Here is a 115343-nt window from a genome sequence, read left to right on the forward strand (position 1 = left end):
CCGCATCCCCAGGGTCCGTCGGGCGGTGTTCCCGGTGCCGACCCCGCAGCTGATCCGGCCGGGCGCGAGGGCGTTGAGGCTGGCGAGCGCGCTCGCGGCGGCCGGGGCCGAACGCAGTGCCGGTGAGGTCACCGCGATACCGAGCCTGATGCGACGGGTGCTCCTCGCGCAGAGGCTCAACGCGACGAAGGGGTCGCCGTGGACCATCGGGGTGTCGTAGACCCAGAAGCTGTGCAGGCCGAGCTCCTCTGCCCGCAGCGCGAGGTCCTCCACACCCGGGTGTGCGGTGACCACGACGCCGGCACGCATCCATACCCTCCACGGAGCGAGGACCGAATCGAACTCGCTCAGCATGACAGGTCCTGGCCCCGGACTGTCCGCGTTGCCCACTCCTACAGGTCGTGAGAACCAGACTCAACGACGCTCCGTGCCCCCGCCGCACGCATCATCCAGGTCAGTGTGCCGAGAGCCGCCGGGTCCTCCCACACCTCGACGTCGATCCAGAATCCGGACTCCCCGTCGGTTCCGCCGTTCCACCATCTCCATGGGCGCCGCAGGTCGGACGCGTGGTCGAACCATCCGATCCAGTTGGCGAACGTCCACGGCTGCTCCGCTTCATAGCGGAGCCGTCCCGCTTCGTCGAGCGCCCTCCAGGCCAGTAGTTCCTGCTCCGCCCGGGCCGCGGACATCTCCGGGGCGCACGCACGCACGAACCAGTCCGGCGTGCGGGCCTTCCAGGCCTCGACACTGACGGGCCGGTCCTCTCGCGGCGGAATCCAGTGGGTGACCGCGATCAGCAGCTCCTTGCAGCGATCGAGCGACGATTGCGAGTGACCATCGGTCATGCCGACGAAGCGTCGGAGCACGCCCTCCGGATTCCCCTCGGGACCTCGGAAGATGCGGGCTCCCTCCAGCGTGCGCGTCATGCGTGAAGTCTCTCAAGACGACGAGGCGGGACGAGCGGCACCCATCATGGCCCGTGGTGGCGCGCCCAGGACACCGTCGGAGGCGCCCGTTCCCGGTCTCGCCGGGTGAGCGGCGGGGCCGGGAACGGGCGTCGGCGGGTCGCGTCCGGGTCACACGTGCGCGGTACGTGCCCTGGGAGTGTCGCTGTCCTCGTGTTCCCGTTCGGTTCCGGGGATGAGGACGGTGGCGATCAGGCCGAGGAGGACGAAGCCCGCGGCGAGGTAGCCGCCCAGGGTGACGCCGTCGGTCATGGCGGTACGGCCGGCCGCGGCGATCTCCCGGGTCTCCGGCCGGGCGGCGAGTCCCTCGATGGCGGCGCCCGCGCTGTCGGTGATGGCGCGGCTGTACCGGTCGGCCTGTGCGGCCGTGACCTCGGTGTTCCGGAGCCCGTCGTGCACCTGCGAGCTGAGCGTGCTGAAGAACACCGTGGTCAGCACGGCGATACCCAGTGCCGAACCGAGCTGGCGGAACGCGCTCTGGATGCCGGAGGCCTGCCCGGCGCTGCTCTCGGGGATCCCGTCGAGGACCACGTTGGTGACCTGCGCGGTGGCGAACCCGACGCCCGCGCCGTACACGCACAGGATCAGCGCGATCGACCACCAGGAGCTGTCGGTCCCGGCGAACAGTGCGAGCGCCGCCAGGCCGACGACCTCCAGCGCGAGGCCGAGGCGGAGCATCGCCAGGGCCGAGACCCTGCCCGCCATGCCGAAGCTCGCACCGCTGGCGATGAAGCTGCCGATGGCGACGGGGAGGAGCGCCAGCCCGGACTGGAGTGCGCTGTAGCCGAGGGTGAACTGCAGCCACAGGGGCAGGACGGCCACGATCCCGAACTCGCCGAGCCCGATGATGAGGGTGGCGATGTTGCCGTTGCGGAACGACGCCCTCGAGAACAGGCCCAGGTCCATCAGTGCCTTGTCGGGGTCACCGCCGCGGCGCAGGGCCGCCTGGCGCCACACGAACGCGCCCAGGGCGGCGGCCGCGCCGACCAGCGCGAGCAGGACGGGCGAGGGGCCGCTGTCCCAGGTGAGTCCGCCGATCTCCAGTGGGTGGATGGTCTGGATCCAGCCGTAGGTGCGTCCTTCGACCAGCCCGAAGGCCAGTAGCCCGAGGCCGAGGACCGACAGGGCCGCGCCGGCGACGTCGACCCGTCCGCCGGTGCGCGGCGAGGGTGCGACCCAGGCCAGGACGCCGACGACGATGACGACCGCGAGCGGCACGTTGATGCCGAACGCCCACCGCCAGGAGGCGTGTTCGGCGAGCCAACCGCCCAGCAGCGGACCGAGCGCGGCGGCGGCGCCGATGGTCGAGCCCCAGACCGCGAAGGCCTGGCCGCGGGCCTTGCCGGTGAAGTTGGCGTTCAGCAGTGACAGCGACGTCGGCAGCAGCATCGCCGCGCCCGCGCCCTGCAGGAAGCGGGCCACGATGAGCAGCCCGCCGCCGGGGGCCAGCCCGGCCAGGACGCTGGTCGCGCCGAAGACCACGACGCCGGCGACGAACACCCGGCGGGCCCCGACGATGTCTGCCACCCGGCCGACGAGCAGCAGCAGCGCCGCGAACACGATGGCGTAGGACTCCTGGATCCACTGCGCCTGCGTGGAGCCCGCGTCCAGGTCCTCGATGATCGAGGGAATGATCACATTGACGATCGTGGTGTCCACCACGATCAACGCCACGCCCAGGGCGATGGCGATCAGGCCCAGCCAGCGGCGGACGTTCAACGTCTCGCCCATAAATACCTCCAGAGTGAAGTAACTTCATGGTGAAGGTAAATTGGTGGGCGGTAGGTTGTCAAACGACGACGATGGGACGGGGACCACATGAGCGAGCCGCTCCAGCCGCAGTACGAGCGGCTGCTGGAGAGCCTGCGGGGCTACGGCGCCAACTACCGGGAGTTCAGCCGCAGGTTCGCGACCTGGCTGGGCCTGCACTCCACCGACGCCGAGGCGCTCATCGAGATCCTCGGCGCCGAGGAGCGCGGCGTGCCGCTGTCCCCGGCCCGGCTCAGTGAACGCGTCGCCCTGTCCTCGGGCGCGACCACCGCGCTGCTGCACCGCCTGGAGCAGGCCGGGCACGTCGTCCGCACCCGGGAGCACACCGACCGCCGCATCGTCACACTGCGCAGCAGCGCGAGCGTCCAGCGCCTCGCCGACGAGTTCTTCGGGCCCCTCGCGGTCCGGGTCGACACGGTCATGTCCACCTACCCGCCCGGCCTGCTCGAACAGTTCGAGACGTTCCTGACCGACCTGCGCGGCGCCATGGACGCCCAACTCGCCGCCGATCCGCCCCGCCCGCCGGCGCAACGCTGACGCCCGCCCGCCCGGACGCGGGGCACGCCGTCCCGCGTGCCGGGTCAGCAGCCCAGCTGCATGCGGGCCTTCTCCCGTAGCGAACCGGCCGGCACCGACTCGCCGCACGTCACCGTGCCCGCCTCGATGTTGGCGAAGGTGGTGAAGGGCACCGGCCGCAGCGCGTTGACGTCGGGATTGCCTTCCGGGAACGTCACCGGCCACCACATGGGGCCCCGGGATCGCTCCGGCAACATGCACCACCACTGGTTGACGGTGCCGGACGCCGCCCGGGTGCCCTTGTAGAGCCCGTAGTAGCCGGGGTTGTTGAAGTTCCATCGCATCGTGTTGGTCTCGGTGGTGGTGCTCGACTTCTGCTGCTGCACGGTGAAGCCGACCTTCACCCCGACCTTCGGGAACAGCTTGCCGCCGACCTCGGTGGTGAACTCGGCGCTGGCGCCGATGGTCGTGGTCACGGAGTTCATCACGGCCAGGGTCTCGGTGCGCTCGCCGGTGGTACCCGGTGCGATGTTGATGCTCATGAACTGGGTCAGCACCGGGCCGACCTCGGCCGCGTTGATGGTGATCTCCTGCTGGCCCAGGTTCGCTCTGGTGCACGGGGTCGTCGGGGGGACGACCTGGTCGGCTCGGGCCGGTGAGGCCACGACGAGGGTGGCCGTGGCCGCGAGGCCGACGGTGAGAAGGACGAGACGTGTGTGCATGTGCACCTCCATATCGTTGGGGCGGCCGACATCGTCGAACGTCGGAGCCCGCGAACGCACTGATCCACACGAGACCGAACCGGCTCCCCGGGAAGGCGTGTCCGGGACTGAACTTGGCGGCGAAGCTACCGGGAGGCTGTATATCAAGTCAAGAAGAGTATCGATGTCTGGCGCGACGGCCGGCTGCCCCGCCGGTACCCGTCGGGTATTGATAGTCTTCTTGACTTCATATGCCGGGCGCCGGTAGCTTCGCGGCATGAGCATGCAGGAGCCCACCTTCTTCATCCTGACCGCCCTGACAGGACGACCACTCCACGGGTACGCGGTGATGCAGGCGGTCGGCGAGTTGTCCAGGGGGCGCGTCAGCCTGCGGGCCGGCACCCTGTACGCGGTCCTGGACCGGCTCGCCGAGACCGGGCTCGTCGTGGTCGACTCCGAGGAAGCGGTCCAGGGCCGCCTGCGCCGCTACTACCGGCTCACCGACGACGGGGCGGCCCGGCTCGCCGTCGAGGTGGACAAGCTGCGCGCCAACGCCGCCGTGGCCGCCGCCCGGCTCCGGCACCGCGGCCAGGCCGACCCGTCGCCGGCGGTCTGAGCCGTGGACACCTCGGAGCTGCTACGCCGCCGCTACCAGCGCCTGTTGCGGGCCTATCCGAACTGGTACCGGCAGGAACGGGGCCTGGAGATCCTCAGCACCCTGCTCGACGCCTCCGCACCCGACCAGCGCCAGCCGTCCGGCGCCGACACGCTGGACATCCTCGGCCGGGGGCTGCGCTGCCGGTTCCGGGTACCCCGGGGAACGCAGTACGCGTACATCACGGTGCTGGCGTTGGTGTTCTTCGCCTTCGCCGGCTCGGCGGCCGCCACCCTGACCTACGCGGCCGGGGTCCCGACACCCGGCGAGGCGGAGGTCGCGGCCGTCGCCCAGCTCGCCACCGGCCAGGCGGCGCGCAACCAGCCCGGCCCTGTCGTCGCGTGCGACCACTCCTGCCGGGAGTCCTGGCAGCCCGACGGCGACCAGATCGTCACGTTCGACGACCCGTTCGAGGAGAACAACGGCGTCGACCACGTGATGGTCGCCTACTGGACACCCGCCAGCCAGGTCCCGACGGCGGTCGACGACGCCCGGTCCCGACTGGAGGCCCACGGCTGGCAGGTCGGCGACCTCACCGTCGACGAGGACGGCACCCTGCACTTCGACGCCGCCAGGGACGGCCTGTCGCTGTGGCTGGCGGGCTCACCGGACGGCGACGGCCCCGCACTGCGGCTGCGGTTCGAACGGGAACTGCCCGCGCGGGCCCCGGCCACCGTCGCCGGGCTCGTCGCGGGCACCCTGATCGGTGGGCCGCTGACGGCGTGGACCCTGCAACGCCACCACCGACACCACGGCAGGACCCGGACCGCGACGACCCTGTGCGCCACGCCGACCCTGATCCTCATGGGGTTCGCGGACCTCGTGCACGTCCAGTTCGTCATAGCCGCCCTCCTCGACGGCGCGTCCTCCGACCCTCTCGCGATCCTGGCCGCCGTACCGCCGGTCGTCCTGTCGATCCTCCAGTCGTTCCCCGTCGTCCGGGCGGGCGCGGCGGTGAGCGGCGCGCTGGCCGTCGCCGCCCTGATCCTGACGTCGCTGCCCCTCCGGGCGCGCGGACGCGAGGGAACTCCCACCCCCGCGAACTGAGGAGCCCACGGGGACCAGAAAATACTTCGGCTGGGCTGTCACATCCGGGGCGCGCCGCGAGTCAACACGGTGTAGCACCCGCTGAGTCCATGACAGGAGCCGTTCTGATGTCCACCGCGCACACCATCGTCACCGTCCTCGCCGCCGCCTGGGTCGGCTTCTCCGCGTTCTCCCTGCTGCGCGGCGCCCAGTTCGTCGTCGACCCCCTCGTCGAGTACGGCGTCCCGCGTGCCTGGTGGACCTGGCTCGGCCTGGCCAAGGCGGCCGGGGCGGTGGGCCTGCTGGTGGGACTGGCGGTGCCGCTGATCGGAGTCCTCGCCGCGTGCGGCCTGATCGCCTACTTCACGGGCGCGGTGATCACCGTGCTCCGGGCCCGCTCGTACCGGACCGTCGCGTTCCCGCTGCTCTACCTCGCCCCGGTGGCCGCCGCCCTGGTCCTGGGGATCACCGCCTGAGCAGGTGCGGCCGAGGGACCTTCGGCGCCCGGCGCGGAAGTTTCCGAGAACTGACCCATCCTCCTTCCCACTGGTACCGAATGCCGCATGAAGGGTTGTTCGTCGGGATGAACTCTTTCATCCCGACATCGACCTGTTCGTCGGTCTACTGGGCCGGCGACAGCGCTCAGGCCCCGGCCGTCAGAGTGTTCCCACCTGGTGAAGGAGTTCCATCATGTTCCGCAGTCGTGCTGTCCGCCTCGCGGCGGTCGCGGTGGCCATGCCCCTCATGTTCTCTCTGGCGGCCTGTGGGGGTGACGACACGAAGGACGGCAACTCGATGGGTACGTTCGGCGCCGCCTGCGGTGCGGTGCCCAAGGACGGCGCCGGCAGTTTCGACGGCATGGCCAAGGACCCGGTCGCCACGGCGGCCAGCAACAACCCGGTGCTGTCCACGCTCGTCGCGGCGGTCAAGGCGGCCGGCCTGGTCGACACGTTGAACGCGGCGAAGGACATCACGGTGTTCGCGCCGACCAACGACGCGTTCGCGAAGATCCCGAAGGCCGACCTCGACGCGGTGCTCGCCGACAAGGAGCAGCTCTCCAAGATCCTGACCTACCACGTGGTCGGCCAGAAGATCGGCCCGGACAAGCTCGGCACGGCCGGCCCGTACAAGACGCTCGAGGGTGACGACCTCAAGGCCTCGGGCAGCGGCAGCGACTTCACGATCGGCGCCGGCTCGAAGGTCGTGTGCGGCAACGTGCAGACCGCCAACGCCACCGTCTACATCGTCGACACCGTGCTGATGCCCCCGGCGGCCACGAAGACGGCGACCCAGTTCGGCGCCGGTTGCAATGCCGTGCCGAAGGACGGCGCGGGCAGCTTCGCGGGCATGGCCAAGGACCCGGTCGCCACGGCGGCCAGCAACAACCCGGCCCTGTCCACCCTCGTCGCCGCGGTCAAGGCCGCCGGGCTCGTCGACACCCTCAACGGCGCCAAGGACGTGACCGTGTTCGCGCCGACCAACGACGCGTTCGCCAAGCTCCCCAAGGCCGACCTCGACGCGGTGCTGGCCAACAAGGAACTGCTCACCAAGATCCTGACCTACCACGTGGTCGGCCAGAAGATCACCCCGGACAAGCTCGGCACGGCCGGCCCGTACAAGACCCTGCAGGGCGGTGACCTGAAGGTCGCCGGCAGTGGCACCGACTTCACCGTCGGCACCGGCGCCAAGGTCGTCTGCGGCAATGTGCAGACCGCCAACGCCACCGTCTACATCATCGACACGGTCCTGATGCCGGCGTAGTCGCTGTCACGAGTACCGCGGGTGGCCAGGGTCGTACTCCCGTCCTGGCCACCCGCTTCCGTCCGTCCCGGCCCAAGGGCCGCGGTCGTCCACATCCCCGCGCCCGTCCCCGACGAGGGTGGTTGTCCAGCTTGCTAGGAAGCCGTGGCCGCTGTGACCCAGCCATGCCGCCGCGCGCATCGTGACCCTGACGAGCACCGGGTGGACACCGGATGACGACCAGGTCGGCCCGGCCTCGCGGGTATATTGGCCCGAACTCACGGACCGGGGGGCAAGAGTGGCCAGTAGACGCAGACGGTGGCTGATCGTGGTGACGGTGGTGGCCGTGCTGGTCATCGTGACCGGGGCGGTCGGCCTGTGGCCGATCTCGGCACCGGCGACCGCCGCGGCGGGCCGGGTCGTCGACCTCGCCGAGCAGGAGCTGGACAGCGGCGGCCGCGACCACGAGGTCGACGGCTGCAACTTCTACTCGGGCCAGGCCCGGGGCGGCGGGCCAGGATGTCGGGCCGGCTGGAACCGCGGCGCGTGGTGCGCGGACTTCGCCAGGTACCTGTGGACGAACGCCGGCGTGCCGGGCGCCAAGGAGCTCGACGAGTGGGCGCGTTCGGGCAGACAGTACGGGGAGCGCCACGGCACCTGGCACCCGGCCGACACCGGCTACACGCCGCGCCCCGGCGACCTCGTGGTCTACCGGGACGGGGCGTTCGAGGTCCCGGACGGGAACTCCGACCACATCGGCGTGGTGACGGCGGCACATGTCGGCTGGTTCAGCACGATCGAGGGCAACGTGACCGGCGGGGCCGCGGGCGGGGTCACGGCCCGACGGCACGTCCCGCGGGACTGGGGGACGATCGAGGGTTTCGCCTCACCGGCGGCTCAGCACTGACCCTCCACGAGCCTCCAAGGCATCCTCGCCAGGGCCAGGTACGGCGATGCGTCGGCGGACCTCGCCGGTTCCGCCATCCACAATGGGCACCTGGACCCACCCCGGAACAGACCTCTTTCCGGGTACCGGCCCCCGTGCGCCCCTGAGCCACCGTCGGTTGCCGACTACTCCTGCCGCCACCGCTCCAGCTCGAGTTCGGTCGCCCGGACCTGCGGATGGCCGGGGCCGAGCACCCTGATCTGGTCGGGCAGCAGCCGGGTCAACTCCTCGACCGCGCGATCGGCGGCACCGGACCGACCGAGCCAGACCGCGAGGTCCTGACGGGTGACCAGTGTGTGCGGGTGGTCCGCCCCGAGCACCCGTAGCCGCTCGACCAGCACCCGCCGCAGCCCACCGACCGCGTACGCCGCGTCGCCGGCCTCGCCCCGCCACCGCGCGAGCCCGCTCCAGGCCGACAGGGTGTCCGGGTGGTCCGGGCCGAGGATCCGGCGACGGTCGTCGAGCAGCGCGGCGAACGCGTCCGCCGCCCCGGACGCGTCTCCGGCGTGCCCCCGCCAGTTGGCGAGGTTGTTGCGGGTGGTCAACGTGTCCGGGTGCCGGGGGCCGAACACCCGGACGGCGACGTCGAGCAGTTCGGCGAAGACGCGCACGGCGCCGGCAGGGTCGCCGGAGCGGCCGAGCCAGCGGCCCAGGTTGTTGCGGGTGGTGAGCGTGTCGGGATGCTCCGGGCCCAGGACCCGGACGCGGTCCGCGAGGACGCTGGTGAGCGCCGCCGCTGCCGCCGCCGGTTCCCCGGCCTCCCCGCGCCAGTCCGCCAGGTTGTCGCGGGTGGTGAGCGTGTCGGGGTGCTCGGGGCCGAGGACCCGCGACCTCGCCGGCAGCAGTGCCGCGAAGTCGGCGACCGCTCCCGCCGTGTCGCCGGCGCAGCCCCGACAGTAGCCGAGCTGGTCACGGGTCTTGAGGGTGCGCGCGTCGTCGGGGCCGAGGACGTCGGACATGTCGGTGAGTACCTGTTCCAGCTCGGTCACCGCCCCCGCCGGGTCGCCGGCCTCGCCCCGCCAGTACGCCACCTCGCGCCGGGCCAGCAGCACGTCGGGGTGACGTGGCCCGAGCCGGTCCGCCGCGGCCTCGGAGAGTTCGGCGCAGAAGGCCGCCGCCGCTGTGAACTGCCCGCCCCGTCCGAGGCTCACCCCGGCCCGGGGCAGGACCGGGTGCAGGCCGGGGTCGAACAGCGCGGCCCCGGTCACCGCCCTGACCGCCGCGACGTTGTCCCGCAGCACCTGGGAGGCCTCCGGGTCCGGCTCCGGCGCCGGCCACGCCTCCAGCAGGGCGTCGGCGGCCGCGCGGGCGACCTCGGCGAGGCGCGCGGCGGGCAACGCGTCGCGGGTCACCCGCTGCACGAGCGCGTGCACCCGGATCAGTCCCGCGTCCGCGTCGTGGTCGAGGAGACTGAGCCGGTGCGCGTTGCGCAGCGCGTCCCGGACGGCGTCCGCGTCGCCGCCGACGTGCCGGAGCGCCGCCCGCTGTCCGAACACCGTCAACGGGATCCCGCCGGGATCGAGGACCGCCGCCAGCTCCAGGGCCCGCCGGGCCAGCCCCACGGGCCGCAGCGCGTCGGCCGCCGCCACCGACAGCGCCCAGGTACCCGCGACCGTCTCGGTGTACCCGTCGGGCAACGCTTCCGACTCCGGGACCACCTGGGCCACCCCGCCGCGGGCCAACCGGTCGCGGAACTCCGAGTACCCCAGGCCCCGGTCCGCCATGTACGCCGCCGCCTGCGCCAGCGCCAGCGGCAGATGCCCCACGTCCGCGGCGAGCGCCGCCGCCGATCCCTGCCGGGGGCCGAGGACGCCGGACAGGTAGGCGACGGCCTCGGCGGGGCTGAACACCCCGATCCCGAGCGGCCTGCGACCCGGGCCGGCCATCGCGGAGTCCCGGCGACGCGTCGTGACCACCGTCGTCGCCCCCGGCCCGTCCGGCGGCCACAGGCCGGCGAGGTCGCCCGGGGACCGCACGTCGTCGAGGACGACGAGCCACCGGCGCTCCGTCCCGGCCAGCCACGCCAGGAACCGCTCCGCGGCCTCCTCGACGTCCTCGCTGGCCCGGAGCACCACCCGGGCGGCCGTGGCGTAGGCGGAGAGCACCTGCGGGCGGCTCGCGGCGTTCACCCACAGCAGCAGGTCGACGTCGCGGTCGGCCCACCGACGGCGGGCGTACCCGACGGCCCACTGGGTCTTGCCGACCCCGCCGAGCCCGGAGAGCACCCAGGTCGTTCCCTCGGTGAGGACCTCGATCGCGCGGTCCTGGAAGCCGTTCGCCGCCGCCGGCACGACGCCCACCCGGACGGGCCAGCGGATCCCGGGCGTGCCGGCGTGCACCGTCACCGGACCGTGGAACACCCCGGACACCCCGGGTGGGGCCTGGCCCGGACCCACGCCGACGGCGGTCGGCCCTATCGCGCCGTCGGCCGGGAAGGGGGGTCGGGCGGCGGGTGGAACGTCACGGGCGCGTTGAACGTGCCGACAGCGCCGAGGTTGGTCCCCGTGACATGGATCGTGGTGTCGCCGACGACCGCGCCGGAACCGACGATGGTGTACTTCCCCTCGGCGGACCCCGCCGGATCGGCGGCCGCGAGGAGCCGTCGTGCGAGCTCGACCAGCTCGTCGTCGACCCCGCCACCGTCGCGCAGGACGTCGCGCAGCCGCACCTCCCAGCGGCCCGGCTCGCCCTCGTGCGCCGTCAGCACCTCGCGGTCGCGCCGGGTGAGGCGGTCGCGGACCCTGTCGCGGAGGGCCGTGTAGAGATCGGAGACCGCGGCCTCGACACCGTCCCTGGTGGCCGCGAGCGCCCCGGCGCCGAGCGCGGCGACGACGACGCTCACCGCGTCCGTGATCGACATCCTGTCACCTCCTCCCACCATCTTGGCATGATCCACTGAGGACGGTCAGGGCGTGCGGTCCCGGTGGTTCGGGTCGGCGGTGGGAAGGTGGCCCGGACGCTCCTGCGCCCGGGCCACCGCGAGGTCTAGCCGACCCGCACGTCGTCGATCGCCCAGTACTGGTCCTACTGGTGCAGTGCGCGGTGCACCTGACCCGTCTGCTGGACGCCGCCCCCACCCGCCCGTCCCCGGTGGTGGCCACCACGTAGACCACGGCCTTGTCGCGCCTGTCGGCCCGGACCAGGATCAACGCGGTCCGAGTCGACCGGCGCGAGTCAGCCGGAGCTTCCAGATCCCGCCCGGATACCTCGTGGGTGGTTAGTTCCGTACTTACTGTTCAGGGGGAAATACCCGTTGCACCGGTGCCGGGTTTGCCGCACTATGGGTGGCTGAAGATCAGGAACTACGGGGAGATGCGAGCATGGCAGTCGAGATCTACGGCACCTGGTGGGTACCCGGGCGGGAGCAGAACACGCGGACTGGGGTCCTGAAGGTCGACGACCGCGGCAAGGGCGACCTCGAGATCGACGGCCTCATCCCCCTGATCGCGCACTGGGTACACGGCGGAGCCCAGCCGAGGTCAACGCCGGCGACCGCTCCGGTGGTGTACGGACAAGGGTTCTCCGGACAGAAGGTGACACTGCTCGGTGCGCAGAGCTTCATCACCGCCGTGCACGCCACGGCGGTGGTGATCGGGGGGCACGTGCCGGGAACCGACGACACCGTCGCCGGTGACGTGCCGATGTTCGCAGGCATCGACGTCGAGGTGGAAGACCTTCACGTGTTTGCGGCCCGCTCGTCGATCTCCCGCGTGCTCCTCGGCCGAGGCCCCCACACCCGAACGCCCCTGGCGTACTACAGCACGGTGTCCGACGAGACGGCGACGCTGAACGACGGTACGGTCGTCACGCTCGAGCGGACGATGATCTCCGGCGAGGACGAGACCCGAGCCGGCCTTCAGATCCGGCTGTCCGAGCGCACGCACCTGAGGTTCACGTCCCCCTCCGGTACCTTGATGAGTATCAACGCGTTCCTGAAGAACGTCGTGACCGTGCAACACCTGATCGCCTTCGCCGCCGGGCGCGAGTGCGCGATCCTGTCGTTGAAGCTGCTGCTCCCCGAGGCCCAGGCCGGACGCCCGGCGCCCCGCGCGGACCTGCACATGTTCCTCGGGACCGCGCCTGACCCGGCGGCCAAGGCGCTCCGCGTGGAGGACATGCTCTTCACGCTCACCGACGTGAACTTCTCCGAGATCGTGCCCCTGTGGGAGAACCAGAAGAAGAAGTTCGAGGGCGTCATCGCCGGCCTGCGCGGTGCCAGGATTTCCGACTCCATGGTGGAGACCCGGATGGTCAACGCCGCCACCGCCGCCGAGACCCTGCACACCGTGCTGGTCCCGAAGGCACCCGGGATCCCCGAAGCCGACTTCAAGCTGATCAAGAAGCTCCTCGTGGACACACTCCAGGAGGAGTCCGAGCTGTCCGAGCACGTCGGGTGGCTCAGGCTGCTCTTGTTCAACAGGCCGACGATGGAGGACAGGCTCTCTTCCCTCATCGAAGGCCTGCCAGCCCAGACCGCCGAGCGACTGCTCACGCCGGCGGGGGAGGACCACCAGCGGCAGGTGGCGGCGTGGGCCTGGGCGACGAAGAAGGCGCGCAACGAGGTCGCGCACACTTCGTTGACCAAGAACAACGACACCTTCGGCACCTACGTGACGATGAAGGCGACGACAGCGGTCGTGGAGCTCGAGCTCCTGTCCATTCTCGGGTTCGACGACGGGCACCTCCATGACGTGACCACACGCCGGTGGGGCGCCATCGCCGTACAGCTCCGCGACAACGTACTACCGGTCTACCTGGCGAAGAACCCGCCCCCGGCCCCGCCGGAGGAGCCCGCCGCAGACGGACAACTCCAGGCCGAGCCCACCCCGGTCGAACCACAACCCGAAGGCGAACCTGAAAAGGAGCAGCCAGCAAGCCAGCCAGAGGCGTGATCAGTTCGGGGAGTAGTCCCGTACACCGGGGACCTCCCCCGACGACCAGCACGCCTTGAGCAGGGCGGTCGCGGCCCAGGACCGAGACGAACCTCGCCCTTCTGTCGACCTGCGCCTGCCACCGAGCCGCGAGGACTCGATGGCAGGCGCAGGACGCCCTACGACTTCGTGGGCGGCTGCCCACCACGGGGTCCGACGGCTCCCCGACCCGCGCCCACGGCTGCCGCACCCTTGCCTTTGGGTTTGACGGCCGGGTCGGAAGCCCGCTGCAGAACCTTGTCCAGCGCCTCACCCAGTTTCTCGGGTGAGTCGCGGTAATCGCCCTCGCGGATCCGGTCGGCCAGCGCCTCAGCGAGGATCCGCCGTATCTTCAGTTCGAGGATGTCCTTCAGGTGCGACAACGCGCGCACGCCCATGCCGGCGAGCGTGGTCACGATGGTGGTCATGATGATGCCTGTGGTCACTCGTCTGCTTCTCCGGGCTCGGGACGGCGCGGCGCGCCCCGAGCTAGAGCAGGGCGAGTCCGCAGGACGTGGAGGTCTCCTGCGGAGCGGGCGGTGCGTGGGGCGAGTGCGGGGAGCGGGCACAGACCTCCCGGGCGGGTCGCGGGACTCAAGGACCGGCAGTGGCTGGGTGAGTAACTTCGGGCTGTGCTCCACGACGAGCGCGAGCATCTCCCAGAGGTGCTCACGCGAGGTTGCCACCGCGCTGAGGAACGCGACCACTCCAGCGAGTGCGGAGCCAGCCCCGTAGACCATAGACACGGCCGAGGCGGGCTTCCGGCGCTCGTCACGGGGCTGCGGGAACGTGTCGTTGGCTACCGGTCGGACCGTGGGCAGGTCCGGCGTCGTGGCCCGTGCCGCTATGGTGATCTCGGCGAAGTCCTCGGGGTCAGAAGGGGCGGCAGTCGCATTGCCGTCAAGGCGTGTGGAGGTTTCGACCTTTCGGGCGAGACCGACATGCCGCTAGCCTTGGCGTATGGACTCCAGCCCCGGTCCCGAAGTTCCCGCGGTCGATACCGATGCCTCCGAGCCCGCGACGTCGTCGGGCGAGGACCTTGAGGCGCCAGCGCGAGAAGCAATGGCCCGAAGGGGTTACGGGGCAAGGCTACGCGCGACGATTTCAGAGGTCGTCGCCTCTCCGAGCGCGTCATTGCGCAGGGAGTCGGCCACCGTGCTTGTCGGTCTGCTGGCGGCAGGCGCGGCTACTCCGATCATCGCCGCAGCACTCGGCGCCGATCCTGGCTTGACCGCCGGAGTTGGAGTTGTCGGGAACGTTGGTGCGAACATTTTGACGACGGTTGTCTGCGACGCTATCGCGCGAATTCGCGCCGCCGGTGAACGCGCCGAGCCGACAGTGGAGGAAGTGCGGCAAGCGGTCGCGGATCGGGTCGCTGCCGCGTTCGCGTCTGTCGGACCCGTCGACCGGGATCTGCGTGGCGAGGTGGTGGACCTGTTCGGGGCGGTCGATGCCACGCGTGTCGCGTTGGAGGTGGCTGTCACCGATGCCGAACTCGACACGGCCATGTCGCTTGCCTTGGTCGAGTTGGTCGAGATGTTCGGGGAGTTCGCCTATGTGCTGACCACTACCAGGCTCGGTGTCGAGCAATTGGCCCAGCAACTCCGAATGGGGGAGGCTCGCAGGGAAGCGGATCGCCAGCACGAACGGAGAGCGCAGGCTGACATCGGTCGGATCCTCGACATTGTCAGCAGTCGACAGGTTAGTTCAGCGATGGCCGTTCCTGCTGGCGTCGAAGCGGCGCCTCGGCGGTGGGAAGGCTGTCCATATCTGGGTCTGCAGTCTTTCCAGGAGCATCACGCCGCCGTGTTCTACGGTCGCAGAGCCATGACGGGTCGGCTCCTTGCGCGCCTTCGGGAATGCCTGACCGATCCAGGCCTCCTACTGGTGCTGGGGCCCTCTGGCGCGGGCAAGTCGTCCCTCCTGCGCGCTGGACTGATGACCGCACTGGCCGAGGACTACTTTGTGGCAGGCAGTCGGCTATGGCCCCGACGTGTGATCACACCTACCGTGGACCCCTTGCTCGAACTGGCCACCCACCTGGCGGACATGGCAGGCATCGACGCCATGGCTGTCCACCGCAGCTTGGCTGAACACCCCGACCGAGCCAACCTGCTGGTACACCAGATCCTGACCCGACAGAAGAATCTGCCGGGGCACGGCGGTCTCGACGACGAGGAGCCACGGCTGGTACTGGTGGTCGACCAGCTGGAGGAGATGGTCGTTCTCCTGGAAGACCGCGCCCGGCAGGAGACGTTCCTCACCGCTGTGGCAGCCATCGCCGCCGCCACGATGTCCGACGGGCGCCCAGCGGCTCTCGTGGTGGCCGCCATGCGGGGCGATTTCCTGGGCCAGGCGGTCGGGTTCGCTCCGGTGCGGCAATCGGTGGAGAAGGGCATGTTCACCGTCACCCCTATGGGTGAGGCCGACCTTGCCGAGGCAATTTCAGGTCCCGCCTCCGAGGCTGGGCGGTCAGTCCCTGTTGACCTGGTCGCGACGATCATCGAGGATCTGCGTGATCGGCGGGTCCAGGTGGGATTCGACGCCGGCGCGCTCCCGTTGCTCTCGCAGGTCATGTTCGTTATGTGGCAAGCTGGCGGACCCGCTGGATTGACCACTGAGTGCTACCGCCGTGTCGGCGGGGTGGCCAACATCGTGCAGACCAGCGCCGAGCGGGCCTACGGTGGGCTGTCGACAGCATTTCGAGATATCGCCCGCCGCGTGTTCGTCCATCTCAGCGCCGACGTCGACGGGACGCTCATTCGTCGTCCCATGAAGCTCTCCGAGTTGCGGACCGTCGTAGGTTGTAGCCCCGCCGAGCTGGATGAGGTCCTCAAGGCGTTCACTAGTCAGCGACTCCTTACGCGCAGCGATCCCGACGAGGTGACGATCGCACATGAGGGGCTTCTTCGTTCGTGGGACAGACTGCATGGCTGGTGGCGTCCCGACCCCGCAGAACAGAAACTTCATCGCACCGTTGTGAACCACGTCCACACATGGCGGGAGCACAACCGCGACGGGTCGTATCTATATTCCGGACGACAGTTGCGGCAGGCAAGCAAAGCGGTCGCGCGTTGGGCCGATGATCTCACCGGTGTTCTAAGCGTCGACGGCACCGTCCACGAGTTCGTCGCTGCCGGAAAACGTCGCCAACGCCGTCGCAAAGGTGTCATTGTCGGAGCTGGCATCGCTGTGGCCGGAATCTTGCTCAGCTGGATGCACTTCGCCGGAATTGACTCCGACCTTCTTGATCAACAACACGCGGAAGCGCTGTCCCGGCAGTTGGCCGCGCATAGCCGAAACGTGAGTTCGACCGACTGGAGCAAAGCGCAACGGCTGGCCGCGGCCGCGCTCCACTTCGCGCCGACCCGCGAGGCATCCGAGGCGGCAAGCGTGCTCCTTGAGCGGTCGGCGAACATCATCGGCCAGGAGGGGGCAGTCGTGGCACTGGCCTTCAGCTCAGACGGCCGACGGCTGGCAACTGGCACGGTCGGTGAGGAAGACGACACTGGAACGGTGAGGATGTGGGATGCCACGTCAGGGCGCGCCATCCGCAGGTTGCCGCTCGATCACACTGGATTCGTAGAGGAGCTCCAGTTCAGCTCCGACGGGCGTTTTCTCGCCACCGCCAACGGGGACGGAACCGTTGGCATTTGGGATCCCAACAGCGGGACCCCTGTCAAGGCGGCTCTTCCGATTGACGGTGCGAGCCGAACCGTGGCGTTCAGCCCAGACGGCAAACTTCTCGCGGTCGGCAGCACGCTGAATCCCGCCACGCCGCCGCCGTTGCTTAAGAGCGTCGAGCCTGGTGCTTCATCCGTACCGGGATCCCGGAACGCTGTTACCATCTGGGATCCGACGACGACGCGGCAGATCCGTCCGACGATCGCGTTGGCGGCCACCGTGAACGTGGTCAGATTCAGCCCTGATGGAAAGCTCGTGGCCGCAGCGGGTGAAGGGTCACAGGTGACGCTGGCTAATCCGGAAACGGGCCAACTCATCCGCCTGCTGAAGATCACCGACCGCCGTGGCGAAGTCCGCAGAATCGACGATATCTCTTTCAGCCCCGACGGACGGCTGCTCGCCACCTTCAGCAGCAGTTCATCAGTGAGTCTGTGGGACACGGTCACCGGAGAATCCGTCGCCGGGGACCTGATGGATAGCATCTCGCCGGTTGCGGTGAAGTTCAGCCCGGTCGGGGGACTCTTGGCGGTTGGCACCAGCGATGGAATCGTCTCTTTGTGGAACCTGACCGCACGGAAGGTCGAACGATCGTGGCCCGCCCATGGTGCGGGAACGTTGGCCTTCTCGCCCGATGGCAGGCGCTTAGCCATCGGCGGTTCCGATAGAACGACCTTGTGGGACGTCGACCTGGGCGTTCCCTCCAATTCGGCACTCGACTCCTACGACTCCGGGCCGTCCGCCGCGTTCACCCCCGACGGACGCTCGGTGATCACGACAGGCGAACATACACCCGATCGGGTAACAACGCTCGCGTTACGGGACATCAATAGCCTCACCATCCGAGCAACGCAGCCGGTGCCTGCGGTGGCACGGCCTGGCCGCCTGATTGTCGCCTCGGACGGATCAGTTCTGATCGGTACTGAAGGTGGATCGGTGTATCGATGGAGTGAGGGCAGCAAGGGTTACTTGAACCTCGCACCGCTCGCTGGCCTTGAGCAACGCACGCTTCTTGCCGTCAGCCCCGACGGACGGATCGCAGTTACCGCCGCGTCCACCGGTGACCCCAAGTCTCCTTACGGAGTTCGGCTGTGGAGCCTTGCCGCACTGTCGAGGCAGCCAGCGGTCTCACCATCGGAAGCGGGCGCGGCCGAGTCGCTAGGACCAGCTCTGGCTGGTCATACTGGCGAAGTCATCCGCGCGACGTTCAGCGCGGATGGCAAGCACCTGGCGACGGCAAGCAAGGATGACGCGGTCCGGCTGTGGGACCCCTCCACAGGAAAGCCCACCGGCGTGACTATCAGGCATGTCCCTGCGGCCCAGGTTCTAGCACTGAGTCCTGATGGCCAATACCTCGCCAGCGTCGCCGAAGACGCGCAAGTGCGGGTGTGGAACACCACGAACGGTACGCTCATCGGCTCACCGGCAGCGCGAGCAGACCTCGTCACGGGCAGTATCGTCTTCAGCCCCGATGGTAAACTCCTGGCCACCGGCGGCGAGGACAACGCCGTGCGACTGTGGAATCCACTGTCAGGGGAACCTGTAGGCGCTCCGCTGCTCGGCCATTCGGGATCAATCGGCGACCTCGCCTTCAGCCATGACGGACGTCTCCTGGTTTCCACCGCCGCAGACGGCTCAGCGAGGCTGTGGAACATCGACGTCTACAAGGATCCCCGATGGGAACTGTGCGGCCAGGCAGGCGAACTCAGTGCCGCAGATTGGCGGGTTTATGCCGCCGGCGAACACCGCGTGCCAATCTGCCACTGAAGGTCAATCCCGCTTAGGGTGTCAGTCTTGGTCGCGGCTCCCGGCGTCGACTACGGGCTGCACCACACTGAGAGGGGAGCCTTGATGGTGGTGTTGAGGTACGCCTGGGTTGATGCGAGCAGATCAAGCTGCTGGGGCGACGCCGCAGCGGCCGACAGCCCGGGCTGCACGATGACCATCTCTATCCTAGGGCGCAGCGCAGCGCCCTCGAACGTTCATGCAGTTCGTACAGGGTTCTGGGGTCGCCGACCTCGAACGGGCTGACTCCGTCTCGCTGTTCCTTCTTGGCGGCTCGGTCGGCGAGAGTCTGGAAGAATGGCAGCAGGTTGTTGCACCGCCACCTGATTGATTTCTGGGCTTGCCCGCATACCTCGTAGAGGTCCTCAACGCGGCGTCCGGGCGCATCGCCATGCGCGTACTTGCAGTGGACCAGCCAGATGGGCAGTCCGTCAGGGGCGATGCGTAGCGCCACGATATCGGCGATCTCGGTGTGCGGTTCCACAATGGGGTCTCCGACAAGCGGAGATAAAGGTCATCTTTGAGATCAATGGCCGAAACGAGTTCAACATGCCGCGATGAGGTCTCCTCGATTGGGAGATAGCTGGTGTTGCGTGCCGAGGAGCCGGCCTGGCAGCTCCGGCGTGAGCCCCTGCAGACCGAAATCGACTTCGGCACGTCTCCGGATCTGGACCTCACCTTGGACATATCAGAGAGCCTCATAGGACTTCTCAAACATCCGGGTCAGCCTGCTAACGAGCAGTTCGATCACGAGTGATGCATCGACTTCGTGAATCTCTCCGAGGGCTGGGGTCACCTGCGTCCGGAGGAGCTCCCGCCCGTTGGCAGCATGCTTGATGCCATAGTCCTCGATTTCATGCCCTCGGGCGAGCTACGCCTTGCGGCAGCTGATCCGTCGACGAGCACTGCAGCTTGGCGCCCCATCCAAGACGACGAGACGAGCCGGCAGATTCGCCGCCTAGCGGCCCACCTCTAGGACGTCGATGGTGAAGAGGCACCCGCCGCGATTAGCTCATCTCGCAGGAGGCCACGACCCAGCCCGCGCAGTGTCGCGGCCCCCGCGCCGACGGACCACCGACACCCCGATGGCCACGCCGATCAACACGAGTGCCGCTGTCATCGCGCCGACGACCAGCACCACTGTGCCGGGAGACACCGCTTTGCCCTTTGCGGTACCCGCCGATGGGCCGGACGGAGGAGCGCTGGCGGTCGGCGGCGATGGGGCCGACGACGGCGCAGAGATCAGCGGGTTGGCGGTCACGGCGGGCACGTCGGCGGTAACCGCCTTGTGCGGGTTGACGACCCCGTAGCCGTACAGCGGGTCGCGGCCGGGTTCGCCCCGGTCGTCGGCGGTGGAGATCAGGCGTGCGATGACGTTGTTGGCGTCGAGTTGCGGGTACTTGGACCAGATGAGAGCGACAGTCGCGGACACGAGCGCGGTGGCGTCGGAGGTGCCGTTCTCGATGAAGTATCCGCCGCCGGTCTTGGCCGAGACGATGTCGACGGCGGGCGCGGTGATGACGGTTTCGCGACCGTGACTGGACAGGGCCCAGTGGCCGCCGTCGCGGTCCACCCCTCCAACCGCGACGACCCCGGGGTACTGCGCCGGGGCGCCGACGTCCTTCCCTGTGTTGCCGGTGCCCGCGACGATGATGGCGCCCTTGCCCAGCGCATAGGTGGTGGCGTCACGGAAGCTGCTCAGGTCGGGCCCGACGCTGGAGACGTTGAGGATCTTCGCGCCGTGGTCGACGGCCCACCGGATGCCTGCCCCGAGGTCACCGTCGGTGTTTCCTGTCGAGAACCGCACGGGAAGAATCTTGGCTTTCGGTGCCAGGCCCAGGGCTCCGGACATGTTACCCGGGCCGTGGCCGTGGGCGGCGATGTCCGATGCCATGGCTGTGCCATGACCGCTGGGGTCCACCCGCCCGTCCCCCCCGGAGGCGGTGAGGTCGACACCGGGCAATACGTTGCCCGTCAGATCGGGGTGGTTGGCGTCCACCCCTGTGTCGATGACCGCGACGGTCACACCGTCGCCCTGACTGGCGGTGTGCGTCTCGCTGACGCGCAGGGTGCTCAGGTGCCATTGTTTGTCGCGGACGCTGTCGGCCCAGGCCGGTGAGCTGGCAGCCACGACCAGTCCGACGGTCGCGGCGACGAGGAGGGCCGGCCAGTGGGTGGCGCGGCTAGTCACGGGCAGGTCCGGCGAGTCGCACGCCTGTCATTGTCGACCACGCCGCCAGTTCGTCGCCGGTGAGCCCGTCGCGCCAGTCGCGGTCCTGCTCATCGACGACCGCATCGTCGGCGTCGTCGATGTACTCAAGTTCGTCGCCGTACGGGTGCGGGCCGGCGGTGTGGCTGATGCCGAGGAAGTCGAATAATTCGGTGTCGGCGGGACCTGGCTCCACAGCTTGGTCCTCGTGCTGCCAGCGGAGGGCTTCGGGGTCGGTGTCGTCGCTGGCTTTGCGCCGGCCACCGAGCACGGCGGGGGCGGTGTGGTTGTCCACGGCCAACCAGTTCTCGGTCGCGAGACTGTCGCGTCGTCTGCTGGTGGAACCTTGCGGGCCGACACCTGAGCCGTGACCGCCCGGTAGACCGGGGCCCCCGAGACCGCCGGGACCTGGCCGTCCCGCGCCGGCAACGGGCGTACCGGGCTGTCCTGGCCCTCGGAATGCGCCACCCGGTCCCGCTGCCGGTTGCGTTGTGCCCGTCGCACCCGCACCCGCACTCGCGCCCACGGACGTGGACCCTTGGCTGAGCCCGCCGGTGCCGCCGCCCGGGCCGGAGGAGGTGAACGTCTGGGGCGATCCGAAGCCACCGTCGCCGCCTCCGGCGAGGCCGGTGTCGGAGTCCTGGTGGCGCGGCAGATCCGTCCCGCTGTCGACCGGGGGGAACGCGACAGGCCCATCGGCCTCTCGGTCGACAACCGGCGATGGTGGCGAAACCACGCCACCGGAGTCGGGGTCGGGAGCTGCCCCTGGGGTGTGACCGAGGCCCTGACCTGCCTCGGTGCTGACCCAGTCCGGCTGGGACTGGTCCGTGCCCAATTCCTGCCCGCCGCTCCCTACCTGGCCGCTGATCTTGGGGTCCTGGATGCGGGTGTGGCTGCTCTGGTAGTCCCCGTCCAAGGCGATGAGAAGCTTTTGGGCTTCGGCCGCTTTGGCCTCCACGGTGCTCGGATCGTGTTCGATCGCGCTGAGCTTGGTCTGGGCCTCGGCGAGCGCGGCGGCGGCGCTATGGACCTGGGCGTAGTTGTGCTGATAGGTGCCGGCTTCACGTTCCAACGCGCCGATGTGACTGCCGAGTGCGGTGGTGACGGCCGTGCCGGTGCTGTCCGGCCACAGGCGGGCCAGTTCTGCGGCATGGGCGCGCAGGTCTGCGGCACGGCTGTACAGGCCGCGTGCCAGGGTCAGCCAGGCGTCGGCGTTGTCGTGCAGTTGCTGGGGGTCATCGGCGCGGATCATCTTCGCCAGCTGGGCGAACAGCGCCCGCCCGTCGAGCTCCGGCTCTTCGTACTGGGCCATCAGGTCACCACGCCTGTCCGGTGCGGTCGACGATGTCGGCGGATGCCGTGTCAGCTCCACCCGCGGATCGCACGGTGGTGGTGGCCTTGGTGATCAGGTCCGCGAATTCGGTGTCCAGGGACCGCACGATGGTGTGGGCGTCTTTGATCCCGTTGCGGCAGCGGCGGGCCAGTTCCAACGCCGAGGCGAGGTTGGAGGCGCCGGCGAAATGCTTGGCGTCGGCATCGAAATCGTGCTGCTTCCTACCCGTGCGCTCGTCGACGACCCGGGTGTCACCCAGCACTGTGTTCAGGCCGCCGAGTGTGGCCAGCAGTGCGGTCACCGCCACCGGATCGACTTGTGTTCCTTGCGAGTTGCCCGCCATGATGCCCTCCCCGTGAGCTGACGCCACCTCTCATCGATGACAGTGGTGGCGGCAGCGACCACCCTATGGGGATGGCGCAACTCGGACAAGGCCCGTCAAAGATCCGACAGATCCTGAAAGCCGGACACTACGTGAGGGACACGCGAAACGACCGGGCCGACTAAGGTGGGCTCTCGGCGCGCCGCACCACGGCACGGCCCCTGCCGGCCATCGGTTCTCGGCGCCGAGAGAAGGGCACGACCAGCCCTGGCGACGTTCGGTCGCCGGCACGCCGCACTGGTAGTGGCCGCACGGAAGGCGACAGCAGTTTGCACAGCGACATGACGGACAATGCGAGCATCGGTTGGGGGGATCATGCGGCAACCGGCTGACAGCGGCGGTAGGACCATCGTCGACCCGGGCGCGCTTCGCGCGCTCGGGGGCGAGGTCTGCGGGATCGGGAGCACGGTGGGCAACGCTCACTCCAAGGGCAAGAACCAGTTGACCCCGACCAGTGGAGCCGGCTCGGCCGCTGTCGCGGCGACCAGGCTCGCCGCCGAGCGGTGGTACATGGCACTTGCCGCCACGGCGTCGCGGCTGGCCGCTGCGGGCACGAACTTGACCGCGGCGGCCAACGCCTACCGCGGCACCGACCGGCAGGCCGCCGACGCGCAACTGCACCTTCACCAGTGGGTCGATCCCGACACCGGCCGGCCGGTCAACGCCCGATGAGCACGCTCACGATCCCGCAGCTGCTGGCCATGGACCCGGATGCGCTGCACCGGGTGCCGGGCGGCTGGACCGCGGTGACCGGGGTGCTCACCGACACCACCCACGACGTCGACCGGGTCAACCGCAAGCTCCCCGAAGCCTGGACCGACGGTCCGGCTGCGGCGACCGCGAGTGGTGCGATGCACGCCCTCGCCGACGACGTCCGTGACGCCGAATCCGCGCTGCGCCAGATCGCGATCGCGCTGGACTCCTTCGCGCAAGGCATGACGGCGCTGCGCCGCCGCGCGACCCAGGTGATCGGGGACGCGGAGGACTGCGGTTTCAGTTTCGACCGGGCCACCGGCCAGCTCACCCCGCCCGAACGCGGCCCCGGCCAGATGGGTCGGCCGGTGATGTCCCTGCGCGCGGTCATGGAGGACCTGGTCGACATCGTCACCAAGGCCCGCGCCCTCGACGACGCGACGGCCGCCCGGATCACCGCCGCGACCCCCGCCCCCGACGGCAGGATCCCGCGCCGTGCCGGCGGGACCCTCCTGGACCGCTCCGCGGTACAGGCGCAGGTCGGCAAGGACCCGCGAGCCGTCGCCGAATGGTGGCGGGGACTCACACCCGAGCAGCGCGGTTACGCGATCACGGCGCATCCGGACCTGGTCGGCTGGCTCGACGGCGTGCCGGCCCGCGAACGGGACCTGGCCAACCGGATCAACCTCGACAATCAGCGCGAGGCACTCGCCGCCCAGATCGCCGCCCTCAAGGCCCATGCGGCGGAACAACCCGCGGGCAGCTACGGCGACCTGCAGCGCGCGGCCCTACACAAGGCGGTCGGTGACCTGGAGAAGACAGCCGGGATCCTGGACCGCTACCATCGCCGGCTCGACCCCGCCGGTGACCCGCCGGTGCTGCTGCTGGGCATCGACTCCTCAGGTGACGGGCGGGTCCTGGTCTCCGTCGGTGACCCCGACACCGCCCGACACACCGCCGTGTTCGTGCCCGGAGTCGGCACCACGCTCACCGACAGCATGCTCGGCAACGTCGACCGCGCCGCCCGGCTCCAGGAGTCCGCCACCAACGCCGGTAGGGGCAGCGTCGCCGTCGTGGCCTGGCTCGGCTATGACGCCCCCGAAGTGGACCTCACCGCCGCGGGTTCGCACCGGGCCGAGGCTGGCGGGGCCGCCCTCGACCAGTTCGTCGGCGGGCTCCGCGCCACCCACGACGGGCCACCGACGCACCTGACCGCAGTCGGGCACAGCTACGGGTCGACCGTGATCGGGCAGGCTACCCAGGTCGGCCACCTCGCCGTTGACGACATCGTCACCGCCGGCAGCCCCGGCATGGACGTCACCCGCGCCACAGACCTCAACATCGACCCCCGCCACGTGTACTCAGGCGCGGCCGACGACGACCCTGTGCCGAAGGTCGGGGGTCTGGCCCACTTCGTCCCACCCAGCGAATCGCAGTTCGGCGGCAACGTCTACACCGTCGACACCAGCGGGCACAGCGGATACTGGGAACCGGGAAGTGAGAGCCTGAAGAATCAGAGCGCCGTCATCGCCGGCGACTACGAGCGCGTCAAGGTCAAGGTCAGGACACAGTCGTGAACACGAACACACTTCGTCGCGCAGTCAGCATCCCGATGGCCGTCGCCATGGGAGTCCTGCTGCTCGTCGGATGCAGTGACAAGGAGAAGCCCTTGCAGACTCGCAGCCAAGAAGACGCCAGCCAGCAGGTCGAGGCATACTTCCAGGCCCAGTCCACCACCGTGCACGGCCAACCCGACGCCGGCAAGAAAACCGGCATCGGACCGGCACCGTGCGAGGGGAAGGGCGGCGAAACCGCCGACGACGAGCGCTACTACATCCAAGGCACCTACCAGTTGCCGTTCCCGACCGGCCAGACCCAGCAGACAGTCGTCGACACCCTCCAGAAGTCCTGGAACACCCAGGGATACGAATACCCCGAACCCCTGAACAAACTGCCAAGCGGCGACCTGTCCGTCACCGCACGCAACCCCCGAGACGGATTCCAGATCTCCATCACCGGCTACGAGAAGTACGTCGGCGTACTGATCTTCTCCCCGTGCTACCAGCCGCCGAAGATCGGCAACTGACCTGCCCGTCACCGCCCGCCCACATCCGACTCGCCACGCGGTCGTCGAGCACCAGGTACCTGCCTGGCCGTCGCCGGCGTTGTACGGGGCCGGAGGCCACCGACCGTTTGAAAACTACGACTTGTAACCCCTAAGTAGCCTCGTGCCCATGCCAGCTGTCCCAGACGCCGAACCCGCCGACCAAACCGGCGACGAGACGCCAACGCGACGCAGCCCGCAAGCCACCCCACCGTCAGCCAACACCGCTCGGCCAGCGGGAGTCCGCCGCGGCCTATTCACCGCACAACATCCGACGCTGGTCGCCGAGTGGGCCGCCGACCTCAACGGACCCATCCCAACCACACTGACGGCGGGATCGAGCCGTCGGCCCTGGTGGCGATGCGGCCAGTGCGGCCACACCTGGCAGGCAGTCATCGGCGTACGGGTACGCACCGGCACAGGCTGCCCCGCCTGCGCCCCGGCGCGCGGAATCGCCACCCGCCAGGCCGGACGGACCATGGCGGAGGCGCGCCCAGACCTGGTCGGTGAATGGGACCACGAGCGAAACGACCTCGACCCACAAACCGTCACCGCCGGATCTGGGCGCACCGCCTGGTGGCGGTGCTCGGAGTGCGCATGGCGCTGGCAGGCCCAGATCGCCTCACGCGTCCGGATCCTTCAAGGCACCGGCTGCCCGGCATGCGCCGGCCGGCACCGTCAACCCCTGTCCGAAACCCACCCGCACCTGACAGCCCAATGGGACAGCGACAACAACACGGTCGAACCAGACGAGGTCACCGCCGGATCCCCACGGACCGTCGCCTGGAGATGCGGCCGCGGACATCACTGGACCGCGCAGATCGCCTCCCGAGCCAAAGGCGGAGGAGGGTGCCCACGCTGCCCGCGCACCCCCAACCCGCCTCTAGCGGCCACCCACCCCTGGCTCGCCACCGAATGGGAAGCCAACACCAACGGACCGCTGCGCGATCACATCACCTCCGGCGCCTCAGACATCGTCGGCTGGCGCTGCGAACAAGGACACCAGTGGGTCGCGTCCATCAAAGCCCGAGCCGTCGGGGCCTTTCCATGCCCCGAATGTCCGACCGACAACAGGCGCCAACCCGGCACTCCGATGGCAGCGAAACTCAACCCTGACCAGGTCCGCGCCATCCGCGATGACCCCCGCCCGACCCATGAGGTCGCGCACACCTTTCACGTCACCACCAGCACGATCCTGCGCATCAGAGCCGGACGCGCTTGGAAGGACCTCAGCTGAGCAGCCCTCCTGGAAACGCCGCCATGCCCATCACCGGACGAACTGCTGAGGTGTGACCGAAGGCGACCAGCTCGATGTCCCACAGGCGGCCAGCTAGCGGGGGAGTCGCGCGGTAGCCGGGATGGTCACGGACGGCCGCCACTGGCCCCGCTGGCAGACTGTGAGAATGATCGAATGGCTGGATGGGGACAGTCCCACGGCACGTCCACCGTTGGTGGGACTTGATCGGCTCGATTGGGCGCGGATGCGAGCGAACGACGGCTATGAAGCCGGCGATATTCCGGAGTTGCTCCGACGGCTCGCCTCGGCCCACGAGGGCGTGCCGCGCCGCTGGGCCAGTGAGCTCCTGGACGTTGTCCTTCACGGTCATTCCGGCCTGTACATGGAGCCGGCCGAGCACGTCCTGCCGTTTCTGATCGCGTTGTGCGGTTCCGACCACGAGGACGTGGCGGAAGCGGCCGTCGAGGCGCTGCTGGGCATCGCCGACAACGGCGCCTACCCCTCCCCATCACGGCGACCGTATGACCGCCACGAGCTTGCAGAGTTCGAGGCCCGAGTCCAGGCAGTTCTGCACGCCGGAGCACCGACCTATCAGCTGCTGCGATCGTCGCGGCCCTCGCTGCGGGCGGTAGCCCAGGAACTGCTCGACATCGTGGAAACCCGCCAACAATAGCGTTTCTATCAGCCCCGCGAACCGACGTTTGGCAACCCAGGTCGGTGAGGGGAAGCCCGAACTCCCAGCCTGATGCTGGGAGCCGTGTCGCGATCGGCTGATCCTACCGCCATGTTCTCTGAAGCAGGGGCGCCGCGATGGTCAACTGGCTGATCTTCACCGGCGCGATCATCTAACCGGTTCCGGGTGCTGCTTCATATCTAGGCCTTTGTGAGCTGTGCGACAGCCGTCGGAGCCATGCCTATAACGAACCTCTCCGCTGAGGCCTTGTCGCCGGTGAGCATGCCAACGGCGGCGATGACGCCCCACCCCACATCTCGGCCGAAGTAGGCTGTGCATTCGAAGAGGTCGAAGTCATCAGGCGTGAAGTGATGGCGGACACAGAAGCCAAACCACGCGACACCCGGGTCGGGCAATTGGATGTCGCCGGCCGCGTGACTGACCCGCTCCGACATCTGCATGTTGTCGCACTTGTCAGCCGCCGCGTGGATCACGTCGAGCGCTTCCTTCGCGGAAACTCCGTCATAGACGAACACGCCGCTGTATGCCCCATGGCCGGTCTTGTCGTCCCATTCACGCTCCGTGGCGACGGCTAGTTTCGGAGCTGTGGACAGGCCCTCGGGTGGATGACACATCGTCATCGGCGCCCCAGGGGTGAACGCCTTGTCTCTCGTCAGGGTTTTCGGTCCGCCGGTCAGCGCCGGAGTGCCCTCGGGGATGAGCGCCCGGGAGGCGAGGTCAGACATCTCCTGTCGGGACGGCCTAGGGCTGGCTGGAGCCGAGGTCAACGGGGCCGCCGTCCCCGGACTCGTGGCTACCGACCGGCTGGCGGCCGGCTTGTCGGGGCCGCAGGCCGAGGTCAGGGCGAGAATCGACACGACGGTGACGACGAAGCGAAGCCGATCCTGCAACATCCAGCCTCCCGATACGGATCCTGTGCCGGGAGGACGATACGTGATCACGGGTGACAGCGCTGACCCTCCATAGCGCCCACCTCGAAGACATGCGGCCCCCAGGCAGGCCACCGAGGTCAGGGAGGCACACGTGGCGATGCCTGACCGGATGTCGGAGGGGCCCGGGTAGCCTCAGCGGCCGTGACGATCTCTACCCCGGACCGACCCGTCGACCCTGCGGCCCTGTTCCCCGACCTCGCGCCGCTGGCGCGCACCGCCGTCCGGCTCCATCCCCGGCGCGGCGCACCCGGACAGGGCGACAGTTCGCTCGGCGGTCCGCTGCTGTGGCCGGTCGGTGAGGCGTGGCCAGGCTGTGACGACCCTGACCGCAGTCACGCCGACTGGCTCCCGGCAGGCGGGTCCCGCGACACCGCGATGTCGCGAACCCAGCCGCTGGTGCCGGTACTGCAACTGTTCGCCCGCGACGTGCCCGAGCTACCGTTCCCGCCGGGCACGAACCTGTTCCAGCTACTGTGGTGCCCGACCTGGGGCCACAGCGACTGGGACACCGCTCTGGTCAAGGTGTACTGGCGCGACTCGACGACCATCACCGCCGACCCCGCCGGCCCGGGAGAGCTGATCGGACTGCTCGCCGACGACGAGCTGCTGCCGAACCCGTGCGTGCTCAGCCCCGAACCGGTCGTCGACTTCCCGTCCGGGCACGACCTCGACCGCGACCTGTACGGCAGGATCCTGGACTGGGAGAAGACCTCCGGTTACGAGTACAACCAGGAGCTTGCCCTCGCCCCCGGTACCAAGGTCGGCGGCTGGGCCGACTGGATCCAGTACGCCGAACATCCCGATTGCCGATGCGGGCGGCCGATGCGTCACCTGCTCACGATCGCCAGTTGGGAAGGAAACCCCTGGTCCTACGATCGGTGGCTACCGGAGTGGGCCACGCGGCCCGCAGCCCGCACCGAGACCCAGCCGTGGCGCCCCACCGGGCACGAAGACGCAGGGCTCACGCTCGGCGACGCAGGCTCCTACTACGTCTTCACCTGCCCCCGCTGCCCGGACCACCAGGCGACCACCGTGTTCCAATGCTCATGACCCCGGAGGACCCAGCCGGTTGGTGACGTTACCTGATGCGCACGGCGGATGATCTTCGGCAGTGGTGGCGCGCTGACCTGGCCCAGAAGATGACCCCGCAGGGGATCCGGGGCAATGGCGAGCCCGCATCCGGCACACAGCTGGGGTTAGCTCGACGCCCGTCGCGACACGAACCGCTGGGATGTCGGGCCGCGGTGGCCACCAGGGTCGATTCCAGTGGACGTGTCAGGCAGCCTGGGACGCTGAGGGCCGCTAGCTCAATGGCAGAGCAACGGACTTTTAACTTTCACGATGCTGTTTCAGCAGGTCATCCCGTTTAGGACGGTTGAGGGCCGCTGGAGATCATTGAATAACACCTGGTCAGCGGCCTGGAGTGAGGCCATCGGATTTCCATGCGTCCAGCACTCCGCCCTGAGGCCGCGTATGCCCGCCTATGTTGGCGAGTGATCGGTACAGGCGAGGCGAATCGGAGGAACGCGGTACCTGCCGGAGATGCCGTAGAGCACTGCGGGATGCCCAATGGTGCGGACGAGCCCTCATCGGTCAGCAGGCCATCATGCTGTCGAACAGTGAGGGGCCCCGGTCGCGAGTACTCGGCGTTCTCACGGTCCGGGTCGGCGGCCGGGCTTGGTCCGGCCGCCGATCTTCGTCTAGCAGCTGGTCGTGGTGTCTCCTGCGTCTGCGGTGCAGGTGTCGGTGCCGAGGCCGCCGTTAGCGGTGTCCAGCCCACGCCGTCCTTGACGTTGATGGCGTCAGTTGCCGAGCTCGCTGCTCATGGTGTGGGCGCCATCGGTGTTGGAGTGGATGTCGTTGCCGTTTTAAAGGTTGTTCGGTAACTGGGCGTGACCTGGGCGGGTGAGATGGTGCGCAGGATCTCCAGCCCGACATCGGGCGGCACCGCTGCTGCCCGGGCATGCATCCTTTGATGCGACGGCAGCTATCGGTTGACGCGTAGGGTCTGGCGTGGACCTTTAACTGGCTTCACTTTGCCCTAGGTTCTTCCGTCTCCGGCGACCGGCACACCTGTGCGGCGCTGCCACTGCATACAGATGTCTAGCTAGGCTTACATGCGTCTTCATTCAGACAGTCCGCAAGGGGGCGTCGTGGCGCAGAGGGACCTGGACTACCGAGACATCGGTGCGAGTCTCCGTCCGCCGAGGTTCGCGTTGGCCTACCGCGTTTACGACGATTGGGTCTTCGAGGCGCGCCGCGCGAACGCCGTACTCGCTGGCGTTTGGGGAGGTGTCGGCGATGTTCTGATCCCGGTTGCCACCGACTCCTGCACGGCTACCGCCAGTCTTCTGCCTTTTTTGCGCCGCTTTGATCCCGATTATGTTGGCGGGCACCTCCGCACGCTTGGAGATTTCGACGGTAATGCGGCGATTAAGGCGGCAATAATTGCCAAGGCCGCATACCCAGACGAGTCCCCCGAGGAAACCTGGAGCCGCATCAGGCCTGTCCGCCACACGAACGACGGGAGCTGGGAGGGGCTCGCCGAGCAGGTCGACGCATGGTGCAGTCCATACCGTGGACCGCGACAGGGGCGGACGGAGTTTCGCCAACAGAACCTCGACTGGCCGGCAAGGGACAAAAAGTCCCGGCGGACCCTCCTTTCCGTGCCCACTGATCCGGCGACAAGAGTCGTCGTGTTCGATCTCTCAGACATTGATCCCCGCATCGGCCTGATGGTGGAGACGCGGATCGGCGCCGCTGACGAACCTGCCGGTGACGGCGGCGCAATCGTCCGGATCCCCGTGCGCGAGAGCGACCTTCCGAAGATTGTCGCCTTGGCAATCACAGGAACCACGCGATGGAATCTCGCTGAGCACTATGGCCAGGCTGTGGGGGAGCCTGCCGGCGAGGGAAGCCCACCTATCGCGGCGAGCGACCTGCTAACGGACAGCCCTTACGCTCATGCGGGGGCCTGGGCAAAGAAGGTTACGCACGGGTATGAGGAGCCGCCGGTGGTGTGCGTCATCGGCGATGAGCCAGAAGACCACGCTCTGGCCGTCCTGGCGGATCGATTGTTTAAGCATGGCGCCTGGGTCCCGAGGTCAGTCCTAGACGGAGAACTGTCCGAGGCCGTCAAGACTGCCATTCATAGACTCGGCGAACTACCAGAAGATCATGACACGCCGGTGTACGTGACCAGCATGAGCGAAGATCTGGCGAACATCGAAGCCCTTGCGACAGAGATCAACGGCCGCTTCGAGATGCGGTCAGTGCCAGACGGAGCGGTCATTCGCACGGGATCACTTCTCCGCAGCGTGGCACCTGCGGACTTGCTTAGGACGAGGTCAGTTTGTGGGCTGGCGGACCCGACAGCATTCTCCATTCGCCGAACGCTGCCCGTCGCCGTCGACGGGCCGGAGATCGTCACCCTCGCACCGCTTCAGCTTCCTCTGCCGGAGGTCGCTCAGGCGGTCGGCGTGGATGTCCACTGGCAGATCGATGTCTTCCCTCCAGGATTCCAAGCGCCTGCGCGAACGGCGATCCCCAGCAAGACCTTCCTGCCCGCAGCTGTCGGCTCCTTCCCCGACGCCGTATTTCGGGCCGCCAGGAGCGGAATCTCCTTCGCCTCCCCCAATATGGGAATCACCTTTTCTGGCGACCCGATCGAGGCTCGACTGGCCCAACCCCAGCTGAGATTGCCAGGCTCCGACGAACTCTTCTCGGAAATCGCCGCCCGCGCAGGCGCCCGCATCGAGAGATCTGACGCTGGCCGCCGCGCACAAAACGCCCTCGACATGTGGGGCTCCTTCGACCGGATAGCGGCAGACCTAACCGGCACCACTCGGCAAGTTCTCAATGCCTTCCTGCCCCCTGAAAGGAAGAAAAACGGCGACTATGGCGTCGGCTACGCCATTCGCAGTGAGGGATTCGTCTCGCTGGAGGACATTGTCGATAAGTTCGATCTCTCGGCAACGGAGGGCAGGGACCTGCTGGACCGCTTACTGCTCATCAAAGTAGTCAGACGCGGGTACATACTGAAATGCGCTCGCTGTCGTTGGGAAGCGTTTTATCCAATTGAACACGTCGGCCCGACCTTCCCCTGCCAATCTTGCCTTCACGTCAGCGACCTGACCCGTGGTCAATGGTATGAAGCAGACCTGGAACCGCACATCTACTATGCGCTTGACCAAGTGGTCCGGAACCTGCTCAACCAACACGGCTACCTCCCGATTCTCGCCGCCGCTCAACTCGGCAAGGGGGCCCGCTCGGTACTCTGGTCGTCAGAATTCAGCGTCATCGACGACAAAGACTCCATTGAGCTCGACATATGCCTCATCGTGGATGGCTCGATCATCGTTGGCGAAGCCAAATCGAACGGAACGCTCAGAGCTGACCACGGCACTCAGGAAGCAGCCCAACGCCTCGTCCGCGCGGCTCAAATCCTGACGGCGGATCAAATCGTTCTCGCTACCAGCAGGGCTGACTGGGCCAGGGATACATACGAACTGGTGGCCAAAGCCATCGACTCCACCTGGCTGCGCGGCCCGAAACCGCAACTGATCGAACTCGCTGGGGTGGGGACTGACAACTAGGGCTTACCTTCCGGATGATCGCGCGGCTGGATGGCGGTTCGGTTCGTAGAGCCGGTGCCTAGGTCGCAGTCTCAATTGGGTCTAGAGGATCCGAGGAAGTCGGTTACCATCTCCACTGGAGGGGCCCAGCCAGGTACCGGTCTGGGCTCCGCCCCAAAATTGGCGAAGTCACCGCAGACTCGTTGCGGGCTGGGCAGTTCCTCCTAGAGTCTCCCATCATTTTGGCTCCCGTTGGCGGATCGAACCTTGGATTCGTCGTGACTGTGGATGGCGGCGTCGGGGTCGGATTGGGCCTTGGCGTGTGCTGCTAGGGCGCGGAAGATGCTGGTGAGGCTCGGGGTTTGACCGCGGCGTTTACCTGTGAGGATGATCAGGTCGGGTTGGATGGCTTCGATGGTCTCGCCGGCCGCGCGGCGGCTGAGCAGGGTGTGGAGCATGGCTTCGGTGACGACGGGGGTCCTGCCGCGGTGGGTGCCCTGACGGGCGGTGGCATCGAGTCCTTCGAGGGGTTCTTCGCGCGCTTCGTTGTCTTCGTTCTCCGTGCGGGTGGCGAGGAATGCATCTTCTTCATGGGGTCTCGATGGCTGATCAGTTGTGTCGGGTGTGGTCGTGGCGTGCGCTGCTTGTTTGAAGTCTGCCGAGAATTCGGCGATGACCATTTTGAGTGCCTCGTTCACGCGGCGTAGTTCGAGGTTTTCTCTCAACAGGCGATAGATCCGGTCGGTGTTCGTGTTCGGCACGAGGACGCCGCCGTTGAGTTCGGCCATGCGTACCCACTCGCGAACGGATTCTCGATGCTTGATCCCGAGCTGTTGAGCTACGGCGGTGTGTGCGGCCGTGTCGGAGCGGTAGTCCATTCGGATCTTCGTGTATAGGTCTATCGCACGTTGTCGCAGATGCAGGGGATACAGAATTCCTCGGGCCATACCTCTATCCTTCCGATCCGCCGGGACGGCTTCGTTCTCGTGCCCAGGTGATGGTGATCCACATTTCGCAAGTGGAGTTGGCTGTTGGGCAGGCAGAGATTTCCACGATCAGGGTGTATGGGTTCTTGGTGTAGCAACTGTCCGCTGGGCAGTCCCGGATCCGCCATCCGTGCTCCAGGAGCGTGGCGTGGACGATCGCGCGTGCGGCCTGGTCGGTGTGACGCGGGTAGTACTGCTCGACCGCCTGCTGCCGCCCCGGGCCGTCCTGCATGGTCTGGGTGCGGGGTGGCCCCCACTCGGCTGGCAGACGCAGGCGGTGCAACTCGGCGACGGCGTTGTCCTGCCAGGTGGGTGCGCGGTTGTCCTGGGTGCAGCAGCTAGCGGGGACGAGTGCGAGTCCGGCGAGCAGGGCTGTGGCTGCGGCAGAGATGATCCTGGAGTGCACGGTTCCTCCCGGAGGGGGCTGCAGGTTGGCGGAGTTCGGACCGGTCACGCAGCGGGCGCGACCGCCTGGAGGTACGCGCTGGTGCGGGTGGCGATGGTGAGGTCGTGGACGAAGTTGTCGATCATGTCGCGGGTGACGCCGGGCATGGTGATGGCGTGGCTCCAGTCGCCATGAACAGCGAGGGCCCACTTGCGGACCACAGGCTGGGGCGGTCGGCGCAGCACGACGGTCATCGAGTGCGGGTTGCGCCAGGCGGTGTGCCCGTGAGCGACGAGCTGCTCGAGCAGGTACGTCGCGTTCGCGCGGGCGTTCTCGGCGCGGCGGTGCAGTCCGTCGCGTCCGTAGCGGCGGGTGACCCACCACAGGGCCATCGCGGTATGCCCGGAGCGGGATCCGAGCAGGGTCGTGTCGCTGGTCTGGGTGTAAGCCACGGGACGTACGAGGGGTTCCGCCAGGCTGCGGCGGGCGACGAGGACTCCGCAGGGCATGGGCAGGCCGAGGAACTTGTGCCCGCTGATCGAGATCGAGTCGGTCAGGCCCCGGGCCATGTCCAGACAGGCGGGCCGCTCGTCCTCGCCGAGCAGGGCCATCGGCACTCCGGACAGGGCGGCGTCGACGTGGACGTAGCGGTTGGTGATGCCGGCCGTGGTGAGTGCGGCGTGGATGCGTTCGATGTCGTCGACGGCTTCGGTCATGGTGGTGCCGCAGGTGGCCACCACGATGGCCGGTGCGTTGGCGTTGCGGCGTGCCAGGGCACGCAGCCTTCCGTAGTGGATCTGCCCGGTGGGGTCGGCTTCGACCACGACGGAGGGGATGCGCAGCGCGTGGGCGATCTTCGGCACCGAGTAGTGCGCGGCGGTCGAGTAGTACAAGATCCCGTCGGGGTAGAGCTCGCGGGCCATCCGCAGGGCTTGCATGGTGCCTTCGGTGCCGCCGGTGGTGACGTACCCCCACTGATCAACCGGGTCAGCCCGGAACAAGGTCGCCATCCAGTTGACGACCTCGCGTTCCCACCGCATCGTGTGATGCGGCCACACCGGATCCGCGGCCGGGTCGCCGAGGTTGTTCAACGCGACCAGGAACAGGGGAGTCAACGGCGAGAAGTCGATGTCCGTTGCACAAGGGAACCCCAGGTGTGTTTCCATTCCGCGTTCGATGAGTTCGCGGGTGTAGTCCAGGTCGGTGATCTCCGGATCGACGAACGTCAACGGCCGGGGTGGTCGCCGCTGGTCACGGTTGCTCGGGGTGCCGTCCAGGAGGCGGGCGGTGCGGGCGGACACCTGCAGTGCGGGGATGGTGCTCATTTTCGTGGTCCTTCCAGAGCGTGGGGCGCGGTTCGCCGTCTACCTGTTGCGGCCGAGGTGACGGCGGCGGTGGCGTATGGCGGTGACGGGGTGGTGGCCGGCGGGACCGCGTAGACCCGCCGGCCACCGTGAGCGCCACCCGCGCCGCGCAGCCCACACGGGGCTCCCGTGTCGGGGCACACGGAGGGCACCGTCGGGGCCGGGCGCGATCGCAGTCCTGGCCCGCTGGCCGAGGTTCGCCTCGAGGGGCGCCTTGTGCCGGGAGGTGATGATGACCGGCTGCGGCGAGGGGACCGGGAACTGCTTGAGGGGGGCGTTCATCGATTCATGGTGCGCGCCGAAACAGCCTCTGACCAGCAAGTCTGACTGTATATACCCGGAGTTTGAATACTCGGAGTTTCAACACTCTGACTTTCTAGACGCCCCTGTTTCGGTGTGCTGTGCTGGTCTTCTTTCCAACCCGGCGGGGAGGCCCAGATGGCTGAGTTTCGTGACTTCGATGACGTGTTCGCCCTGTGCGGGCGCCGCTGCACCCTGGAGATCCTCACCGCCCTGGAGGGCGGCGACGCCCGCTACACCGACCTGCTGAACGGCATCGCTCCTTACCCGCACGGCCGGACCTTCGGTGATGCCCTCCGAGTGCTGATCACCGACGGGTACATTCGCCACCGGGTCGATGAGCGAGGCAGCTACTACACGCTGACCGAGGTTGGCTCGGCGTTCATGACCGTCCTGCACGGCTTCCTGCTACACCTTCGCCAGTGGCGCAACCTCCGTGACGACGGGTTCCTGGCGGCATGATCACGCCCCCAGGCCGCCGCCACACCAGGTCAGGTAAGCCGTGAACGGCATCCTGCCCGTCGCCCTCGTGATGGGCGGGGCATCCGGAGCGTTGGCAGCCCGTGTCGCCAACCGCTGGCCGAACGAGGCCTCGCCGGCTGGGTATCGGCTTCAACCGGGCGTAAGCGTGGCCCTGACAGGGTGGCTGTATCCGATCCTTGGGTCCGCAGGCTGCGGGATACTCGCGGTCCGGTTACCGGCTCAGACCGTGGCTCAGGCACTCGTGCTGGCCGCGTGGCTGACCCTGGCGTGTGCCGGGCTGTGCCTATCAGCGGTGGACATCGCCACCCACCGCCTACCAACCCCCATCATCGCCGCCACCAGCGCGGTCGTGTCTGTACTGGTCCTGGCGGCGGCATGGACACAAAACAGCACCAAGCTCGCGCTGGCGGCCCTCCTCGGAGCCCTGATCTGCGGCGGCCTGTACTTGACCATCGCCGTGGCCAGCCGGGCACGCATGGGGCTGGGAGACGTGCGCCTGGCCGCGCTCCTCGGACTCGGCCTCGGCACCGCAGGACCAGGCCCGGTGATCCTCGGGGCGCTGGCCCCGTTCGTCCTGGTGTTGCCCGCGGCACTGGCGCACTGGGCAAGAAGCCGGAACGGCGATGCGGATCTACCCTTCGGCCCGTTTCTTGTGGCCGGAGCACTCCTGGCCGTGACCGTCTAAGCCCTAAGCGGCGGCTTGACCTCGTCCGTTGTGAAACTCGCGAGAAGGGAAACTGCGATGCCTGGTACAGATGACTCGGATCCGGTGAAGGCCGCCAAGGCTGCGGCAGCGGCCAACGTTGCGCTGGTGGAAGCTGCGACCAGGACCCAGTCCCGTATCCGGGACCTGCAGTCGCAACTTGCCGCCGAGCAGACCGCATACGTCGAGACCCACAAGGCTGTAATCGCAGCCTGGGGCAAGACCCAGACGGAGGCCTTCGGGCTGACGGCTCCTGAGCAGCTACGTACCAGAAATCCAACACCTCGCGGTGCCGCCGCACGCAGGAACGCCTCCGACCGACCCACTCCAGCCAACGCTGGCGACGTGCCACGCTGACGGCCACCTCGCCCTCGGCTCGGCCCCGGACCATGGGTACCGGCCGCTCCACGCCTGTGCTTGGCAGGCGTCAGAAGCGGAAGTGGTAGCTCGCCTCGCCCTCTTCCGCGGGGCGCTTCTCGACTGCTTGGACGGCGTTGTCCAGCAGACCCTGGGCGAGGTCTCGCAGCGCGATGACCATCGCCCTTTCAGGACCGCTCGGTGGCCCCTGACTGTCCTCGGCCGCATGCAACTCGTTGACGTGGTCAAGAAGTAGCTGCCGGGCCTGGTGTTGGACGGCGAGCTGCCGCCGGGCCATCGCTGCCAACCGTGCTGTGTCCTGTGTGCTGATGCCGTCGAGAACGCTGCGGGCCACCGCGCGCCCCTCTGTGTCGGAGAGCCTTGAAGGGTCGGTCACATCGCCTCCCGAGCGGTGGGCAGACCGCAATTCTCACGCACCGAAAAGCTGAAGTGGTCCTTTCGTCGTGAAGCCGGCATTACGGGGCTGTGTCTTGCTGGGTGCCCGGTCGCGGAGGGGCGAGAGCTTTGCTCTCAGCCCCTCCGCAATGAGCCTGCGGGCGGTCCTTGTCCGCTACCGCAGCTCGGGTGCCGGGATGCCGCGGCGAGTCCTCGCGCCGGATGTGGGATCGGGACGCCGCCGGGTGATCACCAGGAGCACAGCGGCTACGACCACGATCAGGACCGCGGCGATGGCGAGCATCCGTCCGGCGAGTACGGGTGCGTTCCAGTTGATCGTCACGGCCAGTTCGCACCTGGCGGGATCGGCGGTGCAGGGCTGGGCCTCCGCCTGCAGGAAGTAGAGCCCCTTTTCCATGCAGACCTCCGTTCCGCAGTTGCGGCTCGACCAGCCCTGCTCGCGGGCGAGGCCGGTCACGGCGGTCATCGCGGCGGGGTCGCCGCGATCGCTGTAGCGCACCGCGATGCCGGCGTGGCGCTGCCCGACGGGTGCTTCGTCCTTGATGGCGGGCTTGCCCCACGCCGGGGGCAGGTCGAGCTGGACGAGCTCGAGCACGGCCTGGTCGTGCAGCTCGCGGCGGTCCGCGCGGGCGATCAGGAAGGACACCGCGACGCTGAGGAGCAGCAGCAGGGCGGCGAGGGTGGTGATGGTCTTGGCGGTGCGTGTCATGGTGTTCTCCGGAAGTGGGGGTGGGCCCGGCCGCGTGTGCGGGCGGGGGTCTATGGGCGGGGTCCGCCGAGGATGAGGATCCAGATCGCCGGCCAGCAGGCACCGGCCAAGGCCATGGCCGCGGCGCACAGCTGGATGTCGCGCGCCTGCGTTTCGAACCGTCGGGGAGCCAGGAACATGGCCAAGACGATGGCGAGTCCGATTCCGATGGCGATGGCTGACAGCCCGAAGTGCGCGTTGATCTGCTCTGCGGCCGGGCACGGTTGGCTCTGCTCGCAGGTGCCGGTGGCCATGCTGGCCAGGCCCAGCAGCGGGAGCCCGCAGCCTGCGGCCACGGCGATCGCGGCGGTGGCCACGACCATCGTGCCCGTGCGCGAGCGTGGCGGGTTGGCTGGCAGGGCAGTGGTCTCAGGTCTGTTCGGTCTCATGGTGCCTCCTTCGAAAGTCAGCTGCAGGGCGTCCGGAGCCGGGTGCGACCGGGTCGGGTAGCGCGGTCCGGCCGGGACCGGCCAGGACCCTCGGCGTCGGCTTCCGCGCTGTACACCGCGACGCCTTCTGCGGTGTCCTTGGCCCGGTAGAGGGCTCTGTCCGCCCTGCTCAGAAGTTCGTCCAGGCCACAGGGCTCGGCGAGGGTGGCGACGCCGACGGAACACGTCACCGACAAGGCGCTCCCCGCGACGGGGATGGGCTCGGCGAGCGCCGCACGCAGATTCTGGGCGAGGGGCAGGGGCCACGTGCTCGGTCGCACGGCTCCCGGATAGGGGCCGACTGCGAGCAGGACGAACTCGTCACCCCCGAGTCGTGCCACCGGCCAGCTGGCCGCGAATCGGCTCAAGCGGCGAGCGACAGCGACGAGAACCGCATCTCCAGCCGCGTGCCCCAGTTGATCGTTGACCAGCTTGAACCCGTCCAGATCCAACAAAACCAGCGCCGAGTATCCGGGCGGGTGGAGCAGGTGGTGGGAGACGGCTGCGGTGAACCATCTGCGATTGGGCAAACCGGTGAGGTCGTCATGATGGGCCGCGTAGGCAGCCTCGGCAGCGTCGTGACGCAACCGTTCGACGGTGTCCCGCGCGATCTGGAGGCGGGTGCGGGTGCGCGCCCAACCGAGTCCGGTTCCGACGGCGGCGGTGAGGCTGCTGGCGGCGGTGAGGACGGCCAGGGTGTCCACGGTCAGCTCCCGTCCATGGTGAGGGGTCGGGTGGCCGTCGCGAGAAACGTGGTCAGCAGAATGCCGGTCAGTACGGCCGCCGCGGTCTGGGCGGTGGCGATAGGGGCCCACTGCGACCACGCGGGGTCGGCGATCGCGATCATCGTCGGCACGGTCACAGACACCCCGGCCGGCGCTGAGGCGGCCCAGCCGATCGCCGCCGGCCGGCGCAGGAACCGGTGATAGAGCAGAGCCGCCGTGCCACCGGTGACCAGGCCGGAGACGACGGCCACCACGATCCCCGCAGGTGCCTCACGGGCAAGGGCGCCGACCGGGATGGACCAGCCCATCGCCACGCTCATCGCGATCAGCAACGGGGTGGTCAACCGGGCCAATACAGGTGTGCAGCCGGGCAAGATCGCGCCGGCCAACAGGCCGCCGCCGAGCAGCAGCACCGCTCCTGCGGCCAGTGCCCACGGCAGGCCCGCGAGCCGCCCTTGCCAGACGGCCAGGACCAGGAGTGGCACGAGTGGGCCGCTGGACACGACCGCCGCGACGCAGCCGGCGGCCACATCGGCCGGATCACCCAGACGCCGGACGATGCCGACCCACAGGTTGTTGGAGACGGACAAGCCGCTGCTGGCCACCGTCAGCAGCGGTATCCCGAGCGCGCCGCGCGCCCCGAACGCCGCCCCATAGCCCAGAACCAGCACTGCGGGGAGCGCGGTGGCCGCGGTGAGGATGGTGAGGGTGCGGGTGGCGAGCGCGGGAAGAAGCCTGAGGGGGACCTGGGCGCCGATAACGACCAACAGCGCCCCGATACACGGCAGCGGCGCCTGGGAAAGGACAGCGCCCACCGGCGCGGCCTCCGGGCGGCCCCCGATCATCGTTCCGGCTTCCGCGCCCAGCAGCATCGGTAAAAGCACCGGCAGGCCCGGCAATGCCAGGAACCATCGGCGGAATCTACCGGGAATATTGCTGCCGGTGCGTTGCGTCGGAGGGGCGGTCATCGCTACAGAATCCGCCGCCACCAGCCGGCGCACCAGCAAGTGTCACTACGTCAACCCGGAGTATTAACACTCCGAGTATTCATACTCCGACTTTCTATTTCCGCTTCCTCACCTTGACAGGAATCAGTTGCACGAGACGGGCTTCCGACGCGCCCGGAGGGGAAAGGACGGTCAGTGCCACCTCGATGGGCCGGTCTTTGACATTGAGGTAGAGAGTCCGCAGCGCGATGTCCGCACCAGGCTGGATCCGTTCCACCGCAGCGTTCTCCCACAGTTCCCGCGCCGGCGCGCACTTGGCGAGGTCGCGGACGAGGGCCTGGACTCGTTCGTCCTTGGGAATGATCGCGATGGTCATCTTCACGTAGGCCACCGCCGCCGGCAGCCACGTCGTCTTCCACTCCGGCAGCACCTGACGGGCAGCCGGGTCGCTGATGACCCACTGCACGAAGTTGTCCGTTCCGGCGGTTCCGGGCACCCACTCGTCCAGGTACTGGTTGCGCGTACTGATCAGACCTGCCGGGTCGGTGATCCACGCCGGCCAACGCGCCGCGTCGACCATCGCGACAAGGCTCGCCTCCAACGCCGCGGTCATCGGATGCACGCCCGGTGCCGATCTACCTGTCCCGAGCCAGAACAGCAGGTAACGCTCCGACTCGGACATCTGCAAGCCGCGCGCGACGCCTTCCATCATGGCCTCCGAGTACACCGACGGCCGCCCGGACTCCAGACGGCGGTACCACTGCAGGCTGCACTTGACGAGCTGCGCGGCGACCTCCTGCGACACCACCGACGCCCGCCCCGTCGTCGCCCCGCTCGCCGGGGCCAGGCGAGTACGACACTGCAGGACCAGGCGTGCCAGTTCGGTCGTGGGATCCCCCATGGGCCGGTGCGCAGCCGCCTGTCTGGCCATGAGAACCCCACCCTTCGAAAGTTGATCACTACTCACAGTTTATAAACTCTGACTAGTGATCGCGCGGCGAAAGCCAGTATTTCCCCAGGTCAACCGCACGCCTGGAAGCCGTGGAACTGGAAGGTCACAGCCCGAGACCAGCCCGGGCGGGCGCGTAACGATCTGGGGTCCGCCCGAGCGGGTAGCGCCGGCGAATTCAGATGACCTTGTACCTGGAACTGATGTTTCTGGCGTTTCGCGAGGGTTCTTGATTACCTGAACACGGTCCCTCCACACACCTGCGCCGTGACGCCGCAGTGGCGGTCACCCGGGGGCCACGAGGTATCTCTGTAGTCAGTTCTCCAGCGAAGGTGGCATCCATGGCTCACTTGGCAGCACGCGCACTGACCGTCGCAACCCTCCTGCTCGCACCGACGCTCAGCGGGTGCGGCGGAAGTGGTGCCAAGCCCAAGCCGGCATCAACTCCGACCGTAGCGTCGCCTACGCCCGCCCCTTCGGCGACAGATCCCATTGCGGACGCCAGTCGCAAGGCCGAAGCCGCCTACCGGGGCATGTGGAAGGCGTATGTCGCTGCCACTCACGACGCCAACCCGGACTCGCCAGACTTGGCACGCTACACCGACGCGGAAGCCCTTGAGCGCATTACCGTCGGGCTGAGGAAGAACCGGGCTGAAGGAATCCGCGGTCGAGGTGACGTCGTACTTCACCCATCGGTGGGCGCATTTGAGCCGCTGAACGCGCCGATCAAGGCCACAGTGACTGACTGCGTCAACACTGCTGCGACGTCCTTGTACAAAGCTGACGGCTCGAACTATCAGGATACGCCAGGGGGACCACGGCTCGCCATAGCGACGGTGAAAGACGTGGGCGGCGGCGTATGGAAAGTCACCGGCATTGGACTAAGGGAGGTAGGAACATGTTCTCCATAGCTGGCCGGCGCGGAATAGCTGCCGTCCTCATCGGCATGACAGCCGGTGCGCTTTGCTCCGGCATTGCCAGCGCCGATATCGGAGGCCAAACCCATTGCACCCAACAACCCTCGGCTCCTGAATGCACCGTAGTGGTGGGCCTTCCTGGAATGCCGGTTGGCGATACGACCGGATCCAACAACGGCTCATCCGAATGTCGGGATCCGCGCGGTGCCGTAGTGCCATGCTCCATTCCGGGTCGTGGTTGGCTGGGTAGCGACGGGTGCTACTACGACGGCCCATCGGCGCAGGCGCCGGTTGGCAGTCCGCCGCAGCCGGGGCCCGGCGCGTGGTACTTCAGGTCGTGCTCGGCTCCATGGGGTTCGTCCGGCGCTTACTGGCAGTGGATCCCCGACGCAGCCCGTGTGACTCCGGAACAGGTCGCGCGCCAAGCCGTGAGTCGACTACGCCTGCCTGCGCTGCGCATGCACGCCAATCCGGCACCACCCGTTCGGCAACTTGTCTTTCTACCCACCTGGACATGGGCAGATCCGACGTCATGGAACGCGCGATCGGCGATGGCTGCGGTCGCCGGACTATCTGTGACCGCAACGGCCAGACCGGTCGGCATGAAGATCTCTACCGGTGACGGTTCCACCGTCAACTGTGGGGGCCCCGGGACCGCGTGGACCACTGCGGTCGGCCCAAGTGCCTCCTCGCCTACTTGCGGGCACACCTACACCCGTGCGGGTACGTACACGCTGACGGCGACCGTCACCTGGGACGTGTCCTGGACTGGCGGCGGAACCTCGGGCACGGTCCCGGCCCTGACCACGACTGCGTCCCTGACCTTGGTGGTCGTCGAGTCGCAGGCCCTGAACAACTAGCCAATTCTCTTCGAAAGTTCGGGGGGTACCCCATGACGGCACCGTCTGCCCAAAAACAGGCCCTGGTGAACGGCAAACCACGCATCCCGGGCGTCGCGGCCTCCGGTGCGCGTCGCCGGGTCAGCTTGCCGCGGATCTTGCTCGGGTCCGGCCTGGTGCTGGTGTGCGTGCTGGCGAGCGTGCTCGCGGCCCGCGCACTGGACACCCGGGTGCCTGTGCTGGCCGCCGCCCGCGCGTTGGCGGTAGGGCAGACGGTGACAGACGCCGACGTGAAGGTCGTCAGGCTCGCAGTGGGTTCTGAGGTCGCGACGGTCCCTGCGTCCGAGCGGGCTTCGATTGTCGGCAGGGCGGTCGCGGTTCCGGTGGTTGCCGGCGCGCTTCTCGTTCCAGGTCAGCTGGGGGCTGCGGTGTGGCCTCCCGATGGGCAGTCTCTGGTCGCTGTGCCGGTGAAGCCGGGTCGGATCCCGTCCGGGCTGGCTGCCGGGTCGAGGGTGTCGGTGTTTGTGGTCTCTGCCGGCGGGTCGGGTGGTGGGGGCGGTGCGGCCGGTGTGGTGTCGGCGGACGGCACGGTGACCGAGGTGCACGCCGCTGTCGATCAGACGGGCACGACGGTGGTGTCTGTCCTCGTCGGTGCCAGCGACGCCCCTCGTATCGCTTCCGCAAGTGGCGAGGTGACCGTGGTTCAACTCGGTGCCGGGAGGTAGGCCATGTTTCTGACGATCGGTTCCTTGAAAGGCGCGCCCGGAGCGACCACCACCGCGGTCGGGCTGGCCGCGCTGTGGCCGGGCGAGCCCGCCGTGCTCGTGGAAGCCGACCCCGCCGGGGGTGACCTCGCGGCCCGCTTCGGAGGCTCCGTGGAGCCGGGGCTCACGACGCTGGCCGCAGCGGGCCGCTCCGGCGCACGGGTCGTTCTCTCCGAGCACACCCAATTGTTGCCGGTCGGCGTGAGTGCGGTGCTCGCCCCGCCCGGAGACGCCGCAGCGGCGGCCGTCGGTGCCCTGGCGTCCTCGGGCCGCGCGGTCCTGGCGGGGCACCCGGCGGTGGTCGATCTTGGCCGACTCGCCCAGGGCGGGCCGGGTATGGCACTGGCCGCCGCGAGCGACCGGTTGCTGCTGGTCATCCGCCCGACTGCGGAGGAGCAGGCCCAGCTCGCCGCGCGCCTGCCGTGGCTGATCGAAGCGACCTCTGGCCGACTCTCCCTGGTCCTCACGGGCGGGGGTCCGTACTCGGCGAGGCAGATCACCGACGCCTACGGGCTGCCGGTGGCCGCCCACCTCACCTGGCATCCGATCACCGCCGGTGTCCTGTCCGGGCGGACGACGTCGCGGTTCTGGCGGTCGCTGCGCCTGGCCCGGCAGCTGGCCGTCCTCGCGTCCGAACTCGAGACCTCCGCTGAGCGCCCCATCGCACCCCGAATCTCAGGAGCGACCCGATGACCACCCAGATCGCCTCGGGCCCGTCATGGTCTGCGGGCGCGGACCCGTTGACCGCGGCACTGCGCGCGGAGGTCGCCCGTCGAGTCGCCGCGTCAGGGGCGGCTCCCAGCGGGCAGGAACGGGGCGAGCGCGTGCACGGCTTCGTCCAGGCGGTGCTTGACGAGCATGCTCGGCGTGAACTGGCCGACGGGAGAGATCCGCTGGCGCCGCCGCGGGAGAAGGCCATCGCGCGGGCGATCGCCGACTCGCTCATCGGTATGGGCGGGCTGCAGCCGTTGCTCGATGACGAGACGATCACCAACATCTTCATCAACGGGGCCCGGGTGTGGGTGACCCGCACGGACGGCCGCAAGGAGCAGTTGCCCCCGGTGGTCGGCTCGTCAGAGGAGCTCATCGCGCTGGTCCGCGACATCGCCGCCCGGGCCGGCACGGACGAGCGGCGCTTCGACCGTGGCGTGCCCAAAGTCAGCGTCCGGCTCCCGGACGGATCCCGGCTGTTCGCGACCATGCTGTCGCGCGAGCCTTCCGTGTCGATTCGCCGGCACACCCTGCTGCAGACGTCGCTGCAGCAGCTCGCCCACGACAACGGCGTCATGCCCCCGGGCATGGTCAGCTTGTTCTCGGCGATGGTGAAAGCGCGCAAGAACATCATCATCTGCGGCGGCACCAACAGCGGAAAGACCACCTTCCTACGCGCCCTGGCCCGGGAGATCCCGCCCCACGAGCGGCTGGTCACGATCGAGGACACCGACGAACTCGCCCTCGACCAAGACCCCGAACACCCCGACTGCATCGCCCTGCAGGCCCGTGAGGCGAACATCGAGGGCGAGGGTGCGATCGACCAGGCCGAGCTCGTGCGGTGGGGGCTACGGATGGCCCCGGACCGGGTCATCCTCGGCGAAGCGCGAGGCGGGGAAGTGATCCCGCTACTCAACGCCATGTCCCAGGGCAACGACGGCTCCCTCGCCACCATCCACACCTCCTTGAGCAAGCAGGCGTTCGTGCGCCTGCAGACCTACGCTGCCCAGGCCGCCGAACGACTCCCTTTCGAAGCGACCGCCCCGCTGATCGCCGGGGCGGTGCACTTCGTTGTGCACCTGGACTGGGCCGGCGACCGCCGTCGGGTGGTGTCCAGCGTGCGGGAGGTGCTGCACCACGACGGTGCCGATGTGATCAGCAACGAGCTGTTCAAACCAGGGCCCGACCGCCGGGCCGTCCCCGCCGCGCCTCTACGCAGCGGGACCCTCGACGAGCTGCTCGCTGCCGGCTTCCGGCCCGAACTGATCGGGGGCTGGTGACCATGGGCCCGCTCGCAGCGATCCTGGGCGCCACCACAGCCCTCGGCATCCTCCTCATCATCTCCGGCCTGCGCCAGCCAGCCATCGACCGGGCCCCCAGGCTCGGTCTGCTCGCACGGCTGCGCACCCGTGGCCCGTTGCCGGTGGTGAGGCTGGCTGCCGTCGGCGCGGTAGCGGTGGTCGTCGGGATCGCCTCCGGGTGGCCGGTCGCGGCGATCCTCGCCGGCGTCGCCGCCTGGACCCTGCCATCGGTCCTCGGGCCGGACCGGGCAAGCAGGAAGCAGATGGCCCGGATGGAAGCCATCGCCGCGTGGAGCGAGGACCTCACCGGCACACTCCGGGCTGGTGCTGGCATCGAGCAGGCCATCCTCACCACCGCCCTCATCGGCCCGCTGGAGATCCGCACCGAGCTCGACCGCCTCGCGTTCGCCATCCGTACCGGCGTCCGACTGCCCGAGGCCCTGCGGGGCTTCGCCGCAGACCTGGCCGACCCGACCGCAGACCTCGTCGTCAATGTGCTCCTGCAGGCCGCCGCACACCAGGCCCGTGACATCGCCGCAGGCCTCGAAGGCGTCGGGCAGGCCGCCCGCGATCAGGTCTCCGCCCGGCTGCGTATCGCCACCAAACGTGCTTCCACGCAGACGTCGACCCGGATCGTGATCGCCGTGGTGTTGGGCACGGTGCTGCTCATGGCCGTGTTCGTCGGGGACTTCCTCTCTCCGTACGGCACGGTGGTGGGGCAGCTCGTTCTAGCCGTCGTCGGTGCGTGCTTCGCCGGATGCCTGCTCTGGATGGTCCGTGCCGGCTGGGTGGATGACCTGCCGCGAATCCTCACCCCCGAACCCGAGGAGGTGGCGTTCTGATGGACACCATCCTGCTCGGCGCCGGGATCGGCGTCGGTCTCGTGCTGGTCGTCTTCGGGCTGTGGCCGGCCCGGCCGCCCCTGCTCACCACGATCGCCAACATCTACCGAACCCCTGCCGCACCGGCCAGCCGGCGCCGTCGGATCGAGGAGGCCCTCGCCAGCCCGCTGACCCGCTTCGGCCTGCCCCGCAGGGCCACGATGGCGGACCTGGCGGTCTGCGAACGCGACCCGGTCGCCTACCTCGGCAGCCTCGCGGGCCTGGCGGTCATGGCGCTGCTGGCCCCGGCGGCGACCGTGGCGGTCATGAACCTGATGGGCGCCGGCATCGCCCTCACCGTGCCGATCTGGCTCGGCGTCGCCCTGGCCGCCGTGGCGGTGTGGATCACCGAGGCGTCACTGAAGGACAAGGCCGAAGAGCGCCGCCTGCTGATGCGCCACACCCTCGCCGCGCTCCTCGACATCGTTCCCCCGGCCCTGGCCGCTGGGGCTGGTGTGGAGCAGGCGTTGATGGACTCCACCCGTATCTCCTCCGGCTGGGCCGCCCGACGTATCCGTCACGCGCTCGCCACCGCACGGACCACCCGAACCCCGCTGTGGCAGGCCCTCGGCGACCTGGGCCGTGAGACCGGTGTCGTGCAGCTCGAACAACTCGCCGCCACCCTGCAACTCGCCTCCGGTGAGGGCACCCGCATCCGCGCGGCGCTCACCCAGCGCGGGCATGCCCTGTCCGAACGCCTCGCTGCCGAACTGGAGGCCCGGGCCGAGTCGGCATCTGAGCGGATGTCCATCCCGCTCATGCTGCTGACCTCGGTGTTCCTGCTGTTCCTGATCTACCCCGGCATCGCAGGACTCCAACCCTGACAACCACACCACGGAGCCACACATCCCACACGCAAGGAGCAGGTCATGATCCACAACCTGAATGTTCGACTGGCCCTGGCCGCCGAGGCCGCCGCCGACCGATGGAAAGCGCTGCGCGCCACCGAGGACCGGGGTGCCGAGGCGATCCAGGTCGCCATCGGCATCGGAGCCGCCGCCACCATCGCCCTCGGCTTGTTCCTGGCTTACAAGACCGGCATCACCAAGCTCACCGAGTCCTGGTTCTTCGGCGACGGCAAGTAGAAGGCCAGAGCCGATGCCCCGCACCCTGCACCCTCGCCGCCCCCGCCGTGATGACCGGGGCGCCACCAGCGTGGAGTTCGCGATCGCCGTGCCCATGATCGTGCTCATCCTGGCGGCGCTCACCCAGGGCGTGCTGTGGGGCATCGGCTACCTCGCGGCCCAGTCCGCCGCCGACCAGGCGGCGCAGAGCACCCGAGTCGTTGGGGGCAGCCCCTCAGCGGGCGAGGTCGAGGCCCGCGAACTTCTCGCCCAGCTCGCCGGCAACCTCGTGCGCGATCCGCAGGTCACCGTCACCCGCGGCCCGGCCGAGACCACCGTCGTCATCCACGGCACCGCCAAAGGGCTCCCGCTGCCGATCGACGTGCGCCTGACCGCCCCCACGGAAAGGTTCGTGCCGTGAACCGCCGCGAGGACCGGGGCGGGGTGTCGGTGGAGATGGCCCTGTCGGTGCCGATGGCACTGGTGATGTTCTTCCTGCTGATCGGCGGGTTCAACTACGGGCGCGGGGTCATCACCGTCAACTCCGCCGCGGCCTCGGCCGCCCGCGCGGCCTCGCAGCAGCGCACCGCGTCCGGAGCGCAGGCCGCGGCCACCGCCTCGGCCCACGCCAACCTCGATTCTCGCTGCCAGCACGTCACCGCCAGCGTCGACATCGGCTCGTTCGTGCGCGGCGGTCAGGTCGCCGTCACTGTCACCTGCACGGTGTCCACCCGTGGGCTCACCGGCGTCGGCGTCGGCGGAAGCATCGACCTCACAGCCTCGGCATCCAGTCCTCTGGATCTCTACCGGGGCGTCGCCCTCGCCGCAGCCCCGGGTTCTCGACAGAGAGGCCTACGGCCATGACCTCACCTCGCAAGGTACCGGCCCCCACTTTCGGCCACCAGACACGACCGGTCGAGCCTGGAGCGGTGGAGCCCCCAGCCACCCCGAAAACCTGTGCCGTCCACCGGCAGGTACGGCTGAGTGGGGACCACGGGGCGGTCAGCGTGACCATGGCCTATATCGGTATGACCGTGGTGCTGATGGTCGCGATCCTCATCGGTGGCGGCACCGTGTTCGCCGCCCGGGCACGCGGCTACGGCGTCGCAGCCGAAGCGGCCCGGGCAGGCGCGCAGCAGATCGACCTGGTCACCTACCGGGCCAACGGCACCCTGCGGCTGCACCCAGCCGCAGCCCAAGCCGCAGCCCAGCGGTACCTGCGCTCAGCTAGTGCGACGGGGATGGTCACGGTGTCCGGTTTGACGGTGACCGTGACGGCGACGAGTCACCAGCACACCCCGATGCTGTCGGCGTTCGGCAGGCCGACCGTGCAGGTCACCTCGACAGCGTCCGCCAGCCCGCATACGGGAGGCACACCGTGATCACCCAAGACCCCTTCCGCCGTCGTCCTCTGACCGTCGTCGCCCGCCTGCTCCGATGGATCGGGTGCCTGCTGGTCGTCGCGGGAATGACAGGTGGGGTTCCGTTCGGTCTCGTCGAGTACTTCGGCAACCCACTGCCCGACAAGCTGCCCTCGTCTGCGGAAGGCTGGCAGCAGTTGCTAACCGCCGGGTTCACCGACGAGACCGTCATCGGCCTGGTCGTGGTGTGCCTGTGGGTGGTGTGGGTGCTGTGGTGCTACAGCCTCCTCATCGAGGCGTTCGCCATGCTGGGAGGCCGCCGATCGGACCGCGCCCGGTCTTCGTCGCCGATGCGGGGCCTGGCGGCGGCCCTCATCGCCGGCATCCTGTTCACCCCGGCCGCCGCCATCACCGCCACCGCCGCCCCCCAACCAGCGACCGCCGCTGTAGCCATGATCGCCACCCCGCACCAGGCCCTCCCCGAAAGCTCGGCCTCCGCCTGGGCCATGCCCACTGTTCATCACCAGCCGGCAGCCGCCGCTAACGCCGCAGTGACGCCGAAGCGATCGGACCTGCCCCGGTTCGCGGTGGCCGCCCAGTCCGGACCGCTGACTGTGGCCGTCGCCGGACAGCGGTACACGATCGAGGTCGAACACGGCGACACCCTGTGGGGCATCGCCGAGCGCTGCCTGGGCGACGGGCAACGCTACGGCGAGATCTACGCACTCAACCGCGACCGCTACGACGACGCCGGGCGGATGCTCGGCGGCGACCACATCGAACCCGGATGGGTCCTCGCCCTGCCCGACGACGCCACCCCGCCCGACGGGGCACAACCAGTCACCCCGCCAACTGTGGAGCCGGCCGTCCCTGAGAAATCCTCGTCGGTGACACCCACCCCTTCCCCCTCGCCGGGTCGACCCTCCAGCGACGGCGTCGCCCCCGCACCCACCCCATCCAGCACGCAGACGGGCACCGTCTCCTCTCAGACGCCCAGCCCCTCTGCAGCCAGCAAGCCCGGTGTGTCGTTGCTGGGCAACGGCTGGATTGACCTCGGACTCGCCGTGGCCATCACCACCGCCGCCGCCACGGTGTGGGCGCACCGCCGCCGCCGTTACAAGCCCATGCCTCCCACGCGTCACGCTCGCGACGACGACCCGGACCTGCGCCCGCTACCGAAAGTCGTCACCACCATCAAGCGCGGTCTACGCGGCGGCCCGAGCCTTCACACCGACGCGCCCGCGGTGCCAGCCCTACTCGCCGGCACCGGCGAGGAACCCGACGAGACCCGTGCCATCGACCCCGATACGGACCCCGTCGAGGTCAGACTGATGACGCCGGTGGAGGCGGGACCGCCGGTGACGCCGACGCTGGAACACGACATGGCCAGAGCCTGGCCTCAGGCTGGGCTCGGTCTCACCGGCCCCGGCGCCGAAGCGGCGGTGCGGGGCCTGCTCACCGCCACCCTGGCGGCTGGCACCCGCAGCGACCCGGGCCGGGAGAGTCGGGTCATCATCCCCGCCACCACCCTGGCCACCCTTCTGGGCACTCAAGCCCTCGACGTCGCCGACACCCCCCGCCTCACCGTCACCACAGGCCTGGCAGAAGCACTCGCGCTCCTGGAAGACGCGGTCCTCCTGCGCAGCCGGGTGGTGTATGACCACGAGGTCGACGACGTAGACGCGGTGCGCCGCAAGGACCCGCTCGAGGAGTACATGCCCCCGATCGTGCTGTTCGCCGACGCCGGAGAGTCGCACGTCCAAGCCCGCATCGCGGCCATGCTCACCCAGGGCCGCCGACTCGACCTGCACGGCATCCTCCTCGGCGCGTGGGAATCCGGCGACACCATCGTCGTCGCCGAGGACGGCACTGTCGCCCGCGCGGTCAGCGACACAGGGCGGCCCGGCCAGCACGTCGGAGACGTCGGCCGTTTGGCCGTGATCGCCCCCGAAGAGACCACAGACCTCCTGCGGGTCCTCGCCGAGGCCCACACCGGGCAACCACCCACCCCCGCCCCAGCCGAGCAGCCCGCCGAACACGACCACCGACCTGGCAACGTGGCCCACAAGGAAATGGACGCGGCCCACAACGAGAAAAAGGCCCCGGTTTCTGCGGGTGATGAGTCAGATATCCCCACCACGGATGCAGTCGACAGGGACTCCAAGGACACCGACGCCAACCGAGAGGTCGACGACACCTCCACGGGCGGGGCCACAGTCACGACCCCGATTGCCCGGGTCCGAGTGCTGGGGCCCCCGCTGGTGGAGCTGACCACCGACCCGGTCGAAGACGGCGAACGGTTCCGGACGAAGTCTGTGGAGCTGTTGGTGTGGCTGGCCGTCAACGAGGGCACCTCCACCACCGACGCGATCTTCGAAAACCTCCTCGGGGACGTGCCGATGAAACGGGCCAACCACCGGCTGAACACCTACACCACGAACCTACGCAAAGTCCTCGCACGCCTGGTCGGACCTGGCACCTACCTGGAACGCGACCCGTACCGCTACCAGCTTCGGCGCGAAGCCGTCGATGTGGACCTGTGGCGCATGCGCGCCGCCATAGACACCTACCGGGCGTGCGCTGTCGATGAGATAGCCGAGAAGGTCGACGCTCTCCGAACCGCCGTCAACGCCTACGGTGGTCCTCTGGCGGAAGGGTGCGAGTACGAATGGCTGGAGCCCTACCGGGAAAACGTACGGAGGCAGGCGCTGGACGCCCACCTCGCGCTCGCCGGGCTCCTCGCCGACACTGACACCGCCGAGGCGCAGGCCGCTGTCGCGGTGGCGGTGGACATCGACCCGTACGCGGAAGACACCTACCGCCACGCCATGCGCATTCACGCCCGAGCCGCGGACATCCCCGCGATCCGGGAGCTGCGCCGCACCGTGATAGTCCGCATGTCAGAGCTCGACACCGACCCCCACGACGCGACGCTGCACTTGGCCGACCAACTGATCGCCGAGATCCAACGAGGAGCGCTTACCACCGCCGTGGTCGTCGACAAGACTGACGACCGATGATCGTAGGTCAGCCGGCCGGATGCTGACCTCCACCGTGGGCTGCTGCCAGCTCAGGGTCGGTGCCGGCGGCGACTGTCTGAGCGTGGAGCCATGCGGTCACGGCGTCGAGCTGCGCTGTCGTGAGTCCCTGGTGTGCGGCGGTGCGGATTAACAAGGTCGGGCTGGTCTCCGACCGTACCCGTGCCCAGTCGTCCTCCTTGCCGCCGAACACGTCATCGATCCATACCAAGGGCCGGTCGGCGGCGTAGGCGCGGATCGGCCCGATCTTCGGCGACCAGCCGAACCGGGGCCTGTTGTCGGCGCCGATATCGAGGACCGGCATGTCGGGCAGCCCCAACAGGGGCGCCAGGTACTCGGCCGCCCTGTGGCCCCAGGAAGTGGCCCAGACCAGCTCGGCCTCGATCTCGGCGAGCGCGGCCAGCCGCGCCCCGTGCTCGGGGTTGATCCACACCCAGCCGGTGCGGGTGCCCCCGCCGTTGGCCGGCATGGTCAGCTCGACACGCTGGTAGCCAGCCGCCAGCAGCGCCGAGTCCTCGCGCCCGGCCGTCGGGCACAGCACGCCGTCGACGTCTATGGCGACCACCACGCGGGGGCGGCGGCCCGGCTCAGTGCCCTGGACACCCCGAGGCGCAGGCTCGAGGACTGGTTCGGGGGCAGTTGCCGGGTTCAGCATCGGTGCGCCGCCCGTGGTCGCGCTCGGCGTCGCCCAGGACGCGGGGTCCACCAGCAGGAAGCCGAACAGGCGGTCGATGATGCGCAGCGAGTTGGTGGAGAACCGTTCGAAGAACCCCCGGCAGACCGCCGGCTTGACCGTGCTCGACACGCGGCCGTCGGGGGTGGTCTCGTGGCAGATGATGTAGCTCTCAGCGGCTCGTGCCTCTTCGGTGATGTCCTTCAGGCGTCCCGCCGACAGGTGCATCCGGTTGCCGGGATGGTAGATGCACGTGTCGCATTTGCGGGACAGCAGTCGGGTCTTGCGGGTGACTGGGTCCCCGACGCTGTAGTCGCCTGCGTCGGGTTCATCTGCGTCGGGCGGCACGGCCTCCATCTTGCCGGTTTGCTCGGCTGGTTGTGCCCCAACGGTCACGGGCTGTTTGGTCGGGGGATCGGGTGTCGTGTGGCGATGATCAAATCTCGCCCGTTCCTTGGACATAAGGTGCTCCTTCTGTGGGGTTGGGCCGGCATGACGGAAGAGGGGCACTCGTTCGAGTGCCCCTCTGTTGCCGTCATGTGGGTTATGAGGGCGCGACCGTGTCTTCGTTCCAGGGCTTGACCTGGTAGGTGCGGGCGATGGACTCCACGGCCGCGACAGGGTCGGGGTTCAGTGCCCCGTACAGCGTCACGATCTGCGTGACCGCTGGGATGTGGGCGGTGAACGCGATGCGCGGTCCGCACGATTCGCCGGTCCCGCCGGGGATGATGGTCGCCGTCGCCGTGCAGAAGCGCCGATCGAAGACGACCTCGAAGGTGGTGGTCTCGCCGTGGCCAGACGGGATCTCGTCGCAGCGGAACACCGTGATCCCGTCCTGGGTCTCGACGATCTGTTCGAAGCCCAGGCCGACTAGCTCGCGTTCCAGTCGGCCGAACGCTCCTCGGCCGGCGTGAGAGGTGCCTGGCGCGGCGGGTGTGACGCTGGCGGGAGTGATGTTCACTATGGTCCCTTCAGGTGTGGGTGGGTGCCGACCATCTGGTCGGCGCTCACCGGTGACGGTGCGATGGCATGGCACCTCCACTCCGCGGCGGTGATCAAGTCGTGGGCCCGCCGACGTCATTGGGCCCGGTGGTGGGATCGACGTGGTTGCGGATCAACGCCCCGAGCAGTTCGGCTTCGGCCGTTGTGAGGTCCCACGGCAGGTCCAGCCGGATGTCCAAACCGCGGCGGAGCGGCGTTACCACGGTCCTCACCCGGTCATCGTGCATGGCCGTCCGGGGCCGGCCGTTCGCCGCCTTGCCGCCGATCGATAGCAGGTACCACTGGGGGTCACCGCTCATCCAAGCGCCGTGGGCGCGCATCGCCAGCCGGATGCGGGTGGCGTAGGCGCTGGCCGAGCGAAACGTCTTTCCCTGTTGGTTTAGGGCGGTGGTGAAGTCGGCGACGAGCACGTCGGCGTTCAGGTCTGCGACGAGTGTGGTGTCGGGTACGGGTACGACGGTGTGGATGCGCCGCCAGGCAGAGGCGATCTGATTGACGGTCTGCACGCTCAGACCGCAGGTTCGACCCGTGTCGCGCATGTGGTCGAGGATCCCCGTCAGGGAGACGACGGTTGCGTTGGGCTCTGGCTCGGGAAGGCTGTTCAAGGTGTTGGCTCCTACAAGATCGTGAGAGTCGGGCACGGGCCGCGATCGCAGTCATGCGGCTCGGGCGCCGCTGTCAGTTGCGCTCGGTGGCCCGCTGGTCCGGGTCGAACTTCCTGTAGATCAGGGCCCGCTTCCGGCGAGGTGATGGTCAGCTGTGGGCCAGTGCGATGGCTGTGAGGGAGAGGATCAGGTCGGAATGGCAGCCCCGGTCACAGATGAACTCCCAGGCCGTTCCTGGCCGGGCCGCGAGTTCCTCGCTGGCGTTATGTGACGGGTTGCGGGTGATCCAGATAGTGCCCCTGCCGGAGCGCTTGACCTGGACATTCCGGTTGGCGAGGACCTCGCCGACGGGGCTAGCCTGCTGTCGCCAACCGTCGGCGAGGAACCGGTGCCACAAGCCGTCACGGTCGAGGTGCAGCGATCCGCCATGGGCGACGTGCTGGCTGGTGGCGGTGATGGCTGCGGCGATGACCTCATCGGGGCAGGCCGGGGCGCACAGCACTCGCCATGCTGACGGGCGCATCGGGTCGGGTCCGGCGGTGGCCAGAATGCTTACGCCTTCCGGTTCGTAGACGTGACCGCCGCGCACAGTGACCGGGCCACGCACCGAGGTCCAGGACAGGGGTGGTGGTGGGCTGATCTCGGAGAATCCGGCACCGGCGAGTCCGGTGCGCAGACGGCCGTGGGGCAGGCCGAGCGCGTCAGCGAGCTGGGCGCGAGCGGGGGCGAGTACCACGTCGGTTTGCTGACCTCGGGCTGTCGTGACCACCGGGTCCGAGCCCGACGTGCCACGGCCGGCGGGCAGAATGGTGGCTTCGGCGGCCACGATCCGAGTGAGAGCCAGCTCCAGTGCTGCGGTGATGGCGTCCACCTGGTGGCGGAGCCCGTCGACCGTGGCGGGTTCGGCCCCGGCCAGCAGGCGTCCGGTCGCCAGATCTCGTTCCAGGTCGGCGTAGACGCCGCGCAGCAGCGTGATGTGGGCGATCTGGTAGCCGAGGAACTTCTGGACGGCCGCCGCGTCGGGCAGCGCCGGCACCGGATCGTGTTGGAGGGCGGCGCGGAGTCGGGCGGTAGCTGCGGTCAGATCGCCTCCGAGCTGGTCAGCGTTGGGCGGTGACGCGAGACCGCCAAGGCGCGACGTGCTGAGTTCGGGTCGGTGGTTCACGGGATGTGTTCCTTCCTGTGCGGGTACGGGAAGCAGGGGCGTCCCGGTCGGGACGCCCCTGCTTGGGATGGGGAGCTAGGGGGTGGTGAGGTGCGAGCCTTCCTGCCACGGGCTGATGTTGTAGGCGGATGCGATGGACTCGATCGCGCCCTGCGGATCGGGGTTGATGGCCCCGTACAGGGCGACGATCTGGGTCACGTCGGGCGTGGCGGCGGTGAAGGTGATCTGCCAGCCGACAGTGCCGTCGTGGTCGAGGTGGGTGATGCACGCGGTGCCTGTGCCGGAGCGCTGGTCGATGACGACGGTGGTCGGCAGGTCCTCGTGCCGTAACGCGCTGACGTGGCTGTCGTCGGCGTGCTCGGGCAGGAAGTCCAGGTCTAGGAGTTCCTTCGTCAGCGCGGAGAACGGCGCGGAGCCCCTTGTGGTGGTCTCGGCGTCGCGTGTGATGGTGCTGGTCATCTGGGCGTTCCCTTCGACGTTGGCGGGCGCTGGCCCCGCCGTGGATCGGGCCGACCGCATGCAACGACCACTCCGCGTATTGATCAAGTCAATGCGCCAGGGCTTGGCCGTGTGAACTGGTAGATCGCGGCCGGGCGGGCCCGTGTCACGAGGATGAGCCGGGTGCCGGCTTCGGGGCGGGGCGGCGGGTCGGGGATGCGGGTAGGCGCATGTTCGTGCGGAGCCTGTCTTCGATGGAGGTGTCGAGGTCGACCATGTCGTCGCCGCTGCCGCAGCAGTCCGGCTATCGCAAACGCGTCAAGGCCGCAGCCGGACTGATCACCGCAGTCACCCAGGCCCTCGCTCGCCAGACACCATCGAACGCCGACACCTTGCGGTTGATCGACGCCACCGCCGTGGCCTGCGGCGCCTCACGACAGACCACGCGCCGCTCCGCCCTGGCCGGCCACGCCAGCTACGGCTACTGCCGATCACATTCCCGCTGATACTGGGGATTCAAGCTCTACCTCGTCTGCGCCCTCGACGGCATGCCCGCCGCCTGGTGTCTAGCCGAAGCCCGCCTCGGAGAACGTGAAGTCGCCGCCGAACTCCTCGAACACGCCCGTGACCAGCAACTCCTCACCGGACCCATCACACTCATCGGCGACAAGGGCTACGCCGGCCGTGACTTCGCCCGCCACCTCGCCGCACTCGACGCTGCTGGACACGAGTTTCAAGGGCGGCCACGACCCGTCCCAGGGGCAGTGGCAGCGCCTCGCTGCCGCCCGGGGCTTCCACCGCGACACGCCCGTCATCATCTGCGACGAGCCGTCGGCGGCCCTGGACCCCCGGGCCGAACACGCCCTCTTCCAGTACCTCCGGGCCGGCGCCGCCGAGCGGATCACCATCCTGATCACCCACCGGCTGGCCAACGTGCGCGACGCCGACCAGATCCTCGTCCTCCACCACGGCGTGGTCACCGAATACGGCACCCACGACCGGCTGATGGCCGCCGGCGGTCGCTACGCCGAGCTGTTCGGACTCCAGGCCAGCGGGTACTCGGCCGACCGGAGCTGAGGTCGGGGTCAGGCGACGGCGGCGCGGCCCGGTGGGGGGTCGGCGCGGCGGGCACGCACGGCCGGCAGGACGGCCGGGTCGGCGAGCAGGGTCTCCTCGGTGTCGTCGATGAACGCCAGGTCGGCCTGGACGTGCCGGCTGGCGGCGGAGAGCAGCAGCGCGACCACTGGGTCGGGGTGGTCGGCGCGCAGGGTGGTCAGGTTGCGGAGCTCTTGGAGCAGGTGGGTGCGCTGCTGGTCGAGGACTCCGCGGACCACGTCGGGCTCGCCGGTGTGCGCGGCGGCGGTGACCTTGAGGAAGAAGTCGTCGCGGAAGCCGCCGGAGCGGGGGCTCGGCTCGGCCAGCCAGCCGGTCAGCGCGGCCCGGCCGGCGTCGGTGATCTCGTAGACGACCCGGTCGGGCTTGATCTGTTGGGGGGAGCGGGCGGAGGTGACCAGGTGGTCACGGGAGAGGCGGTCGAGGATCTGATAGAGGTGGCCGATGTTCAGGGGCCCCCACTGTGGACCTACGGCGGCCTCGAACGAGGCCTTCAGCTCGTAGCCGTAGCTGGGTCCGTCGGCCAGCAGGGCGAGCACCGCGTGCTGGATCGCCATCGACTCCTCCTCGGAACTGGGCCTTGCATTGTGACAATGTAGCAGTCACTGTGGTGACCATGACAACGACCACCGGGTCCGGGGCCACGATCGAGGCCACCGGTCTACGCAAGGCGTTCCACAGTGGCGGGAGCGAGATCGTGGCCGTGGACGGCGTGGCGCTGAGCGTGCCGGCCGGGCAGATGGTGGCGGTGACCGGGCCCAGCGGCTCCGGCAAGTCCACTGTGCTGCATCTGCTCGGCGCGATCGAGCGCGCCGACGCCGGCAGTGTCCGGGTCGACGGGGTCGAGCTCACCGGGCTGCGGCGCGGGGCTCTCGCAGGGTACCGGCGGCGGATCGGTTTCGTGTTCCAGCGGTATCATCTGCTGCCCGCGCTGACGGTGCTGGACAACGTGATCGCGCCGGTGCTGCCGTACCGGGTGGAATTCGACCGGGCGGCGCGGGCCCGCGAGCTGCTCGACGCCGTCGGGCTGGCCGATCGGGAGCGGGCGCTGCCGGCGCAGTTGTCCGGCGGGCAGCAGCAGCGGGTCGCGATCGCGCGGGCGCTGGTCGGCCGGCCGGGGCTGCTGCTGGCCGACGAGCCGACCGGCAACCTCGACTCGCGGACCGGCGCCGGGATCCTGGAGCTGCTGCGGGGGCTGCGGGCCCGGTACCCGATGACGGTGTTGATCGCCACCCACGAGCATCAGGTCGCCGCCCAGGCCGACCGGCTGATCAGGCTGCGCGACGGAGCGATCGTCGACGACGTCGACCTCGGCGGCGGGCCGACGCCGGCCGACACCCTGGCCCGCGCGAACCAGCTGAGGATCTGACGATGTCGAGAATGATCTGGGCGCAGCTGCGCAACCGGGCCGGCCGGTCCCTGGCGCTGCTGCTGGGCGTGCTGGTGGCGACGACGGGCTTCACCGTGCTGACCGGCAGCACCGAGACCTCGCGGCTGCGGGTCACGGGCACGCTGGACGCCAACGCGCGGGCCGCCTACGAGATCCTGGTCCGGCCGAAGGGCAGTCGCACGCCGCTCGAGGAGCAGCGCGGGCTGGTGCGGCCCAACTATCTCTCGGGCCTGTTCGGTGGGATCAGCATGGCGCAGTATGAGCAGGTCAGGGCCGTTTCCGGGGTGGAGCTGGCGGCGCCGATCGCGATGGTCGGCTACGCGATGGTGAACACCGTCGTGACCAACGACGTCACCGCCGCCGTCGACCGGCGTCTGACCCAGCAGGTGATCCGGCTCAACCCGACGATCGTCGCCGACCGGGGGCTGACCCGGTGGGCCGACAGCCCGTCATATGCCTATGTGACGAAGAACCGGCTGCTCCGGCCGGTGGGGACCCGCGGCGGGCAGGTGCGTTACGAGGACGGCAGCGCCCTGCCGGAGGAGCTCGGCGGGGAGTGCGGCGGGAGCATGCTGCCGGTGGAGGTGCTGCCCGACGGGCAGCGGATCCGGCTCTGCGGCCCCGAGCAGCTCAAGGAGGGCGAGGCCAACGGGGTCGGCGACGCCCGGCGCAGCCGGATGCAGGTCTACCAGCTACTGCCCGACGGCCGGTTCCGGTTGCCGCTAGCCGGGGCCGACGGCGCCGAACTGCCCGCCCGGGACCGGCTCACGGTCAGTCTGCCGTGGACGTTGCCGATGCTGCTCGCGGCCGTCGACCCGACCGCCGAGGCGCGGCTGGCGGGCACGGACCGGGCGGTGACCACCGGGCGGTACCTGCGCGACGACGAGCGGATCCAGCGGCCCAGAGCCGGAGCGGGCCGGGTCCCGATGCTGGCGAGCAGCCGGCCCTACGTCGACGAACAGATCTCCACCACCTACACCCGGCTGCCGATCGGGATCGCGGGGCTGACCAGCCCGCAGCTGCGTGAGGCGCTGCCGAAGGCCGACGGGGTCCGCTCGGGGCAGGGCGACGAGGACATCCTGGCGCACTACCAGGGCAGCGTCGGCTACGCGATGGCACACGAGGATGCCCAGTTCGGACAGTTGCAGCAGGTGATCCGGTCGGGGGCACCCAGCTACCTGGCCCGGCCCGACGGCAACCTGGCCGTCGAAGGTTCCGAGGCCGACCTCGACGCCTACCGGGGGCGGACCCTGACCGGGACGCCCATGCCGGGGCTGGTGCTCGACAACGCCACCCGGCCGCTGAGCCAGCTGGCCGGCGGCACCGGCGAGTTCCTGACCATGGCGCCGGTCGGCATGTTCGACCCGGACAAGCTGGCCGGCTTCTCCGAGCTGACCCGGGTGCCGCTGGAGACCTACCAGGCGCCGGTGGCCACCGGCGCCGACCCCGAGACCCGGCGGCTGCTCGGTGACCGGGCGCTGCTGCCCAGCGGCAACCCGGCCGGCTACCTGGCCACGCCGCCGCTGATGCTGACCAGCGTGTCCGTGCTGCCCGACCTGCTCGCGCACGTCGACGACCCGGCGGTGCGGGCGGCGCCGCTGAGCGCGGTGCGGGTCCGGGTCGGCGGGATCACCGGCTACGACAAGGCCACCGCCGAACGGGTCCGCCTGATCGCCGAGGAGATCGCCGTGCGGACCGGGCTCGACGTCGACATCACCTTCGGCTCGTCGCCGCAGCCGCAGACCGTGGTGCTGCCCGCCGGCAAGTTCGGCCGGCCGGAGCTGCGGCTGTCGGAGGGCTGGTCGCGTAAGGGCGTCGCCGCGGTCATCGTCTCGGCCGTCGACCGGAAGAGCTTGATTCTTTTCGTACTGATCCTCGCGGTGTGCGCGCTGTTCCTCGGCAACGCGGTCTCCGCGGCTGTCCGGGACCGGCGTCGGGAGCTGGCCGTGCTGGCGTGCCTCGGCTGGCCGGCCCGCAGGATCGGGGCGCTGATCCTCGGCGAGGTGGCCGTGGTCGGCACGGTCGCCGGGGCCGGCGCGCTCGCCCTGGCCTGGCCGGTCGCCGGGCTGGTCGGCGTGACCGTGCCGGTCGGCCGAGGGCTGCTGGCCATGCCGATCGGCCTCGGGCTGGCCCTGCTCGCCGGCGCGGTGCCCGCGGTCCGGGCCGCCCGCGCGCACCCGGCGGCGGCGCTGCGGCACGCGGTCCGGGCGCCGCGTCGCGGCCGGCGGCGGCGCGGGGTGGCCGGTATGGCGCTGGCCAACATCGGTCGGGTGCCCGGCCGGACCGCGCTCGGGGTGCTCAGCCTCGCGATCGGGGTGTGCGCCGTGACGACGCTGGCCGCGGTTCAGGCTGTCTTCCACGGCCAGGTCACCGGGGCGCTGCTCGGCGACGCGGTGTCGGTACGGGTCCGCGGCGTGGACGCCGTCGCCGCGGCGGTGATCCTGCTGCTGGGGGCGGTCGCGGTCGGCGACGTGCTGTATCTCAATGTCCGCGACCGGGCCGCCGAGCTCGCCACCCTGCGGGCCGTTGGCTGGTCGGAGGGGGCGGTCGGCCGGCTGATCGGCTACGAGGGGCTCGGGATCGGGCTGCTCGGCGCCGGGGCCGGTGCCGCGGCCGGGCTGGGACTGACCGCGTGGTTCGCCGGCGGGGTGAGTGCCGAGCTCGCCGCGGTCTGCTCGCGGTTCGCGCTCGCCGGTGCGCTGCTGGCGGTGGTCGCGGCGCTGGTGCCGGCGCTGCTGGCCCGCCGGCTGCCCACCGCCGCACTGCTCGCGGAGGAGTAGCCGCCGAGCGTCAGGTCACCCGGACGGTGACCCGGAAGGTGCTGCGGGCGAACACCCCAAGGAGTGTTCGCCCGCATCGCTCAAAGACTCCTGGCCCTGGCAGCCGCCATCTGGCACAACTGGCTCACCAACGTCCCCACCAAACGATCACTGACCGCCTACGACCACTGACCAGCCAAGAAACAGGAATCAACCATCTAGGGGTTGTCGGTGTCGATCTCGCCAGGTTCGACGTTGTCGGCGTCGCGGTTTTGCCAGTTCATCTCGAGGCCGTCGACGGTGTTGAGGGCGTACTCGAGCATGTTCATCGCCGCGTCGGTGGCTTCCTCGGCGCTGCCGGCCCTGACTTCGATCGTCATCGGCAGGGTCAGGTTGATGGTGTGGAGCCGGTTGAGTGGCTGCTGCTCGAAGCGTTCGAGCAGGGCGTTGGCCTGCTCGATGGTGAAGATCTCGTCGATGGCGGCTCCGGCGATGTGCGTTCGGATGGCGGCTTGCAGCCGGGTGAGCGTGGCCTGGTGGTGACACGGCTGGGTGCCGCAGGGGCTGGTGGGTGGGATGTGCATCGTGGTCTCCCGGAACGTGAAGGAGGGGCCGAGCGCAGGCTCGGCCCCTCGGTGTGTGGATGTGGCTAGGCGGTGGTCCGGTTGAGGTGGGTGATCGCTTCGGCGAGGCTGATGGGGTGCAGTTGGTGGCGCAGGTATCCGCGTCGGGCGCCGCACCCGCCGCCGAGCGGGGCGATGGTGTACATGCCGGAGGAGGTGCGGTCCATGACGACCCACAGCAGGTCGGGGGACTGGTCGCCGGTGCCCTGGGTGAAGCGCAGGATCGTGCCCGACGGGAGCAGGCCGTTGTCGGGGAACGTGGCAGCCTTCTGATCGCGGTCCGCGGCGGTGTAGAGCTCGACCATGTCGTCGTGGACCTTGATGGTGCGTCCGTCGGCGGTGGCGATGGTCAGCGGCAGCTTGCCGTTGGTGAGCGCCTCGACGCGGAACAGCATTCCGGTGAACTGCCCGCGCGGGTCAGCGGACGGCTTGAGGGTGACGAGGTCGTTGTGCTGAGCGACATACAGTGACATGGAGTTTCTCCTGGTGAGACAACGAAACCGGGACCGGCGGATGCCGGCCCCGGCTGTGGAGCGGGTGTTGACAGTGGGAGTTGGTCCTTGGCGAGCGCCCGTCAATACCGCGCGGACTACCGGGTGGCGTCGACGAGGGCGGCGAGTAGCGGTGCGATGGTGTGGTCGATGCCGGCTGGTGTGTCGTCGACGGTGGCCACGGGTGCGGTCTCGCCCGGTTTTTGGGTGAGTCGGTAGAACCGGCCGTTGAGGTCGATCGCGTCGACGAGCAGCACAAGCTGGCTGCGGTAGGTGTTGTGCCGCAGGACGTACGCCAGGCCCCATGCGACGACGCGGCTGTACGGGTCGACGCTGGCGGCGGTGATGAGCACCGCCTGGCTGTGGGGCTGGCGGAACTCGGCGACCAGGTCCCCGAGCAACCCGACGGGGCCTTTGGTATGGGCGAACCATGCGCGCGGCGGGACCGGATGGGGGCTTGCCACCCGTCGCCACTGGTCGGTGGTGGCGGGCACGGGTTCCATGCGGATCGAGAACAACTCCGGCGGGCGGTTCCACCCGCGGGAGATCTGCTCGGCGCTGACCTGGGTGAGCAGGTCGACCACCTCCTCGGGGCGGTGTGCGGGGATCGCGGTGTCGTCGGTCATCAGTGCGCCTTTCTCGGGCTGAAAATGGGGATGCCCGCCGGCGTACGGCCGGCGGGCATGCTGCGGGCCGGTGCCGATTCAGTGGCGGCCGTGTCGGGGGCTCAGCGGGCGAGGATGTTGACCTTGTCCCCGCCGAGGAGTGGCGCGTCGTCGGGACCCTTGATGTGAGCGTTGACCCACGTCCGATACCTGTGGCCCTCGGAGTTGGTGAGGCGACGCCAGTGCCCGCGCACGACCCACTGGACCTTGTACTGGCGGGCCGACTCACCGGCGCCGGCTTCGCTGACCGACTTGGTCCGACGCAGCATCACCACGCGCGTGGAGTGCTTGATGCCGGCACGGTCGGCCCGGCGTCTCGTACCGCGATCCAGGGGTGGGCGTTCGACGGTGGCCAGGGGTTGGGCCTGGATGCGCCAGAAGGAGTAGAGCAGGGCGATGAGGGCGCCGGTGGCGTGCGCGGCGTCGTCGATGACTACCGCCCCGTCCGGCCCGGCCTGCCATTCGTAGCAGGGCTCGTTGACCGCATCTGCCATCTGCCGTTCGGGGACGGGCTTGTCGGCGGGCAGGTTATCCATGTTGAGGAGCACGTACGGACCGAACTGGCGTGCGAGGTCAGGACGCATGGCGATGGCCTGATCGAAGGCGGCGTCCTGAGGATCGCCGGCATTCCGGTCGGCCCAGCCGCACAACAGCCAGGACGTGGCGGTTGCGGTGCCGAAAGTGGACCAGCTGATCGCGCCGAGGGTGCTCAACCGCCCGTCCTGGCGGCGCAGTCGAATCGGCTCGGGCAGGAACAGCACGCCCATCGACTCAGGGGCCTCGTCGAATCCGACGATCTCACCGGTGAGGTCCAGGGCTGATGCGGCGGCGGCCACCACGGCGGTCATCGCCGGAGCCAGCACGTACGCCTCACCATGCTGCCAGGCACCCACGACGCACCGATCGACGGCGTCGATCACCGCCGGTTGCGCGGTTCCGCCCCGCCTTTCGGCGCTGAGGTGTACAAACTCGGCCAGGTACTGCCGGCAGGCGGGATTGCCGGACGCGTCGAACATGGCGTGCTTGTCGTCGATGGCGGCGCGGGCGTACCCGGCGAGCGTGGATTCACCGCGAAGGGTCATCGGTCGTTCCCCGCGAGATTCCTCGGCAGGGGTCGGCTTTGCGTGTGGTGCATGGGTCACTCCTTGGTGTCAGGAAGAGACCTCGGGCACGACGCAACAGCCGTGCCCGAGGCGTGCGCGGTGTGCGCGTTCGGCCAGGCACGGCCAGAAAGCTGGGCCGTTCAGGACCGCCGGCAAAGGCCGGCGAGCGGATGGGCTAGCCGCGGTTTCTTAGGGCGTTCACGGCCGCTTTCGTGATGAGGGCGCCGGCCTGGGTCGCGTCGGCGAGCAGGACGACCTGGGGCCCGGCGAGCGGTCTGGACTCAGGGGGCCCGATCCACAGCAGTGCGCATCCGCCTTGGGCGAGCAGATCAAGGCGGTGCTGGGCCGCGATCCGTTCCCCTAAGCCGATTCCTCCATCGGTGATCATGACCAGGAGTCGGGCGGCGCTGACCTCGGTAGAAAGGCCCAGGGCATAGTCGAGGGCGTCAATGGTCAGCGGGAACCCCAGGGTGTCGTCCTCGATCAGGAGTTCCTGGACCTCCGTGGATGGCCGCCGCCCCGGCACAGTCAGGGCTTGGACCTCTTCGCCGAACGTCACCGAGGCGGAGGCCCCGCCCGGCAGAAGTCCGACCGCCTTGGTGATGATCCACGTGATCGAGGCGGCAGGGCCGAAGAACGCCCCCATGGACACCGACACGTCGATGCTGATCCCCAGCAGCAGCGGAGGCTGAGGATTGAGGCGGCGCGCGTTGCTGGACCAGGGCTGTGCGGTCGGGATCTGCCCGAGGCTGCGTTGTACCGCTTCGGCCATCGCGGCTCTGGGCACTAGCCGCCCGGGCGGCAACGCGGTGGTGATCTTGACTGTGGCCGGTTCGCGGCGGGCGGCCTTCTTCAGCTCGCGGGCCAAGGTTCTGGCGGCGATCTTCTCCGTCTCGGTCGGCGGACGGGTCTCTCCGAGCTGGGCGGTGGGGAGTCGGGCGCCCCGGCGTCCGAACACCCGCTCCCCGGCCGCCTTCTTGCGTTTGTCCGCCGACAGTCCTTCGGCCCGCTTGTCGGCCTTCTTCTGGGCTTCGCGGATTTCCCGGATGGCGGCGGCGATGCAGATAGCGACCTCGTCGGCGATACCGGCTAGGACCTGTGTGACTGCGTCAAGGAGCACCGCGCCGCTGCTGGGGACCGGGAACGGGATCTGGCTGTGCATCGCCATGATGCGGCACCACCGGTGGCCCCACTCCATCATCGCCGCCGTGTCGTCATCGGCCGTGCGCAGTGCCCGCCGCCAGATCCACTCCAGGCGTCTTAGCCGCCGTCGGCCCAGCACCGCCACGACCGCCTTGCGGACCGGTGCGACCTCGCCGTGGGTGAGGATCCCGGCGTCGGCCCGGGCCAGCAGCAGCGCCGCCACCTTCGCGGCCGAGGCCGGGGAGTCCGGGGCGTGCAGGGCGTCGAGGTCGAGGTGGAGGGACGCCGCGCGCAGCCACTGCCGGTCTGCGGGGGTGGTGGTCGCCCGGCGGCCTTCGATGCGGGCCTCATCGAGCATGGTGGCCATCTGCGCGGCGATGGGATGGTCGCGGTCGCCGAAGCCCCAGCGGGTGTGTTCGGCGTGGGCGATCTCGTGGACGAGGAGCCCCCAGCCGACGGGATACAGGCCGCGGTTGGCCGGGTCGGCCGGGTTGATCGTGGTCGGGTCGACCGTGATGTAGTTCGCGTCGACTTCGATCACTCCGTCGGCGGGGGTGAAGCAGGCCGGTGAGCCGTGACCGGCGCCTGGGGTGGCCAGAACGGTGAGGTCGGTGCGGCCGGTGGCGTGGCGGGTCTGCTCCGTCCAGGCCGCCGACAGTGCCCTCCAGGTGGGCGCGACGAGCGGGTGGGTGGGTTTCGTCGTGGTGGGTGGTGCGGTGTGCTGCGCCACGAACAGGTTCTCCTTCTTCGACGAGGGCCCGGGGTTTCAGGGCTGGTGGATATGGGCGGTCGGGGCTCAGAGCTGCTTGCCGAGGGCGAGGGGCGTGTGCTGGACGTGCGGGAGGTGCGTTTTGAGGACGGCGGCGACTTCGTCGCGGTCTTCCTCCGGCGCGGCACCAAGGAGGTTGGCCACCGCGATGTCGAGGCCGAGGGCGTCGGTGACCGCCTTGGCTCCGAGGAGCTCTCGCAGCTGTGGAGCCCAGCCGAGTTCCCCGGCGACGACCTTGTCCCACAGCTCTCGGGCTGCGGCGACGAGCCGGCGGTCCACGCCGAGTTGCCGTTGGGCCAGGTCGTAGTCGGTGGTGACCATCAGCTGGACGGTGAACCTGCTGGCGAGGGCATCGGTGAGCACCGCCCCGTGTACGCCGGGGTTGTGGCCGCCCACGATGTAGAAGCCTGGCTCGGCGGTGATGACCCGGCCGCCGTGGCCTTTGATCGTGATCTGGCGGCGGCCGTCCATCGCCGGGTACACGGCGGCGAGGACTTTGGGGCTGACCAGGGTCGCGTCATCGAGGAAGAACGCGGCTCCGGCCTGCATCGCGCGGGTGAGAGGCCCGTCGACGAACGTGTAGAGGCCGGCTCCGTCGGGCATGTAGTCGCCGACCAGGTCGCCGACGGTGGTGTCCCCGTCGCCGGCCACGGTGTGCAGCTCGGCGCCGAACGCTGCTTCGATCAGCGACGTCTTGCCGGTACCGGGCGGCCCATACAGAAGGACCGCGATACCGGCGGTCCGTAGCTGACGCAGCACGTCCACATCGCGGCGTCCGGCCAGGTTGCGCGGGTAGTACGGGTTGCCGTTGGGGCGGATCACCGGACCGGAGGACGCCTTCGGCGGTGCGGGTGCGGGTGGCGGGGCGGTCAGTGTCGTGCGGGCCCACTTGTAGAAGTGTCCGACCTGCACGACGTGGCCCCGTGCGACGAGCACGTTCAGGGCGTTGCGGATGGCGGCGGAAGACCGCTTCGGTAGCTCGGCGTTGATCCGGTAGCGGTCCCACTCCTTGTCCGGGTCGGAAGCCAGAACGTGCAGGACCTGGGCTTGGAGCTCTCCGGGCTTGAGCCGGGGCATGCCGGTCTTGTTGAACTTAAGGGTGCCGGGGGTCGTCATCGGGTGGCCTGCCTGCGTACGCAGGGCAGGACGGTGTCCTCGGCGGAGGAGCGGGTGGGGTCGGGTTGGTCGTGCACATCGCCTCCTGGGCTCAAATCCCACCGGGAGTTGGTGGGGGTGGGCCGCCCTGGAGGCATGCCGGGGCCCGCCGCGCGGGCCCGGAGGCATGCCCGCAGGGCGGCGAATGAACGGAACAGATGAAGACGGAACTCGGCGTTGCCTAGCCGTCAGGTGTCATTGGTGAGCGAGCAGGTCGCAGCCGGCTGTGGTCGGGTGCGTCAGTTGGGGTCCAGGACCGCCAGGCATGCGGCGCTGATCGCGTCGTGGTAGGCGTCGTCGAACCCGGCGGTCACGGCGTCGAGGAGTGCGTCGCGGCCGAACGCGCCGAGTTCTGACCACGGGCCGGCCAGGTGCTGTGCGTGCTCCTCGTAGGCCGTGACCAGATTGCTGTTGGCGTGGGAGGCATCGCCACGGTCCATCGGCAGCGCGGGCAGGGCGTCGAGGACAGCCGGATCACCGTCGGCGATTCCGTCGAGCACCCGCTGCGCGGTCTCACGCACGTCGCCGGTCGTGGACCCGCCGATGGTGTGCTGCGCCCAGTCGTCGGCGAGGTTGGCTGCGACGTGCCCGCCGAGTTCGCGCATCACGGCGACGGCGTCGTACAGGCTGAGCATGTTGGCCAGGCCCGGTTGCAGGTCCTGGCAGACGGTGGCGACCTGTTCGGCGGTCAGCAGCACGGCCGGGGTGTCTGCGGCCCACGATCCGCCGAGCGGGCGGGGCACAACCGCCGTACCTGCCGAGCGGTCGATGGGTGCGGAGACGCGCATCGCGTGCCCGGCGCCGATGACCCACACGGCGCTGACCCGGTCACACGAATCGATCACCCCTGGCAGGCCGGGGGCCAGGACGGCCAGCGCGAGGTGGACCAGATGCAGTGGAAATCCGTCCAGACACGGGTGTACGGCGGTCAGCCCAAGGGGACCTACCCACTCCCGCAACGGGCCGACCGGTTGCCGCATGTGCTCGAAGGACCTTGGCCCCGACGTGTGGAGCCAGTTGGAGCGCCCGCCGTCGCGGTCGCGGGCACCGGGCATAGTCGGCAGAGTCCGGAAGGAAACCGTCGGGGACGTTGCGGTCGCGTCGATCTCGACGATGGCGCAGCCTCGGCTGAACGCGATGTACATCTGATCGGCGAGCTTCACCGGAGGGCCGTCGCTCACCCCGTCCAGAACCATTGGCATCACCGCGTGGGGGTCCAGGACGTGCTCCGCGACGATGGGCGATCGCGCGCCGTCGGTCTGGAGGTCCCCGCGCAGCGGGGCCGGGGCGATCGGCCGGTGCGGGTTGTCCAGGCCGCTGGAGGTCAGCGTCGCGGTGTCGGTGACGCGGAGGATCAGCGCCGGGCCGCCCAGCGGCAGCCCGCCAGGCGTCTGGTGAGCGCGGGACAGGAACGCGTGCTCGTGCAGATCGAGCAGCGGTTCGAGGAAGAATCGAACGGTCACGGGCATGTTCAGGTCAACTCCTTGCTATCAGGGAAGGCGATACCGCAGGTCACGGCGTCGCGAGTGAAGACATGGGTGGTCACAGGGCTCCGATCACCTGGTCGCACAGGTCGGGGTGCACGGCCATCCAGGGCCAGGACCAACCGACCTCGTACTCCCCGCGCTGGTCCGGCTCGCTGCTAAACGCCACGAACTCAGAGGCCCCCGGCGTGTGCCGGACGTTGATCAACTGGGTGCCGTAGAAGTACACGCGCGAGTACCCGGCGTCGACCGCCGCTTCGATCACTGCCCGAGGCGGCGACCTGGCTTCCAGGTCGCCGCGCAGTGCCGCACGCAGACGGCACTTTTCGGTGACGATCGCCTCGGCGACGAGGTGGCTCGCCTGGAACTCCGGAAACTTTCCGGAGGCGTCGATGCGGGTGCCGGCGTACCCGGCCCGGTATCGGGTGCTGCCGTCGCTTGCGGCGTAGGCCAGCCATTCGCCCGCGAACACGCCCGCTCCCCGGGCCGGACCCGGTAGTCGTCAGGCCGGCGGCACGCCGCACGAGCTGCGCCAACACCTGGCGCGAGATCGAGGCGGTAGCTTTCGTGTGATGATCGGTGGGTACGTTCACCAGGACGGCGTCGCGACTTGAGGGAGTCAGCGTGGGGTTCAACAAGCTGCCCGAGGTGCGCGAACGTCACGCCGCAGCCGTCGCTGAGGTCGCCGCCGACAGCGCCCAGGTCGGGCTGGTCTACACGCCGATGGCGCTGGCGGACATCCCGGCGCTCACCAACGAGATCGGAGAGCTGCGCCGGTTGTATGGGACGGCCCGTGGGCGCCTGCGCGAGATCATCGGCGCCGAGGGCATCGCAGAACTGGGGCTGGGCGGTACTGACCCGGAAGGTTTGCCGCCGACCGAGTAGCACCACGGTTTGTCTTTAGGTTCTCGATTGAGATGTCGTCGCTGAGTGCTCTGGCCTGCGGCGTAGTCGCAATTTCTCGCTGACCTGGCGGCGGTTTCCTCTCACCGAAATGGCGCTTTCCTCAGCCCTTCGAGCAACTTCGCAGGATCGGGTCAATCGTGCGAATTTGGCTGTCACGGGGGATCGTTCATTGCTCGTCGGTTTCGTGGGCCGCGCGCAGAACTGGACGGGGCTGCGGGGCTCAAGGGGTGTGGAGTACGGTCCGGCGGTGACCTTCAGCGTGCGTAACATCGCCTTCGACTGCTCCGACCCGTATCGGATGGCGGTGTTCTGGAGTCAGGCGTTCGGCCTTGAGCTGACGGAGTGGGATCAGCCCGGTTCTCCGGTGGCGATGGTGTGCCCGCCGGGAAGCCCGGTGTTCTACTTCGCCCAGGTGCCTGAGTCCAAGTCCGGCAAGAACCGGGTTCACGTCTGCCTGACCCCAGAACTGGCCCGCGACGGCGAGGTCGACCGGCTGCTGGCGCTGGGTGCGACGGTCGTCGCCGACCGGCGTGACTCGGACGGCGGCGGCTGGGCGGTGCTCGCCGACCCGGAGGGCAACGAGTTCTGCCTGCTGCGCAGCGAGGCCGAGCGGGCAGCCGCCCATGCCTGAACTCCTCGTCGAGGGCAGCGTGGACCGGACCGTCGTCTTGTGCGGCTTCCGTACCGACCCGGTCCCGGAGCTGACCTGGGCTCGTGGCATCTCCCTGCTTACCTGCCTTGGACCCGAAGACCTCGAGCTGCCCGGGCAAGGGCCGGTGGGCATCGCCGCCTGGTCGGACGGCGGACCGCATGCCTGCGCGCTGGCGGCCCGCCACGCTGATCGGGTGGACCGCCTGGTCCTGCTGGCCGTTCCCATCCCCGAAAACGACAGCCTCGACCTGTCGCAGGTCACCGCGAAGACCTTGCTGCTGTACGGCGCGAAGGACCCGCTCACCGGCACCCGGCACGCCACCTGGTGGCAGCGGCTCCTACCTGGCGCCCGCATCGAAATGCAACCAAACCTTGGACATGACCTGCTCAAGGAAACCTGGAGGCGAGCACTCTCACACCTGGCTCCACACGCGAAACGCTGACGCGCCCGATGGGCACGTGGGAACGGCGTAGGCGTTGCCAGCCAGTGCGTTGGCCCGGAGACGGCGGAGCGGACCGACAGCATTTTTTCACGAGGATGGTGCAAGCGCCATCTAAGGCGCCACATCCATGAGAAAGTGCCATCTTCGCTGAGAAACTACATTGTCATCGCCCGCCCAGAGACGCGCCGTGGGCGGCGAAGTATGCGACGGGGTCTGTGGCTCCGCTGTTGCTGGTGTCGCCGCCGAGGTGGATCTCCAGGTGCAGGTGTGGTCCGGAGCTGTTGCCCGAGTTTCCGGTGGCGCCGATGATCTGTCCCGCTGTGACGCGTTGGCCGACGCTCACCGCAGGTCGGGCGATCATGTGGCAGTAGCGGGTGCTGATGCCGGCTCCGTGGTCGATGTCGACGTACCAGCCGCAGCCGGTGATGGACGTGGAGCCGTCGCGGTCGCAGCCCCAGTTCGCTGGGGCGTTGCAGGTGGCCACGGCCACGGTGCCGGCCGCCGCCGCGTGGATGGGCGTGCCTTTCGGTGAGCCCAGGTCCACGCCTGCGTGGAAGGCACCGTCACGCATCCCGAAGCCGCTGACGACCGGGTCGTTCACCGGCGCGGCCCAGCCCTGGGGGCCGACCTCGCCGCCACAAGCGCCGAGTGCGCCGGCCATGCCGGTCAGGGCGGTCACGAGGGTGGCGGCTGCTCCCTCGTGCCGCGCGTAGGCGTCCGGGTACGCGCTGACCTGGACTTTCTGCGCTGCCACGGTCAGGGGCAGGTCCTGCCACCTGTCGATTTTCAGCAGGCGTTCGTAGAACTTGGTCGCCGCGTAGGTGGGGTCCATGATCTGCGCGGGGGTGCCCCAGCCCATGGATGGCCGCTGCTGGAACAGGCCCAAAGAGTCGTGGTCGTTGGCGGTGCCGAGATCGCCGAGGTTGCGAAGCCCGGATTCTTGCATGCTGGTCGCCAGGGCGATCACCCAGCCTCGCGGCGGCACCTTCATCCGCAGGCCGACGTTGATGATCGTGGTCGCGTGGGCGGTCTGCTCGCCGTCCCACGGCGGCACGGTAAGAGGAGGCCGGGTCGGCGAGGGTGTCGAGGCCGGGCCCGGCGTGGTGGACGGTCCGCTGCTCGGGGTTACGGTGGCGGGGACGCCGAAGCAGCCCATCGCCGAGCCGTTGCCACCGAGCACCAGTGCCCCGACGAGGCCGGAGCAGAGCAGGAGGCAGCCGACGATCGCGGCTGCCAGATAGGCGAGAGCTTTGGCCGTCATGGCTGAAGCCTTTCTGCGGTACGAAGACGACGAGGACCGCGCCGGAAGGCGGCGCGGTCCTCGAAATGTGCGAACAGTCCAGGCCGCCAAGGCCCCGACGGGAAGGGCTGCGCCCGAGCACAGAAAGGGTGGTCGGGCGCAGCGTGCTGGTTAGCGGTGGCGGTTGTCGCGGTCGCGTTCTGCGGGCCGGTTGAGAACCGGCGGGGATGCCAGGTCGGCGAGGCGGACGGCGGAGCCATCGTCCTTGCCGGCCAGCATCGCCATGTCCGCGCGCCGCAGGCTCTGGGAGAGGTGATCGCCGAGTCGCCATGCGGCTACGCCGATGGTCGCGGAGATCGCCACCTCACTATTGCCGAGCGTGTACGGCCACTTGGAGATCGCCTGCCAGACGTTGTGGGCCGTGGTCATGGCGGCCTCGGTGCCGGCGGCGTCGATGAGGACGGCGAATTCATCGCCACTGAGTCGGGCCACGGCGATGACCGGGCTGCCGAGGCCCGCGAGTCGCTGGGCGACCTGGACGAGGAGCTGGTCTCCGCCCGCGTGCCCGTAGTGGGTGTTGACGGACTTGAAGGTGTCGAGGTCGAGCACCGCCACGGACGGCAGACGCTTGGCCATCAGGGCTTCGGCGTATGCACGGGCGAGGCCGGCCCGGTTGGCGATACCCGTGAGCGGGTCGCGCAGCGCGGTTGCCTGGGCAACACGCAAACGGTGTACGAGGCGCAGGATGCGCATTCCGGCGATCGCGTATCCGGTGATGAGACTGAGGCCGCTGGTGGTCAGAATGGTGATGGTTTGAGACACTTGGTTGCTCCTTCGGAGTGCCGGAGCGGGCGCGAGTTGCCTGCGAAAACGTCACGCGCCCGCTCCGGGCCAACTTGGGCTGAGGTCAGGCGGCCTTGAAGGTGGCGGGGTTGTCGCTGGTGCGCTCGGCCTCGCCGGAGGCGGCGTAGCCGTTGAGCGCGTTGGCGACCGCCCCGGAGCTGGCCTTCCTGGCGCCGAGACCGTCGGCGAGGAAGGCGCGCTCGATCAGCCGGCACACCTCGATGACTTTGAACGCCTTGTCAGGCTGAGCGCGCAGCACTTTCAGCGCCGCTTCCTTCAAGACCCCCGGCTGCAGCCGCCCCGCTTTGTCGGTGGGTGCGGTGGCCTGTCCGTCCGCGTCAACGGTGGGCTCGGGTCCGGGGTTGGCGGAGCCCTTTGCCTTGGGCTCGAGAGCGGGCGGCGGTCCCGGCTCGCGGCGGTCGTCGTCGTTTTGTCCGTCGGAGGCCTGCTGTGCCTGCGCCACCGGCTCGACGTCGATGCTGTCAGGAACCTCATTGACGTCTGCCGTCTCAAGCGGGTTGCTGCCGGTCTCGGGCTCCGGGGTGGTGCCGGTCTTGGCATTGGTGGTGTCGGGCTCGTCGGTGGGCGAAGAGTCGTCCCCTTCCGCCAACCCGGAGACCAGCCCAGCGGGGGCCACTCCGTCGAGGAGGGTGAAGTGGGCGGCTTCCTTGCCCCGATCGATCTTGCTGATCTGGTCGTCGGTGGCCCACTCCCGCAGCTTTCTGACGGTGGTGGAGTACGGCACTCCTGCCGCCTCGGCGATGGTCCTGGCGTCGGTGGCGCCGAGTGCTCCCATCGCCGTGACGATCCTCGTCGTGGGCGTGGGCGGTGTTTCGTTATTACTCATGCCGGTACCTCCTGATATGTGAGCGTTGAGTGACGCTTCGCTTCGGCCGGATTCGCAAGTCCTCGATGCGACCTCGAGCGGGCACTGGCGAAGCGAGGCGCGGATGGCGTGGTGCTGGTTAGGAGCAGCCGTCGGCGGGCCTGTCGTGGTCCGCTCGCTCTGGCCCGGTGGCCAGTGCCGCTTCGACGACGGCGCGGGGGAAGCGCCACTGGCGGCCCGGCGTGCGGAAGGCACCCAATTTGCCGGCGCGGGCCCAAAGCCTCGCCGTGCGTGAGGTGACCAGGAACTTTGCCGCCACTTCCCCGGCTGTCAGGTAGGCACGGGGCTTGCCGGGGCGTCGCCCGGGTTGGGGGTTCACCGCTCGCTTTCCGGGTACCAGCGCCACTGGTAGGCGCCGAGGGAGTAGAGGCCGTCGGCGTCGCGGTGGACCCGGTCGATGGTGCGGGTCACGGTGCCGTGCGCGCCCGGGTAGTCGTAGTCGATGCTGGCCGCGCTCCCGGACAAGCGCACGCTGAAGCGGGTGTCACCGGCCCGGTGGACGGCCGCGATGTCCGCGGCGATGCGTGTGACGGCTTCCTGGGTGAACCGGGTCAGGACGCTGCCGTTCCAGGTGTAGTCGTCGGCGATAAGCGCCGGATACGCCGCGCGCGTCTCGTCCGCCGTGACCATGGCGGGGATCCAGCGGGCATGTGGTGGGGCGATGTCGTCACGGTGAGGGTGCGCGGAGATGCTGATCCACGGTCTGGCGTCCAGGGCTGTGACGGCCAGCCAGTGGCGGGAGCCGATGCTGTCGCGGATCTGGTGGATGAACCTGCGCCGCTTGTCGAAGTGCTTGTGTAGCGCCAATGTTCCGTCGCGGGGAATCGTGTCGGCGCCCCCACGCTCGCCAGTGGGCGTGTGGGTCCACATGCGGGCCGTAGCGTGATACGCCTGGCCGTCGGGCAGATACCAGACGGGCAGGCCGCTGGAGGTGAGGATGTGTCCGCCGGACGTGTGTTCCCACAGCAGTGCGGGCTCGGTCCGCTCACGGATGAGTCTGTGCTGGGGGGCGTTCATGGCATGTTCGGCGAGGCCGGCGACGTCGCTCAGACGCCACCAGGTGTTCGTGGACAACGGTTCTCCTTCGTGACGGTGCCCGCAGTCGTGCGGGCACGACGAACGGCCGCGCCGGGAATCCGGCGCGGCTCGGCAGTGAAGTCAGATTGAGAGGGAGCGTGCCGCCTCAGGCGGCGGCGGATCTCAACGGCGGCCCGGCTGCGGGCGACGGCCGTGGGCGAGCGTGGTGCCGGTGCGGCCGGTGCTTGCCGAAGTAGCGGTCGCTCCAGGCCCATCTGGACGGCTCGTCGTGCTTCGGCACGTGGGGTGCCCAGAAGCCGGTCTCGGCCTCTGCGGGTGCGGGCGCGGGTGCGACGGCGGCACGGCCGACGGCGACGACGGGCATGACGACCGTTCTTGGCTCAGCGGCGGGCATTGCGGTGCCGGGCTCGGTGGCGAGGTGTTGGGCGCGGCGTGCGGCGCGGGCCGCGCCGCACGGGTAGTACTCGTGGCGGCACAGCGGGCTGGCGCAGCGGTCCGGGTGGTGCGGGTCGGGCTGGTGCGTGGCCAGTACGGGTGCGGCCAGGTGGGCCAGCAGGGCCCGGTCCGCGTTGCCTGGGGTGGGCGGGCCGGAACTCGTGGTGGGTGGCATGGCGTGTCCTTCGCTGAGGTGAACGCGTGACCCGCCTGCCCTGGTGGCGTGCCCGCTGGTCGGCGGGGTGGCGGGCACGTCGATCAGCGCTCCACTTCGCCGGAATCTCAAGTCCGCACCTCCCCGTCAGGCCCTTGTGGGGCGCTACGCACGGCGCGCGTGATGGCGTCGGCGAGCACGGCGATGGGGTGGTGCGCGCAGCGCACGTCGACGTAGGCCGGTTTGTCATCGACGGTTACGGCGAAAGCGGGCAGTCGGTGCGGGGCGTCGTCGACGGCGATGATCACGACGTCGTGGCCGTCAACGTGGAATCCGAGAAATGCGGTGGCGTGCTCCACGAGGGATGGATGGGTGACGTATTGCCAAAACAGGGCCGATGGCGTCGTGGCGAGCATGAACGCGACGACGCCGGCGACGTCGCGGCACCAGATCGCCTCGCGACGCTCGCCGGCTACGGGTACGGCACGGACGAGCTGGCTGGGATGCCCGGTGGGGCGTGGGGGAGGGTTGGCCAGATGGCGCACGGCTACTCCTTGAGGAGAAGGCGGCGGCTGGCCCACGCGGGCCAGCCGCCGTGTGACGGAAGGCCCTACCTGGAAGGAAGGGGGACGTGCCGAAGAACGTGCTGGATGTGGCTGTGAACGGGGTTCGGTCAGGTGCGGGCGGGCGGGGGGATGTCGCTGGCGATGCGGTCGCAGGCCCCCGGGTGTACCGGCATCCAGGCCCAGCCCAGGAGGGTCAGGTCGTAGAGGTCTTCGTCGTCGGGTCGGATGTGCGCCCGGTTCGTCGGGTCGCCGCTGCCGGCGCGGTCGTCCCAGACGAGGACGTCGCCGTGCAGGTCCAGGCGGCAGAAGTGCAGGTCTACCCTGGCTTCGACCTGGTGGGAGCAGCTACCGTCGCGGGAGAGGTGGTCCCGAAGCGCTCCTCGCCTCGCGGCGTGATCGGCCACGATCGCGTCGAGGACGAGGCGGGTGGTGCGGAACGCCGCCCAGCCGTCAAAGAAGCTGGTGATCTGACCGAGGTACCCGGCGCGGGCCCGGTCCACGTCGTGGCCGTCCTGGTAGAGCTGCCACTCGCCGGCGAACACGAACCACATGCCGAAGTCGCCCAGCTGGCCGTAGGACTCGACTTCCTCGGTATAGCCGAGGATGGTGCCGTCGGCGTCGCGGCGGTAGACGCGAACGTCCATAGGCGTAACGCCATGCTCCTTCTGCAGAGCCGGGTCTTGCGCGGCTGTCCGTGGCCGGGCGGCCGGGTGCCGCTGCCGGGAGGTGCACGTCCAGAAGCTGATGCCGTGTCGTCGTGCCATGGTCGGGGTTTCCCTTCTCGCAAACCGCCTGGCTGTCCGGGCGGCGGATGAAAGTCCTCACCGCCGACGGCGGCGAGGTGAGTACCGAAAGGCGTGCATGGGCAAGTCCGGGATGCGACGGGCGCCTGCCTGCCATGTCGCGCCAGGCCGATCAGGGTGAGGGCGTCTGTCCGGTGGTGCTCTCGTCCGCCAGGACAGTTCGCACGGTGGCCATCGCGACCGCCGCGCGTCCCACCGCCCCGATGGCAGCGGACAACGCGACCCCGCCAGAGGAGGGCTCGGGTGCGCTGGCGGTGTCGAGCCCGTTGAGGCCCTCGTACAGGTCCAGCAGCGCCTCCGCGCACACCGCCGCCAGGTCTGCCACGGCGCGAGGGTCGCGCAGCGCCGGCTCGTGGCCGTGCCGTAGGTGCTCCGACAGGGAAGCGGCCGCGGCACGGAGCGCTTCCAACGCGGCCAGGGACGGGGCACCTGTCTGTTCCAGCCGGACGGGCGTCGTGGACGAGCCAACGGCGGCTGATGGTCCCGGGTTGGCCGAGGAGCTGCGGAAGTCGTCGTAGACGGCGGGCGGTGTCGGCGCGTTGCTGCGCGGCAACGGCAGGCGGGCGGCCACCCAGGATCTGCGCCACCATGCCCGCACCACCCTGGGCAACGCTCCAGTCATACGGTCGGCGGTCATCGGCCAACCTCGGTCTGCGCGGGGTCGCGGGTCAGAAGCAATTCGCCGAACTTGAACAGCTCTTCGCAGGCAGCGGCGAACGCGAGCTGACGCTGCTCAAGGTCGTCGGCGGCGCGTTTTCTGGCTGCGACGGCGTTGCTGAGGTAGGTGGCCTCGACGTCGAGTTCCCCGGTTTCCAGGGAACCGATCATGTCGTGTGTGGAGCTGACCGCCTCGGTGGTCCATTCGGCTGCCAGCTGCGCAGCAGCGAGGGCGTATGCGGCTTGAAGGAACGGGAGGACGAGTGCGGTGTCGATGGAGGTGGCGATGGCCCGCACGTCGAGGTCGATGCCGTAGCCGGCGTCTCGGCACAGTCGGGTCAGCAGGATGTGGTGCAAGGTCACGGGTGTCTCCCAGTGGTGGGGACGGGCCCGCCCGCGCGGGGCGGGCCCGTCGCGGTGAGGTGCAGGTGGTGCTAGGCGGTGCGGTTGGTCAGCTTCTGCTCGGCGGCGGCGAGGAGCCGAAGATCCTCGGCGGCGGCGAAGTTGACGACCGCGATGATCAGCTCATCGGGGCATCCGGGCCCGAAGGAGGCCCGCCAGGGGCAGATCTCCGAGGGCACAGGCGGGGTGCCCGGCTGCAGCGGGTAGAGCATCAGGTCGAGTTCGTCGTCGACGGCGAGGCGGATCCGCACTCCGTCGCGGATGGAGTACAGCTCGCCGTAGCGGTTGGTGTGCTGGCGGAACCCTGCGGTTTCCAGAGCGAGGCGCAGCCTGCCGAGAGGTGCGGATACGTAGATCTCCGGGTCGGGCAGTTGGACCTCACGGTCCGGGGCGTTCTTCGGATCGGTCATGTACTTCCTCCTTGAGTTGGTCGTGCCAAAGGCACGCTGGTCGTATGGCCGACGGGTTTTGGTGGTTGGGTTGCCAGGCAGGCGACCTTGTCGCATGCCCCGCTGCGGGGTCGTGCTCTAACTGCTCAGTAACCCTGCTGAGGAGCGGAGGCCAGCGGGGTGTGGTCGCCGCCGTGGCCGGGGGCGTGCAGGCAGCCGAGCTCGGAGCAGAGGACGGCCAGGGTGTGATCGCAGCTCTTCCTGGTGTCGTACTCGAGCGACGCCCCGAGTACATCGATTCCCTCGGCGGCCAGAGCCGCCAGCGCGATCCGTAGGGCCTTCGCGGTGCGCTTGGGGTCCAGCGGGCCGACGAACAGGAGCGAGGCGCTGTAGGAACGCCCGCTGTCGCGTTGCACGGGTCTTCCTTTCGTCGTGGCGGAGGATCAGCTGTGCGAGCGCTCACTGGAGCTGTCGTGGCGTGCGGACGGGGCGACGCCGAGGATGGTGGCGGCGCGCTGGAGCAGTTGCGCTGCGATGTCGTCCAGGAGGGCGTCGGAGAGATTGGACGACATGTTCGACGGCAGCGAGTCGTGCCAGGCGGAAGGTTCCCGGCTGGCCAGTTGCGTCCACGTCAGCACCGGCGTCAGGACCTCGGCGATCGCGTGGGACTGTGCGCGGTAGAAGTCCCGGTAGACGCGAGTGCGCACGGTGTGCTCGCCGAGCTTGTCGACGCGGGTGAGTTTGTAGCCCTGGCTGGTCGTTTCGAACTGCCGGTCGAGCAGAGTCATCATGGGAGCTCCTTGTCGGGAAAAGGAAAACCCGCATGCCGGTCGGCTGCGGGCTGGTGGGGAAAGCTGTTCAGATGCGGGCGACCTGGTCTCCGGCCGCCGGGAGCATCGCTAGGCGGGAGCCGGTGTCCCAGTCGATCCACAGCTGGCCCACGTCGGGCATCCACGCGTGCACGGTGCCGGTGTCGCCGGGTACCAGGTTCGTGAACTGGTCATTGGTGAACACGAGGGCCACGCGGTCGCCCGGCCGCCATTCGGGCTCGGCCCCTGCCTGCGGCGTGGGTTCGCCGAGGGGGTGCGCAGGGGTGATCCGGAGACGGTCGGGGTCGCGGGTGGCTAGGACGTGGTCGAAGTCCTGACGCAGGATCGCTCGGACCAGCACGAGTCGGCGGCCCTTGAGCTGCTTGGTGGGCAGGCGGTCGGTGTGCCTGCTGATGAGCTCCTCGACGGCGCCGCGTTCGATGGCCTCGGCACAGCCCTGGCACGCCAGCCAGGTAGCGCTCTGGACATTGATGGCCCCGCTGGTCGTTTCGGTGCGCCTGACCCGGGCGGCGCGGTCGCGGTCCAGGAAGTCGCTCTGGTCGACGTACTGGGCAACGATGCGACGGTTGTCGGTGATCCGCTCGGCGCACCGGTACGCCCAGGCGACTTCAGGCAGGGCGCAGAAGTCACACAGACGGATGGCCTCGGGCAGGTCGGCCAAGGTGACCGGATCGGGATCGTGGCCTTCGGACCCGCCGCGCAGTTCGCTGTGGTGCACGAGCTGGGCGCGACCGCCCTGGATGCGGTGAATGAGCGGATGGCGGCAGGTCCTGCAAAACCAGGACTCCTCCGAGGATGGTGTTGGCATTGATTTCCCTTCATCGTGACGGGCCGTGCGCCGCAGGCTGACGGTCAGCCTGGGCATGGTGTGGGAAGTCGTGGCTGGCAGCGGAAGCCAGCAGGGCTAGGAGCGGGTGCCTTCGCGGGACCGGTCGGCTCCCAGGTCCGCGGCGAGCGTGTCGGGGATCAGCGCGTAGGGACTGATCAGGTCGATGGCTTCCTGCGCGGTACGGATCTCGTCGCGGGCGAAGCCCTGCCAGATGAACACCGAGCCGGTCTCGTCCTCCTTGCCTGCTGGTGGAAGGACCTGCACGAAGAATGTGCCCGAGGGCCGGTCCCAGCCGACGCGGATGGTGTGTCCGGCGTAGGGGGCGAGCGGTCGGAGATTGTGTTGGCTCATGTCGAGGTCACCTTTCGGTCGTAGGCCTGGATCAGGCGTTGATTCGCCGGGTGGAGGAAGAGGGAAAGGGAGGCCCGTGCGTGGGCTAGGCGTTCTCGCTGCCCCCGCCCGGGGCGGCAGGCGACGGCCGGGTGGCCGCCCATCCATCGCAAGAGCCACGCCGCTGTCAGGCCCGGCTTGGTCTGCGCAGGAGCCCATCGGATGCCCTTCGCCTCGACACGGATGGAAAGACAGTTCTCGCTACGCATCGCGAAGGAGAGCGGGAGTTCTCGCCGCGCTGACCGACTAGGGCAGGCCGTCCTCAGAGTGCTGTCCGGTCAGGTTTTTGGCCTGGCCGGACAGCGGGGCGCTAGGTAGTGATGGCGACGATCCGCTTGCGGCGGTCGAGGCCCTCGAGGTGGGCGTGGGCTTCTCCGAGGTAGGCGATGTGCTGTGCCATCTCGGGTCCGTCCGCGGCGAGCCGGGTGCCGTCGGCGGTGATCAGGACCTCGCCGCACACCGCGCGCAGGGCGCAGTAGGTGGCGTAGGCGTGACCGCCGGCCTGGAAGGCTTCCAGGTCAGCGGTCGCGAACACCGGGCCGAAGCCGGCGTTGTGCGCGGCCATGGCCAGGACCCGGGGCTGGGCCTGGTAGTCGGCCTTGACCCGCTTCAGCGGGTTTTTGGCCGGATCGGCGGCGTGCTTGCCGAGGTAGACATGCCACGGGGTGGCGTGCTTGGTGCCCTTGGTGACCTCCAGCCACTGGTGGTGGCGGATGCTGGCCGACATCGCGACAGCGTGACGCATGCCGGCGAGGTCGAGGTACTGCAGCTGGCCTCCAGCCGCGACCATCTGCTTGCCACAGCGACGCGGGTCAACCAGATGGTGGCGTCGCCAGGGGCGGGCCTTCGTCCAGAACTGCGGCACGAAAGTGCCGGAGATGCCGAGGTGGTGCGCGAGCGTGGTGGCCGAGGCCAGGACAGCTGCGGGTACCTTGTCGGGGACGACCACGACCAAGGTCGTGGGGTTGCTGCTGGTGGTCATAGTTCTCCTTCGGCTAGGTCCGCGACGCAGACATGGGGTGTCCCACCGGGAACATGGGGCGCCCGGAACAAGGGATGGGAACTGCGGCAAGGGCCGCGGGAGGGTGGTCCACCGAGAACATGGACCGGGTGTTGCGGATTGGTGGGTGCGACCTTCGAGAGGTCACCGCGCGGCGCGGGCCGACCGGCCTTTCGGCGGGTGGGCTGACGTGCAGCTGGTGCGGTGAGTCCGTGGGTGGGACCGACCATGGGTAGTGCTGGTTTGGTGTGTGGGAAACATAGCTGCGGCCTCTGCCACGGCACTTCAGCGCTGATGAAGCCGGAATCTGCCTCTGACCTGCACTGTTAGAGGCCGTCGGGCTGACTGGTGCTCACGTGGCACGTCTATCTCCGCCTCTTCCAGTGCTCTTCCACGCGTGGAAGAGCACTGGAAGAGGCGGACTGTCGCCCTGGCGCCGCAGGTCCGGACAAGGCTGTGACCTGCACTGTTAGAGCTAGGCGGGCGGCCAGTAGACGATGTCGTGGTACCGAACGGGCGGAACCAGTCGAGCAGGCGGCCATCGACCGGCTGGACGTTCAATCCCCGCTGTACGTCCGGATGACGAGGCCGGGTACACGGGTCATGATCGGGAAGCGCCGTCAATCGAGGAGTCGGACGGGCAGGTCCTCGGCCGACCAGGTGCGCCGGAGCAGGTCGCCGCGTGGCACCGAGGTGAGGACCTGGGCGTGCGCGCCGGCCGCGATCAGGTCCAAGGTGAGGGCCGCGACGGTGGCCAGGGTGGTCGACGTCGTGGCGGTGGCGGCCCTGATCTTCGCGGCGGCGGCGCGCGTCGGGCCATCGAGGCGGGCAGGGTCGTGCGGCCAGAACGTCATGAACTCATCGTTGTCCAGCGCCGCGATGGTGATCGACGTCGGCAGCGGCAGCCGGTCGGACGGTATTGCGGAGAGGATGTTTTCGCAGACCAGGAGCATCCATGGTCACCGCGACCTCACGGACACGCACGTCGGTGGCGTCAAGCAGTGCCATGACCACCGGCACGTCGAGCACGAAGTGCAGGCGCCGGGCGTCGGAGGTCACGCAGCAGGCAAGGGGTAGGCAGCCAGCGCTTCGGCGTCCGTGGCCAGTGACCGGGCCGCGAAGTCGTCCAATGCCGCGGCGTCGTCGCGGGTGAGGGACTGCCAGTAGCGGGCGTCGGCGCGGTAGGTCTCGACGGTCGGGAGGTGCCCGTGAGCGGCGTGGAAGTTGTGTAACTTCTGTGCCCTTAGGCAGTGGGCCCGATCGTCGGGGTCGGGATGTTCGACCTCGGCCCGGGTGGAGAGTTCCTGGGCGGCGGCGATGATGCCGGGCCCGGGGTGGCGGCGGTTGGCGTCCAGCGCGATGCCGTCTGTGCTGATGAGCCACGCCCGCCGGCCGGCCGCCGCTGTGCCGAGGGCTTGGCCGATGGGCCAGGACAGGGCGGTGAACTCGGCGTGCGGATCGTAGATCCACACCTGGGCGGGCCTTGACCACTCCTCGCCAGGATCGTCTGTGAGCGCGTCGACGAGGTCACCCCGCCACGTCTCCAGGTCGCGGCCGGCGCGGCCGGGAAGGTCGACGTCGACGCGGTCGACGACAACGACCGTGCCGTCCTCCCACACGACCTCCACCGCCCGGCCTGCCGCCGCCTCGCCGAGGGCCTGGGCGATCTCAAGGTCGTGGCGGTTGCCGTAGCCGTGCGGCCCGGTGGGCGTGAGGGTCATGAGATTGTCGCCTTCTGCCACGCGTGCCGGGCCGAGGATGCCCACCAGCGCCGCGCGGCGGGAGGAGGAAGTGCACCATCGGCGTCGAGTCGCTCAGCGGTGACCCGCCAACTGGCCCCAGCCACGTGGGCGGCGCCAATCGCGTCGATGACGGCAGCCGGGATGGGGGAGATCGGCCCGCCCCAGCGCGCCCCTGAGGCTCGCGCCGCTCGGCGGCCGTCGGCCAGAGCGGCGAGGTGCAGCGCAGACAACGTCACCCAAAAAGCCTATAGGAAGTTATTTCCGCACCCCGCGGTTGCTCTCCTCGTGAGCGCGTGGTCAAGAAGCGAATCCAACGCCGACCTCGAACCGCCAACGGAGCGCAGAAACACTCGCCACCCAGAGATCCGACGTTATCGCGTAAAGCCTCCAAAGCGACCGCCAGCTCGCCGCGTAGCGCTAGCAGCCAAGGACCATGGCCCAACCCTCGCAGGCCAACCTGAGCTCAACCGCCCATGAGCCACGACCCGACGACATCGGGAGAGCCATCAGCCCACAAATCGCCCGGGGTTGGTGGCGCTATCCGGGCCGTGGTCGCTGGCCAGCTCATGTAAGGCGCACACCACGTCGGTGCCGGCGAGGTGCCAGGTCCGCCCTGCCGGGTCATCGCCGTGCACGCCGATAGCCACCGGCACACCGGCCCGCCTACCCACCGTGGAGAGGAGGTTGTCGCGGCGTCCGACGCTGGGCACCCACAGCAGGACGGGGTAGTTGGGGCCCCGACGCAGGAGCTGGCGGTAGGGCTCGAACTTGGCCATGATCCGTGAGTGCGGTTCGGTGCCGTTGTCGTGCTCCAACCAGAACCCGACCGTGCGTCCGTCGGCGGTCCACACGCCGTGCCCGTCGGGCCGGATCCCGGCCGCCGACTGCACGCTGGTGGCGTGATGCTCCGACCACCAGCGCTCCAGCCGGCTGCCGGGATGAGCACGGCTGTGACCGATGAGGTCGATGAAGAACTGGTTCACGCCGATGGTGTGCCACAGCTTCGGGCTCGACACCAGGCGCGTGACGCGCTCGAGGTGGCTGCGGGGCGACGGGCGGCGTGGATTGTCCAGTTCGTAGGGCGTAGAGCGAAGGCGTGCGCCCAACGGGCCGAGGGAGTAGAGGTAGTCGCCGGCCCCTCCGGAAGCCGACGACCAGGCGTGCCGGGACAGCAGGTCGAGGCGGTGCAGAATGGTCAGCCGCTGCTGGGCGGAGCGTCGGCTGTCGAACAGCGCGGTGGCGACTTGGCGGGCGGTCAGGACGTGATGCTCGGCCAGCCAGTCGAGCAGTTGCATGTCGCGGGGGGTGACCCGACGCAGGACGTCGAAGGGGCTGGGCTTGGGTTTGGGTGGTGGAACTCGGGTCATGGGTGATGTCTCCATGCGGAAGGGTCCCTCCAACTGGAGGGAGTCTGAGTGGACGGGGGACTCCCGCTGGGTGGGATTGCCCTCTGTCAGGGCCGTGTGCTGCATGAATGCCCCGTCCGGCGGACCGGACGGGGCATGTGCGGGCCGGTGCGTGACGCGACCGGTGTGGCGACCCCCGTGGCGACGGGTGTGGCGACCGGTGGCGTCCTCTGTCATTCGCCCTGTGGGCGGGTGCCCTTGGGGCGTTGAAGCCGTTGCGGGGCAACGGCTTCCACCGGCACTGGCACGAGGTCGACAGGGGCGAACTCGGTGTGTCGCTGATCGGGTGCCTTGGCCTCGGCGGTCATGCGGATCAGCTGTGCCGCCCCGACCATCGGGCGGGGTGGGCGGGTCTTGAGCGTGAACGCCGGTTGTTGGCGGCCGTTGACGATCAGGCGGGCGACGGCGGTGTAGGCGTCGAGGTGGGCGAGGTCGTGGCTGCCGAGTTCGGGCTCGACGTGCTTGGCGAGGACCTTGGAGTCTTCCGGCGCCACGGTGAAAAACACTTTGTTGCGGGCATTGGCGCTCACGGCCGCGAGGAGCTCCGCAGGGAACTGGGCGAGGTCCTGGTGGGACAGCACGAGCGACAGCCTGTACTTTCGGGCCTCGGCGAGCATGTCGCCGATTCCCCCGGACAGGGTGAGGAAGTTCTGCGCCTCGTCCAGGTAGATCGTGCAGTCCCGTCGGTCCTCGGGGGCGATGTTGGCTCTGGCCGTCGCGGCCTGCCAGGCCCGGGCCAGGATCAGCGACCCGAGGAGCCGGGAGGTGTCCTCACCGAGGACGCCCTTGGGGATCCGGACGATGAGAACCCCGCCGTCGAGGATGTCGGCCATGTCGAAACTCGACGTGGCGTAGCTGGTCGTCTTCGCGACGAAGTCACGCAATAGGAACGAGCGCAGCCGGGCCAGGACCGGGCCGATGATCTGCGCGCGTAACGCGTCGGGCATGCTGTCGTACCACTCCCAGAACCCGCCCAGTCCGGCGGAGCCGTGCAGGTCGGCGGTCAGTTGGGACCGGAACTGCTTGTTGTTGAGCAGCGCGGGGATCATCTGCAGCGTCACGTTGTCGTGCCGCAGCAGCGTCAGGCAGGCAACGCGCATCACGTCGTCCATGCGTGGTCCCCAGCCCTTGGCGAAGATCGCCCCGAAGATCGCGACGATGTTGTCGACCGTCAGGTCGTCATCGGTGCCCTTCTCCAGGGGGTTGAGCGTCGGAGGGTTGGTCTGCAGCGGGTCGAACAGCACCACCCTGTCGGCGACGGAGGCCGGGAGACGGTCGAGGACGTCGAGGGCCAGGTCGCCGTGCGGGTCGATGAGGATCGTGCCCCGACCAGCTACGACGTCGTCAATGACCATGTTCGCCAGCAGCGTCGACTTACCCGACCCGGTCGTGCCGACCATGTGCACGTGGTAGCGGGCGTCGGTGGCGTTCATCGCCACCGTGTGCCCGTCGACCTCGGCGTCGCCCAGGACCTTGGTGCCGCGCCCGCCGGAGGCGATACCGGCAGGGGCCGCCACGGCCTTGGCACGGGCGCGATCCAGGCCGGCGACCGACAGGTCCCACGGCAGGGCCGCCAACGCTGCCAACTCCGGGGTGTTGGCGAGGAACCCCGCGCCCAAGCGGCGGGCGGCCATGGTCGCGGGCACCGCGTACATCCGGGCGCGCCGCCCGAGCCCGTTGCGGGCGCTGAAGGTGCCAAACGCCGACGCCGCACCGTCACCGAGGCCACGAAGCCGCTTCTTACGGGTCGCGTCCGGGCGGGTGCTGGTGCCGGCGACCGCGTAACGTACCGCCGTCTCCCACAGAGGCACGGCCGACACCTTGTCGATGATCGCCTTCACATCGCGCTGCACAAACGGATCCGCAGCCGATCGCGCCGCGGTCGCGCCAGTGGCGGGCTTGCCTGACCGGAACAGGTCCATCACCCACAGCAGCGAGGCGGCGGGGTTGAGGTGCGGGGTGGCGGTCTTGCCCGCGCGCAGGCGGGACGCCGCCCGCCGGGCGCGGCGGACCCGGCGCGGGCGGGCGGGTCGGGCCAGGATCTGCACGGCCACGTACTCGCTGTCGCCGGCGGCGGATCCGGCGCCGAACAAGGCACGCAGCGGATCGACGGCATGGTCGGTGGCCAGGGGCAGCCACTCGGCGGCATGCGGCACGAGGTGCCCGCCAACCGCCACCGCGGCGGCAGGAATCGGGGCGGTGGCTTTGGTGGTGACGCACGAGGCACTGGGCCAGGCGGCGCGCACGGCGTGCTCGACGGTTGCGGCCGGGATGGTGCCGGGGACCCAGATGGAGATCGTGAGCTGTCGCCCGGCCCAGGTGTACTGCCACACCATGTGCGGTGTGCCGTACAACAGCCGCTTCCACCGTGATGGGGTCAGGATCCCGGCGAGGTTGGCCCACAACGACCGCGCCCCCACCGGATTGACCTCCGGAGGTGGAGCGATAGTGACCAGGTGGGCGTTGGCCGCGTGGTGGCGATGCCGCTTCGTGGCCAGGAAACTGCGCGCGGCCGCGTAGGCGAACAGGGCCGTGACGGCCAGCGCCGCCAGCCAGGGCCGATCGATCAGCCAGCGCACGGCCTCTTCGAGGTGCTGGTACAGGCGTGCCCCCGACCAGTGTTGGTCCGGGGGCACCGGGGTCGGGGTCGGGGTTGGAGGTGCGGCCTGGGGTGGGATGAGGGGTGTCATAGCTCGTCTTCTTCGTCGAGGAGGCCTGCGGGGTTGGTGGTGCACAGTCGGTGTTCGGTGGGGGAGGCGACGGCCTCGAAGCGGGTGCGGTGCGTTCCGCTGAGGAGGAGGCCCTGGCCCCGCCCGGCTGACAGGAGCAGACGTCGCTCGCCGGTGGTGAGTCCGAAGGAGTCGCCGACTGCGTCGATGGCCTGAGGGGATTGGCGTAGCAGGATCTGGGTCGTCGCGTTGGCGACGACCGCCTGGCCGAGGTCGGACCCGAGTACGTCGGCGGCGTCCTGGGTGATGACGCACAGCCCGGCGCCGCGTTTGCGGGACGCTTTGGCCATCCGGTACAGGAACGTGGCGCCGGCTTCTTCGCGTAGGAGCAGCCACGCTTCGTCGACCACGACCAGGCGGCGCACCGCCTGACGCGGGCCGGCGTTACCGGTCCGGGGCTGGTCGACGGTCCGCCAGATGTGATCAAGCGCCAGGAGGGTGCCGATGCCGCGGATCTCATCGGGCAGGTGCCGCAGTGACCACACGACCAGGTGCCCGTCGGGCCGGTGGGTGGTGGGCCCGTCGAAGAGGTCCTTGAACGAGCCGATGACCCACGGAGCCAGCCGCGCCGCGAGGGCGCCAGCCGCCGGGTCGGTGTCGCCGTCCAGAGCGGCGGTGAGATCGGCGAGGACAGGTACCGGCCGGTGGTGGGTGGTCGGGTCGGGTGTGATGCCGGCGTGCCGGTAGACGGCCAGGATCGCCCGGTCCAGGGCGGCGCGCTCAGCCGGAGGCGGCTGTCCGCCGAGCAGAACGCTGATCAGGGTGTGCAGGAACAGACCCCGCCGGGTCAGCACGTCCGCTCGGGCGTCACCGGCCGGTAGGTCGAACGGGTTGATCCGAACCCCGAGCGCGCCGAGGCGTACAACGGTGCCACCGACCGCGCCGGACAGGCGCAGATACTCGTCCTCCGGGTCGATGACCGCGACCTGCACTCCGGCGTAGAGGGAACGGAGGATCTCGGTTTTAACGAAGTAGCTTTTGCCGGCGCCGCTTCTGGCGAGGACGACGGAGTTGTGGTTGTCGAGCGCCCACCGGTCCCACCAGATGATGCCCTGGCTGTCGGGGTTGATGCCGTAGAGCACCCCGCCAGTCTGCGCGGGCTCTCCCGGCATCGGGGCGGGGAGGTCCGGTCCAGCCAGGGGGAAGCTCGCGGCCAGGGCGGCGGTGTCCAGGGTTCGGGTCATGCCCAGGCCGTCGGCCGCGAGGGGCAGGGTGGTCGTCCAGCCCTGCAGTTGCCGCCAGGTCGCCGGCTGCAGTTCCAGGAGTGTGGACGCTGCTGCGGCTTTGACCTGGGTGCAGGCGGCCAGGAGTTCGGGCTCGGACTTGGCGTGCACCGTCAGGTAGAGGCCGACCTTGAACAGCTTCGCCTCACCGCGAGCGAGCCTGCCGGCGAGTTCGCCGGCGTCGTTGGCTGCGGCTTCGACGTAGGGGTCGGCGAGTTTGCCGGTGTTGGTGTCGGCCCGGCGTGAGGATTCCAGCTTCGCCCGTTGGGTTTTGAGTCTCGACGCGGCGACCGGCACGGGGACGGGGTCGATGTGCAGGGCCAGGTCCAGGCGGCCAGGCCACGACAGCAGCGGCTCGAGCCACGCGGCGCCGACCTCGGCCGGATAGCCGGTGACGATGAGTGTGGCGGCGTACCCGTCGCCGAGACGCAGCCACCGGGGCTCCACCTCCACCGACGCGGGCGCGACTGCCGAGACCAGGCCCGCGCCCCCGCCGCCGACGTCCGCACCACGGCGACGTCGTACGCGGGTGAGCACGCCGTTCATGGCCGGTCTCCGACCCGAGAGGCCGTACGGGGTGACGGGCGGGGCATGGATTCGGTGGTGTACCGCAGTGCCGATGTGTTCCGGGGACGGGTGCAGGTCTCCCCGTCGAGGGTCTCGTCGCGGCATGCGGGGTGCCGTCCGCCGGGACGGCGCGACATCAGGTCGTCGCAATCGACACGGGCGTGGGTGCGTGCGGTGGCGTTCATGACGGGTTGGCCTTTCCTGAAGTGTTGGTGGTGATGGTCTGCCCGGGCGCGGCCAGCCCACCGTGGCGTGGCTGCCGGTACGGGTCGGCCGCAGCGGCCAGGGCCGCGGTGGCGCCGGCGCCGTCGAGGACCCGGGTGCTGACGCCGAGCGCGCCGAGGGCGCGGGCTGTGTCGTCGGCGCGTCGTCGGGCGGCGTGCTCGCCGGTGTCGCCGGTGAGGGTGCGGCAGGTGATGAGGACCTGCCGGCGCAGCGGGTCGCGATGTGCGGCCAGGTCGGCGAGGAACTCCGCGTGGTCGGCGCATGCCGCGGCCAGCGCCGGATGGGGCAGGTCCTCGGCGTGGTCGGCGAGGGTGGCGGCGTGGCTGGCCAGGTCCACCGGCTGCGCCGAGACGGTGATCTGCACCGGGGCGTTGAGGGAGTTGAGCCACCTGCCGAAGGCGTCGACGGCGGCGTGCTGTTCGCCTTGGCTACGTAGCCCCAGGTTCAGGCTGGTCGCGGCGACGATCGCGGCGCCAGTGCCGCCGAGGTGGATCTGGCCGTGGTCGTCGATCGCCTCGGCCGGCAACCGCAATGGCGCCGGCAGGGTGATCTTGGTGTCGCCGACGTCCACCCAGTCCGGGACGCCGGTGGTGTTCGCGGCCCCTGCGGGGGCCAGGCCTCGGGGCGCGCGGGAGTGGCGGAAGCTGCCGAGCAGCCACACATCGAGCGGTAGTCCGTCGCGGCGGCCGACGGCGAGCCCGAACGTCGCCCCGCCGATGATCACCGCCGCCGCGAGCAGTGCTGGCATCGGCACGATGCTGTGCAGGGCTCGCCAGCCGGCGTAGAGGACGGTGCAGGCCACGGCCAGGATCGCCATCTGCCGGAACGTCAGGCCGTAGAGGATCTTGTCGGGGGCGTCGATGTCGGCGGGCATCTTGGCCCGCACCGGGGTGTCGTCGCCGGTCATGGCCGCACCGCCTTGAGGACTTTGGAGGAGCCGGGCACGAGTCGGGTGACCTGGTCGACGGTCGCGATCTTGAGTACGGCGATGAGGGGATTGGACCCGCCGCCTGCCGGCTGGCCGACGAATTTACGGACGAGTCCCGGGACGCGCACGGTGGTCCACAGGACGACCATGGTCACGAACAGCACGACCAGGTCGCCGCCCGGCAGGCCGTAGGCGGCCAGAACGTTGCGGGGGTCCTGGAGCATCCACTGCCCGACTGTGAGCGTGACGGCCTGCAGGGTGGGGATGATCAGACAGCCGGCGGTCGCGCGCCACCACAATCTGGCCAGCGTGTCCGTCGCCGGCAGGGCATGACACGCAAGCGCCACGGGGGCGATGATCGCGAGGCCGAGTAGTCCCGCGAATCGCGTGATCATCTGGAAGGCGGTGGTCGCGAGAAGCATGACGATGACGCCGCCGATGATGACCGCCAAAAACGCGGTGGCGGGGTCGCGGCTGGCGGCGGAGATGTGCGACCGCATCGCCGCCGTCGCGCTGGTGTTCAGCGGCTGCTGGGCGAACGCCGCCGTCAGCGCGTTGGTGAACGTGATCGCCTGGGCCAGCAGCACCTGGGAGAAGTGCGCGGCGACGAACCCGACGACCATGCGCGGGGCGAGGTCTTTGACCTGGTAGCGGGAGCGTTCGTTGCCGCCGGAGACCGTGGTGAGCACTCCGGCGGCGACGAACGCGAGCACGAAGACGGTGTCGACGATCCACACCGACTTCCCCGACAGGCCGATGACCTGCGGCAGGGTGGTGACGTCCGGGCTGACCAGAAGACTCCCGGTGATCAGGGAGATCAGCCCGTCGAAGGCGCCGAGGACCATCTGGGCGAGCCAGTCGAGGATGCCGTTCATGAGCCAGCCCATCGCCATCAGCCCCCCACGAAGCCTTTGACGATCTCCAGGAACACCGGCGCGAGGATCGCGCAGGCGAACCCGACGAGCGCGTTGCGGAACGCGCCCTTGGCCCGTTCGACCTGGGACGGGTCGCCTCCGGCGGTGGCCCACAGGAACCCGCCGTAGACGAGGTAGAGGGTGACGATGGCGCCGAGAATGCCGAGCATCCAGCCCTGGATGCTCGAGATCACCCCGGGCAGGTCCTTGGGTGCGGCGAGAATGGCGCCGCCGGGATCGGCGGACGCCACCGCCGGGACGGCCACAACAGCCGCAACGGCGAACAGCACAACCGCCCCTGTGACGGCGCGGCGCAGAGGGGAACGCGAGTTGGGAGACATGGGAGGTCCTCTCGCCCCGCGACGGGCGGGGCAGGTGCGAGTGGGTGAGGACCGCCGCAGGGACGCAGACGCGCAGCACCGAGGACCCGGATGAAGAGCCGGTCCTCCCGTTCAGGTGGTGTGCGATGGGGTGTCAGCGCATCGCGTGCGCTACATCCGGGGACCCGGCAACGTCACGGCTGTCCCTGCGGCGGGTGCGACCACCGCAGCCTGAGGCCTTCGCGGTTGTCTCACACCTACCAATCGACGTTTGTAAGAGCTGACGAACAGGTTGGGGTCTCACAGCCTCTTTCACGCTCTTCCACCACCACCTCTTCCACGCGCAGGCCGGGCGTGGAAGAGCACCGTCGCGGCAGCAGTCAGCCTGGGCGAGGCGCCCCAGGCACGCGTGCCGCTCCGACCTCCGAGTTGTGGAAGCACAAGACGGCCCCGGCGGCCGATGCCGTGAGGCATCGGGCCCGCCGGGGCCGGGGGACAGGATCGTAGGGTCAGGCCGCCATCGCCAGCTGCGGGGCGGCCGGCGGCTGTGCCGCATGGGCCGAGCTGGCCCTACTGGCGAGGTGGCGGGCGGCGTCGGGGGAGGCGTAGCCGGTGAGCTCGCCGTCGGCGAGAGCTTGGGCGATGCGCCGGTCCGCGCGGGTCAGCCGCATGCGCAGCACGTCGACGCTGAGACCACGGGCCTCGGCGATCAGGTAGGTGCTCTTGCCTCCCAGGCGCACGTCGATCCACGACTCGGCGTCCCCGACCGCGATGAGCCCCAGCTCGCTGGCGCGATGCACGAGCAGGTCGACGTGTCGCCACGGGACCTCCGGCGGCCGGGAGCCGGGCATGGTGTCCATGTCCGGCCGCGGCACCTCCGCGTCGTTGGTCAGACGCAGCGCGCGGGCGGCGCGCCATCCCGCCCAGCACAGCTTCGCGTACACCGCAGGTCGGGACAGGTCCAGGTCCCTGCCGCGTAACGCGGCGAGGAACCCGACGACGATCTCGGAGTCGATGTCGGCAGGGTCGCCCCGGTACCCGGCGCTGAGGCTGCCGGCACACCGCACGAGCGCGGGCATGGCCAGGCCCACGGCGGCGATGACCCAACCGGTCTCACCGGCCCGCGCCCTCGTCGCGGTCTCCCGCCAGATGACGTCGCGGGCCAGCAGCGCGCTCGGATGCTTGAGCATCCAGTCGCGCAGCTCCCGCATCGACCGGACACCCGCCGGCAGGGTTCCGGCGGGCAGACGCAGGCGAACGGCGAGAGCGTCGCAGTCCAGCGCCAGCGGCGGGGCTGGCTCGCGGGTCAGGAGATCCCACGTCTGGTCGACGGCGGCCAGGGTCGAGGACTGGGGGATGAGCGGGGCGGCGTTGGCGGTCATGGCGGACTCCTGATGGTCCCTTTGTTGGGCAGGGTGTAGGCCATTAGTGGCGCACCCACCTCTGCCACGGCTCTAACACCGCAGTTCAGAGCCTGTTTCACACAGTCTCCGCTGGGTGCTCCGTGTTCCACGGGCTAGCCACCCTGGCGGCCACCCCCCATGCCGTGCGGTGCCCTGACCTGGCCTTTTGCGGCTAGCGACGCGCAGAGCCTCGATCATCCTTGCCGGCCCCTGTCACCCGATTTAGAGCGGGAAAGCGGCGCACGGCGGCTCTCACGGCCTCTTGCAGGCTCTTCCACGGATTCACGAAAGCCGTATATGCATAAAAATCAGTCGCTCTTCCACGGTGCCCACCTGCTTGGAAGAGGTCGCCGGGTACTTGCGTGGAAGAGCCTGAAAGAAGGCGGGGCCGTTCGTCGGCCTCTTCCACATCGGGGCGGCGTCTGGCAGAGACGGCGTGAAAGAGCGTGAAAGAGACGGGCGCGCCCGGGGCTGTTCGTCAGCTCTTCCAAACGCCGATTGGTAGGTGTCAGCGCATCACGGCGTGCGGCAGGAGCCGACACACCATGAACGCACCCCATCCCGCCGGCACACCACCCACCAGCTCTGACCTGCTCGACGTCGTGCCCGGTGTCCCACAGGTCCCGCTCACGGTCTGGCGCACCCCGCGCACCCACACGGACCCCGCCGGCTCGCACATCCCGGCGCACCTGGCAGCCCGGCTCGTCGAGGCGTACTCGGCTCCGGGCGATCAGGTCATCGACCTCACCGACGGCGTCGTCCTGGCGGCGCCGGCGTCCACCGGCGGCCGGGCACACCACCCAGCCCGGTTCACTGACACCACCTACCTGTCCATCTCCCCGCACGCCACGGCGATGACCGGCGCGGCCGAGGACGTCGATGCCGACACCCTCGCCTCCGCCGAGAGCAGCGTCGTCGGCACCGGTCGCGCCGCGCTGATGGTCGCGGCCTGGCCGCTGGCCGCCGACCCCGTCGCCGGTGAGCTGCGCCGGGCATGGCTGCTCGCCTCGGCGAGCAAGCTCCTGCGACCGGGCGGCTGCCTGGTGCTGATCGCAGCGACCGCCCCCGGCGCGGTCCCGGTGCCGGAGGACTTCACGCCGGTCGTCGCCGCCGCCAGCGGCGCCCGCCTCGGCTACCTCCAGCACATCGTCGCCGTCTCCGCGCCCGTGGTCGGCGACGAGTTCGTCTACGTCACCGACGACCCGCCGCCCGGCCCGGTGCCGCCGGACAGCGACCCGGACGGCCCGCCGTTGCAGCCGGTGCACGCCTCCGTGCACGCCGACCTGTTCGTCTTCACGCGCGTCGGAGACGACCATGTCTGACCCGACCACGACCGAAGGCTACGACGAGCGGGCTCTGCTGTCGGTGTGGGCGACCGCCCAGCGCACCGGCCCCGCGCAGCGCAAGGGCCGCTACGTGCCTGAGTCCGTCGCCCACCCGGCACGGATGCTCCCCGACATCGCCGCCCACGCGATCAGCGCCTACACCTCGCCGGGCGACATCGTGCTCGACCCGATGTGTGGCATCGGCACCACCCTCGTGGAGGCCATGCACCTCGGCCGCGACGCCATCGGCGTGGAGTACGAGGCGCAGTGGGCCGCCATCGCCGACCTCAACATCCGCCACACCCAGCAGTCCGGTGCTGCGGGCCGGGGCATGGTGGCGCGCGGCGACGGCACCCAACTCACCAGCATCGTGCCCCGGCATCTGCACCGGCAGGTCTCGCTGGTGGTGACCTCGCCGCCGTACGGGCCGACCGTGCACGGACACGTCCAGCCCGGCAAGGACGGCATCACCAAGTCCGTGCACACCTACGGCGAACGCGACGCCGACCGCGGCAACCTGGCGCATGCCAGCCAGGGCGAGCTGATCGACAAGTTCACCCACATTCTGCGCGGCTGCCGGGTGCTCCTCAAGCCCGGCGGGATCGTCGTCGTCACCGCACGGCCGTTCCGCAAACGCGGCCTGCTGGTCGACCTCCCGAGCGCGGTGTTCGCCGCCGGCATCGACGCCGGGCTCACACCGCTCGAACGGTGCGTGACCCTCCTCGGCGGCGTCCGCGACGGCCAGATCATCGCCCGACCGAGCTTCTTCCAACTCCAGTCCGTGCGCAAGGCACGGGCCGCCGGAATCCCGCTGCACCTGATCGTGCACGAGGACGTCCTCTGCCTGGTCAAGCCGCTCGACGACACGACCGGCTACGAGGTGACCCGATGACGGCCACCACCTCGCGACGGATCGTGCGGGTGACGCACCGCCAGCTGCGTGACTTCGCCGCCACCTGCGACCGGGTCCCGGCCCGGCTGGCCAGCCGACGGTTCCACCTGGGCGTGTGCGGCATCGACCGTGAACTGCTCGCGGTCGCCGCGTGCGGCGCCCCGGCCGACCCGGAGTTCGACGACGGCGTCACCCTGCAGGCCAGCGTCATCGGCGAGGCGAGCCTTCGGGCCCGGACGCTGCTGCTGGTCGCCGTGTGGGACCGGGCCCGCCAGCTCGGTTACCGCCGGTTCGTCGTTGACGGCGACGAGCACGACCTTCCGGGCGACGGCCTGGTCGTCCTCGTGGAGTTCGCCGCACGCAAGGGCGGACGACGGTGGCGACGTGGCACCGACGGCGAACGCGTGACCGGCAGGCTCCGGCCACCGCCGAACGCCGGGACCAGCCTGTGACCGTGCCGCGGGGAGAGCCTGCGATCCGGGTGTTGAGTCTGGGCGCCGGCGTGCAGAGCTCGACGCTGCTCCTGCTCGCCGCGGCCGGTCGCATCCCGCGTCCGGATCTGGCCGTCATGGCGGACACGAAGTGGGAGCCGGCGGCGGTGTACGAACACCTCCACCGGCTCCGCCGCGTCGCCGAACGGGCCGGCATCGAACTGGTCGTGGTCTCCGCCGGAGACATCCGCCGCGACGCCCTCGACCCTGAGTCGCGGTTCGCGTCCATGCCCTTGTTCACGCTCGGGCCGCAGGGCCAGCGAGGAATGGCCAGGCGTCAGTGCACCAGCCAGTACAAGATCAGCTGCATCAAGCAGGAGGTCCGCAGCAGGCTCGGCTACGTCCACCCGGCCCGGGTGCCCGCCGGCGTGCACGCCGTCATGCAGGTCGGGATCAGTCTTGACGAGGTCGGCAGGGCGCGCGATTCCGACGTCCGCTACATGGTCAACAGCTTCCCCCTGCTGGACCTGGGCTGGCGACGGGAGGACTGCGTCGCCTACCTCGAGAAGAACGGGCTACCGAACACCCCAAGATCCAGTTGTATCGGGTGCCCGTTCCACGACGATGCGTTCTGGTCCGACCTCAAGGTCAACTCGCCGGATGAGTGGCGGCAGGCGGTGGAGTTCGACCACGCGATCCGCAACGGGTCGGCGCGGGCCAACGCCAACGGACACCCGCTGCGAGGGCAGTTCTTCCTGCACTCCCAGCGCGTACCGCTCGACGAGGTGGTCCTGCGCCCGAAGAAGAAGCAGCCCTACCTCGGCGGGTGCGGACCATTCGCCTGCGCCTCAGGCGCGCCCGCCGGTGAGGGGGTGGCGTGAGCGGTGGCCACACTCCCGCGCCGGGACCCCGCATCGGGTCGCTTTGTTCGGGCTTCGGCGGGCTCGACCTCGCTGTCGAAGTCGTCCTCGGCGGCCGGCTCGCCTGGTACGCCGAGACCTATCCCGCCGCCAGCCGGGTCATGGCTGAGCACTGGCCCGGCGTCGTCAACCACGGCGACATCCGGGCCCTCGACTGGACCCGGCTCGAGAAGGTCGACGTCGTCACGGCGGGGTTCCCGTGCCAGGACATCTCCAATGCCGGACGACGCGCCGGCATCACCGGGCCCAACTCCAGCCTGTGGAGCGTCATCGCCGACGGCGTTCGCGTCCTTCGACCGCCGCTCGTCTTCGTGGAAAACGTCGCCGCCCTGCGCCGCAGGGGCCTCGACGTCGTCCTCGCCGACCTGGCCGCGCTCGGGTACGACACGAGCTGGCTCAGCCTACGAGCATCCGACCTCGGCGCCGCCCACCGCCGCGACCGGATGTTCCTGCTCGCCACCCGGCCCGGGCGACGCGCTGGTGACGCTGCCGACGCCGTGCGCACGCGACGGCAAAGGCCCGGGCCACCAACGGACCCTGCCCAACGTCCTCGAAGGCGACCTGCTGCCGACGCCCCGTGCCCGTGACGGCAAGGGCGCCGACCACAACCCGCGAGGAGGAAACCTCGAACACGTTCTCGTATCTGCGCTGCTGCCGACCCCGCGGGCCAGCGACACCGGCGCCGCCGGACACGCCGCCGGGCCCGGCTTCCGCCCGCCACTTTCGCAGTTCGTGCTCCCATTCGCCTTACTGCCGACCCCGGCGGCGGTCGCTTTCGGCACCAACCAGTCACCCTCACCCGGAGCAGCGATCCGGGCGAGCCTCCACGTTTTGGTCGGAGACCTTCTGCCGACCCCTCGGGCAACGGACGGAACGAAAGGATGCCCCGGGCAGCGCGGCTCCTCGGGAGATCTGACCCTGCCGTCGGCGGCCGTGCGCATCCGACCAGGCCCTACCCGGCACGCCGAGGAGAACCTCGCCGTCGGCGGCCTCGCACGCTGGGGCGCCTACGCCCCGGCCGTCGCACGCTGGGCACAGCTCATGGGCCGCCCCGCCCCCGAACCGACCCAGCCCGGCACCCACGGCAAACCCGTCCTCGCCCCGCCGCTCGTCGAGTGGCTCATGGGCTTGCCGGCCGGCTGGGTCACCCGCCTGGACCTGCCACGCACCGTGGCGCTACGGATCCTCGGCAACGGTGTCGTCCCCCAGCAGGCGGTCGCTGCGCTGCGCGCCCTGCTGTGCCGACACAGACGGTCACGGCCGTAACCGCCAGTAGGCGGCCGACCAAAAGGAGTGGCTACACCACCGCACGGGACCGGTAGAGCGGTACCTGGGCGACGCCACCGAAGTCACCGCCGCAGTGGCGGAGGGGCGGTGTACTGCGTGTTCGCCAGCCCGCCGTACTTCGGCCTCCGGGACTGCGGCACCGGAGCGTGGACCGGCGGCAACCCCAACTGCCCACACTCGGCGCCCCCGGACCCCACCGCCAGGCAGATCTGCCGGGGTGCGGAGCGTTCCGGGGTTGACCGGCACCTTGGCCCCTTGAGTCATCCCTGGAGGGCCGCCTCGAGTGCTCGTTGTCATGTTCGCAGTCCGCCGCGCGCTCGCCGACGACGGCAAGGTCTGGTTGAACCTCGACGACTGCCACGCCGCGTCCCGACGGCCGGCCGGTGCCACCAGCTCGGGCCGGGCGCTGGAGGCCAAGGAACGTCTCGGGTGCCGTGGCGGGCGGCGCTGGAATCGCAGGACGCCGGCTGATACCTGCGCAACGCGATCGTGTGGGCCAAGGCCAACTCGATTCCCCCATCAGTGACCGACCGGTTCACCACCAGCAGGCACTGAGCCGCCTGTCTGCACACCTGGCCTGACCGGCCTTTCCTCACACCGCCGTTCCGCCGCCCGCCAACGCGGGCTGGCGAAGCACCGCCTTCCGTTCATCACACTTCAAGGACTCCGATGTGACTCCAGAACTCCTTCCACACCTGCCCCCGCGCGACCTGTCCACGGACTTCGCCGGGCGAGACGGCGACTACATAGCCCCACCTCGCCCGCCGTGCCGACGGCTCGCCATGGTGGCGGTCGCCCTGTTCATCGCCTCCGCCGTCGCCACGAACATGCTGACCACCCGGTTCGGGCTCGTGCCCGCCGGCTTCGGCCTGAGGTGCACAGCCGGGACCTGGGCCGCCGGCCTGGTGCTGCTGCTACGCGACTGGGTCGACGACCTGGCCGGCCGCCGCGCGATCCTCGCCTGCGTGGCCGCCGGCGCGGTCATCTCGGCACTGGCCGCCGACCCGCAGCTCGTACTCGCCTCCGCGGCAGCGTTCACTGTCTCCGAGCTGGCGGACTGGACGGTCTACCGTCCGCTGCGCCGACGCGGCTGGGCCAAAGCCGTGCTGGCCTCCGGCGCCCTCGGAGCGCTTGTCGACACCGCATTGTTCCTCACCCTCGCCGGGCTCGCTGTGTGGCCAGCGCTACCCGGTCAGATGCTGGCCAAGACCACCGCCACCCTCGCGGTGGTCACCGCAGTCGTGGTCGCCCGTGCGGTACTACGCCACCGCCAGCGGGCCTAAAGTCCGCGCGGTCATGGCCGACGGCCGGCTGGGGATGATCTGCACCCCCGCCGGCGGCGGCAGCCCCGCCCTCGGCGTCGAGTGGTGTGCCGACAACGCGATCTTCGCCGGCAAGTACCCGGGCGACGAGCGCTATCTGGCCTGGCTGCGACACATGTCGGCCCGCACGAGCCTCCAGTTGTGTGCCTGGGCCACGGCACCTGACGTGGTCGGCGACGCCGCCAGCACGCTCCACGGACTGGAAACTCGGTCCGGCCGCCGCCGACCTCGCCGCCCGAGCGCGGCCTGCTGGTGCACATGGGCCGGGTCAACAGTCGCCGCCGACTCGCGCACGCCCAGGCCATCGGCTGCCACTCCGCCGACGGCACCCTGCTCGCCTACGGCCCGGACCGCCACCTGCGGCCACTCCTGCGCTGGCTCGACGACCTCAACGCCGACAGCCCACCGTCTGCCTTCCCCAAACCTCATCCCGGAGTTCTGTCATGACCACCGAACCCACACCTACCCCCGTCCGAATCCGCCAGCAGCACGCCCGGGTCGCCGACTTCGCCCGCCTCGTCGTCGACCGCTCCGCGACCGGCCACGACGTGCGGGCCCACGACTGGGCCAAGGCCGCCGACACCACACACCTCAGCGACCTCGACCGCATCCTGCTCGAGGCCCGGCGAACAGCTAACCGGCCAGGCGCCATCCGGGTCGGGCGAACCTTCCGCGGCGCCGTGCTCGTCGTAGTCGTCACCGGCCCCGACTGGACCCTGGCCTTCCGCCCGACGCACAACGGCGCGGCCGACATTCTCCTGGCCACCGACGCCGACCCCGATGGGCCCGTGTGCCTGCGCCCGGACGACCGCGCGGCAGACATCGCGGCCATGCAGCGAACAGTCCTGCGTGCCCTGGCCACCAGTAAGGGAGGGATCGCATGAGTCGCGTTCCACCCCCACCGTCCAAGCCTCAACCCCTTGACGTCCTGCGTCGCGTAACGGGCCGCGATCTGCAAATTCTCGACTGCCTCGCAGAACACCACCTCCTATCCACCGGGCAGATCGCCGCCACGTTCTTCGACACCGTCCGCTCCGCCCAGCAGCGGCTGACGATCCTGCACCGCACCAATGTGCTCTCCCGACACACCTGGTCGCGACCTCGCGGCGGCAACGGACAGTTCCTGTACTCCCTGGGACCGATCGGCGCGCGGTTGCGCTCCTCGCCGTATGAGCTCGACTATCCACGGCGCCCTTTTCCACGTAGCCACGCCGAACGTGTCACGCGCCTCGTGTCTAGCCAGAAGCTGCGGCACGCGGTCGGCGTGAACCAGTTCTTCATCGACCTGATCAGCCACACCCACACCCATCGAGGGACCCATTTGGAACGCTGGTGGTCTGAGCATCACGCCACCAGCGTGCACTCGGCGACGGGAATCCGGCCCGATGCCCACGGGATCTGGACCGCACAGGGGCGTACGGTCGGGTTCTGGCTCGAGCATGACAACGGAACTGAGTCACACCGTCGGATCCTTTCCAAATTCGCCCCCTACCGACGGCTCCTTCACAGGGGCCCGCATTACCCGGTCCTCCTGTGGGTGCCCAGCGACGCCCGCCGAGACAACCTCCTCGCCTCGCTGCGCAGGGGAGTGGGCGTACCCGTCGCTGTCGCCGCGCACGGACACGACCCGGCGACCAGGATCTGGCACCTCGCCGGAACCACCTCGGTGCTGGCGTTACACGAGCTGCCCAGCGCCCACGGCCCCAACAGCGCGACCAACCCCGGCCGCTACCACGAGGATCCGTGACGACCGCGCACCGCTCGAAGTCCCGGCCTCCGTCAAGAACCGACCGCTGGCCGAATGGCCGCAGCCCTGTCCCGGGAGCCCCCACGATGCAGGACATCGCAACATTGCCCGAATCCACGATCAGCGAAGTGCCTCCCCATGTGCTGCGGCGTCTCACCGCTCGCGACCTCGCCGTCGTCGATCTCCTTCACCGACACAAGGTCCTGACGACCCGCGAGATCACCGCTGCCCTGTTCACCTCATCGCGCAAGGCCCAACGCCGACTCGCCATCCTGCACCACCTAGGAGTGGTGTCGCGTGAACCGGCGACGGGCCAGGGAAGCTCAGGGGCGCAGTACCTGTACGCGATCGCCTCGCTGGGCCACCGCTTGCGCTCACACGAGGTCGCCAGCACGCACGGGCGAACTGTGCTGAGAGAAGGAGCGGCCGGGAGGCTCTGGCCATCTGTGAGCGAACCGCAGCTCGGCGCGACGCTGGCGGTGAACTGGTTTTTCACCGGTCTCATCCAACACATCCGTACCCACCCGGACACCCGGTTGCTGCGCTGGTGGTCCCGACAGCGCACCTCAGCCACCTTCGAGCCCTACGGGATCCGCCCCGACGGACACGGCGTATGGCAGGCACACGGGCGGGTAGTCGGATTCTTCCTGCACGTCGACGCCGGTGACGACGATCGTCAACTACTCCGACAGCTCGCCGCCCATCGGAACCTCGCGGCCATGGGCATTCGTTACCTGGTCCTGCTGTGGACACGTGACGTCGCACGCCGCGATCAGGTCCGCGGCATGCTCGCCGGAATGTGGAACGGAGAAGTCGCCGTGGCCGCCGCCGACACGAACTCAGCCGGCCGAGTCTGGTACCGACCTGGCAAACGCCGCCCGTACGCCCTGCACGACCTTTCAAGCGGCCACGGCTCGGAGATCGCCGCCAACGCTGGCCCCCACCCGCACCATGATCTCGCCTACTGGCCGCCCGCCTGACGCGAACTGCGCAGTGCAGTCGACATCGCGTACGCCCCGCAAGGAACGTCCGGTAGCCGAGCGGCACGCCGAACACACCAACGGTGCGGGGAAGGGTTGTGGACGCTGCTTTCGCAGTGTGACCTCTGACTGTGGGAATGTTAGCCGCGCCGGCTCCCGCAGCGTCCCGCTGATCGAAGGCCGCTCGTCTGCTTGGGTCGTGACTTGACCTTTTGGCGAAGTGGAGCGTTGATCAGCGTCGTGAAATGTGTAGAGAATATCGACGCCTTGTGGCGTACCGAGAATGAGATGCTCCTTGGCGGCCGGGTCTGCGGTGCCTCGCCCATCGTGTGCTCGGGCTTGTGGGTCCGGTGAGCGCGCCTCGTTGGTTTCGTGACCGGTTTCGGGACGCGGTGTGGGACTCGGAGGTTCTGGCGGCAGATCATAAGGCGGTCGCGGAGACCTACGCCCGTCACGCACGCGACGCGGATGGCGACAAGTCGGCATCGGCGGATCTCGCGTGGCTCACCTACGACCGGTTGCAGGCCGGTGCCGGGATCCGCAGGCGTAGCAATGTCAAGAAGATCCTCGATGACCTGGAGGCAGGCGGCTGGCTCGTTGTGGTGCACCGGGCGCACCGCCGTCCGACGGTCTACCGCCTGACCATTCCCGCAGCCGACACCAGGCCCGAAAGTGGCACCACGGTAGTTCCACAGACTGTGACCACGGTAGTCACACCACTGGTTCCGCCACGGAACCACCGTAGTCACAATCAGCCCGCCAGCAAGGGTGTCGGTAGTACCGACCTCGGAACTCCACCATTAGAAGAACAACCATCCATCTCGTCACCATCAGCGACCGTCCGCCCTGCCGACGTCCGTCGCGTCGCCGAGGCAACCGGAGCCGACGAGATCCAGGCCGCTGCGATCATCACCAAGATCTGCGACGAGAACCGGATCACCCGCTCACTCACCGCCTACCTGCGCGCCATCCCCGACAGCGACCTACGCCGACACCACACGGTCCTGCACGGCGACGACGACAGTGCAGCAGCCTTCGAAGTCCAACGCCGCAGAGCTCCCGAATGCGTCCACGGAACCCCCGCCGGCGCACTCATCCGCCCCACCACCGGACGCGCACTTTGCCCACTTTGCCAACGAGGTCGACCTCCGCTCACACCCAACCGGGGCAGGCCAGCACGACTACCAGAGCGCCACACCCCCTAACCACAAACTTGCCGAGTCGGCGGTTCGCCATCAGCTGGCCCTTTGTCCAGGCGGCGACGGCGCGGAGGCGGCGAGTCTGCTCGGCTGCGGCTTCCTCCAGGACGACGCGCACCGCGTCGACGTCCAGTGGTCGCCTGCCGGCGTACTGGTGCGCGCCCGGGGCGTGGATGGCGGCCACGGGCACCAGGTCGCCCGGCTGAAAGCTGGCAGCGAGAGGCGTGCTGGTGGCCGCACGTGACCCGCATCGAGGTGACGACCTGGCCGCGGGCCAGCACGGCAACGGTGGTGTCGATGATCGCGTAGTCGTGGTGACCTTCGGAGGAGTCGATCCCGCACCACCGGGCCCGCCGCGAAGTACCGGTCACAGCACGGCTCGACTAGGGTCCGTTTTCGATGTTGATCATCGACTGGGATGATCTTGGCTTGGGGCGTGGAGATCTAGCAGGCGCGCGGCGGGCGGTCCCGGAGTCGTTGTTGTCGGTGGGTGGATAGTCGGGCCGGCGCGTGAGCGGGGAACCGCGCACTCTGCCGTCGTCCATTTCGGTAGACATTTTGGGCATGTTGTTAGTCGATCGGCGTTAGTGCTTTCCGTGCGCCTTCGGAGGTTTGACAGCCGCTCCGCTACGGTCCGTATTCTCTGCCGGTTGCCGTCTTATGGCTGGTGACGTCGCCAGTCGTAAAACGGGGAGCTATAACAGTGTCGTGGTCTGAGTTGTGTCGTGGTGTTGCTGCCACGGGTCGTCGGATGCGGTGGCGGTCCACCTTCTTGATGTTCCTGACCTTGGCGCTGGTAGCGACGTTGACAGAGCCAGTGGTTTTAGCGCGCCCGGCGCTGGCGGCACCGAAGCCGCCGGCGGTGTGTCCGGATGACCGTCCGGACGAGGCGTCGGCGGTGTTGGCCGCGAAGCTGTGCAAGAAGAAGATCAAGGTATCTGGGCTGACGTCGGAAACCGACGAAACGTACGCGAACCCCGACAGTACGATTACACTAAGTCACCGTTCCCGTCCGGTGCGGGTGCGTCGTGGGAGTGACTGGGTACCAGTGGATCCGACCCTGCGCTTCGGTGCTGACGGGTCGGTGGCGCCGGCGGCGGTACCGATGGACCTGAAGTTCTCCGGTGGCGGTGACGCGCCGTTGCTGCGCGCTGTGGTCGACGGGCAGGAGTTGGCTCTCGGCTCGCCGGTGGGGACGCTGCCGACGCCGCAGATCGCCGGGGCGACCGCCACCTACGCGGACGTCCTGCCCGGGATCGACCTGAAGGTCACGGCGAGCGTGGACGGGTTCTCCGAAGTTCTGATCGTCAAGGACCGTTCGGCCGCGCAGAACCCGAATCTGAAGACGCTGCGGTTCGCGACCACCACGAAGGGTGTGACCGCTCGGCAGCTGTCCGGCAGGCCGGTGGAGTTCGTCAACGTCAAGGGAGAGGCTGTATTCACCTCTTCGGCGGCGGAGATGTGGGACGCCGAGCTTCTGCGTAGCCAGGAGTCCCGGACACAGGCCGCGCCGAAGGCACGCAGCGCGGCGGGCGCGGAACCCGCGACGCCGGCGGGCAAGCGTGCCGTGATGGTGACGAAGGCTGTCTCCGGTGGAGTCGAGGTCGTTCCGGACGCCGCGATGCTGGCGGATCCCAGCACCACGTTCCCGGTGACGATTGACCCGTCCTGGACCCTGGGCAAGCACGGCTGGTTTCTGCTCGACTCGACCGACACTCGGATGAACTTCAGCCCGAATGACTACGCCCAGACGGGTACGTGGAATGGCGGGGCGAACAAGCGCCGGTCGTTCTGGAACATCGACCTTGGCGGCAGCGGCGTGGGCACCTACCGCCAGATCAGCTCCGCGCATTTCAAGGCGTATGAGGTGTGGTCGTTCAACTGTGACCCGAAGCGGGTGTCGTTGTACAGGACGCCGTGGCTCACAGGGCAGGAGAGTTGGTCGAAGCCGCCCGCCAACACCTACGGCATCGGGGACAAGAACGAGTCACACGGCTGGTCACCCGGTGGTATCGGTGGCGCGTCGTCGTGTCCGGCGGGCACCGTGGACTGGGATGTCACGTCCGCGTTACAGGACACCCAGGACAGCGGCGGGACCACGATCTCTTTCGGCATGGCCGCCGGCAGCGAAGCCGACAACACGTATTGGAAGAAGTTCGACCCGAACATCAGCCTGGATATCACCTTCAACGCCCGGCCGAAGGTGACGGCCCTGTCGACGAGCCCGACCACCTCCTGCGTCAGTGGAGCCTCCCGGCCGGGGATCAACACGACGACGCCGACGCTGAATGTGACCGGTAGCAATGACGACGGGGACAGGCTCAAGGCGTGGATCCAGCTGTGGACCACCAACGGGGCAATGATCACCCAGTTCGAGACGGCGTTCGCCGACCAGGGCGCGGTGCTGCAGCAGAGGATTCCTGCTGGCCTGCTCGCCGAGGGCGGCACATATTCGTGGCGGGCGGCTACCGATGACGGTAAGACGTGGAGCGCGAACGGCATCACGTCCAACACCTGGTCGCAGTTCTGCGAGTTCACCGTGGACACCGTAAAGCCCAGCGCCCCGTTCGTCGCCTCCACGGACTACCCGAACGACGGGCAGTGGAACCACGGCCGCTATGGCCAGGCCGGCACGTTCACATTGAAGCCGTCCGGCACCGGAGCACTCGCACCGGTGGTCCAGGCGACGGGTAGCACGCCGTGCCAGGCATCGGAGTCTGCCGACAAGGCCGTCGACGGCACCACGGCCAACAACTCGAAGTGGTGCTCCAACGTCTCCTCGAAGTGGCTGCAGGTGACGTTGGCCTCCGAGCAGATGGTCACCAACGTGGTGATCCGCCATGCGGGGGCCGGCGGGGAGTCGGTGACGGCGAACACCAAGGACTACGACATCCAGACGTCCGTGGACGGCACCACCTGGACCACGGCGTTGCAGGTCAGAGGCAACACCGCCTCGGTCACCAACGACCGGCTTCCGGCTCCCACCCGTGCCGTCCACGTCAGACTGGTCGTGGTCACCCCCGCTCAGGACACAACCTCAGTCTCCCGCGTCTATGAGGTGGAGACCTATGGCCTCGGCGTGGTCCCCGTCGCGCAGGCGACCGGCAGCACCGCGTGTCAGGTGGCGGAATCCGCAGCCAAGGCCGTCGACGGCATCACCGGAAACGGTTCGAAGTGGTGCTCGACGGATCCGTCGAAATGGCTGCAGTTGCAGTTGGCGTCGACGCGGACCATCACGAACGTAGTGGTCCGCCATGCCGGCGACGGAGGTGAGCAGGCTGGGTTCAACACCCGTGACTACGACATCCAGACCTCCCTGGACGGGGCGAACTGGTCGACGGCGACCCAGGTCCGCGGCAACACCCTGTCGATGGTCGACCACGGGCTGCCGGCACCTGTCCAGGCCACATACGTCAAGGTCATCGTGATCACGCCGACGCAGGGCGTTGACGCGGCGGCCCGGATCTACGAGGTCCAGCCCTACAATGCCCCCGTCAGCCCGACGTCGGACACGGCTGTCTACACCTATCAGCTGGACACCGAGACCGCGCCCAAGGAGATCGCCGCGGGCGGGGCCACCACCGTTCAGGTCACCCCGACCGAGGACGGATCGCGTTCTCTGACCGTGCGGGCGAAGGACAAGGCCGGCAACCTGTCCGACACCACGGTTTACAAGTTCAACGTCGGAAAGGCCGGACTGACGACCCCGTTGGCGGGCTCGAACATCGTGAAGCGCGCGAAGCTCGCCATCGCGGGCGACTCTACCTACACCAGGGTGACCTACCAGTACCGGCGCGGCCCGGGTGGAACCGTCTACGACATTCCGTTGCCGCATCTGGTCAAGGCCAACGGCAGCCCACTCACTTCAGCCCCGGCGTTGCTGTCTGACATCGGTGCCAACGCTTCCTGGAACTCCGTGGACACCCTCGGCACCGTTGGCGGGGTCGTACAGGTTCGGGCCCGATTGTTCACCGCCAGCGACGCCGACCCTTCGTATGACACCCAGTGGATCACGGCCAACGTCGACCCGAACGGTGACGGCGCGGCCGGCACCACCGTGGGACCCGGCTCGGTGAACCTTCTCACCGGTGACTACAGCCTGGGTTCCACCGACACCGACGAGTTCGGGCTGAAGGTGACCCGAACGGCGTCCTCCCGGTCCGCTCAGGCGGGTTGGGTCAAGCAGGGCGAGCGGCTCACAGCCAACCAGCAGCAGATCTCCACGGACGCCACCGGATTCGTCAACGGCGGCACCAGCACACTGACGAGGTCGACCGTGCGGGGGCAGGGGTCATCCACCGACTCGCTGGAGATCGTCCCGACGCTGGCCAACGGTGACACCTTCGCCGCGGTCGGGGGCAACAACGGCGCGCTCCATCTGGGCATGCAGGCCGCAAGACGCTACCGCGCCACGGGCTGGATCTATGTCCCAGTCGAGACCGGCCTGAACCCGGCCCATCAGGCTCGAGGTAACCGGATCGTCGGCTTCTACAAGGACGCGACCGGCTACCACGAGGTCGCCTCCATCCCAGCCGGGTGGACCGGCGCGTGGCAGGAACTCACCGTCGACCTGGCCATCCCGGCCGGTGCGACAGAGGCGTTCTTCCGCATCTACAACGGCGCGGCCGGTGGTTCCGGGAAGAAGGTCTACTGGGACAACCTGTCAGTCCGTGAGGTCATCGCGCCGTTCGGCCCGCAGTGGCAGGGCGGAGTGACCGACGGTACAGCCGATCACCAGTTCACGGGGCTGGAGTTCCCCGAAGCGGAGGTGGCACAGGTCACCGGTGCCGCGGGCGGACACCTGACGTTCGCGAAGAACACCGCCGGGGGCTTCTTCGCGGAGCCGGGCTCGGAGGACCTGACCCTCACGAAAGTCTCCGACACCGAGTACCGGCTCACCGAACTCGACGGCACCACCGTGTCGTTCACCAGACAGGGTGCGAAGTTCGTGGTCGTCTCGACCTGGACCGCGAACGCCAACTCCACCACCCGGTACCTGTATGACACGACCGACAGTCGCAACCTGGTCAAGCGGGTGATCAACCCGCAGGAGCCGGGGACGGGTGACTGCACGGCCCCGGTCCCGGCGAAGGGATGCGAGGTCCTCGAGTACGAGTACGCCACCACGACCACCGCCACCGCGACGGTGCCCGGCGACTTCGTGGATCACGTTCGCAGCGTCAAGGTGTGGAACTGGGACCCGGTCGCCGCCACGGTCAACTCCGTCGAGGTGACCCGTTACGCCTACGACGACCAGGGCAGAATGCGTCAGGTATGGGATCCGCGCCTGGCCAGCCCGCTCAGGACGGTCTACGACTACGACGCCGCAGGTCGGGTCACGAAGGTCTCGGGCGCGGCGGAGCTGCCGAACATGTTCGACTTCGACGCGGACGGCAAGCTCCAGAAGCTCCGTCGCGGCGCGTTGAAGGCCGGAACGAAGGATCAGCTCGACGGCGAGAACGCCACCCAGATGGTGTACAACGTTCCGATGACCCGGGCTGCCGGCGGCCCGTACGACATGGACTGGAACGCTGTCGGGACGTGGGGCCAGAAGGACCTGCCCACCGACGCCACTGCAGTCTTCGGGCCGGAAACCAGCCCCGGAACCTCGACCGCGTCCGCGACCGTTCCCGGCAGGGACGGCTACGGCCCGGCGAACGTGTCCTACCTCAACGCCTCTGGGCAGCAGATCAACACCGCCACCCCGGGCGGGCACATCGACACCCAGGAGTACGACTTCTCCGGCAACGTCGTGCGCAGCCTTGAGGCGACCAACCGCGAGCTGGCGCTGGGAACCCTGCCGAACGCGGAGCAGTACCTGGGCGACCTCAACCTCAACGGTCTGGACACGGCGAGCCGCGCCAACGCGCTGTCGACGGTGAAGACCTACAGCGTTGACGGTCTGGACCTGATCGAGACGGTGGGCCCGACGGCGAGGATCGTGCTGGAGAACGACCTGGTCGACCCGACAGGAAAGCTGGCGGCACTGCCAGCTGGTAGCCAGGTCATCGCCCGTGGTCGCGAGACCAACGTCTACGACGAGAGCAAACCGGACGGGCTGACCTATCACCTCGTCACGACCGAGCGGGAGGGCGCGATTGTTCCCGGCTACCCGGACGCCGATGTGCGGATCACCCAACAGGGTTACGGCGCGGAGAAGGGCGGCGCCTCGGGGTGGAAGCTCAAGAAGGCCACTTCGGTGACCAATGACGCGGGTCCCAGCTACGTCGTGTTCGACGATTCAGCCCGCCCCCTGAGCTCCTGGGGCATCGGGTCTGAGGGCACAGACGCCCGGGCCACGAAGTCGATCTACTACACGGCCGGGGCTAATCCCGACGACAGCCGCTGTGGAGGAAAACCCGAGTGGTCGGGCCAGCCCTGTGTTACCGGGGCCGCCGGCGCGGTTACCGGGCACGACGCCGCCCGGATGTCGACGAACCTGCCGGTCAAGTTCGTGGAGGCGTACTCACGGTTTGGTGACCCGAGCGTGGTCAGCGAGTCGGCGGCCGGCCAGACCCGCCGGACGACCACGACCTACGACGGGGCGGACCGGATCACCCGGGTGGAGATCACCTCCACCGTCGGGACCGCGGTCCCGGTGCTGACCACCGAGTACGACCCGGCATCCGGACACGTGACGAAGACGATGATGGGCGGGTCGACGATCACCCGGGAGTACGACCTGCTGGGACGGCTTATCACCTACACCGACGCTGACGGCGGGGTGACCCGCAACGAGTTCGACCGGTTCGGCAAGCCGGCGAAGGTCACCGACAACACCGGCTCATCCACCTACGCGTATGACCGGGTAAAGGAGCCGCGCGGCTTCCTGACCTCGGTGACGGACTCCGTGGCGGGCACGTTCACCGCTTCGTACTCCCCGGACGGGCAGCTCGTCGCGATGACCTACCCGGGAGGGGTCACGCGTAGGGACACCCTGGACTCCTCGCTGTCCCCGGTGGCCCGGGCCTACACCCGCGACTCCGACGGCACGGTGCTCTACTCCGAGTCGGTGGTCGACAACTCCCAAGGCCACAAGGTCTCCCACACCTACACCGGCGGGTCGAAGACCTACGGTTACGACAAGGTCGGTCGGCTCAACTCGGTCAAGCAGCTGGATACGGCCGGAGCTTGTGTGACCCGGACCTACAGCTACGACACCCGGACCAACCGGACCGGCCAGAAGTCGTTCGGCGCCGGCGCGGGCGGGGCGTGTCAGTCCTCCACCGCAGACTCGGAGGGGTCACATACCTACGACTCCGCCGACCGGCTCACCGACTCCGGATACATCTACGACGCGTTCGGGCGAACCACAAACCTGCCCGGAGGAGTGAACAACTCCTACTACGCCAACGACCTGGTCGCCGGGCAGGAAACCCCGGACACCAGGCAGGCCTGGACCCTGGACCCGAAACACCGGTTCCGCGGCTTCACCACCGCAAAGCTCGTGGGCGGCACGTGGAGCGACGCGTCGTCGAAGCTCAACCACTACGGCGACGACTCCGACGAAGCCCGCTGGATCATCGAGGACACCGCCCTCGGAACCGTCACCCGCAACGTCTCGGGTCCGGACGGCGATCTGGCGGCGACCACGTCGGCGACAGGGGAAGTGAAACTGTCCCTGTCGAACCTGCACGGCGACGTCGCGTTGACCATCGACACCGCGTTGACGTCACCGGAGTTCCACGAGTTCGACGAGTTCGGGGTTCCCAAAGCCGGGCAGGCCGGCCAGCGGTACGGCTGGCTCGGCGGCAAGCAGCGTTCCAGCGAGGCGCAGGGCGGAGTCGTCCTCATGGGTGTGCGGCTGTACCAGCCTGCCCTCGGACGGTTCTTGCAGGTCGACCCCGTGGCCGGCGGTTCAGCGACGGCGTATGACTACTGCAATGCCGACCCGGTGAACTGCACGGACCTCGATGGCCGCTGGGGCTGGAAGAAGATCCTCGGAAAGGTCGCGGCCGTCGCCTCGATCGCCGCGATCATCCCCGGACCGATTGGCATGATCGCATCCGGAGTGGCGGCGGTCTCCTACGCCGCCACCGGGAACTGGAAGATGGCGGCCCTCATGACGGCCGGAATCGCGCTTTCCGCAGTCGGCGCGGGGGCGGCCGTTTACGCTGCCAGAGCAGTCATGATTGTCCGGGCGGCACGGGCGACCCAAGGCATGAGTGGTGGGATGCGAGCAACTCGGGCGACGTCATGGCTGGCCGGTAAGATGTGGGTGAAACGAGGGGCCAAAAAGGCGCGCACGGACTGGGGAGGCGTGCGGTCGGTGTCTAAGAACAAGCTTCGGCAGCATCGTTCGTCTGAATACAAGAAGAAGTTGAATGTCTGGCAATCCAACTTCGAGTCTCGCGCGGGCGTGAAGGGCAAGATGACCAACAACTACCACGTGAGCCACAGGAAGCCACGGAAGTGGGCACCGTGGTGGTAGAAGGAGCTGCTCGGTTCGGTGGAAGAATAGCCACCGTTGTCTCCGGTGACGGTGCGGCGGGCTATCTCCTCGTGCACGTTGAGGTGCTGCCCTGGTCGGACGGCACCACCACTACCGGTGTCGACCTCCTGCTCATGTTGGACGACGGGAATGGCAACTGGTCGTTCAGCGACAGGGCCGACCCCGACGACACGGATGCACTGGAAGAACTAAACACCGGCACCGTCGACTGGTACGGCCGGACATTGACGGTGACACGATGGCTTGAAGGCTCCGAGGCCGACGAGATCAGACGCACCCGGTTTGCTGACATCGACAGATAAAGGCATGGCGCTCACGCTTGGGCGTTCGTCGGCCTGGCGGAGTTGGAGTCTGTACGTTGCGGCTCGTATCTCCGTCAGGGGTAGTGAGATTGGGCCAGCAGCGCTCGCTCTAGCGCGATGCCAGTACTGGGCTGGGCGTGAAACGTTGCGGGGCGCAGATGACGTGGACGCTGGCTCGTCGGTGTTTGCGGGGCCCGCGCCCGGAGTCAGCTTCCGAGGGTCGACGCCTGGGGCATGAGCTCCTTGGCACTGTTCACCGGCTACCTCGCACTCGCCTTCGCCTCCCGCCCCCGCCTCGGAACCGCCACCAGCGAACGACACCAGGCGATGGGCGCGGTCCTGTGCTTCGCGGCCCTGCCCGTGTCCTACGTGCTGATCACCCTGGTGCGGGGCCTCGCGGACTGAAGCCGCCGGGAGTGCAGGGCTGGCATGCGGGCCAGGTCACCTGCTCGTGCTGTGCTGGGTGTCTGGGACCTGCGGGAGCCATCCGACCGCGTCGTCGCGGAAAGACTGGTTGACCGGGACGAGCCGGGGGTCGTGCTGGTCGTCCAGGGCGGTGAGGTTGATACCGATGAGAGTGTCGCCGTAGTCGTAGGCGGCCAGGTGGCTGCCGCAGGTGGCGCAGAATCCTCGGGTGGTCGTGTCCGGGAAGGTGTCGTACCACGTCGGCGCGCCGCCCTCGCCGGTCCAGCGCAGCTCGTCCAGCGGGAAGCTGACCCAGGACTGCAGCGGCCCGCCGGCCCGCTTCTGGCAGTGTCGGCAGCTGCACACGTGTGGGTAGTCGGGCTCGCCGCTGACGGTGAACCGGATCCTCCCGCATAGACAGCCACCGGCAACACCCTCCTGGCTGAGGCCGGCCGAGGGACCCCAGGCTGGGGCGGTGATCTTGTGGGTGAAGCGGTGCATGCACGGGTCCAACTGCCCGACCGGGGTGGCCAGGACCTCGTCCGGGGACAGCCACCGCATCCGGGTGAACTCCGCCTCGTCGAAGTAGTCGACGTCCGCGCGGCGGGCGTGGACGACGTGCCACAACGACACATCGACATGCCGGTCAGCCGCGGATCCGACGGTGGAGGTCACGGAGACGAACACCGGGCTGGTGCCGAGCCGCGACGACGCCCGGGCGGTCAGCCGTAGTTCCTCCGCGCACTCGCGGACCACCGCCTCCCACGGGGTCTCGCCCGGCTCGACGTGCCCGCCGTTGGGCAGCAGGAGCCCCGCTTTGCGGTGCTCGCCGAGCAGCAGACAGCCGGTGTCCGGGTCGATGACCTGGAAGTAGGAGACCAGATGCATCGGCGGGGTCGCGGGCTTGGCGAGCCGGTACAGCCCGACGCCGGAAGTGATCCATTCCATCACGCGCCGCTGGTCATCGGCTTCGGCCTGGTCGTGCGGGTGTATGGCCGCGACCTGGCTGAGGGTCGACCAGCGGACGCGGCTTGCTGCGGCGGGCTGAGCGCTGGTCATGTGCGGACCGGCACGTCGGCGCGTTGCCAGCGGCCACGGGCGGCCCGGCGGATGTCAGCGGCCAGAGCGAAGGCATTGGCCTCGGTGAGCTGATCCTGGAGCCTCTGGGCACTGTGAGTGCGTACTTCGACTTCACAGGTTCCGTCGGGGTTGCGGCGCACGGTCACCGCCATCGCCTCCGGGCCGGTACGTCCGTTGTGCCATGCGGCGAGATCTTCCACCGGGGCATCCTCGAACATGTGACCTAACGTTGGCAACCTGACACGCCCGCCGCGATAGAACCGGTGCGGGCGCGCGGTGGCCAAGGCGGGCGGGTCACGGCGTTGACCTGGGGTTTGAAAGGCGGAGGTGGGGCAAGCACTTGGTGATCTTGGTTTGGGGTGCGAGGCTATGCCGGTGCCGAAGCGGCTGTGATCGTCAGTTGGTCAAGGGGGCCTGACGGAATGAAAGTGCCACTGCCCGAGCTTGTCGGGTCCGGCCCGGCTCAGTGGGCCGCGTCGCGAAACCAGGTCCAGGGGCCTTGGAAGTCTTGGGGGTTGTCGGCGGAGCGCGTTGACGGTCTGTTGCGGGCGGTTGTCGCAGATCTTGATCGGTCTTCGGCGGCGGTCGTCGACCGCGCGGAGTTCGATCACTACGGCTCCGGGTTCGCGTCCTTCGTCGAGGTTGTTGTGACCCGGCGGGACGGCTCGGCGACGTTTGCGGAGTACTCGACGAGTATGCGGACCGAGGGCCTGTCTGTCTTACTGTGCCGTTTGGCGCCGGTGGCCTGCGTCTGCTCCGGCTCGTGGCGTTCGGTCGATGCTGATGGGAACAGTGCGGCGTCGATGGTGTCTGTTCGCAGTGTTTCCACGTTGCCCGTTGAGGGTTGGGAAGCCGTTGGTGCTGACGTCGCCAACGTGCTCGCACGCCATGACATCGCTGTGCTGGGGCCGGGGATCCTGGCGGCGGCGATCGACCCGCAGATCAACGTCGACACAATTCTCGCGGAGCCGCCTTTCACGGTGTTCGACGCCTGGTTCCACTGGCGGGACTGACCCCGCCGGCTAGCGGTGGTGAGATCACAAAGATCTCTAGGCGCGAATGAACCTTTCCACGTGGTCCCACTGCTTGCTGCCTAAGCGGGCCGCCCCTGCGATCACAGTGTCTGCTCGTGTGGGCAAAATGGGTGGATGGTGAGCCATCTGGTGTGGGACATGGACGGCACTCTGATCGACTCGACCGGGGTCGTACCGGACGCCCTGGCCGAAGCGATCGCAGAACTGGGCGGGTCCCGGCCTGACGCGGCGGAGGTCGTGACGGCCTACTCACTGGGCACGCCCGAGGTCATCCTGGAACACTTCCTCGGCCGACCACTGTCCGACGGCGAGCCGGACGTGTACTACCGACTGCTGGGCGGGGTGGCGGTGACCCCGTACCCGGGAATCCTGCCCACGCTGGCGGCGCTAGTCGGCATGGGCCTGCCGGTGGTGGTGTTCACCGGCACGACGTGCCGCGCCGCGCACGCACTGCTGGGCCCGGCGGGTATCCACCCGAAGTTGGTCGTGGGTGGTGATCAGGTGCCGGCCAAGCCCGCGCCCGACGGTTTGCTGCGGGTGGCCGTCGAGTTGGGCATTGAGCCGTCCGCCATCGGATACGTGGGTGATGCCAACGTCGACCTGCGCGCCGCGCACGCCGCCGGCGCCCAGGCCCTCGCCGCCGGCTGGGGACACCTGCACGACCCGGCCGAACCGGCGCACGTCGTCCTGTCGCACCCGTCTGAGGCTCTGGCGTTTCTGTCCTCCCGGTGAGCAGGGTGTTGAAGAGGTTGAACTAGGTACCCGGGGTCGAGGAGACTGCGTTTATGGGTCGTACCCGCAACGACAAGCTGGCCGCGCTGCTGGCCGATGCCGGTTGGACCTATGAGGCGTGCGCGGCGGCGGTGCGGGCTGTGGCCAGGGAGAACGGTGAGAACCTGGCGGCGTTGCACCGGTCGCAGGTGGCGTACTGGGTCGCCGGTTCCAAGCC

General features: G+C 69.1%; 112 protein-coding genes and 2 pseudogenes (1 of these 114 cut by a window edge). 52 read left to right on the forward strand and 62 right to left on the reverse strand.

Features of this window, described 5'->3' with window-relative positions:
* The 3 genes from PT931_RS19810 to PT931_RS19820 form a co-directional block, all read right to left on the reverse strand.
* On the reverse strand, positions 1-309 hold the start of the coding sequence (locus PT931_RS19810; RefSeq protein WP_456247223.1) for an LLM class flavin-dependent oxidoreductase. Its footprint begins 726 nt before the window's first position; the window shows 309 of its 1035 coding nt (coding positions 1-309); the start codon lies at positions 307-309; its stop codon lies off the left edge, out of view.
* Positions 310-392: 83 nt separating this feature from the next.
* Positions 393-926 (reverse strand): hypothetical protein, encoded by a 534-nt coding sequence (locus tag PT931_RS19815; protein WP_456247224.1) that lies wholly within the window; start codon positions 924-926, stop codon positions 393-395.
* A gap of 150 nt (positions 927-1076) precedes the next feature.
* Complete coding sequence (locus PT931_RS19820; RefSeq protein ID WP_456247225.1) at positions 1077-2696, reverse strand: MFS transporter; 1620 nt, start codon at positions 2694-2696, stop codon at positions 1077-1079.
* A gap of 87 nt (positions 2697-2783) precedes the next feature.
* On the opposite strand from PT931_RS19820, the gene PT931_RS19825 reads away from it, so the two are divergent.
* Complete coding sequence (locus tag PT931_RS19825) at positions 2784-3272, forward strand: MarR family winged helix-turn-helix transcriptional regulator (RefSeq protein ID WP_456247226.1); 489 nt, start codon at positions 2784-2786, stop codon at positions 3270-3272.
* Positions 3273-3316: 44 nt separating this feature from the next.
* On the opposite strand, the gene PT931_RS19830 is transcribed toward PT931_RS19825, so the two are convergent.
* Positions 3317-3973 (reverse strand): hypothetical protein, encoded by a 657-nt coding sequence (locus PT931_RS19830; RefSeq protein ID WP_456247227.1) that lies wholly within the window; start codon positions 3971-3973, stop codon positions 3317-3319.
* A gap of 262 nt (positions 3974-4235) precedes the next feature.
* Here PT931_RS19830 and PT931_RS19835 point away from each other — a divergent pair, with 262 nt between their 5' ends.
* From PT931_RS19835 to PT931_RS19855, 5 genes are all read left to right on the forward strand, one after another.
* The gene (locus PT931_RS19835; RefSeq protein WP_456247392.1) at positions 4236-4568 is read left to right on the forward strand and encodes a PadR family transcriptional regulator; all 333 of its coding nucleotides are present in this window, start codon (positions 4236-4238) and stop codon (positions 4566-4568) included.
* A 3-nt stretch (positions 4569-4571) separates the two neighbouring features.
* Positions 4572-5654 (forward strand): hypothetical protein, encoded by a 1083-nt coding sequence (locus PT931_RS19840; protein ID WP_456247228.1) that lies wholly within the window; start codon positions 4572-4574, stop codon positions 5652-5654.
* Between the two features lie 89 nt (positions 5655-5743).
* On the forward strand, positions 5744-6109 hold the full coding sequence (locus PT931_RS19845) for a DoxX family protein (protein WP_456247229.1): 366 nt from the start codon (positions 5744-5746) through the stop codon (positions 6107-6109).
* Between the two features lie 214 nt (positions 6110-6323).
* Positions 6324-7394, forward strand: coding sequence for a fasciclin domain-containing protein (locus tag PT931_RS19850; RefSeq protein ID WP_456247230.1), 1071 nt, complete (start codon positions 6324-6326; stop codon positions 7392-7394).
* A gap of 277 nt (positions 7395-7671) precedes the next feature.
* Positions 7672-8280, forward strand: a complete 609-nt coding sequence (locus PT931_RS19855) for a CHAP domain-containing protein (protein WP_456247231.1) — start codon at positions 7672-7674, stop codon at positions 8278-8280.
* 164 nt (positions 8281-8444) lie between these two features.
* Here PT931_RS19855 and fxsT read toward each other — a convergent pair whose 3' ends face one another.
* A complete protein-coding gene (gene fxsT / locus PT931_RS19860; protein ID WP_456247232.1) occupies positions 8445-10679 on the reverse strand; it encodes an FxSxx-COOH system tetratricopeptide repeat protein in 2235 nt (744 codons plus the stop codon).
* 53 nt (positions 10680-10732) lie between these two features.
* A complete protein-coding gene (locus PT931_RS19865; RefSeq protein WP_456247233.1) occupies positions 10733-11179 on the reverse strand; it encodes a hypothetical protein in 447 nt (148 codons plus the stop codon).
* A 460-nt stretch (positions 11180-11639) separates the two neighbouring features.
* Here PT931_RS19865 and PT931_RS19870 point away from each other — a divergent pair, with 460 nt between their 5' ends.
* Positions 11640-13211, forward strand: a complete 1572-nt coding sequence (locus PT931_RS19870; RefSeq protein WP_456247234.1) for an ApeA N-terminal domain 1-containing protein — start codon at positions 11640-11642, stop codon at positions 13209-13211.
* A 158-nt stretch (positions 13212-13369) separates the two neighbouring features.
* Here the strand turns inward: PT931_RS19870 and PT931_RS19875 are convergent, their stop codons facing one another.
* Positions 13370-13675 (reverse strand): hypothetical protein, encoded by a 306-nt coding sequence (locus PT931_RS19875; protein ID WP_456247235.1) that lies wholly within the window; start codon positions 13673-13675, stop codon positions 13370-13372.
* Positions 13676-14189: 514 nt separating this feature from the next.
* Between PT931_RS19875 and PT931_RS19880 the strand changes: the two genes are divergently transcribed.
* Positions 14190-18677 carry an nSTAND1 domain-containing NTPase gene (locus PT931_RS19880; RefSeq protein WP_456247236.1) on the forward strand — a complete coding sequence of 1496 codons (4488 nt, stop codon included), beginning with the start codon at positions 14190-14192 and terminating at the stop codon, positions 18675-18677.
* A 181-nt stretch (positions 18678-18858) separates the two neighbouring features.
* Here the strand turns inward: PT931_RS19880 and PT931_RS19885 are convergent, their stop codons facing one another.
* From PT931_RS19885 to PT931_RS19900, 4 genes are all read right to left on the reverse strand, one after another.
* The gene (locus PT931_RS19885) at positions 18859-19179 is read right to left on the reverse strand and encodes a hypothetical protein (RefSeq protein ID WP_456247237.1); all 321 of its coding nucleotides are present in this window, start codon (positions 19177-19179) and stop codon (positions 18859-18861) included.
* 528 nt (positions 19180-19707) lie between these two features.
* Positions 19708-20886 carry a S8 family serine peptidase gene (locus tag PT931_RS19890; RefSeq protein WP_456247238.1) on the reverse strand — a complete coding sequence of 393 codons (1179 nt, stop codon included), beginning with the start codon at positions 20884-20886 and terminating at the stop codon, positions 19708-19710.
* Positions 20879-22216, reverse strand: coding sequence for a hypothetical protein (locus tag PT931_RS19895; RefSeq protein ID WP_456247239.1), 1338 nt, complete (start codon positions 22214-22216; stop codon positions 20879-20881). The genes PT931_RS19890 and PT931_RS19895 overlap by 8 nt, the downstream gene beginning before the upstream one ends.
* A gap of 4 nt (positions 22217-22220) precedes the next feature.
* Entirely contained in the window at positions 22221-22580 is a 360-nt protein-coding gene (locus tag PT931_RS19900) for a hypothetical protein (protein ID WP_456247240.1), read from the reverse strand.
* A 354-nt stretch (positions 22581-22934) separates the two neighbouring features.
* On the opposite strand from PT931_RS19900, the gene PT931_RS19905 reads away from it, so the two are divergent.
* The 5 genes from PT931_RS19905 (at position 22935) to PT931_RS19925 (ending at position 27326) form a co-directional block, all read left to right on the forward strand.
* Complete coding sequence (locus PT931_RS19905; RefSeq protein WP_456247241.1) at positions 22935-23291, forward strand: hypothetical protein; 357 nt, start codon at positions 22935-22937, stop codon at positions 23289-23291.
* On the forward strand, positions 23288-24889 hold the full coding sequence (locus PT931_RS19910) for an alpha/beta hydrolase (RefSeq protein ID WP_456247242.1): 1602 nt from the start codon (positions 23288-23290) through the stop codon (positions 24887-24889). The genes PT931_RS19905 and PT931_RS19910 overlap by 4 nt, the downstream gene beginning before the upstream one ends.
* Positions 24886-25398 carry a hypothetical protein gene (locus tag PT931_RS19915; RefSeq protein ID WP_456247243.1) on the forward strand — a complete coding sequence of 171 codons (513 nt, stop codon included), beginning with the start codon at positions 24886-24888 and terminating at the stop codon, positions 25396-25398. Before PT931_RS19910 ends, PT931_RS19915 begins: the two co-directional genes overlap by 4 nt.
* Before the next feature lie 148 nt (positions 25399-25546).
* Positions 25547-26653, forward strand: a complete 1107-nt coding sequence (locus PT931_RS19920; RefSeq protein WP_456247244.1) for a zinc-ribbon domain-containing protein — start codon at positions 25547-25549, stop codon at positions 26651-26653.
* A 166-nt stretch (positions 26654-26819) separates the two neighbouring features.
* Positions 26820-27326, forward strand: coding sequence for a hypothetical protein (locus PT931_RS19925; RefSeq protein WP_456247245.1), 507 nt, complete (start codon positions 26820-26822; stop codon positions 27324-27326).
* A gap of 200 nt (positions 27327-27526) precedes the next feature.
* On the opposite strand, the gene PT931_RS19930 is transcribed toward PT931_RS19925, so the two are convergent.
* The gene (locus PT931_RS19930; protein WP_456247246.1) at positions 27527-28072 is read right to left on the reverse strand and encodes a hypothetical protein; all 546 of its coding nucleotides are present in this window, start codon (positions 28070-28072) and stop codon (positions 27527-27529) included.
* A gap of 348 nt (positions 28073-28420) precedes the next feature.
* Between PT931_RS19930 and PT931_RS19935 the strand changes: the two genes are divergently transcribed.
* Both PT931_RS19935 and PT931_RS19940 read left to right on the forward strand, forming a co-directional pair.
* Entirely contained in the window at positions 28421-29329 is a 909-nt protein-coding gene (locus PT931_RS19935) for a hypothetical protein (protein ID WP_456247247.1), read from the forward strand.
* A 1103-nt stretch (positions 29330-30432) separates the two neighbouring features.
* Positions 30433-32874 carry a hypothetical protein gene (locus tag PT931_RS19940; protein ID WP_456247248.1) on the forward strand — a complete coding sequence of 814 codons (2442 nt, stop codon included), beginning with the start codon at positions 30433-30435 and terminating at the stop codon, positions 32872-32874.
* 203 nt (positions 32875-33077) lie between these two features.
* On the opposite strand, the gene PT931_RS19945 is transcribed toward PT931_RS19940, so the two are convergent.
* The 3 genes from PT931_RS19945 to PT931_RS19955 all read right to left on the reverse strand — a co-directional run bounded on the left by PT931_RS19945 (position 33078) and on the right by PT931_RS19955 (position 35549).
* Complete coding sequence (locus tag PT931_RS19945) at positions 33078-33731, reverse strand: hypothetical protein (protein WP_456247249.1); 654 nt, start codon at positions 33729-33731, stop codon at positions 33078-33080.
* Positions 33732-33804: 73 nt separating this feature from the next.
* Complete coding sequence (locus PT931_RS19950; protein WP_456247250.1) at positions 33805-34245, reverse strand: hypothetical protein; 441 nt, start codon at positions 34243-34245, stop codon at positions 33805-33807.
* 44 nt (positions 34246-34289) lie between these two features.
* Positions 34290-35549, reverse strand: a complete 1260-nt coding sequence (locus PT931_RS19955; protein WP_456247251.1) for a histidine decarboxylase — start codon at positions 35547-35549, stop codon at positions 34290-34292.
* A 477-nt stretch (positions 35550-36026) separates the two neighbouring features.
* On the opposite strand from PT931_RS19955, the gene PT931_RS19960 reads away from it, so the two are divergent.
* Positions 36027-36350 carry a winged helix-turn-helix transcriptional regulator gene (locus PT931_RS19960; protein WP_456247252.1) on the forward strand — a complete coding sequence of 108 codons (324 nt, stop codon included), beginning with the start codon at positions 36027-36029 and terminating at the stop codon, positions 36348-36350.
* A 247-nt stretch (positions 36351-36597) separates the two neighbouring features.
* The gene (locus PT931_RS19965; RefSeq protein ID WP_456247253.1) at positions 36598-37056 is read left to right on the forward strand and encodes a prepilin peptidase; all 459 of its coding nucleotides are present in this window, start codon (positions 36598-36600) and stop codon (positions 37054-37056) included.
* Between the two features lie 445 nt (positions 37057-37501).
* Here the strand turns inward: PT931_RS19965 and PT931_RS19970 are convergent, their stop codons facing one another.
* The 6 genes from PT931_RS19970 to PT931_RS19995 form a co-directional block, all read right to left on the reverse strand.
* A complete protein-coding gene (locus tag PT931_RS19970; RefSeq protein WP_456247254.1) occupies positions 37502-37828 on the reverse strand; it encodes a hypothetical protein in 327 nt (108 codons plus the stop codon).
* A 174-nt stretch (positions 37829-38002) separates the two neighbouring features.
* On the reverse strand, positions 38003-38557 hold the full coding sequence (locus PT931_RS19975; RefSeq protein ID WP_456247255.1) for a hypothetical protein: 555 nt from the start codon (positions 38555-38557) through the stop codon (positions 38003-38005).
* Positions 38558-38607: 50 nt separating this feature from the next.
* Positions 38608-38985, reverse strand: coding sequence for a hypothetical protein (locus tag PT931_RS19980; RefSeq protein ID WP_456247256.1), 378 nt, complete (start codon positions 38983-38985; stop codon positions 38608-38610).
* 17 nt (positions 38986-39002) lie between these two features.
* The gene (locus PT931_RS19985) at positions 39003-39728 is read right to left on the reverse strand and encodes a GGDEF domain-containing protein (protein WP_456247257.1); all 726 of its coding nucleotides are present in this window, start codon (positions 39726-39728) and stop codon (positions 39003-39005) included.
* A gap of 2 nt (positions 39729-39730) precedes the next feature.
* Positions 39731-40717 carry a 2-keto-3-deoxygluconate permease gene (locus tag PT931_RS19990; protein WP_456247258.1) on the reverse strand — a complete coding sequence of 329 codons (987 nt, stop codon included), beginning with the start codon at positions 40715-40717 and terminating at the stop codon, positions 39731-39733.
* A gap of 94 nt (positions 40718-40811) precedes the next feature.
* Positions 40812-41627, reverse strand: coding sequence for an MmyB family transcriptional regulator (locus tag PT931_RS19995; RefSeq protein ID WP_456247259.1), 816 nt, complete (start codon positions 41625-41627; stop codon positions 40812-40814).
* 1537 nt (positions 41628-43164) lie between these two features.
* Between PT931_RS19995 and PT931_RS20000 the strand changes: the two genes are divergently transcribed.
* From PT931_RS20000 to PT931_RS20050, 11 genes are all read left to right on the forward strand, one after another.
* Positions 43165-43422 carry a hypothetical protein gene (locus PT931_RS20000; protein ID WP_456247260.1) on the forward strand — a complete coding sequence of 86 codons (258 nt, stop codon included), beginning with the start codon at positions 43165-43167 and terminating at the stop codon, positions 43420-43422.
* A 32-nt stretch (positions 43423-43454) separates the two neighbouring features.
* Positions 43455-44126: an SAF domain-containing protein gene (locus tag PT931_RS20005; protein WP_456247261.1), complete on the forward strand. Its 672-nt coding sequence runs from the start codon at positions 43455-43457 to the stop codon at positions 44124-44126.
* A gap of 3 nt (positions 44127-44129) precedes the next feature.
* Positions 44130-44858: a hypothetical protein gene (locus tag PT931_RS20010; RefSeq protein WP_456247262.1), complete on the forward strand. Its 729-nt coding sequence runs from the start codon at positions 44130-44132 to the stop codon at positions 44856-44858.
* On the forward strand, positions 44855-46156 hold the full coding sequence (locus PT931_RS20015; RefSeq protein ID WP_456247263.1) for a CpaF family protein: 1302 nt from the start codon (positions 44855-44857) through the stop codon (positions 46154-46156). Before PT931_RS20010 ends, PT931_RS20015 begins: the two co-directional genes overlap by 4 nt.
* Before the next feature lie 2 nt (positions 46157-46158).
* Positions 46159-47019 (forward strand): type II secretion system F family protein, encoded by an 861-nt coding sequence (locus tag PT931_RS20020; RefSeq protein ID WP_456247264.1) that lies wholly within the window; start codon positions 46159-46161, stop codon positions 47017-47019.
* Complete coding sequence (locus PT931_RS20025; RefSeq protein WP_456247265.1) at positions 47019-47882, forward strand: type II secretion system F family protein; 864 nt, start codon at positions 47019-47021, stop codon at positions 47880-47882. The genes PT931_RS20020 and PT931_RS20025 overlap by 1 nt, the downstream gene beginning before the upstream one ends.
* Positions 47883-47927: 45 nt before the next feature.
* Positions 47928-48143, forward strand: coding sequence for a hypothetical protein (locus PT931_RS20030; protein WP_456247266.1), 216 nt, complete (start codon positions 47928-47930; stop codon positions 48141-48143).
* Between the two features lie 13 nt (positions 48144-48156).
* Complete coding sequence (locus PT931_RS20035) at positions 48157-48543, forward strand: TadE/TadG family type IV pilus assembly protein (protein ID WP_456247267.1); 387 nt, start codon at positions 48157-48159, stop codon at positions 48541-48543.
* Positions 48540-48986, forward strand: coding sequence for a TadE family protein (locus PT931_RS20040; RefSeq protein ID WP_456247268.1), 447 nt, complete (start codon positions 48540-48542; stop codon positions 48984-48986). Before PT931_RS20035 ends, PT931_RS20040 begins: the two co-directional genes overlap by 4 nt.
* 143 nt (positions 48987-49129) lie before the next feature.
* On the forward strand, positions 49130-49504 hold the full coding sequence (locus PT931_RS20045) for a hypothetical protein (RefSeq protein ID WP_456247269.1): 375 nt from the start codon (positions 49130-49132) through the stop codon (positions 49502-49504).
* On the forward strand, positions 49501-52503 hold the full coding sequence (locus PT931_RS20050) for a BTAD domain-containing putative transcriptional regulator (RefSeq protein WP_456247270.1): 3003 nt from the start codon (positions 49501-49503) through the stop codon (positions 52501-52503). Before PT931_RS20045 ends, PT931_RS20050 begins: the two co-directional genes overlap by 4 nt.
* A gap of 7 nt (positions 52504-52510) precedes the next feature.
* On the opposite strand, the gene PT931_RS20055 is transcribed toward PT931_RS20050, so the two are convergent.
* The 5 genes from PT931_RS20055 to PT931_RS20075 all read right to left on the reverse strand — a co-directional run bounded on the left by PT931_RS20055 (position 52511) and on the right by PT931_RS20075 (position 56425).
* Positions 52511-53656: an HAD domain-containing protein gene (locus PT931_RS20055; RefSeq protein ID WP_456247271.1), complete on the reverse strand. Its 1146-nt coding sequence runs from the start codon at positions 53654-53656 to the stop codon at positions 52511-52513.
* 82 nt (positions 53657-53738) lie between these two features.
* Positions 53739-54155: a hypothetical protein gene (locus tag PT931_RS20060; RefSeq protein WP_456247272.1), complete on the reverse strand. Its 417-nt coding sequence runs from the start codon at positions 54153-54155 to the stop codon at positions 53739-53741.
* Between the two features lie 94 nt (positions 54156-54249).
* Complete coding sequence (locus tag PT931_RS20065) at positions 54250-54801, reverse strand: hypothetical protein (protein WP_456247273.1); 552 nt, start codon at positions 54799-54801, stop codon at positions 54250-54252.
* A gap of 148 nt (positions 54802-54949) precedes the next feature.
* Positions 54950-55966, reverse strand: a complete 1017-nt coding sequence (locus PT931_RS20070) for a hypothetical protein (protein WP_456247274.1) — start codon at positions 55964-55966, stop codon at positions 54950-54952.
* 75 nt (positions 55967-56041) lie between these two features.
* Positions 56042-56425: a hypothetical protein gene (locus PT931_RS20075; protein ID WP_456247275.1), complete on the reverse strand. Its 384-nt coding sequence runs from the start codon at positions 56423-56425 to the stop codon at positions 56042-56044.
* A gap of 209 nt (positions 56426-56634) precedes the next feature.
* Between PT931_RS20075 and PT931_RS20080 the strand changes: the two genes are divergently transcribed.
* Both PT931_RS20080 and PT931_RS20085 read left to right on the forward strand, forming a co-directional pair.
* Positions 56635-56910: a hypothetical protein gene (locus tag PT931_RS20080; RefSeq protein WP_456247276.1), complete on the forward strand. Its 276-nt coding sequence runs from the start codon at positions 56635-56637 to the stop codon at positions 56908-56910.
* Between the two features lie 118 nt (positions 56911-57028).
* Positions 57029-57481: pseudogene (locus PT931_RS20085) on the forward strand (ABC transporter ATP-binding protein); the annotation flags it as partial.
* An 8-nt stretch (positions 57482-57489) separates the two neighbouring features.
* On the opposite strand, the gene PT931_RS20090 reads toward PT931_RS20085, so the two are convergent.
* Positions 57490-58074: a PadR family transcriptional regulator gene (locus PT931_RS20090; RefSeq protein ID WP_456247277.1), complete on the reverse strand. Its 585-nt coding sequence runs from the start codon at positions 58072-58074 to the stop codon at positions 57490-57492.
* 59 nt (positions 58075-58133) lie between these two features.
* Between PT931_RS20090 and PT931_RS20095 the strand changes: the two genes are divergently transcribed.
* The 3 genes and pseudogenes from PT931_RS20095 to PT931_RS20105 form a co-directional block, all read left to right on the forward strand.
* On the forward strand, positions 58134-58886 hold the full coding sequence (locus PT931_RS20095; RefSeq protein ID WP_456247278.1) for an ABC transporter ATP-binding protein: 753 nt from the start codon (positions 58134-58136) through the stop codon (positions 58884-58886).
* A gap of 2 nt (positions 58887-58888) precedes the next feature.
* Positions 58889-61687, forward strand: coding sequence for an FtsX-like permease family protein (locus PT931_RS20100; RefSeq protein WP_456247279.1), 2799 nt, complete (start codon positions 58889-58891; stop codon positions 61685-61687).
* Positions 61688-61732: 45 nt separating this feature from the next.
* A pseudogene (locus PT931_RS20105) lies at positions 61733-61858 on the forward strand (IS982 family transposase); the annotation flags it as partial.
* 26 nt (positions 61859-61884) lie between these two features.
* Here PT931_RS20105 and PT931_RS20110 read toward each other — a convergent pair.
* The 8 genes from PT931_RS20110 to PT931_RS20145 all read right to left on the reverse strand — a co-directional run bounded on the left by PT931_RS20110 (position 61885) and on the right by PT931_RS20145 (position 69571).
* On the reverse strand, positions 61885-62250 hold the full coding sequence (locus PT931_RS20110) for a hypothetical protein (protein ID WP_456247280.1): 366 nt from the start codon (positions 62248-62250) through the stop codon (positions 61885-61887).
* A 65-nt stretch (positions 62251-62315) separates the two neighbouring features.
* On the reverse strand, positions 62316-62762 hold the full coding sequence (locus PT931_RS20115; protein WP_456247281.1) for a hypothetical protein: 447 nt from the start codon (positions 62760-62762) through the stop codon (positions 62316-62318).
* Between the two features lie 116 nt (positions 62763-62878).
* Positions 62879-63406 (reverse strand): hypothetical protein, encoded by a 528-nt coding sequence (locus PT931_RS20120; protein WP_456247282.1) that lies wholly within the window; start codon positions 63404-63406, stop codon positions 62879-62881.
* 101 nt (positions 63407-63507) lie between these two features.
* Positions 63508-64527: a hypothetical protein gene (locus PT931_RS20125; protein WP_456247283.1), complete on the reverse strand. Its 1020-nt coding sequence runs from the start codon at positions 64525-64527 to the stop codon at positions 63508-63510.
* Positions 64528-64723: 196 nt separating this feature from the next.
* On the reverse strand, positions 64724-66232 hold the full coding sequence (locus PT931_RS20130) for a hypothetical protein (protein WP_456247284.1): 1509 nt from the start codon (positions 66230-66232) through the stop codon (positions 64724-64726).
* A gap of 255 nt (positions 66233-66487) precedes the next feature.
* Positions 66488-67576, reverse strand: coding sequence for an AAA family ATPase (locus PT931_RS20135; RefSeq protein ID WP_456247285.1), 1089 nt, complete (start codon positions 67574-67576; stop codon positions 66488-66490).
* A 278-nt stretch (positions 67577-67854) separates the two neighbouring features.
* Positions 67855-69084, reverse strand: coding sequence for a hypothetical protein (locus PT931_RS20140; RefSeq protein ID WP_456247286.1), 1230 nt, complete (start codon positions 69082-69084; stop codon positions 67855-67857).
* A gap of 73 nt (positions 69085-69157) precedes the next feature.
* On the reverse strand, positions 69158-69571 hold the full coding sequence (locus tag PT931_RS20145) for a hypothetical protein (RefSeq protein WP_456247287.1): 414 nt from the start codon (positions 69569-69571) through the stop codon (positions 69158-69160).
* 152 nt (positions 69572-69723) lie between these two features.
* On the opposite strand from PT931_RS20145, the gene PT931_RS20150 reads away from it, so the two are divergent.
* From PT931_RS20150 to PT931_RS20160, 3 genes are all read left to right on the forward strand, one after another.
* Positions 69724-69984, forward strand: coding sequence for a hypothetical protein (locus PT931_RS20150; protein ID WP_456247288.1), 261 nt, complete (start codon positions 69724-69726; stop codon positions 69982-69984).
* 268 nt (positions 69985-70252) lie between these two features.
* Positions 70253-70636: a VOC family protein gene (locus PT931_RS20155; protein WP_456247289.1), complete on the forward strand. Its 384-nt coding sequence runs from the start codon at positions 70253-70255 to the stop codon at positions 70634-70636.
* Entirely contained in the window at positions 70629-71099 is a 471-nt protein-coding gene (locus PT931_RS20160) for an alpha/beta hydrolase (protein ID WP_456247290.1), read from the forward strand. The genes PT931_RS20155 and PT931_RS20160 overlap by 8 nt, the downstream gene beginning before the upstream one ends.
* 163 nt (positions 71100-71262) lie before the next feature.
* On the opposite strand, the gene PT931_RS20165 is transcribed toward PT931_RS20160, so the two are convergent.
* The 25 genes from PT931_RS20165 to PT931_RS20285 all read right to left on the reverse strand — a co-directional run bounded on the left by PT931_RS20165 (position 71263) and on the right by PT931_RS20285 (position 92997).
* Complete coding sequence (locus PT931_RS20165; protein WP_456247291.1) at positions 71263-72360, reverse strand: M23 family metallopeptidase; 1098 nt, start codon at positions 72358-72360, stop codon at positions 71263-71265.
* A 150-nt stretch (positions 72361-72510) separates the two neighbouring features.
* Positions 72511-73161, reverse strand: a complete 651-nt coding sequence (locus tag PT931_RS20170) for a GGDEF domain-containing protein (protein WP_456247292.1) — start codon at positions 73159-73161, stop codon at positions 72511-72513.
* A gap of 85 nt (positions 73162-73246) precedes the next feature.
* Positions 73247-74029, reverse strand: a complete 783-nt coding sequence (locus PT931_RS20175; protein WP_456247293.1) for a hypothetical protein — start codon at positions 74027-74029, stop codon at positions 73247-73249.
* Positions 74030-74147: 118 nt separating this feature from the next.
* Positions 74148-74414: a helix-turn-helix domain-containing protein gene (locus tag PT931_RS20180; protein ID WP_456247294.1), complete on the reverse strand. Its 267-nt coding sequence runs from the start codon at positions 74412-74414 to the stop codon at positions 74148-74150.
* The gene (locus PT931_RS20185) at positions 74384-75142 is read right to left on the reverse strand and encodes a hypothetical protein (RefSeq protein WP_456247295.1); all 759 of its coding nucleotides are present in this window, start codon (positions 75140-75142) and stop codon (positions 74384-74386) included. Before PT931_RS20185 ends, PT931_RS20180 begins: the two co-directional genes overlap by 31 nt.
* A 109-nt stretch (positions 75143-75251) precedes the next feature.
* Entirely contained in the window at positions 75252-75716 is a 465-nt protein-coding gene (locus PT931_RS20190) for a hypothetical protein (protein ID WP_456247296.1), read from the reverse strand.
* Positions 75717-75823: 107 nt separating this feature from the next.
* Complete coding sequence (locus PT931_RS20195; protein ID WP_456247297.1) at positions 75824-76240, reverse strand: hypothetical protein; 417 nt, start codon at positions 76238-76240, stop codon at positions 75824-75826.
* Between the two features lie 128 nt (positions 76241-76368).
* The gene (locus PT931_RS20200) at positions 76369-76905 is read right to left on the reverse strand and encodes a hypothetical protein (RefSeq protein WP_456247298.1); all 537 of its coding nucleotides are present in this window, start codon (positions 76903-76905) and stop codon (positions 76369-76371) included.
* Between the two features lie 271 nt (positions 76906-77176).
* Positions 77177-77701: a hypothetical protein gene (locus tag PT931_RS20205; RefSeq protein ID WP_456247299.1), complete on the reverse strand. Its 525-nt coding sequence runs from the start codon at positions 77699-77701 to the stop codon at positions 77177-77179.
* Complete coding sequence (locus tag PT931_RS20210; RefSeq protein WP_456247300.1) at positions 77698-78084, reverse strand: hypothetical protein; 387 nt, start codon at positions 78082-78084, stop codon at positions 77698-77700. The genes PT931_RS20205 and PT931_RS20210 overlap by 4 nt, the downstream gene beginning before the upstream one ends.
* 71 nt (positions 78085-78155) lie before the next feature.
* Positions 78156-78533, reverse strand: a complete 378-nt coding sequence (locus PT931_RS20215) for a hypothetical protein (RefSeq protein ID WP_456247301.1) — start codon at positions 78531-78533, stop codon at positions 78156-78158.
* A gap of 125 nt (positions 78534-78658) precedes the next feature.
* A complete protein-coding gene (locus tag PT931_RS20220) occupies positions 78659-78928 on the reverse strand; it encodes a hypothetical protein (protein ID WP_456247302.1) in 270 nt (89 codons plus the stop codon).
* A gap of 27 nt (positions 78929-78955) precedes the next feature.
* Positions 78956-79303, reverse strand: coding sequence for a hypothetical protein (locus PT931_RS20225; protein ID WP_456247303.1), 348 nt, complete (start codon positions 79301-79303; stop codon positions 78956-78958).
* A 67-nt stretch (positions 79304-79370) separates the two neighbouring features.
* A complete protein-coding gene (locus PT931_RS20230; RefSeq protein WP_456247304.1) occupies positions 79371-80207 on the reverse strand; it encodes a DUF4314 domain-containing protein in 837 nt (278 codons plus the stop codon).
* Between the two features lie 39 nt (positions 80208-80246).
* On the reverse strand, positions 80247-80522 hold the full coding sequence (locus PT931_RS20235; RefSeq protein WP_456247305.1) for a hypothetical protein: 276 nt from the start codon (positions 80520-80522) through the stop codon (positions 80247-80249).
* A gap of 349 nt (positions 80523-80871) precedes the next feature.
* Positions 80872-81543, reverse strand: a complete 672-nt coding sequence (locus tag PT931_RS20240; protein ID WP_456247306.1) for a hypothetical protein — start codon at positions 81541-81543, stop codon at positions 80872-80874.
* A 638-nt stretch (positions 81544-82181) separates the two neighbouring features.
* Positions 82182-82514 (reverse strand): hypothetical protein, encoded by a 333-nt coding sequence (locus tag PT931_RS20245; RefSeq protein ID WP_456247307.1) that lies wholly within the window; start codon positions 82512-82514, stop codon positions 82182-82184.
* Positions 82515-82616: 102 nt separating this feature from the next.
* The gene (locus PT931_RS20250; RefSeq protein ID WP_456247308.1) at positions 82617-83327 is read right to left on the reverse strand and encodes a hypothetical protein; all 711 of its coding nucleotides are present in this window, start codon (positions 83325-83327) and stop codon (positions 82617-82619) included.
* Between the two features lie 482 nt (positions 83328-83809).
* Positions 83810-84598 carry a replication-relaxation family protein gene (locus tag PT931_RS20255; protein WP_456247309.1) on the reverse strand — a complete coding sequence of 263 codons (789 nt, stop codon included), beginning with the start codon at positions 84596-84598 and terminating at the stop codon, positions 83810-83812.
* A gap of 284 nt (positions 84599-84882) precedes the next feature.
* Positions 84883-87399, reverse strand: a complete 2517-nt coding sequence (locus tag PT931_RS20260; protein ID WP_456247310.1) for a type IV secretory system conjugative DNA transfer family protein — start codon at positions 87397-87399, stop codon at positions 84883-84885.
* Positions 87396-89207, reverse strand: a complete 1812-nt coding sequence (locus tag PT931_RS20265) for a VirB4 family type IV secretion system protein (protein WP_456247311.1) — start codon at positions 89205-89207, stop codon at positions 87396-87398. Before PT931_RS20265 ends, PT931_RS20260 begins: the two co-directional genes overlap by 4 nt.
* A 202-nt stretch (positions 89208-89409) precedes the next feature.
* Positions 89410-90360, reverse strand: a complete 951-nt coding sequence (locus PT931_RS20270) for a PrgI family protein (protein WP_456247312.1) — start codon at positions 90358-90360, stop codon at positions 89410-89412.
* Positions 90357-91268: a hypothetical protein gene (locus PT931_RS20275; protein ID WP_456247313.1), complete on the reverse strand. Its 912-nt coding sequence runs from the start codon at positions 91266-91268 to the stop codon at positions 90357-90359. The genes PT931_RS20270 and PT931_RS20275 overlap by 4 nt, the downstream gene beginning before the upstream one ends.
* Positions 91269-91273: 5 nt before the next feature.
* Positions 91274-91585 (reverse strand): pilin, encoded by a 312-nt coding sequence (locus tag PT931_RS20280; RefSeq protein WP_456247314.1) that lies wholly within the window; start codon positions 91583-91585, stop codon positions 91274-91276.
* 539 nt (positions 91586-92124) lie between these two features.
* On the reverse strand, positions 92125-92997 hold the full coding sequence (locus tag PT931_RS20285; protein WP_456247315.1) for a hypothetical protein: 873 nt from the start codon (positions 92995-92997) through the stop codon (positions 92125-92127).
* Between the two features lie 566 nt (positions 92998-93563).
* Here PT931_RS20285 and PT931_RS20290 point away from each other — a divergent pair.
* The 14 genes from PT931_RS20290 to PT931_RS20355 all read left to right on the forward strand — a co-directional run bounded on the left by PT931_RS20290 (position 93564) and on the right by PT931_RS20355 (position 112280).
* Positions 93564-94340, forward strand: a complete 777-nt coding sequence (locus PT931_RS20290; RefSeq protein WP_456247316.1) for a hypothetical protein — start codon at positions 93564-93566, stop codon at positions 94338-94340.
* Positions 94333-95235 carry a TRM11 family SAM-dependent methyltransferase gene (locus tag PT931_RS20295; protein ID WP_456247317.1) on the forward strand — a complete coding sequence of 301 codons (903 nt, stop codon included), beginning with the start codon at positions 94333-94335 and terminating at the stop codon, positions 95233-95235. The genes PT931_RS20290 and PT931_RS20295 overlap by 8 nt, the downstream gene beginning before the upstream one ends.
* The gene (locus PT931_RS20300; RefSeq protein ID WP_456247318.1) at positions 95232-95687 is read left to right on the forward strand and encodes a hypothetical protein; all 456 of its coding nucleotides are present in this window, start codon (positions 95232-95234) and stop codon (positions 95685-95687) included. Before PT931_RS20295 ends, PT931_RS20300 begins: the two co-directional genes overlap by 4 nt.
* The gene (locus PT931_RS20305; RefSeq protein WP_456247319.1) at positions 95684-96547 is read left to right on the forward strand and encodes a hypothetical protein; all 864 of its coding nucleotides are present in this window, start codon (positions 95684-95686) and stop codon (positions 96545-96547) included. Before PT931_RS20300 ends, PT931_RS20305 begins: the two co-directional genes overlap by 4 nt.
* Positions 96544-97173, forward strand: coding sequence for a DNA cytosine methyltransferase (locus PT931_RS20310; protein ID WP_456247320.1), 630 nt, complete (start codon positions 96544-96546; stop codon positions 97171-97173). The genes PT931_RS20305 and PT931_RS20310 overlap by 4 nt, the downstream gene beginning before the upstream one ends.
* A 346-nt stretch (positions 97174-97519) precedes the next feature.
* Positions 97520-97852: a hypothetical protein gene (locus PT931_RS20315; protein WP_456247321.1), complete on the forward strand. Its 333-nt coding sequence runs from the start codon at positions 97520-97522 to the stop codon at positions 97850-97852.
* Between the two features lie 692 nt (positions 97853-98544).
* A complete protein-coding gene (locus tag PT931_RS20320; RefSeq protein ID WP_456247322.1) occupies positions 98545-99156 on the forward strand; it encodes a VUT family protein in 612 nt (203 codons plus the stop codon).
* A gap of 297 nt (positions 99157-99453) precedes the next feature.
* Positions 99454-99642 carry a hypothetical protein gene (locus PT931_RS20325; RefSeq protein WP_456247323.1) on the forward strand — a complete coding sequence of 63 codons (189 nt, stop codon included), beginning with the start codon at positions 99454-99456 and terminating at the stop codon, positions 99640-99642.
* Positions 99639-100079, forward strand: a complete 441-nt coding sequence (locus tag PT931_RS20330) for a hypothetical protein (RefSeq protein ID WP_456247324.1) — start codon at positions 99639-99641, stop codon at positions 100077-100079. The genes PT931_RS20325 and PT931_RS20330 overlap by 4 nt, the downstream gene beginning before the upstream one ends.
* Positions 100076-100942, forward strand: a complete 867-nt coding sequence (locus PT931_RS20335) for a replication-relaxation family protein (RefSeq protein WP_456247325.1) — start codon at positions 100076-100078, stop codon at positions 100940-100942. Before PT931_RS20330 ends, PT931_RS20335 begins: the two co-directional genes overlap by 4 nt.
* A gap of 86 nt (positions 100943-101028) precedes the next feature.
* Positions 101029-101922 carry a replication-relaxation family protein gene (locus PT931_RS20340; RefSeq protein ID WP_456247326.1) on the forward strand — a complete coding sequence of 298 codons (894 nt, stop codon included), beginning with the start codon at positions 101029-101031 and terminating at the stop codon, positions 101920-101922.
* Positions 101923-103896: 1974 nt separating this feature from the next.
* Positions 103897-111552 (forward strand): discoidin domain-containing protein, encoded by a 7656-nt coding sequence (locus tag PT931_RS20345; RefSeq protein ID WP_456247327.1) that lies wholly within the window; start codon positions 103897-103899, stop codon positions 111550-111552.
* Positions 111534-111875: a hypothetical protein gene (locus PT931_RS20350; protein ID WP_456247328.1), complete on the forward strand. Its 342-nt coding sequence runs from the start codon at positions 111534-111536 to the stop codon at positions 111873-111875. The genes PT931_RS20345 and PT931_RS20350 overlap by 19 nt, the downstream gene beginning before the upstream one ends.
* Before the next feature lie 234 nt (positions 111876-112109).
* Positions 112110-112280, forward strand: a complete 171-nt coding sequence (locus tag PT931_RS20355) for a hypothetical protein (RefSeq protein WP_456247329.1) — start codon at positions 112110-112112, stop codon at positions 112278-112280.
* Positions 112281-112316: 36 nt separating this feature from the next.
* On the opposite strand, the gene PT931_RS20360 is transcribed toward PT931_RS20355, so the two are convergent.
* Positions 112317-113228 (reverse strand): GFA family protein, encoded by a 912-nt coding sequence (locus PT931_RS20360; RefSeq protein WP_456247330.1) that lies wholly within the window; start codon positions 113226-113228, stop codon positions 112317-112319.
* A gap of 107 nt (positions 113229-113335) precedes the next feature.
* The gene (locus tag PT931_RS20365; protein WP_456247331.1) at positions 113336-113578 is read right to left on the reverse strand and encodes a hypothetical protein; all 243 of its coding nucleotides are present in this window, start codon (positions 113576-113578) and stop codon (positions 113336-113338) included.
* A 297-nt stretch (positions 113579-113875) separates the two neighbouring features.
* On the opposite strand from PT931_RS20365, the gene PT931_RS20370 reads away from it, so the two are divergent.
* Positions 113876-114373 carry a hypothetical protein gene (locus PT931_RS20370; protein ID WP_456247332.1) on the forward strand — a complete coding sequence of 166 codons (498 nt, stop codon included), beginning with the start codon at positions 113876-113878 and terminating at the stop codon, positions 114371-114373.
* A 135-nt stretch (positions 114374-114508) separates the two neighbouring features.
* Positions 114509-115126: an HAD family hydrolase gene (locus PT931_RS20375; RefSeq protein ID WP_456247333.1), complete on the forward strand. Its 618-nt coding sequence runs from the start codon at positions 114509-114511 to the stop codon at positions 115124-115126.
* The last annotated feature ends 217 nt before the right edge of the window (positions 115127-115343 follow it).

The organism is Longispora urticae (genome assembly GCF_053902585.1).

Coding starts and splice junctions, on each gene's coding strand:
- PT931_RS19815 (WP_456247224.1), bottom strand. CDS start 926: ATGACGCGCACGCTGGAGGGAGCCCGCATCTTCCGAGGTCCCGAGGGG.
- PT931_RS19820 (WP_456247225.1), bottom strand. CDS start 2,696: ATGGGCGAGACGTTGAACGTCCGCCGCTGGCTGGGCCTGATCGCCATC.
- PT931_RS19825 (WP_456247226.1), top strand. CDS start 2,784: ATGAGCGAGCCGCTCCAGCCGCAGTACGAGCGGCTGCTGGAGAGCCTG.
- PT931_RS19830 (WP_456247227.1), bottom strand. CDS start 3,973: ATGCACACACGTCTCGTCCTTCTCACCGTCGGCCTCGCGGCCACGGCC.
- PT931_RS19835 (WP_456247392.1), top strand. CDS start 4,236: ATGCAGGAGCCCACCTTCTTCATCCTGACCGCCCTGACAGGACGACCA.
- PT931_RS19845 (WP_456247229.1), top strand. CDS start 5,744: ATGACAGGAGCCGTTCTGATGTCCACCGCGCACACCATCGTCACCGTC.
- PT931_RS19850 (WP_456247230.1), top strand. CDS start 6,324: ATGTTCCGCAGTCGTGCTGTCCGCCTCGCGGCGGTCGCGGTGGCCATG.
- PT931_RS19865 (WP_456247233.1), bottom strand. CDS start 11,179: ATGTCGATCACGGACGCGGTGAGCGTCGTCGTCGCCGCGCTCGGCGCC.
- PT931_RS19870 (WP_456247234.1), top strand. CDS start 11,640: ATGGCAGTCGAGATCTACGGCACCTGGTGGGTACCCGGGCGGGAGCAG.
- PT931_RS19880 (WP_456247236.1), top strand. CDS start 14,190: ATGGACTCCAGCCCCGGTCCCGAAGTTCCCGCGGTCGATACCGATGCC.
- PT931_RS19895 (WP_456247239.1), bottom strand. CDS start 22,216: ATGGCCCAGTACGAAGAGCCGGAGCTCGACGGGCGGGCGCTGTTCGCC.
- PT931_RS19900 (WP_456247240.1), bottom strand. CDS start 22,580: ATGGCGGGCAACTCGCAAGGAACACAAGTCGATCCGGTGGCGGTGACC.
- PT931_RS19905 (WP_456247241.1), top strand. CDS start 22,935: ATGCGGCAACCGGCTGACAGCGGCGGTAGGACCATCGTCGACCCGGGC.
- PT931_RS19910 (WP_456247242.1), top strand. CDS start 23,288: ATGAGCACGCTCACGATCCCGCAGCTGCTGGCCATGGACCCGGATGCG.
- PT931_RS19920 (WP_456247244.1), top strand. CDS start 25,547: ATGCCAGCTGTCCCAGACGCCGAACCCGCCGACCAAACCGGCGACGAG.
- PT931_RS19925 (WP_456247245.1), top strand. CDS start 26,820: ATGATCGAATGGCTGGATGGGGACAGTCCCACGGCACGTCCACCGTTG.
- PT931_RS19930 (WP_456247246.1), bottom strand. CDS start 28,072: ATGTCTGACCTCGCCTCCCGGGCGCTCATCCCCGAGGGCACTCCGGCG.
- PT931_RS19945 (WP_456247249.1), bottom strand. CDS start 33,731: ATGGACTACCGCTCCGACACGGCCGCACACACCGCCGTAGCTCAACAG.
- PT931_RS19955 (WP_456247251.1), bottom strand. CDS start 35,549: ATGAGCACCATCCCCGCACTGCAGGTGTCCGCCCGCACCGCCCGCCTC.
- PT931_RS19960 (WP_456247252.1), top strand. CDS start 36,027: ATGGCTGAGTTTCGTGACTTCGATGACGTGTTCGCCCTGTGCGGGCGC.
- PT931_RS19975 (WP_456247255.1), bottom strand. CDS start 38,557: ATGACACGCACCGCCAAGACCATCACCACCCTCGCCGCCCTGCTGCTG.
- PT931_RS19980 (WP_456247256.1), bottom strand. CDS start 38,985: ATGAGACCGAACAGACCTGAGACCACTGCCCTGCCAGCCAACCCGCCA.
- PT931_RS19990 (WP_456247258.1), bottom strand. CDS start 40,717: ATGACCGCCCCTCCGACGCAACGCACCGGCAGCAATATTCCCGGTAGA.
- PT931_RS19995 (WP_456247259.1), bottom strand. CDS start 41,627: ATGGCCAGACAGGCGGCTGCGCACCGGCCCATGGGGGATCCCACGACC.
- PT931_RS20000 (WP_456247260.1), top strand. CDS start 43,165: ATGAAGATCTCTACCGGTGACGGTTCCACCGTCAACTGTGGGGGCCCC.
- PT931_RS20005 (WP_456247261.1), top strand. CDS start 43,455: ATGACGGCACCGTCTGCCCAAAAACAGGCCCTGGTGAACGGCAAACCA.
- PT931_RS20010 (WP_456247262.1), top strand. CDS start 44,130: ATGTTTCTGACGATCGGTTCCTTGAAAGGCGCGCCCGGAGCGACCACC.
- PT931_RS20015 (WP_456247263.1), top strand. CDS start 44,855: ATGACCACCCAGATCGCCTCGGGCCCGTCATGGTCTGCGGGCGCGGAC.
- PT931_RS20020 (WP_456247264.1), top strand. CDS start 46,159: ATGGGCCCGCTCGCAGCGATCCTGGGCGCCACCACAGCCCTCGGCATC.
- PT931_RS20025 (WP_456247265.1), top strand. CDS start 47,019: ATGGACACCATCCTGCTCGGCGCCGGGATCGGCGTCGGTCTCGTGCTG.
- PT931_RS20030 (WP_456247266.1), top strand. CDS start 47,928: ATGATCCACAACCTGAATGTTCGACTGGCCCTGGCCGCCGAGGCCGCC.
- PT931_RS20035 (WP_456247267.1), top strand. CDS start 48,157: ATGCCCCGCACCCTGCACCCTCGCCGCCCCCGCCGTGATGACCGGGGC.
- PT931_RS20055 (WP_456247271.1), bottom strand. CDS start 53,656: ATGTCCAAGGAACGGGCGAGATTTGATCATCGCCACACGACACCCGAT.
- PT931_RS20075 (WP_456247275.1), bottom strand. CDS start 56,425: ATGACCAGCACCATCACACGCGACGCCGAGACCACCACAAGGGGCTCC.
- PT931_RS20080 (WP_456247276.1), top strand. CDS start 56,635: ATGTTCGTGCGGAGCCTGTCTTCGATGGAGGTGTCGAGGTCGACCATG.
- PT931_RS20090 (WP_456247277.1), bottom strand. CDS start 58,074: ATGGCGATCCAGCACGCGGTGCTCGCCCTGCTGGCCGACGGACCCAGC.
- PT931_RS20095 (WP_456247278.1), top strand. CDS start 58,134: ATGACAACGACCACCGGGTCCGGGGCCACGATCGAGGCCACCGGTCTA.
- PT931_RS20100 (WP_456247279.1), top strand. CDS start 58,889: ATGTCGAGAATGATCTGGGCGCAGCTGCGCAACCGGGCCGGCCGGTCC.
- PT931_RS20110 (WP_456247280.1), bottom strand. CDS start 62,250: ATGCACATCCCACCCACCAGCCCCTGCGGCACCCAGCCGTGTCACCAC.
- PT931_RS20115 (WP_456247281.1), bottom strand. CDS start 62,762: ATGTCACTGTATGTCGCTCAGCACAACGACCTCGTCACCCTCAAGCCG.
- PT931_RS20120 (WP_456247282.1), bottom strand. CDS start 63,406: ATGACCGACGACACCGCGATCCCCGCACACCGCCCCGAGGAGGTGGTC.
- PT931_RS20125 (WP_456247283.1), bottom strand. CDS start 64,527: ATGACCCTTCGCGGTGAATCCACGCTCGCCGGGTACGCCCGCGCCGCC.
- PT931_RS20135 (WP_456247285.1), bottom strand. CDS start 67,576: ATGACGACCCCCGGCACCCTTAAGTTCAACAAGACCGGCATGCCCCGG.
- PT931_RS20140 (WP_456247286.1), bottom strand. CDS start 69,084: ATGCCCGTGACCGTTCGATTCTTCCTCGAACCGCTGCTCGATCTGCAC.
- PT931_RS20160 (WP_456247290.1), top strand. CDS start 70,629: ATGCCTGAACTCCTCGTCGAGGGCAGCGTGGACCGGACCGTCGTCTTG.
- PT931_RS20165 (WP_456247291.1), bottom strand. CDS start 72,360: ATGACGGCCAAAGCTCTCGCCTATCTGGCAGCCGCGATCGTCGGCTGC.
- PT931_RS20175 (WP_456247293.1), bottom strand. CDS start 74,029: ATGAGTAATAACGAAACACCGCCCACGCCCACGACGAGGATCGTCACG.
- PT931_RS20190 (WP_456247296.1), bottom strand. CDS start 75,716: ATGCCACCCACCACGAGTTCCGGCCCGCCCACCCCAGGCAACGCGGAC.
- PT931_RS20200 (WP_456247298.1), bottom strand. CDS start 76,905: ATGGACGTTCGCGTCTACCGCCGCGACGCCGACGGCACCATCCTCGGC.
- PT931_RS20205 (WP_456247299.1), bottom strand. CDS start 77,701: ATGACCGCCGACCGTATGACTGGAGCGTTGCCCAGGGTGGTGCGGGCA.
- PT931_RS20215 (WP_456247301.1), bottom strand. CDS start 78,533: ATGACCGATCCGAAGAACGCCCCGGACCGTGAGGTCCAACTGCCCGAC.
- PT931_RS20225 (WP_456247303.1), bottom strand. CDS start 79,303: ATGATGACTCTGCTCGACCGGCAGTTCGAAACGACCAGCCAGGGCTAC.
- PT931_RS20230 (WP_456247304.1), bottom strand. CDS start 80,207: ATGCCCAGGCTGACCGTCAGCCTGCGGCGCACGGCCCGTCACGATGAA.
- PT931_RS20235 (WP_456247305.1), bottom strand. CDS start 80,522: ATGAGCCAACACAATCTCCGACCGCTCGCCCCCTACGCCGGACACACC.
- PT931_RS20240 (WP_456247306.1), bottom strand. CDS start 81,543: ATGACCACCAGCAGCAACCCCACGACCTTGGTCGTGGTCGTCCCCGAC.
- PT931_RS20245 (WP_456247307.1), bottom strand. CDS start 82,514: ATGCTCCTGGTCTGCGAAAACATCCTCTCCGCAATACCGTCCGACCGG.
- PT931_RS20255 (WP_456247309.1), bottom strand. CDS start 84,598: ATGCAACTGCTCGACTGGCTGGCCGAGCATCACGTCCTGACCGCCCGC.
- PT931_RS20260 (WP_456247310.1), bottom strand. CDS start 87,399: ATGACACCCCTCATCCCACCCCAGGCCGCACCTCCAACCCCGACCCCG.
- PT931_RS20265 (WP_456247311.1), bottom strand. CDS start 89,207: ATGAACGGCGTGCTCACCCGCGTACGACGTCGCCGTGGTGCGGACGTC.
- PT931_RS20270 (WP_456247312.1), bottom strand. CDS start 90,360: ATGACCGGCGACGACACCCCGGTGCGGGCCAAGATGCCCGCCGACATC.
- PT931_RS20275 (WP_456247313.1), bottom strand. CDS start 91,268: ATGGGCTGGCTCATGAACGGCATCCTCGACTGGCTCGCCCAGATGGTC.
- PT931_RS20285 (WP_456247315.1), bottom strand. CDS start 92,997: ATGACCGCCAACGCCGCCCCGCTCATCCCCCAGTCCTCGACCCTGGCC.
- PT931_RS20290 (WP_456247316.1), top strand. CDS start 93,564: ATGAACGCACCCCATCCCGCCGGCACACCACCCACCAGCTCTGACCTG.
- PT931_RS20295 (WP_456247317.1), top strand. CDS start 94,333: ATGTCTGACCCGACCACGACCGAAGGCTACGACGAGCGGGCTCTGCTG.
- PT931_RS20300 (WP_456247318.1), top strand. CDS start 95,232: ATGACGGCCACCACCTCGCGACGGATCGTGCGGGTGACGCACCGCCAG.
- PT931_RS20325 (WP_456247323.1), top strand. CDS start 99,454: ATGGGCCGGGTCAACAGTCGCCGCCGACTCGCGCACGCCCAGGCCATC.
- PT931_RS20330 (WP_456247324.1), top strand. CDS start 99,639: ATGACCACCGAACCCACACCTACCCCCGTCCGAATCCGCCAGCAGCAC.
- PT931_RS20335 (WP_456247325.1), top strand. CDS start 100,076: ATGAGTCGCGTTCCACCCCCACCGTCCAAGCCTCAACCCCTTGACGTC.
- PT931_RS20340 (WP_456247326.1), top strand. CDS start 101,029: ATGCAGGACATCGCAACATTGCCCGAATCCACGATCAGCGAAGTGCCT.
- PT931_RS20345 (WP_456247327.1), top strand. CDS start 103,897: ATGTTCCTGACCTTGGCGCTGGTAGCGACGTTGACAGAGCCAGTGGTT.
- PT931_RS20355 (WP_456247329.1), top strand. CDS start 112,110: ATGAGCTCCTTGGCACTGTTCACCGGCTACCTCGCACTCGCCTTCGCC.
- PT931_RS20360 (WP_456247330.1), bottom strand. CDS start 113,228: ATGGAATGGATCACTTCCGGCGTCGGGCTGTACCGGCTCGCCAAGCCC.
- PT931_RS20365 (WP_456247331.1), bottom strand. CDS start 113,578: ATGTTCGAGGATGCCCCGGTGGAAGATCTCGCCGCATGGCACAACGGA.
- PT931_RS20375 (WP_456247333.1), top strand. CDS start 114,509: ATGGTGAGCCATCTGGTGTGGGACATGGACGGCACTCTGATCGACTCG.